This is a genomic window from Thiorhodovibrio litoralis (genome assembly GCF_033954455.1).
Taxonomy (GTDB): Bacteria; Pseudomonadota; Gammaproteobacteria; order Chromatiales; family Chromatiaceae; genus Thiorhodovibrio; species Thiorhodovibrio litoralis.
Window position 1 is genome coordinate 1,873,142 of sequence record NZ_CP121473.1, and the last position, 112,994, is coordinate 1,986,135.

The 112,994-nt window shown below is 61.1% G+C and carries 110 protein-coding genes, 2 tRNA genes and 2 pseudogenes (2 of these 114 running past the window's edge); 68 read left to right on the forward strand and 46 right to left on the reverse strand.

Features of this window, described 5'->3' with window-relative positions:
• Positions 1-750, reverse strand: partial view of a recombinase family protein gene (locus Thiosp_RS08200; protein ID WP_323696974.1) — the start only. Its footprint begins 966 nt before the window's first position; only the first 750 of its 1,716 coding nucleotides appear in the window; its start codon is at positions 748-750; the stop codon falls past the left edge of the window.
• 325 nt (positions 751-1,075) lie between these two features.
• Between Thiosp_RS08200 and Thiosp_RS08205 the strand changes: the two genes are divergently transcribed.
• The 5 genes and pseudogenes from Thiosp_RS08205 (at position 1,076) to Thiosp_RS08225 (ending at position 4,089) form a co-directional block, all read left to right on the forward strand.
• Positions 1,076-1,606, forward strand: coding sequence for an MFS transporter (locus Thiosp_RS08205; protein ID WP_323696975.1), 531 nt, complete (start codon positions 1,076-1,078; stop codon positions 1,604-1,606).
• Positions 1,607-2,159: 553 nt separating this feature from the next.
• The gene (locus tag Thiosp_RS08210) at positions 2,160-2,468 is read left to right on the forward strand and encodes a helix-turn-helix transcriptional regulator (RefSeq protein WP_323696976.1); all 309 of its coding nucleotides are present in this window, start codon (positions 2,160-2,162) and stop codon (positions 2,466-2,468) included.
• Positions 2,449-2,622, forward strand: coding sequence for a hypothetical protein (locus Thiosp_RS08215; RefSeq protein WP_323696977.1), 174 nt, complete (start codon positions 2,449-2,451; stop codon positions 2,620-2,622). The genes Thiosp_RS08210 and Thiosp_RS08215 overlap by 20 nt, the downstream gene beginning before the upstream one ends.
• A gap of 135 nt (positions 2,623-2,757) precedes the next feature.
• Positions 2,758-3,741 (forward strand): annotated as a pseudogene (gene istA, locus Thiosp_RS08220) (IS21 family transposase); the annotation flags it as partial.
• A 39-nt stretch (positions 3,742-3,780) separates the two neighbouring features.
• The gene (locus Thiosp_RS08225) at positions 3,781-4,089 is read left to right on the forward strand and encodes a TusE/DsrC/DsvC family sulfur relay protein (RefSeq protein ID WP_242518648.1); all 309 of its coding nucleotides are present in this window, start codon (positions 3,781-3,783) and stop codon (positions 4,087-4,089) included.
• Positions 4,090-4,114: 25 nt separating this feature from the next.
• On the opposite strand, the gene Thiosp_RS08230 is transcribed toward Thiosp_RS08225, so the two are convergent.
• From Thiosp_RS08230 to Thiosp_RS08250, 5 genes are all read right to left on the reverse strand, one after another.
• Positions 4,115-5,455, reverse strand: coding sequence for a hypothetical protein (locus Thiosp_RS08230; protein ID WP_201067303.1), 1,341 nt, complete (start codon positions 5,453-5,455; stop codon positions 4,115-4,117).
• Positions 5,452-5,832, reverse strand: a complete 381-nt coding sequence (locus tag Thiosp_RS08235; protein ID WP_201067305.1) for a DUF2249 domain-containing protein — start codon at positions 5,830-5,832, stop codon at positions 5,452-5,454. The genes Thiosp_RS08230 and Thiosp_RS08235 overlap by 4 nt, the downstream gene beginning before the upstream one ends.
• Before the next feature lie 25 nt (positions 5,833-5,857).
• The gene (locus Thiosp_RS08240) at positions 5,858-6,289 is read right to left on the reverse strand and encodes a hemerythrin domain-containing protein (RefSeq protein ID WP_323696978.1); all 432 of its coding nucleotides are present in this window, start codon (positions 6,287-6,289) and stop codon (positions 5,858-5,860) included.
• A gap of 267 nt (positions 6,290-6,556) precedes the next feature.
• Positions 6,557-7,036 carry a tetratricopeptide repeat protein gene (locus tag Thiosp_RS08245; RefSeq protein WP_201067307.1) on the reverse strand — a complete coding sequence of 160 codons (480 nt, stop codon included), beginning with the start codon at positions 7,034-7,036 and terminating at the stop codon, positions 6,557-6,559.
• Positions 7,037-7,142: 106 nt separating this feature from the next.
• Positions 7,143-8,672 (reverse strand): multiheme c-type cytochrome, encoded by a 1,530-nt coding sequence (locus Thiosp_RS08250; RefSeq protein ID WP_201067308.1) that lies wholly within the window; start codon positions 8,670-8,672, stop codon positions 7,143-7,145.
• Between the two features lie 238 nt (positions 8,673-8,910).
• Between Thiosp_RS08250 and Thiosp_RS08255 the strand changes: the two genes are divergently transcribed.
• On the forward strand, positions 8,911-9,447 hold the full coding sequence (locus Thiosp_RS08255; protein WP_201067309.1) for a hypothetical protein: 537 nt from the start codon (positions 8,911-8,913) through the stop codon (positions 9,445-9,447).
• A gap of 6 nt (positions 9,448-9,453) precedes the next feature.
• Here the strand turns inward: Thiosp_RS08255 and Thiosp_RS08260 are convergent, their stop codons facing one another.
• The 5 genes from Thiosp_RS08260 to hcp all read right to left on the reverse strand — a co-directional run bounded on the left by Thiosp_RS08260 (position 9,454) and on the right by hcp (position 14,862).
• A complete protein-coding gene (locus tag Thiosp_RS08260; RefSeq protein WP_201067311.1) occupies positions 9,454-10,617 on the reverse strand; it encodes an NnrS family protein in 1,164 nt (387 codons plus the stop codon).
• Positions 10,614-11,936 carry an NAD(P)/FAD-dependent oxidoreductase gene (locus tag Thiosp_RS08265; protein ID WP_242518643.1) on the reverse strand — a complete coding sequence of 441 codons (1,323 nt, stop codon included), beginning with the start codon at positions 11,934-11,936 and terminating at the stop codon, positions 10,614-10,616. Before Thiosp_RS08265 ends, Thiosp_RS08260 begins: the two co-directional genes overlap by 4 nt.
• Complete coding sequence (locus Thiosp_RS08270; RefSeq protein ID WP_242518645.1) at positions 11,933-12,556, reverse strand: c-type cytochrome; 624 nt, start codon at positions 12,554-12,556, stop codon at positions 11,933-11,935. Before Thiosp_RS08270 ends, Thiosp_RS08265 begins: the two co-directional genes overlap by 4 nt.
• A 137-nt stretch (positions 12,557-12,693) precedes the next feature.
• Entirely contained in the window at positions 12,694-13,440 is a 747-nt protein-coding gene (locus Thiosp_RS08275) for a Crp/Fnr family transcriptional regulator (protein ID WP_201067313.1), read from the reverse strand.
• 129 nt (positions 13,441-13,569) lie between these two features.
• Positions 13,570-14,862, reverse strand: coding sequence for a hydroxylamine reductase (gene hcp / locus Thiosp_RS08280; RefSeq protein WP_201067315.1), 1,293 nt, complete (start codon positions 14,860-14,862; stop codon positions 13,570-13,572).
• A 160-nt stretch (positions 14,863-15,022) separates the two neighbouring features.
• Between hcp and Thiosp_RS08285 the strand changes: the two genes are divergently transcribed.
• A complete protein-coding gene (locus tag Thiosp_RS08285; RefSeq protein ID WP_201067317.1) occupies positions 15,023-15,508 on the forward strand; it encodes a P-loop NTPase family protein in 486 nt (161 codons plus the stop codon).
• 144 nt (positions 15,509-15,652) lie between these two features.
• Here Thiosp_RS08285 and Thiosp_RS08290 read toward each other — a convergent pair whose 3' ends face one another.
• Positions 15,653-15,919, reverse strand: a complete 267-nt coding sequence (locus Thiosp_RS08290) for an ankyrin repeat domain-containing protein (protein ID WP_242518646.1) — start codon at positions 15,917-15,919, stop codon at positions 15,653-15,655.
• Between the two features lie 435 nt (positions 15,920-16,354).
• Between Thiosp_RS08290 and Thiosp_RS08295 the strand changes: the two genes are divergently transcribed.
• The gene (locus Thiosp_RS08295; RefSeq protein ID WP_323696718.1) at positions 16,355-17,566 is read left to right on the forward strand and encodes an IS110 family RNA-guided transposase; all 1,212 of its coding nucleotides are present in this window, start codon (positions 16,355-16,357) and stop codon (positions 17,564-17,566) included.
• A 188-nt stretch (positions 17,567-17,754) separates the two neighbouring features.
• On the opposite strand, the gene Thiosp_RS08300 is transcribed toward Thiosp_RS08295, so the two are convergent.
• Entirely contained in the window at positions 17,755-18,009 is a 255-nt protein-coding gene (locus Thiosp_RS08300) for a hypothetical protein (protein WP_323696719.1), read from the reverse strand.
• Positions 18,010-18,137: 128 nt separating this feature from the next.
• Here Thiosp_RS08300 and Thiosp_RS08305 point away from each other — a divergent pair, with 128 nt between their 5' ends.
• Together Thiosp_RS08305 and Thiosp_RS08310 are read left to right on the forward strand one after the other, a co-directional pair.
• The gene (locus Thiosp_RS08305) at positions 18,138-19,949 is read left to right on the forward strand and encodes an IS1634 family transposase (protein ID WP_323696449.1); all 1,812 of its coding nucleotides are present in this window, start codon (positions 18,138-18,140) and stop codon (positions 19,947-19,949) included.
• A gap of 150 nt (positions 19,950-20,099) precedes the next feature.
• Positions 20,100-21,065 (forward strand): APC family permease, encoded by a 966-nt coding sequence (locus Thiosp_RS08310; protein ID WP_201067068.1) that lies wholly within the window; start codon positions 20,100-20,102, stop codon positions 21,063-21,065.
• A gap of 54 nt (positions 21,066-21,119) precedes the next feature.
• Here the strand turns inward: Thiosp_RS08310 and Thiosp_RS08315 are convergent, their stop codons facing one another.
• The gene (locus Thiosp_RS08315; protein WP_201067067.1) at positions 21,120-21,674 is read right to left on the reverse strand and encodes a hypothetical protein; all 555 of its coding nucleotides are present in this window, start codon (positions 21,672-21,674) and stop codon (positions 21,120-21,122) included.
• Positions 21,675-21,893: 219 nt separating this feature from the next.
• Here Thiosp_RS08315 and Thiosp_RS08320 point away from each other — a divergent pair, with 219 nt between their 5' ends.
• Complete coding sequence (locus Thiosp_RS08320; protein WP_201067066.1) at positions 21,894-22,571, forward strand: hypothetical protein; 678 nt, start codon at positions 21,894-21,896, stop codon at positions 22,569-22,571.
• A 64-nt stretch (positions 22,572-22,635) separates the two neighbouring features.
• Positions 22,636-23,400, forward strand: a complete 765-nt coding sequence (locus tag Thiosp_RS08325) for a uroporphyrinogen-III synthase (protein ID WP_201067065.1) — start codon at positions 22,636-22,638, stop codon at positions 23,398-23,400.
• A 33-nt stretch (positions 23,401-23,433) separates the two neighbouring features.
• Here Thiosp_RS08325 and Thiosp_RS08330 read toward each other — a convergent pair whose 3' ends face one another.
• Together Thiosp_RS08330 and Thiosp_RS08335 are read right to left on the reverse strand one after the other, a co-directional pair.
• Positions 23,434-23,811, reverse strand: coding sequence for a hypothetical protein (locus tag Thiosp_RS08330; protein WP_201067064.1), 378 nt, complete (start codon positions 23,809-23,811; stop codon positions 23,434-23,436).
• A gap of 20 nt (positions 23,812-23,831) precedes the next feature.
• Entirely contained in the window at positions 23,832-24,290 is a 459-nt protein-coding gene (locus Thiosp_RS08335; protein ID WP_201067063.1) for an NUDIX domain-containing protein, read from the reverse strand.
• Between the two features lie 80 nt (positions 24,291-24,370).
• Between Thiosp_RS08335 and Thiosp_RS08340 the strand changes: the two genes are divergently transcribed.
• From Thiosp_RS08340 to Thiosp_RS08430, 20 genes are all read left to right on the forward strand, one after another.
• A complete protein-coding gene (locus Thiosp_RS08340) occupies positions 24,371-24,925 on the forward strand; it encodes a DUF427 domain-containing protein (RefSeq protein ID WP_201067061.1) in 555 nt (184 codons plus the stop codon).
• A 74-nt stretch (positions 24,926-24,999) separates the two neighbouring features.
• Positions 25,000-25,878, forward strand: a complete 879-nt coding sequence (locus Thiosp_RS08345; RefSeq protein ID WP_201067060.1) for a DUF429 domain-containing protein — start codon at positions 25,000-25,002, stop codon at positions 25,876-25,878.
• 32 nt (positions 25,879-25,910) lie between these two features.
• On the forward strand, positions 25,911-26,111 hold the full coding sequence (locus Thiosp_RS08350) for a hypothetical protein (protein ID WP_201067059.1): 201 nt from the start codon (positions 25,911-25,913) through the stop codon (positions 26,109-26,111).
• A 33-nt stretch (positions 26,112-26,144) separates the two neighbouring features.
• Positions 26,145-27,338, forward strand: a complete 1,194-nt coding sequence (gene dinB / locus Thiosp_RS08355; RefSeq protein WP_201067058.1) for a DNA polymerase IV — start codon at positions 26,145-26,147, stop codon at positions 27,336-27,338.
• A gap of 24 nt (positions 27,339-27,362) precedes the next feature.
• On the forward strand, positions 27,363-27,839 hold the full coding sequence (locus Thiosp_RS08360; protein WP_323696979.1) for a YaiI/YqxD family protein: 477 nt from the start codon (positions 27,363-27,365) through the stop codon (positions 27,837-27,839).
• Positions 27,840-28,914: 1,075 nt separating this feature from the next.
• Entirely contained in the window at positions 28,915-29,196 is a 282-nt protein-coding gene (traL, locus tag Thiosp_RS08365) for a type IV conjugative transfer system protein TraL (RefSeq protein WP_201067373.1), read from the forward strand.
• 8 nt (positions 29,197-29,204) lie between these two features.
• Positions 29,205-29,780 (forward strand): TraE/TraK family type IV conjugative transfer system protein, encoded by a 576-nt coding sequence (locus Thiosp_RS08370; protein WP_201067371.1) that lies wholly within the window; start codon positions 29,205-29,207, stop codon positions 29,778-29,780.
• An 11-nt stretch (positions 29,781-29,791) separates the two neighbouring features.
• Positions 29,792-30,703: a TraK domain-containing protein gene (locus Thiosp_RS08375; RefSeq protein ID WP_201067369.1), complete on the forward strand. Its 912-nt coding sequence runs from the start codon at positions 29,792-29,794 to the stop codon at positions 30,701-30,703.
• The gene (locus Thiosp_RS08380; protein ID WP_201067367.1) at positions 30,703-32,010 is read left to right on the forward strand and encodes a TraB/VirB10 family protein; all 1,308 of its coding nucleotides are present in this window, start codon (positions 30,703-30,705) and stop codon (positions 32,008-32,010) included. The genes Thiosp_RS08375 and Thiosp_RS08380 overlap by 1 nt, the downstream gene beginning before the upstream one ends.
• 149 nt (positions 32,011-32,159) lie before the next feature.
• Positions 32,160-32,813, forward strand: a complete 654-nt coding sequence (locus Thiosp_RS08385) for a Rha family transcriptional regulator (RefSeq protein WP_201067365.1) — start codon at positions 32,160-32,162, stop codon at positions 32,811-32,813.
• A gap of 369 nt (positions 32,814-33,182) precedes the next feature.
• A complete protein-coding gene (locus tag Thiosp_RS08390) occupies positions 33,183-33,365 on the forward strand; it encodes a hypothetical protein (RefSeq protein ID WP_323696980.1) in 183 nt (60 codons plus the stop codon).
• 1,831 nt (positions 33,366-35,196) lie between these two features.
• Positions 35,197-36,639, forward strand: coding sequence for a DUF3987 domain-containing protein (locus Thiosp_RS08395; protein WP_201067714.1), 1,443 nt, complete (start codon positions 35,197-35,199; stop codon positions 36,637-36,639).
• A gap of 564 nt (positions 36,640-37,203) precedes the next feature.
• Positions 37,204-37,374 carry a DUF2499 domain-containing protein gene (locus Thiosp_RS24675; RefSeq protein WP_201067712.1) on the forward strand — a complete coding sequence of 57 codons (171 nt, stop codon included), beginning with the start codon at positions 37,204-37,206 and terminating at the stop codon, positions 37,372-37,374.
• 103 nt (positions 37,375-37,477) lie between these two features.
• Positions 37,478-38,047, forward strand: a complete 570-nt coding sequence (locus Thiosp_RS08400) for a hypothetical protein (RefSeq protein ID WP_323696484.1) — start codon at positions 37,478-37,480, stop codon at positions 38,045-38,047.
• Positions 38,048-38,140: 93 nt separating this feature from the next.
• A complete protein-coding gene (locus tag Thiosp_RS08405) occupies positions 38,141-39,598 on the forward strand; it encodes a DDE-type integrase/transposase/recombinase (protein WP_323696981.1) in 1,458 nt (485 codons plus the stop codon).
• Positions 39,595-40,446: an ExeA family protein gene (locus tag Thiosp_RS08410; protein WP_323696982.1), complete on the forward strand. Its 852-nt coding sequence runs from the start codon at positions 39,595-39,597 to the stop codon at positions 40,444-40,446. The genes Thiosp_RS08405 and Thiosp_RS08410 overlap by 4 nt, the downstream gene beginning before the upstream one ends.
• A complete protein-coding gene (locus Thiosp_RS08415) occupies positions 40,446-41,255 on the forward strand; it encodes a DNA-primase RepB domain-containing protein (RefSeq protein ID WP_323696523.1) in 810 nt (269 codons plus the stop codon). The genes Thiosp_RS08410 and Thiosp_RS08415 overlap by 1 nt, the downstream gene beginning before the upstream one ends.
• 99 nt (positions 41,256-41,354) lie before the next feature.
• Positions 41,355-42,029 (forward strand): DUF3593 domain-containing protein, encoded by a 675-nt coding sequence (locus tag Thiosp_RS08420; RefSeq protein WP_201066344.1) that lies wholly within the window; start codon positions 41,355-41,357, stop codon positions 42,027-42,029.
• Positions 42,026-43,543 (forward strand): bifunctional metallophosphatase/5'-nucleotidase, encoded by a 1,518-nt coding sequence (locus Thiosp_RS08425; RefSeq protein ID WP_323696983.1) that lies wholly within the window; start codon positions 42,026-42,028, stop codon positions 43,541-43,543. The genes Thiosp_RS08420 and Thiosp_RS08425 overlap by 4 nt, the downstream gene beginning before the upstream one ends.
• A 547-nt stretch (positions 43,544-44,090) precedes the next feature.
• Positions 44,091-45,287: an RtcB family protein gene (locus Thiosp_RS08430; RefSeq protein ID WP_201066349.1), complete on the forward strand. Its 1,197-nt coding sequence runs from the start codon at positions 44,091-44,093 to the stop codon at positions 45,285-45,287.
• Positions 45,288-45,316: 29 nt separating this feature from the next.
• Here Thiosp_RS08430 and Thiosp_RS08435 read toward each other — a convergent pair whose 3' ends face one another.
• Positions 45,317-45,550, reverse strand: coding sequence for a hypothetical protein (locus Thiosp_RS08435; protein WP_201066351.1), 234 nt, complete (start codon positions 45,548-45,550; stop codon positions 45,317-45,319).
• Positions 45,551-45,621: 71 nt separating this feature from the next.
• Between Thiosp_RS08435 and Thiosp_RS08440 the strand changes: the two genes are divergently transcribed.
• Positions 45,622-46,107 (forward strand): P-loop NTPase family protein, encoded by a 486-nt coding sequence (locus tag Thiosp_RS08440; protein WP_201066352.1) that lies wholly within the window; start codon positions 45,622-45,624, stop codon positions 46,105-46,107.
• Between the two features lie 616 nt (positions 46,108-46,723).
• Here Thiosp_RS08440 and Thiosp_RS08445 read toward each other — a convergent pair.
• Positions 46,724-47,743 carry an AraC family transcriptional regulator gene (locus Thiosp_RS08445; RefSeq protein WP_201066354.1) on the reverse strand — a complete coding sequence of 340 codons (1,020 nt, stop codon included), beginning with the start codon at positions 47,741-47,743 and terminating at the stop codon, positions 46,724-46,726.
• Positions 47,744-47,915: 172 nt separating this feature from the next.
• On the opposite strand from Thiosp_RS08445, the gene Thiosp_RS08450 reads away from it, so the two are divergent.
• Together Thiosp_RS08450 and Thiosp_RS08455 are read left to right on the forward strand one after the other, a co-directional pair.
• Complete coding sequence (locus Thiosp_RS08450; protein ID WP_201066356.1) at positions 47,916-48,770, forward strand: NmrA family NAD(P)-binding protein; 855 nt, start codon at positions 47,916-47,918, stop codon at positions 48,768-48,770.
• A 91-nt stretch (positions 48,771-48,861) separates the two neighbouring features.
• Positions 48,862-49,356, forward strand: a complete 495-nt coding sequence (locus tag Thiosp_RS08455) for an anthrone oxygenase family protein (protein ID WP_201066358.1) — start codon at positions 48,862-48,864, stop codon at positions 49,354-49,356.
• A gap of 65 nt (positions 49,357-49,421) precedes the next feature.
• Here Thiosp_RS08455 and Thiosp_RS08460 read toward each other — a convergent pair whose 3' ends face one another.
• A complete protein-coding gene (locus Thiosp_RS08460) occupies positions 49,422-50,021 on the reverse strand; it encodes a P-loop NTPase family protein (RefSeq protein ID WP_201066360.1) in 600 nt (199 codons plus the stop codon).
• A gap of 45 nt (positions 50,022-50,066) precedes the next feature.
• A complete protein-coding gene (locus Thiosp_RS08465) occupies positions 50,067-50,816 on the reverse strand; it encodes an NAD(P)-dependent oxidoreductase (protein ID WP_323696984.1) in 750 nt (249 codons plus the stop codon).
• 69 nt (positions 50,817-50,885) lie between these two features.
• Here Thiosp_RS08465 and Thiosp_RS08470 point away from each other — a divergent pair, with 69 nt between their 5' ends.
• A complete protein-coding gene (locus Thiosp_RS08470) occupies positions 50,886-51,074 on the forward strand; it encodes a hypothetical protein (protein WP_323696985.1) in 189 nt (62 codons plus the stop codon).
• A 176-nt stretch (positions 51,075-51,250) separates the two neighbouring features.
• On the opposite strand, the gene Thiosp_RS08475 is transcribed toward Thiosp_RS08470, so the two are convergent.
• A complete protein-coding gene (locus tag Thiosp_RS08475; protein ID WP_201066365.1) occupies positions 51,251-52,087 on the reverse strand; it encodes a hypothetical protein in 837 nt (278 codons plus the stop codon).
• A gap of 85 nt (positions 52,088-52,172) precedes the next feature.
• Between Thiosp_RS08475 and Thiosp_RS08480 the strand changes: the two genes are divergently transcribed.
• Positions 52,173-53,150 carry a LysR family transcriptional regulator gene (locus tag Thiosp_RS08480; protein WP_323696986.1) on the forward strand — a complete coding sequence of 326 codons (978 nt, stop codon included), beginning with the start codon at positions 52,173-52,175 and terminating at the stop codon, positions 53,148-53,150.
• A gap of 27 nt (positions 53,151-53,177) precedes the next feature.
• On the opposite strand, the gene Thiosp_RS08485 is transcribed toward Thiosp_RS08480, so the two are convergent.
• Both Thiosp_RS08485 and Thiosp_RS08490 read right to left on the reverse strand, forming a co-directional pair.
• Positions 53,178-54,113: a DMT family transporter gene (locus Thiosp_RS08485; protein ID WP_201067116.1), complete on the reverse strand. Its 936-nt coding sequence runs from the start codon at positions 54,111-54,113 to the stop codon at positions 53,178-53,180.
• Positions 54,110-54,766, reverse strand: coding sequence for a nitroreductase family protein (locus Thiosp_RS08490; protein ID WP_201067114.1), 657 nt, complete (start codon positions 54,764-54,766; stop codon positions 54,110-54,112). Before Thiosp_RS08490 ends, Thiosp_RS08485 begins: the two co-directional genes overlap by 4 nt.
• Before the next feature lie 846 nt (positions 54,767-55,612).
• Here Thiosp_RS08490 and Thiosp_RS08495 point away from each other — a divergent pair.
• The 14 genes from Thiosp_RS08495 to traN all read left to right on the forward strand — a co-directional run bounded on the left by Thiosp_RS08495 (position 55,613) and on the right by traN (position 72,668).
• Positions 55,613-58,579, forward strand: a complete 2,967-nt coding sequence (locus Thiosp_RS08495) for an AAA family ATPase (RefSeq protein WP_201067112.1) — start codon at positions 55,613-55,615, stop codon at positions 58,577-58,579.
• Between the two features lie 226 nt (positions 58,580-58,805).
• Entirely contained in the window at positions 58,806-59,132 is a 327-nt protein-coding gene (locus Thiosp_RS08500) for a hypothetical protein (protein ID WP_201067110.1), read from the forward strand.
• Between the two features lie 275 nt (positions 59,133-59,407).
• Positions 59,408-61,570 (forward strand): choice-of-anchor D domain-containing protein, encoded by a 2,163-nt coding sequence (locus Thiosp_RS08505; RefSeq protein ID WP_323696987.1) that lies wholly within the window; start codon positions 59,408-59,410, stop codon positions 61,568-61,570.
• A gap of 716 nt (positions 61,571-62,286) precedes the next feature.
• Positions 62,287-63,009, forward strand: a complete 723-nt coding sequence (locus tag Thiosp_RS08510; protein ID WP_201067107.1) for a thioredoxin domain-containing protein — start codon at positions 62,287-62,289, stop codon at positions 63,007-63,009.
• A complete protein-coding gene (locus Thiosp_RS08515) occupies positions 63,006-63,215 on the forward strand; it encodes a conjugal transfer protein TraV (protein ID WP_201067106.1) in 210 nt (69 codons plus the stop codon). The genes Thiosp_RS08510 and Thiosp_RS08515 overlap by 4 nt, the downstream gene beginning before the upstream one ends.
• Positions 63,212-63,694 carry a TraV family lipoprotein gene (locus Thiosp_RS08520; RefSeq protein WP_201067104.1) on the forward strand — a complete coding sequence of 161 codons (483 nt, stop codon included), beginning with the start codon at positions 63,212-63,214 and terminating at the stop codon, positions 63,692-63,694. The genes Thiosp_RS08515 and Thiosp_RS08520 overlap by 4 nt, the downstream gene beginning before the upstream one ends.
• A 35-nt stretch (positions 63,695-63,729) precedes the next feature.
• A complete protein-coding gene (gene traA, locus Thiosp_RS08525) occupies positions 63,730-64,086 on the forward strand; it encodes a TraA family conjugative transfer protein (protein WP_201067103.1) in 357 nt (118 codons plus the stop codon).
• 110 nt (positions 64,087-64,196) lie between these two features.
• Positions 64,197-64,388 carry an RRXRR domain-containing protein gene (locus Thiosp_RS08530; RefSeq protein WP_201067102.1) on the forward strand — a complete coding sequence of 64 codons (192 nt, stop codon included), beginning with the start codon at positions 64,197-64,199 and terminating at the stop codon, positions 64,386-64,388.
• Positions 64,385-66,787 (forward strand): type IV secretion system protein TraC, encoded by a 2,403-nt coding sequence (traC, locus tag Thiosp_RS08535; RefSeq protein WP_323696988.1) that lies wholly within the window; start codon positions 64,385-64,387, stop codon positions 66,785-66,787. The genes Thiosp_RS08530 and traC overlap by 4 nt, the downstream gene beginning before the upstream one ends.
• The gene (locus tag Thiosp_RS08540; protein ID WP_201062936.1) at positions 66,780-67,088 is read left to right on the forward strand and encodes a hypothetical protein; all 309 of its coding nucleotides are present in this window, start codon (positions 66,780-66,782) and stop codon (positions 67,086-67,088) included. The genes traC and Thiosp_RS08540 overlap by 8 nt, the downstream gene beginning before the upstream one ends.
• Positions 67,085-67,642: a S26 family signal peptidase gene (locus Thiosp_RS08545; RefSeq protein WP_201062937.1), complete on the forward strand. Its 558-nt coding sequence runs from the start codon at positions 67,085-67,087 to the stop codon at positions 67,640-67,642. Before Thiosp_RS08540 ends, Thiosp_RS08545 begins: the two co-directional genes overlap by 4 nt.
• A 52-nt stretch (positions 67,643-67,694) precedes the next feature.
• Positions 67,695-68,900, forward strand: coding sequence for a TrbC family F-type conjugative pilus assembly protein (locus tag Thiosp_RS08550; protein ID WP_323696989.1), 1,206 nt, complete (start codon positions 67,695-67,697; stop codon positions 68,898-68,900).
• On the forward strand, positions 68,897-69,913 hold the full coding sequence (locus Thiosp_RS08555) for a TraU family protein (protein WP_201062939.1): 1,017 nt from the start codon (positions 68,897-68,899) through the stop codon (positions 69,911-69,913). The genes Thiosp_RS08550 and Thiosp_RS08555 overlap by 4 nt, the downstream gene beginning before the upstream one ends.
• 10 nt (positions 69,914-69,923) lie before the next feature.
• Positions 69,924-72,668, forward strand: a complete 2,745-nt coding sequence (gene traN / locus Thiosp_RS08560) for a conjugal transfer mating pair stabilization protein TraN (protein ID WP_323696990.1) — start codon at positions 69,924-69,926, stop codon at positions 72,666-72,668.
• A 23-nt stretch (positions 72,669-72,691) separates the two neighbouring features.
• Here the strand turns inward: traN and Thiosp_RS08565 are convergent, their stop codons facing one another.
• Complete coding sequence (locus Thiosp_RS08565) at positions 72,692-73,432, reverse strand: hypothetical protein (RefSeq protein WP_201067463.1); 741 nt, start codon at positions 73,430-73,432, stop codon at positions 72,692-72,694.
• A 210-nt stretch (positions 73,433-73,642) separates the two neighbouring features.
• Here Thiosp_RS08565 and Thiosp_RS08570 point away from each other — a divergent pair, with 210 nt between their 5' ends.
• From Thiosp_RS08570 to Thiosp_RS08580, 3 genes are all read left to right on the forward strand, one after another.
• Complete coding sequence (locus Thiosp_RS08570) at positions 73,643-74,158, forward strand: helix-turn-helix domain-containing protein (RefSeq protein WP_201067465.1); 516 nt, start codon at positions 73,643-73,645, stop codon at positions 74,156-74,158.
• On the forward strand, positions 74,155-74,844 hold the full coding sequence (locus Thiosp_RS08575; protein WP_201067467.1) for a Crp/Fnr family transcriptional regulator: 690 nt from the start codon (positions 74,155-74,157) through the stop codon (positions 74,842-74,844). The genes Thiosp_RS08570 and Thiosp_RS08575 overlap by 4 nt, the downstream gene beginning before the upstream one ends.
• 341 nt (positions 74,845-75,185) lie before the next feature.
• Positions 75,186-75,812, forward strand: a complete 627-nt coding sequence (locus Thiosp_RS08580; protein ID WP_323696991.1) for a lytic transglycosylase domain-containing protein — start codon at positions 75,186-75,188, stop codon at positions 75,810-75,812.
• A 109-nt stretch (positions 75,813-75,921) separates the two neighbouring features.
• On the opposite strand, the gene Thiosp_RS08585 is transcribed toward Thiosp_RS08580, so the two are convergent.
• The 7 genes from Thiosp_RS08585 to Thiosp_RS08615 all read right to left on the reverse strand — a co-directional run bounded on the left by Thiosp_RS08585 (position 75,922) and on the right by Thiosp_RS08615 (position 82,240).
• On the reverse strand, positions 75,922-77,601 hold the full coding sequence (locus tag Thiosp_RS08585) for an ATP-binding domain-containing protein (RefSeq protein ID WP_323696992.1): 1,680 nt from the start codon (positions 77,599-77,601) through the stop codon (positions 75,922-75,924).
• Between the two features lie 13 nt (positions 77,602-77,614).
• Positions 77,615-77,827, reverse strand: coding sequence for a type II toxin-antitoxin system HicB family antitoxin (locus Thiosp_RS08590; protein ID WP_201063215.1), 213 nt, complete (start codon positions 77,825-77,827; stop codon positions 77,615-77,617).
• 49 nt (positions 77,828-77,876) lie between these two features.
• Positions 77,877-80,306 (reverse strand): DEAD/DEAH box helicase family protein, encoded by a 2,430-nt coding sequence (locus Thiosp_RS08595; RefSeq protein ID WP_201063214.1) that lies wholly within the window; start codon positions 80,304-80,306, stop codon positions 77,877-77,879.
• A gap of 214 nt (positions 80,307-80,520) precedes the next feature.
• Positions 80,521-80,778, reverse strand: coding sequence for a phospholipase D-like domain-containing protein (locus Thiosp_RS08600; RefSeq protein WP_201063213.1), 258 nt, complete (start codon positions 80,776-80,778; stop codon positions 80,521-80,523).
• Positions 80,779-80,823: 45 nt separating this feature from the next.
• Positions 80,824-81,345, reverse strand: a complete 522-nt coding sequence (locus Thiosp_RS08605) for a class I SAM-dependent methyltransferase (protein ID WP_323696993.1) — start codon at positions 81,343-81,345, stop codon at positions 80,824-80,826.
• A gap of 194 nt (positions 81,346-81,539) precedes the next feature.
• The gene (locus Thiosp_RS08610; RefSeq protein ID WP_242518193.1) at positions 81,540-81,902 is read right to left on the reverse strand and encodes a hypothetical protein; all 363 of its coding nucleotides are present in this window, start codon (positions 81,900-81,902) and stop codon (positions 81,540-81,542) included.
• A gap of 80 nt (positions 81,903-81,982) precedes the next feature.
• The gene (locus Thiosp_RS08615) at positions 81,983-82,240 is read right to left on the reverse strand and encodes a type II toxin-antitoxin system Phd/YefM family antitoxin (RefSeq protein ID WP_201063210.1); all 258 of its coding nucleotides are present in this window, start codon (positions 82,238-82,240) and stop codon (positions 81,983-81,985) included.
• A gap of 115 nt (positions 82,241-82,355) precedes the next feature.
• Between Thiosp_RS08615 and Thiosp_RS08620 the strand changes: the two genes are divergently transcribed.
• Positions 82,356-85,034, forward strand: a complete 2,679-nt coding sequence (locus tag Thiosp_RS08620) for a DNA phosphorothioation-associated putative methyltransferase (RefSeq protein ID WP_201063209.1) — start codon at positions 82,356-82,358, stop codon at positions 85,032-85,034.
• Between the two features lie 66 nt (positions 85,035-85,100).
• Positions 85,101-85,424: a DMT family transporter gene (locus tag Thiosp_RS08625; protein ID WP_201063208.1), complete on the forward strand. Its 324-nt coding sequence runs from the start codon at positions 85,101-85,103 to the stop codon at positions 85,422-85,424.
• Here the strand turns inward: Thiosp_RS08625 and Thiosp_RS08630 are convergent.
• From Thiosp_RS08630 to Thiosp_RS08640, 3 genes are all read right to left on the reverse strand, one after another.
• Complete coding sequence (locus Thiosp_RS08630) at positions 85,381-85,941, reverse strand: TIGR00645 family protein (protein ID WP_201063217.1); 561 nt, start codon at positions 85,939-85,941, stop codon at positions 85,381-85,383. The genes Thiosp_RS08625 and Thiosp_RS08630 overlap by 44 nt on opposite strands.
• Before the next feature lie 255 nt (positions 85,942-86,196).
• Positions 86,197-86,808, reverse strand: coding sequence for an NAD(P)-dependent oxidoreductase (locus Thiosp_RS08635; protein ID WP_201063207.1), 612 nt, complete (start codon positions 86,806-86,808; stop codon positions 86,197-86,199).
• Positions 86,809-86,966: 158 nt separating this feature from the next.
• Complete coding sequence (locus Thiosp_RS08640) at positions 86,967-87,494, reverse strand: hypothetical protein (protein ID WP_242518191.1); 528 nt, start codon at positions 87,492-87,494, stop codon at positions 86,967-86,969.
• Between Thiosp_RS08640 and Thiosp_RS08645 the strand changes: the two genes are divergently transcribed.
• Both Thiosp_RS08645 and Thiosp_RS08650 read left to right on the forward strand, forming a co-directional pair.
• Complete coding sequence (locus Thiosp_RS08645) at positions 87,493-88,023, forward strand: LysE family translocator (protein ID WP_242518190.1); 531 nt, start codon at positions 87,493-87,495, stop codon at positions 88,021-88,023. The two genes, Thiosp_RS08640 and Thiosp_RS08645, sit on opposite strands and share 2 nt — an antisense overlap.
• Positions 88,024-88,249: 226 nt before the next feature.
• Positions 88,250-88,753, forward strand: a complete 504-nt coding sequence (locus Thiosp_RS08650) for a C-GCAxxG-C-C family protein (RefSeq protein WP_201063205.1) — start codon at positions 88,250-88,252, stop codon at positions 88,751-88,753.
• Here the strand turns inward: Thiosp_RS08650 and ybaK are convergent.
• From ybaK to Thiosp_RS08665, 3 genes are read right to left on the reverse strand one after another with little or no spacing between them, the layout of a single operon-like run.
• A complete protein-coding gene (gene ybaK / locus Thiosp_RS08655) occupies positions 88,735-89,202 on the reverse strand; it encodes a Cys-tRNA(Pro) deacylase (protein WP_201063204.1) in 468 nt (155 codons plus the stop codon). The two genes, Thiosp_RS08650 and ybaK, sit on opposite strands and share 19 nt — an antisense overlap.
• A gap of 35 nt (positions 89,203-89,237) precedes the next feature.
• Positions 89,238-90,602 (reverse strand): NAD-dependent succinate-semialdehyde dehydrogenase, encoded by a 1,365-nt coding sequence (locus Thiosp_RS08660; protein ID WP_323696994.1) that lies wholly within the window; start codon positions 90,600-90,602, stop codon positions 89,238-89,240.
• Positions 90,603-90,662: 60 nt separating this feature from the next.
• Positions 90,663-91,268 carry a YqiA/YcfP family alpha/beta fold hydrolase gene (locus Thiosp_RS08665; RefSeq protein WP_201065933.1) on the reverse strand — a complete coding sequence of 202 codons (606 nt, stop codon included), beginning with the start codon at positions 91,266-91,268 and terminating at the stop codon, positions 90,663-90,665.
• A 46-nt stretch (positions 91,269-91,314) separates the two neighbouring features.
• Here Thiosp_RS08665 and Thiosp_RS08670 point away from each other — a divergent pair, with 46 nt between their 5' ends.
• Positions 91,315-92,016, forward strand: a complete 702-nt coding sequence (locus tag Thiosp_RS08670) for a tetratricopeptide repeat protein (protein WP_201065935.1) — start codon at positions 91,315-91,317, stop codon at positions 92,014-92,016.
• Positions 92,017-92,326: 310 nt separating this feature from the next.
• Here the strand turns inward: Thiosp_RS08670 and Thiosp_RS08675 are convergent, their stop codons facing one another.
• The 3 genes and pseudogenes from Thiosp_RS08675 to lexA form a co-directional block, all read right to left on the reverse strand.
• Positions 92,327-93,043: an SOS response-associated peptidase gene (locus tag Thiosp_RS08675; protein WP_201065937.1), complete on the reverse strand. Its 717-nt coding sequence runs from the start codon at positions 93,041-93,043 to the stop codon at positions 92,327-92,329.
• Between the two features lie 10 nt (positions 93,044-93,053).
• Positions 93,054-95,254, reverse strand: a pseudogene (recD2, locus tag Thiosp_RS08680) (SF1B family DNA helicase RecD2).
• 127 nt (positions 95,255-95,381) lie between these two features.
• Positions 95,382-95,831 (reverse strand): transcriptional repressor LexA, encoded by a 450-nt coding sequence (lexA, locus tag Thiosp_RS08685; protein WP_201065939.1) that lies wholly within the window; start codon positions 95,829-95,831, stop codon positions 95,382-95,384.
• 232 nt (positions 95,832-96,063) lie between these two features.
• Here lexA and Thiosp_RS08690 point away from each other — a divergent pair, with 232 nt between their 5' ends.
• Positions 96,064-97,560, forward strand: a complete 1,497-nt coding sequence (locus Thiosp_RS08690) for an ISNCY family transposase (RefSeq protein ID WP_323696995.1) — start codon at positions 96,064-96,066, stop codon at positions 97,558-97,560.
• 346 nt (positions 97,561-97,906) lie between these two features.
• Here Thiosp_RS08690 and Thiosp_RS08695 read toward each other — a convergent pair whose 3' ends face one another.
• The 3 genes from Thiosp_RS08695 to Thiosp_RS08705 all read right to left on the reverse strand — a co-directional run bounded on the left by Thiosp_RS08695 (position 97,907) and on the right by Thiosp_RS08705 (position 99,019).
• The gene (locus Thiosp_RS08695) at positions 97,907-98,314 is read right to left on the reverse strand and encodes a putative hemolysin (RefSeq protein ID WP_201067945.1); all 408 of its coding nucleotides are present in this window, start codon (positions 98,312-98,314) and stop codon (positions 97,907-97,909) included.
• Positions 98,315-98,847: 533 nt separating this feature from the next.
• A tRNA-Asn gene (locus Thiosp_RS08700) sits at positions 98,848-98,923 on the reverse strand.
• 19 nt (positions 98,924-98,942) lie between these two features.
• A tRNA-Arg gene (locus tag Thiosp_RS08705) sits at positions 98,943-99,019 on the reverse strand.
• 149 nt (positions 99,020-99,168) lie between these two features.
• Here Thiosp_RS08705 and Thiosp_RS08710 point away from each other — a divergent pair.
• The 3 genes from Thiosp_RS08710 to Thiosp_RS08720 all read left to right on the forward strand — a co-directional run bounded on the left by Thiosp_RS08710 (position 99,169) and on the right by Thiosp_RS08720 (position 102,201).
• Positions 99,169-99,867, forward strand: coding sequence for a response regulator transcription factor (locus Thiosp_RS08710; protein WP_201067944.1), 699 nt, complete (start codon positions 99,169-99,171; stop codon positions 99,865-99,867).
• A 13-nt stretch (positions 99,868-99,880) separates the two neighbouring features.
• Positions 99,881-101,425, forward strand: coding sequence for a sensor histidine kinase (locus tag Thiosp_RS08715; RefSeq protein ID WP_201067943.1), 1,545 nt, complete (start codon positions 99,881-99,883; stop codon positions 101,423-101,425).
• Positions 101,426-101,577: 152 nt separating this feature from the next.
• The gene (locus tag Thiosp_RS08720) at positions 101,578-102,201 is read left to right on the forward strand and encodes a YceI family protein (RefSeq protein WP_201067942.1); all 624 of its coding nucleotides are present in this window, start codon (positions 101,578-101,580) and stop codon (positions 102,199-102,201) included.
• 8 nt (positions 102,202-102,209) lie between these two features.
• Here the strand turns inward: Thiosp_RS08720 and malQ are convergent, their stop codons facing one another.
• Positions 102,210-103,730 (reverse strand): 4-alpha-glucanotransferase, encoded by a 1,521-nt coding sequence (gene malQ, locus Thiosp_RS08725; protein WP_201068081.1) that lies wholly within the window; start codon positions 103,728-103,730, stop codon positions 102,210-102,212.
• Between the two features lie 327 nt (positions 103,731-104,057).
• On the opposite strand from malQ, the gene glgB reads away from it, so the two are divergent.
• A complete protein-coding gene (gene glgB / locus Thiosp_RS08730; RefSeq protein ID WP_242518721.1) occupies positions 104,058-106,505 on the forward strand; it encodes a 1,4-alpha-glucan branching protein GlgB in 2,448 nt (815 codons plus the stop codon).
• A gap of 274 nt (positions 106,506-106,779) precedes the next feature.
• Entirely contained in the window at positions 106,780-108,195 is a 1,416-nt protein-coding gene (gene dacB / locus Thiosp_RS08735) for a D-alanyl-D-alanine carboxypeptidase/D-alanyl-D-alanine endopeptidase (protein WP_201067941.1), read from the forward strand.
• 103 nt (positions 108,196-108,298) lie between these two features.
• Here dacB and Thiosp_RS08740 read toward each other — a convergent pair whose 3' ends face one another.
• Positions 108,299-109,135, reverse strand: coding sequence for a TSUP family transporter (locus Thiosp_RS08740; protein ID WP_201067940.1), 837 nt, complete (start codon positions 109,133-109,135; stop codon positions 108,299-108,301).
• 455 nt (positions 109,136-109,590) lie between these two features.
• On the opposite strand from Thiosp_RS08740, the gene cowN reads away from it, so the two are divergent.
• The 3 genes from cowN (at position 109,591) to Thiosp_RS08755 (ending at position 112,847) form a co-directional block, all read left to right on the forward strand.
• Positions 109,591-109,881, forward strand: coding sequence for a N(2)-fixation sustaining protein CowN (gene cowN / locus Thiosp_RS08745; RefSeq protein WP_201067939.1), 291 nt, complete (start codon positions 109,591-109,593; stop codon positions 109,879-109,881).
• 110 nt (positions 109,882-109,991) lie between these two features.
• Complete coding sequence (locus Thiosp_RS08750; protein WP_201067938.1) at positions 109,992-111,056, forward strand: rhodanese-like domain-containing protein; 1,065 nt, start codon at positions 109,992-109,994, stop codon at positions 111,054-111,056.
• A 195-nt stretch (positions 111,057-111,251) separates the two neighbouring features.
• Positions 111,252-112,847: a peptide chain release factor 3 gene (locus tag Thiosp_RS08755; RefSeq protein WP_207188093.1), complete on the forward strand. Its 1,596-nt coding sequence runs from the start codon at positions 111,252-111,254 to the stop codon at positions 112,845-112,847.
• A 29-nt stretch (positions 112,848-112,876) separates the two neighbouring features.
• On the opposite strand, the gene Thiosp_RS08760 is transcribed toward Thiosp_RS08755, so the two are convergent.
• Positions 112,877-112,994, reverse strand: partial view of an adenosine kinase gene (locus Thiosp_RS08760; protein WP_201067937.1) — the final stretch only. The gene runs 878 nt beyond the window's last position; 118 of the gene's 996 nt are visible here — the last part of the coding sequence; the start codon falls outside the window, past its right edge — the gene reads right to left on this strand; its stop codon occupies positions 112,877-112,879.

Here is a 112,994-nt window from a genome sequence, read left to right on the forward strand (position 1 = left end):
CTGTGACTGGGTCTTGCCGAAGGCGGCACGACCCATATAGGCCGGGTTCTGCAGCATTCCCCACACCACACTGCGGTCCCAATGCGCTTTGCCGGTGGCGGTGGGAATGCCCTCGGCATCAAGCCGGCGGGTCACTTCGCCGATACTGAAGCGATCCACGCCAACCCAATGAAAGATTTGCCGCACGGTGGCCGCTTGGGACAGATCAATCACATACTGCGCCGGTGCGCCATCGAGTTGCTTGCGCTGATAGCGATAGCCGTAAGGCGCGCCGCCAAGCACATTGACGCGCCCATGACGCGCGCCATGCAATTTCCCGCGACGGTTGCGCTCCATGATCTTCGCCCGTTCGTATTCGGCGATCATGCCTTGCATCTGTAATAACAGGTCTTCTTCCGGGCTGACACCGCCGGCATGATTGAGAAAGACAACGGTGACACCGGTTTGCTGGAACTCTTCCAGCAGCAGGGCCTGATGGGCGTATTTCCGCGCCAGGCGATCCGGGGCCAGCACATAGAGCCGATCAATCAGGCCCATGGCCGCGCGATCGCGCAACCGCTCCAGTTGCGGGCGAATGAGGGTCGCGCCGCTGACACCGGCGTCGATGAAACACTGTTCCTCGGGAAGTTGTTCGCCATCACTGGCGATGCGTGCTTTCAGCGCGGCAACCTGGCTGTCGATGGTGCCGGCCTTGGCCTGACGCTCGGAGGAGACACGGGCATAGAGGGCGACGTTCAGGGGCTGGCTCATCGCGCACCTCGGCGCTGTTTGCGCTGTGGTAGAGCGGTCTTTGCCGCAGCAGGAGCCGTTTCGATTGGGCGTGATTCCGTCGGCTTGAGCTGGGCGTAGATCTCGCTCAAGCGTTCGGCTGAAAACCGGTTCGGTTCAAAGGCAATGCGCACCGACAACGCCCGCTGTGGTCGCTTCATCACTGAGCCTCCCGCGTCGTGGGGACGTCAATGACCAGCCGAATCTCGGCATCCACCGTCCCCTGAAAGCCCCACGAGAGACAGGCTCGCGCGACCCGTAGGCCCCATTGTACGCGGGAGTTTGCTACGTTGTTGGTGGCGTTGTGATGGCACCACGCGGCTTCGGTGCGGCCTTTGGCATGATGCTGATTGCCCAACTCACGGGTCGGGTCGACCCGCGCTGGATTATCGCCACCGGAATGAGCATCGCCGGCACCGCCACCTGGATGATGTCCTGGTACAACCTGGATGTAAGTCCGATTTGGCTGATCTTGCCCGGGGTCATGCAGGGCGTCGGCATGGGGCTGATCTTCGTCACCCTCTCGACGCAGGCCTATGCCACGCTGCCGGCCTCGGCAACCGATGCTGGCGCCGGTCTCTACAACCTGGCGCGCAGTGTCGGCAGCTCCATCGGCGTCTCCGTTGCCGCGACCTGGTATGCGCGCTTCGGCCAGGCGGAATGGAACCGGCTGGGCGGTTACATCAACCCGTTTAATCCCGCCCTGGAGCATTGGCTCAGGGTGCAGGGGCTCACCCTGAACGACCCCGCGACGGCGGCGCTCTTGACCAATGAACTCAGTCGCCAGTCCTCGATGCTCGCCTTCACCCGGGTGATCGAATCTGCTTTGCTTGAATAACCTGGCGGCGTGACAAGCACGCATGTCGAACGGGCATTTGCGTTCTGGACAATGCCTTCCCTATCGAGACTGACTATGATTCATGGTTTGATGGATGTTCACCATCCGAAGAGCACTCCAAATGGATAATGCCCTGTGATCTGCTTCTAAACCGCGTCCAGACCGGGGAACGTAGTTTTTGAAGCCAGTGCCGCCTTACATTACCCAAGCCGCTCTGGTTGAGGTTTAACTGTAGATCGGGAGGAAAAATAAATCCGCTGGTATAGCCATCGCATATGGTATCCAGGCAGAAAATTTCCGTATTTATTAAGTCGACGCTACCCTCCGTCCGGCAATTTTGAGCAGATTGCTCTGCCTACGCCATGGGGAAATCAAGATCCTCGGCATTGAGTCACAGGCATTATCCATCTGGCCGCTTGAAGTCACGCTAGGCAGGTTTTTCCTCTCGGAATTCAGTTGCTGGCGAAAGCTCCGCGAAACCGCCCTCTTTGCCAGTCTCACTCAAGTGGATACTGTTCTATGGTAGCCGCTCCACGATCCATCGGAGCCGACCATGCAAGCATTTGAGTCCAGTCTTCCCGAAACATGTCCAATTCCGTCCCAGACCATAACCCAGGCCGCAGGCGATCGGCTTATCACCGCTGAGGAGGTGCGTCGCATTGCTGGCGGTATCAGCGACATGACCCTCTGGCGCTGGCTCAAGCGCGGTATCCTGCCGCAACCGCTGGTCATCGAGCGGCGGCGCTATTGGTGGCGGGCGGCCATCCTCGATGCACTGCAATGCGCCGGACGCAGCGATGCCCGGCCAGTGGCACCCCACGCAACCTGTGGCGAAACAGAGCATGCCAAAGACCATCCATGACAAACTCGCGGCGATTATCGCCGGTATCGAGCAAACCGGATCCGCTGAAACCACGCGCCTGACGGTGCTCAAGAAATGGTTCGAGCACGAAGGCCGCCTCACTGCGGATTCCACGCCCATCCGGCCACCGATTCCAGGATTATCCGGCCACTGATTCCACGCTGATCCGGCCACCCATTCCAGAGGCATCCGGCCACTGATTCCACGGTCATTCGGCCACCCCTGGCAGGAAGCGACGCAGGACCACGATCCACTATCCTCGGCCCCTTTTCGAAGCGAGGAGGTTGAGATGGAGCGTTTGTCCATGCGTAAGATTCGAGAAGTGCTGCGCCTGCGGTTTGAGGCCGGGCGATCAGCACGTCAGATTGGCGCCAGCGTGCAGGTCGCACGCAGCACCATTGGCGAGTACGAGCGGCGCTTTGCCGCTAGCGGGTTACCCTGGCCGCTGCCTGAGTCGCTCAGCGACGCCGAGCTGGAGCGACGGCTGTTTCCGCCCGCACCGGCGCTGCCGGCCCACAGCCGCCCGATCCCCGACTGGGCCAGCCTGCACCAAGAGCTACGTCGCCCCGGCGTCAGCCTGATGCTGCTGTGGGAGGAATACCGCGCCGCCTACCCACAAGGCTATGGCTACAGCTGGTTTTGCGACACCTACGCCAGCTGGTCGGCCAAGCTCGACGTGGTCATGCGCCAGAGCCACCGCGCCGGGGAGAAGCTGTTCGTCGACTATGCCGGTCAGACGGCAGAAGTGATCGATCGCACCACCGGCGAAATCCGCACCGCCCAGATCTTCGTGGCGGTACTGGGGGCATCGAACGACACCTACGCCGAAGCCACCTGGACGCAGAACCTGTCGGATTGGACCGGCTCCCACGTGCGCGCCTTGGCGTTCCTCGGCGGCGTGCCGGAAGTACTGGTCCCCGACAACCTCGCCAGTGGGGTAAGCAAAGCCCATCGTTACGAGCCCGACATCAACCCCACCTACGCCGAGCTGGCCGCGCATTACGGTGTTGCGGTGGTCCCGGCCCGGGTGCGCAAGCCTCGGGATAAGGCCAAGGTCGAAGTCGGCGTGCAAGTGGTTGAACGCTGGATACTCGCCGCTCTGCGCCGGCGCACGTTTTTCTCCCTGCGCGAGCTCAATGAGGCCATCGCCGAACGCCTGGCTTGGCTCAACCAGCGCCCGTTCAAAAAGCTCCCCGGCTCGCGCAAAGAGGCGTTTGAGGCCATCGACCGCCCGGCACTGCGTCCCTTACCCGCCGAGGCTTACGACTATTCAAACCACGGGGATCAAGCCGAGACCGACGCCCAGGGTTATCTGCGCGATCCGGCGGATTGGTCTGAGACCTTCGCCCGCATCCAGGCGACGCGTGAGGGCTTGCGGCTGACACCGAGGCACTGGGCGGTGATTCGTCATCTGCGCCGCTGTTACACCAAGCACGGGCTACCCATGAGCTGTCTTGATCTGGATGCGATGTTGCATTTCCGAGCCCGCTGGCCGCGGGCCGCCGGCCAGCCGCGGTGGTTTCCCGGCCTCTTTCCCGCCGGCGGACTGACCGAGCAGGGCCATCGGCTGGCGGGCTTGCCTCGCGGCCAGTCCGCAATAGGGCTGAGGTTGATGGCCTAAGATCAAGCGATGGCGATATTGCCAGCTATCGCGCCACCTGGCGATAGCGCCAGACCGCCTGGCCGAGCAGCCCCAACAGCCCAAACTGGGCCAGCGCGAGCAGCACGGCGGCCATGCGGGTAAGGAAAACGGCAACGGCGGGCGCAACACTGAGGGTCAAGCCGGCGCCGAGCAGCAAGGCCAGTGCCGCGAACTGTCCGCCGGCCTGCATGCGCGCCAGCCGCTCCGGCAGCAGCCGGTGCATGTGCGGCACGCGGATGTCCAGCCGCCCGAGGCTGATCTGGCGCGACTGCAAATGAAACCAGGACAGAAAGGGCAGGATCTTCACCAGCATGCCGCTCGGCAGTCCGATGCCCACCCCGGCCAGCAGCCACAACCCAGTCCAAGATGTCGGTGCCTTCAGCCACCAAGCCAGCACCGCGATCAGCAGGGTCGCCAGCGCCATCCACCAGTGCCACAGGGTCGCATCTGGCCGTGGGCGCGCGCGTTGCGACAACCGCCACAGGGTGAAGAGCGCGAAGAGCGCAAAGCTGCCGGCCAGCGCCCCCTCGATCAGCGGCGGGCGCGCCCAGGGCCCGGCCAGACACAGCAGCACGAACAGCGCCGGAACCCCCCAACGCACCAGGCGACGCGGATAGGCCGGGGCGACATAAAACAGCGGCACCACCGCCAAGCTGACGGTCAGGATGAGGAGCCCGACCCAGCCGATCAGTCCCCAGCGGGCATGCCAGTCCACCCACGTCAGGCGCTGGGGCAGTGGTAGCCAGCCGAGTACGGCCAGAGTCAATACCAGCCCCAGAACGACGGTCATCAGTAGCGCGAGCAGCGGCCAGACGAAGGGCTGACCTGGAACGAGAAGTGAGTGGAGACGAGTGAGGAGTGAGCGAAGATCGAGGAGGCTCTGGTGTCGCGTGACTCTCTTCTCACTCCTCTCCACTCTTTTCCTCCCCAAGGCCACAAGCGCGCTTAGGGCCAGCAGGCCGAAGCCGAGCGCGGCACTGAGCGCCCCCAGACCCAGCGCCAACGATTGGTGATACAAGAAGCCCAGCGCCAAGCACACAGCTCCCAGGGTCAGCAGTCCATGCACGGCTGTGCCCAAGGGACGCACTGCCGGCACCGGCGCGCCGGCCACCACCGGGAGCATCTGCAACAGTGCCCCGGCCATCACCTGGCCAAGAAAACCGACCGTGAGCAGATGGGTCGCGGCCAGAGCGGCCGGACTCCAGCGCGTAGCCAGGATGGCTTCGGTCTGGTCAAACAACAGCAGGGCAGAGGCGATGGCGAACAGGGGCGCGGTGAGAAAGAACCGCAGCGGCAGATCAATCGGCGGCGCTTGCTCCAGGCTGAGACCAGCGGTGGCGATCACAGCAGCGGCCTTGCCAGCGGATCCGCCGTCGCCGGGTCGGCTTCGATCAGAATCTGCCAGGCGTCGTCCGCGCCCTGTGCCTCCCAGCGATAACCGAGCCGCTTGAGAATGTCATAGAGCGGGTAGGGCTGACGGCGATGATGCAGCACCAGTTGCTCGCCGGGAGCCAGGGTTGCGAGCGCGTCCAAGGTCTGCTCCAGCGGCTCGGGCGGCGGCAGCGTCGAGACATCGAGGTGGCGCGGTTTGAGTTGAGCGTGCTGATGGGTGAGTGGTGAGTGCCGAGGGGCGAGTGGTGTGTGAAGAGCGGAGTCGTCGGGCGTTGGCGTGATACTTTCCTCACATTTTATTCGCTGCTTTTCTTTTCCCCGGCGATTCATCGCCTTTGCTCCATCGTTCAATCCCTCAGGCCAGGGAGGCCAACAGGCGTTCGGCCTGGTCGGCCAGGTCGCGGTCGGCGGCGGGATAGAGCACTCCTTCTTCTTTGATGTTGTGCTGCTGCAACACCATGTGCAGGGTGCTGATCACACCCAGGCTTTCGTCGCCGTCCTGTGCGTCCACGGCGGCACGCAGATCGCCCATTAGTTGGCGGATGAGCTGGTGCTCCTGGCGCATCACCGCCGTCGGCCCGGTGGCGCCCGGCATGACCTCTTCGAGCGGCGGAAAAAGCATGTCCTCCTCGAACTGAAAGTGGCGGTCGGTGGCGTTGCAAAAGGCCTCCACCGCGCTGGCCGCCAGCGTCCAGTCCGCCGACTGCGCGGCGGTCTCGACCTGGACAAAGAGTTGATCGCAGCGGCGATGGTCGGCGGTCAGAGTGGTGACGAAGGGCTGGGACATGGCGAAGGTGGAACCTGTGCGTTTGGCAAGATGAGGGGCTGCGGAGGCGCGGGGAGATGGCATGCGGGATGCGCCGATCCGCCGCTGACTTTGTCGACAGAGGTTAGTGTTTCACCCGAGCTCACTGATGCCCTTGACCAAGGTCAAGAGTGCGAAATCCCTCGATTGGATTTCGATGTCGTGCCGCGGCTGCGAGACATCTGCTGTCGCAAGACACCAGCCAGGAAAGTCCCGACCTGGGCGGTGGTGCTGGGGGGCTGGAATGACTCAGGGATGATGCGCCGAAGCACGCTGCTCGATTTGCCCGAGCAGCGCGTCGATGTCGGCGCTCTGGCTGGGGTTCAAGCGTCGGGCTTCGGTGAGAGCCGCCTTGGCAGGGCCGGTCTGTTTGAGATGGACATAGGCCATGCCCAGGCCGATGAAGGCGCTGGCATTCTGGCTGTCGGTGCTAATGGCCTGTTGAAATTGACCGACGGCGCCGCTGTAGTCCTGGCTGAGCAGATAGGCGCCGCCGAGACGGGTGTGGGCGAGACTCGAGCCGGGGTCGGTCGTGATCGCGCCCTTCAGCGTGGCGATGGCTGCATCGGTCTCGCCGCGCTGGAGCTGTGCTTGGGCTTGTTCGATCATTGTGGCGACACTGTCGGTGTCAGCCGTGGAGGCTGGGGCGGCTGTGTCTGGCTGCGCGGCAGGGGCCAGGCTCAGCGTGAGCAGACTGCCTAAGGTGATCAGGCGCAGTGCGGTGTACATGGTAGCTTCCTGCGGAAAAGGGGTTTATGGCGGTGGGAGCGGTTTTAGCCGCGAGAGGTCGCGGCTGAAGCCCGCTCCCACCCTATCGGTTGGCACCAGTGGCGGGCTATTTCAGCGCCCCCTTGCCGTAACGTGCCTCAAAGCCCTTGCGCACGGTCTCGATCTGATCCTTGCTCATGCCGTTGAAGTACCAGTCGTGCCCTTCGATCGGCTTGAAGTGCTCCTCAAGCAGCGTGACGGCGTACTCGTCATTGCCGTCTTTCTTGATCACCACTTCCTTCAGCTCGGGAATCCATTTGAAATAGGTGTGCTGGGCGACCTCGTACATACCGTGCCACCAAGTGTAGTCGGGACCGCTCATTGATGCGCCATGGCGGGCACGACGGCCTTCGTGGTGCCAAATCTCCCACCACGTCCATTCGATCTTCTCATCGAAGGGCGCCGGGGTGATGTAGCCCTTCTCCTTCAAGTCGGCCATCACGGCCGCGATCGGCTTGGCGAACTTGTCGTTGTAGAGATGGACGACGTTATCGAACTGTTCATAATGGCCGTCGATCACGCTCGTCTCGTGGCAGGCATAGCAGATGTCTTCCATCTTGCTGCGGCGATCTTCCCAGGTCAGCACCTCGACCACGGTCGAACCCTTGGCCTCATCGCCGACGGCGGGGATCGGTTGGCCCTCGGGTACATCGAATTCCTCGCCGTTGTCGAGCTTGACCAGATTGATCTTGGTCGAGATCGGCGGGCGCAGTGTCCAGGAGATGCGCTCGCCGACGTTGTGAGTACTTGCCTCATTTGGTGCTGCGCTCATGTGACAACTGGCACAGGTGGGCGCGGCGCTATAGTCGATGCCAGCGACCCATTTGTCCGACTCCAAATTCATTTCATCGACCTTGGCGCGGTAGATGATGCCGTGCTTGGATTCGTTGTAGACCTCAATCTGCGGATGGTCCGGACCGACGTGACATTTACCGCAGGTATCGGGCGTGCGCGCCTGGGCCTTACTGAAACGATGGCGTCCGTGACAGGCGGTACAGGAACCAAGACTGCCATCGGGATTGATTCGCCCGATGCCGGTATTGGGCCAACTCCCGGGCTTCGGCCGTCCCTTATCCTTGCGTTTGCCTTCGGTGATGAACTCCAACTCCGAGCCATGGCATTGCTTGCAGCCAGCATTCACCGCCGCAGGTCCACCGACCACTTCACCAAGCAGATTGTCGAGCGAGCCGAGAATCTGACCCGCCTTGGCGTGGTGCGAACCGTCCATTTCCTCGAACTCTTTTTGGTGGCATTTGGCGCAATCCTTGGGCGTGACCACGATGGAGACATAGGTTTCTTCATGACGCCAGGCATCGATATCGTCCTCTTTGGCCTCATGACAATCCAGGCAGGTCACCCCATTTTGGCCGTGTTGGCTGTGATTCCACTCCCAATACAAACCGGGGTTCTCGGTCATGTGGCAGTCGATACATTTCTGACCCCTGGGGTCACCCCAGTCGACGCCGGGCTGACCGGCGGGCCGCACGGCAAGGGCGTGGATGCTAAACAGCAGGATGGCGGCGCCGAACAGCCAGGCGTTCAGGCGACTCATCCTGCGCGGGCCATGGGTACTTGGCCCATAAGGTATTTTCAACATGGTGCACTCCTCAATCGTTTTTCTTTAGGGATCATTCTGCTTTGGCGCTCACGGGAAAGGGCGCGCATCCGGCAATGGCGATGGGACGGCGCACCCCGAGTCGGGACTTTGCACCAGAAGGGCGCGGCGAATCTTGATTTACCTCATGAATGCGCGGCGAAGGGAGTGCGAGAATGGCAGGAATTGATCTATCGCAATTGACTCCCTCTGAATCACTCACAGGCTGGTCTTCACGCTCATGGGTACCATCCCCGTACTGAGTTCAATGCTGGTCGCGGCACTGCTGATGCAGGCCTGCGGCCGGGACACGAACGCGCTTGAAACGCGCCTGGTGGCCCTGGAGGCGCGTCTTGAGCGCCTGGCCATCGAAGTCGAGGCACTGCGAGAGCCGCCTTCGTCAGCGCCGAACACGCCAGCGGCAACCGCACCCGCAGTGGCCGGCGGCAGGGAGGAAACGGTTGCCTGGCGTTTTGGCCCCAATCTCGATGGCGATCCGCTGCGTGTTGCCGCCGAGACCCTGGATCGCGCCCGTGATCGCGTCGAGCTGCTGCTCGAGATCAAGGCACCGCTGGGCGCTGCCGATGCCTGGCCACGACAGCCGGGCCAGCCGACTCCGCTGGTGGTGATCGCCAAGGACAACGGCGGCGCGGTGATCGCCGAGACGCCAATGACGTTGTTGCGCGGATCGCGTCTGGAGCCTGGCGCCTATCTGCACCTTGGTGCGCAACTGCCCGCGCAGGCAGGCACCCGGGTCAATCTGATCGAAGTGCGCTGAGCGGCTTCAAAGAGTCCGACCATCCATCCTTGGCGCCAGCAGCATCGGGCCGATGACCAGCAGGAAGGTGGCAAAGGCGCCGCTCCACAGCAAGCCCGAGAGCAGCATCCAGGTGCTGTAATGTGCAGGCCAGAGTAGCGGGAATGCGACCCGAATCAGCGCGGCGAGATTGATGGCGACGAAGGCTCCGATCATCGAGGCTGGCGCGACCATCGCCCGCCCGGTGTGCCCGAGTGTCACCCGAACCATCATTCCGAAGGTGAAAACCCCGACAGCGCCGGCAGTCAGCGCGTGCAGCGCGATCTGGGGCGCAAGCCATCCAAGTGCCGCGCCGGCCGTCAGCAGCAAGCCGCCGATCAGCCACAGCGCGCCTGCGTACAAGACCGCCAGGATAGGAATTTGCCACACGCGCCGGTCATGCCAAGCGCCGACACGCAGGGTCAGGATCAGCGCCAGGACCGACGCGGCGCTGGCGTTCAGCCAGGGCCAGGGACTGAGCAGATCGGCGACCAGCCAGAGGCCAGCGGCCACAAAGCTTAGCACCTCGAGCACGATCCAGGAGCGCGGCTGTGCCTGCGGGATGGCGGCCTGAGTGAAGAAAGGCAGCACCCGACCGGAGACAATCAGCAGCGTGATCAGCACCAGATTCAACAGTAGACGCTCGGCATCGAGCGACCCTCCGGGCAGCACGCCGGCCGCGTGCAGATGGCTCCAAGCAACGGCCACGGCCATGCCCGCCAGCAGGAGCAGAAAAACGCGATTGACCGGATTCGGCCCCTTCCACAGTGGCTGGCGCAACGACCACGCCAAAGCCAGCGGAAAGGCCGCCGCGAGCAGCCCCGCGATCCAGGCCGGCCCTGGCAACCATGGCAAGAGTCGCCCCAGCAACCACAGGAGCACCAAGCCGGCCAGCTCGGCGCCCGCCGCCGTTGGCTGCCCGGTCCAGTTGCGCACGGCGGTCAGCAGGAAACCGGCGATGACCGCCAGCGCATAGCCCTGAAGCATTTCCTGAGCATGCCAGGCGCTGCCGGGAAAGCGCGAATTGATCGGCACCAGCCCCTGCAGCATGGCCAACCAAACCAGCAGCGACAGGCAACCACTGGCACCGGCGACCAGAAAAAACGGTCGGAAACCGAGCACCAGGAACGGGGTTTTCTCGAACGGCGTCAAGTGAACATATCCGCCGTGATGTTGCGATACCAGCCAAGCGCGAATTGCACCTCTATCGCTCGCGTGCGCGCGTCGGCATGGGGATCGGACAGGCCGCCGGCACCAGGCACCGAGACGATCTCGCCGTCCTTGAGTTCATAGACACCGGCGACCGAGATGCCATGATCGGGCGCCAGAATGCTGTAGCAGGTGTTGACGTAAGAGGGCGCTGGGGCAGACTGACCATTGAGGGCGGCGACCATCGCCATGGCGCACACTTTGGCCTGGGAGTTGGCGGCATAGCCGGATTTGGGCATGGCACCAGCGATCACCGCGTCGCCAATCACATGGATGTCGGGATGCTGTGTGGATGCAAAGGTCTGCTGATCGACTGGGCACCAGCCGCTGGCGTCGGTCAGCCCGTTGGCGACCGCCAGCTCGGCGGCGCGCTGCCGGGGGATGAGGTTGATCACGTCTGCCTGAAAGTCCTCGACCACCCCGGTCAGGGTCATGCTGTCGGCATCAATGGCCTCGATCTCGCCGCCAGCGGCGGCCGGAACCCATTCGATCATGTCGCCGTAGTGTTCTTTCCAACCGGCCTGGAACAGCGCCTGCTTGGAGAAGGCGTCCTTGGCGTCAAAAATCATCACCTTGGATTTTGGCTTGTGATGGCGGAAATACAGCGCGATCTGCGCCGCCCGCTCATAGGGGCCAGGCGGGCAGCGGAAGGGATTTGGCGGGGCGACGATGGCGCACAGGCCGCCGTCGGACATGGCCTTGAGCTGCCGGCGCAGAAGCAGGGTCTGGGGGCCGGCTTTCCAGGCGTGCGGAATGCGGGTGTCGGCTAGCTCGGCGCTCATGCCGTCGATGGCGCCGAAGTCAAAGGACACGCCTGGCGCGAGGATGAGTTTATCGTACTGATAGATGGCACCGCCCTTGCCGATCACCGCGTGCTTGACCGGGTCGATCTCGACGATTTCATCGCCCATCACCGCGATGCCGCGCCGGCTCAGACCTCGGTAGTCGAAGGTGAGACTGTCGATATCGCGCTCGCCTGACAGCACCTCGTTGCTGAGCGGGCAGGAAACATAGACCGGATTGCGCTCGATCAGGGTGACCCGCAAGTCCGGGTCGGCCATCTTGAGATACTTGGCGGCAATGGTGCCGCCATAGCCGCCACCGACCACCAGCACGCGCGCCTTGGGGGTGTCGGCGCGCACGATGGCGGGAACCCCGAGCAGGCCGGCGACGACGGTTGCTGCGGTCGCGCTTCCGACCGAGCCCAGGAACTGACGACGGGAAATCGGCATGGGTTGGGTGCTCATGTTTGGCTCGCTCATTTCTGGCTCTCGTAGCAGTGGGCAAGGGCTTGGATCTCGGCATCCTCGAGCACATTCACGCGCTCGGCGCCCTGGCGCTTCTTGCAGCTTGGACCCTGCGCGCGGCAGGTTTCCAGGGCATGGGCGAGATAGGGTCCCCATTGTCCAGCGAGCCGCGGGGAGTGGGTATCCTGGCCGCGACCGCCATCGGCATGACAGGTCTCGCAGCGCTCCCGGTGGATCAGTTCCCCTTGGTAGGCGAGTTCGCCGTCGATGGTCCGCTCGGTCGAGACCCAGGGCCGAGCGGCGAAGAAGCTGGCGATGGCGGCGATTTCCTGGTCGCTGTAGCCGCGCATGATGCGGCCCATGATGGTCGAGGGGCGCAGATCGTCCCGGTAGTCCACGAGTGTCTTGACCAGGTAGCCTTTGTCCATGCCAGCGATGGTCGGCATCGCCTCGCCGGCACTGGCACCATCGGTGCCGTGGCAGCCGGCGCAGGTGTGCGAGAGCATGGCCGTCGAGCGCACGTCCCCGGCCTGGGCGCCACAGGCCAGGCCCGCGAACAGCAGCGCCGGGAGCCAGCGCCAGGGGCGACCCCGCCGTGATAGATAAGCAATGTCACCGCCCATCTCGTCCCGCATGATGTTTCTCCAATTTGGTTCACACGCCTGTGGTGGAGTATCCGGGGACAGGCACCCGGTTGGTCTTGATCCACATCAAGTTTGACAATTCATCCGGACTTGAATTGACAAAACTCAAAGACATCCTGGACGGTGGCCTACGCTGACAGAGGGGCGAGGTCGGGGCAGGCGATATCCGCCACCGCCAGTCCGCCGAGCTGGCCCAGGCGCGCCAGTGAGGGAATGTGGATCCGCCGCCGTTCGACCCGGATCAGTCCGCGCCGCGCCAATGCGTGCAGCTCGCGGGAGAAAGTTTCCGGCGACAGGTTCACGCTGGAGGCGACCAGAATCTTGGACGCCGGTAGTTCCAGTTGCGCGCTGTCCGGCTCCGTGGCGCTGGGACAGGCCTCGCGTAGCAATAAGGCGGCAACTCGCTCCGCGGCCGTATGCAGACAACAGGCCTCGAGATCGACCAGCAGCCGCTGCGCACGCCCAGCCACCAGCCGGAGCATCAGCTCGGCGACCTCGGGCCAGAGCGGGATGGCAGCGCGCACCTGACGCACCTCGACAAAGAGCAGCCGGGCATCGCTGAGCGCCTCGGCATGCAGAGCACAGGGTTGCCCAAGAAAGGCCGCCGCTTCGCCGAAGGTGCGCGGGGGCCGCAGGATTTCGAGCACCCGCTCACCACCATTGGCCGAGAGCAGTGACAGTTTCACCCGGCCGCATTCCAGGATATTAAAGCCATCCAGGTGCTCGCCGCGACTACATAGCACCTGGCCGCGCCGCGCCTGGCGCGGATGACAGCCGGCGGCGAGAAAGTGCAAGGCCGCGCGCGGTGCGCGCGCGAAAACCGGGATGGTCTCCAGCAAAGACAGACTGGTGATCGCGCGAGTGTCTGGATGCATGACCTTGGCAAGGCTCCCGCTGTGATAAGCAGCGCGCCCCTTTCCGATCAGGTTCCGATCAGTTCAGGGCCGCTTCCGCATCGGTTTTCCTGGCGTCTGGCGCGGCTGGACAGCCAGACACACAGGCCATCATGCCGCCAAGGCCAGCTTTAGATCCTCGCGCGGATCACCATTGGTCAGGCGCAGATCATAGGCCGCTTGCAAGCGGGCAAAGACATTCGGCGTGATGAAAGCCGGTGGCTGCGGGCCGAGGTTGATGCCCTTCACCCCCAGATGCAGCAGCGTCAGCAGCACCGCCACCGCCTTTTGCTCGAACCAACTGATCACCAAGGTCAGCGGCAGGTCGTTCACCGAGCACTCCAGCGCCTCGGCCAGTGCTACCGCGACCATGATGGCGCCATAGGCATCGTTGCACTGTCCCATGTCGAGCAGGCGCGGCAGGCCGAGATGCTCGCCATAGACATGATCGCGAATGCGATATTTGCCGCAGCCCAGGGTGAGAATGAAGGAATCATCCGGCGTGGCGGCGGCATAGTCGGTGAAATAATTACGCCCCTTCTCGGCGCCATCACAGCCGCCGATCACAAAGAAATGGCTGATCTTGCCGGCCTTGATGGCCTCCAGAATGGCCCCCGCCTGATCGAGAATCACTTGGCGATGGAAGCCGACCGGTTGCTCGGCACCCAGGCGCTCCTCGCATGGCGGGCAGGCGCGCGCGGCGGCAATGACCTGGCTGAAATCGCCGTTGGTAATGTGCTGCCCGGCCGGCACGGCGACGGCATTGGTGGTGAACAATCGGTCGCGATAGCTGTCGGGCGGAATAAGCACGCAATTGGTGGTGCCGACAATGGGACCCGGAAAGGCGGCAAACTCTCTCTTCTGATCCTGCCAGGCACCGCCATAATGGCCGGCGAGATTGGGATGCTCCTGGAATTTGCTGTACATGTGCGCCGGCATCATCTCGCCATGGGTGTAAACCTTGATGTCGGTGCCTTTGACCTGTTCGAGCAGTTGCCACAGATCGAGCAAATCATGGCCGGTGACCAGAATGCCGGGGCCGGCCTGGGTGCCTTCGCGCAGCGGCGTCGGGCGCGGCGCGCCGAAGGTGGCGATATGGCCTTCGTCGAGCATCTGCATGACCCGCAGATTCTTCTCGCCGCACTCCAGGCAGTAGTTCAGCAGGGTGTCCTCATCGAAGTTCACATTGGTCATGGTGGCGAACAACGCCTCTTCGATAAAGGCCGAGACGGCTTCATCCGACTGGCCCAACCGGCGGGCGTGATGGGCATACGCGGCCATGCCCTTGAGGCCAAAGATCAGCAGCTCCTGCAAGGACTGGATATCCTCATTCTTGCCGCAGACGCCGGGGCTGTTGACGCAGGCGCTGTTGCGAAAGGTTTGCTCGCATTGGTTGCAGAACATGGGGCAGACTCCCGTGGTGGTTTGATGGTGGTGTATTGGGGACAGGCCGGATGGATCGCGCTGCGCCGGTCGTTAGGCGCGCGATCAGTACGGGAGGGAGTCTGCGGCCCGACCCTGGCTTTAGCCTTGACTTGAGTCAAGCGGTGAAGGAGGTTAAATCATGAAAGTCGTGCTATTTGGTAATGCCGGCTCAGGTAAGAGTACCTTGTCCAAAAAGCTGCTGGCCCGCGAGCCAGCAGCTTGCCTTTCGTTAGATGCAGTGGCCTTTGAGGGCGGTCCGACACGGCGTCCTCTTGAGGACAGCATCGCGGCGGTGCAGGGCTTTATCGCCGAGCATGACAGCTGGATCATCGAAGGCTGCTATGCGGATATCCTCGAGCCAATCCTGGCGGACTGCGAGGATCTACTTTTTCTCAACCCCGGCATCGAAGCCTGTGTCGCGCATTGTAGGATGCGTCCCTGGGAGCCTGAGAAATACCCCTCTCCAACAGCGCAGAACGAAAACCTGGCGAACCTCATCGATTGGGTGCGTTCTTATGAGACACGAGAGGACGAGTACGGACTTCACCGGCATCGACAGCTCTACCACGCCTTCCGCGGGAACAAACGCGAGTACCAGGATCCAAGCGAATACGGCTTTGGTTGAGCTGTCGCGAGGCTTCATTGCCGCCTGGACCTATGGTCTGCCGCGAATCGGTGATGCGACGGTGGCCGAGTTTCTCGATGCACTGTATCGAGGACTCTTCGGTCCCTATTGGTTGCCCGAGAGCCGCAGGGTCGAGTTGGGTTATCAGGGGGTTGCGTTTGCGCTGGAGCGCCGCGCCGGGCTTTTCCCTCGAAGCCCATTGGACTGGGCAACGCTGCGTTGAGTGGAGACAGTCATGAAGCTGGACACTAGAGAGCGGGCGGTGTCGCCGTGTTTTGTCTTGATGCCCGGATCGGCGCCGCTTGCCAGCAATGCGCTGACGGTGTCCTGCTTGCCGACCAAAGCGGCGAACATCAGCGCTGTCCAGCCATTGTGCGCCTGGGCGTTGATTTCGGTGCCCTGTTCCAGCAAAACTCTGAGTAGCCTGGGGTCACCTTTTTCCGCTGCATGTGAAGGGCGTAGCGCCTGTCGCGATCGATCTGGTTCAGGCGGGCGCGATTAGCTGCATCAGCACTCCCACCACCAGGCGTTGAGCATCGTTACCACGGCCGCGCAGGAGACCGTCGCCGCCGCAGATCATCTGTTCTCCGATGCCAAAATTCATGATCAGTGCTTCAGTCAGCGCGCTGGTGCGTCGATCAAGATGACATTCGGGAGCATATCCAACAACGCGCAACTCGCGGCCCTTGCAACGCTAGCAATCTCCGTTCAGCCCCACCGCTGCATGTTGACGGCGCATCTCGCCCTCGCTAGACATGATGTTTTGACCTGCCCATCCTCAACGCATGTAGGTTATGTTGAGGATGGAGAACCACCGACACAGAGCCACCTTGAGGAGAGCAGGTCATGAAGCAGTTTAACCCAGCAACCGATCGCATCGAGAGCGCATCGTCCCTATCCGCCTTGCTGCACGGGAGTAACCAGCCGGAACACAAGCACGGCGCCTATATTGGCCTGGATGTGCACAAAGACACCATCGCCGTGGCGGTGGCTGAGCCGGGACGTCAGGAGCCGATTTATCGTGGCGAGATTGCTAACAAGCCCAAGAAGATCGAGCAACTCATCGCCCGTCTGAGCGAAGCCTATGATGGAGCGGTGCTGTTGTTCTGCTACGAAGCCGGTCCCTGCGGGTATGGACTCTATCGCCAGCTTCTCGCCAGCGGCCATGATTGCCAAGTCGTTGCCCCATCGCTGATTCCCAAGAAAGCCGCCGAGCGCATCAAGACCGACCGGCGCGATGCGCTGAAGCTCGCGCGACTGCTGCGCAGCGGCGATCTCACCGCGGTTTGGGTTCCCGACCAAGAGCAGGAGCGCATGCGCGATCTCAGCCGCGCGCGCGATGATATTAAAGCCCAGGAACGCAAAGCCCGTCAGCAGCTCAACGCCTTTTTGCTGCGTCACGGTCACCACTGGCCCACCGGCAAGACGCGCTGGGGTGCGGCGCATGAGAACTGGCTGGCCGGACTGAAAATGGCCGATCCTTGGCAGCAGGTGGTGCTACAGAACTACATCGACGCTGAGCGGGCCGCCGGTGAGCGCGTCGCTCAGCTCACCGATCAGCTCATGCGCGCATTGCCGGAGTGGTCACTTGCCCCCGTGGTTGACTCCCTGGTGGCGCTGCGCGGTATCGACAAGCTCGCCGCGATCGTGCTGCTCGCTGAACTGGGCGATATCAGTCGTTTCGACTCCCCGCGCCAACTGATGGCCTTCCTCGGACTGGTCCCCAGCGAGCACTCCAGTGGCGGACGGCGGCGCCAAGGGGCGATTACGCTCACCGGCAACAGCCACGCCCGGCGCATGTTGATCGAATCGGCCTGGAGCTATCGCTTCCCGGCACGCCAGACCAAGCATCTCCGAGGCAAGGCCGTGAACGCCTCAGCCGGGGCCAGACGCATCGCCTGGAAGGCGCAGGTGCGCCTGTGCGGGCGCTACCGCACGCTCACCGGTGCCGGCAAAAACACCAAGCTGGTGTGCGTGGCCATTGCCCGGGAGCTGGCCGGTTTTCTCTGGGACATCGTGCGCCAGGAGATGCCTCAAGTGAACGCCCAAGCGGTCTGATCAGTGGCCGCATGTTGAGCCAATGCTGACAACCCGCTGACGCAACCCCAATCGATTCAACCATGGAGAACCCAACAGACACCTTGATTCAGGGCATCCGCGGCCGGTGTGGAGAACCCTTGTTTGGGCTATACCGGTGGTGCGCGGGAGAATCCCATCATGGGCATCCCACGTGCCGATCCCTGCTCTTAGAGAAAGGCCAGCTCCGCGACGCAGTGAAGTCCGGTGGTACCCAATCCACGTATATCAGCATGATCCACCGTCGCAGTCTGCCGCTGGGTGCCCTGAGCCAAGGTGTTTGCCATCACCGGCCCGAGAACAACGTTTTCGAAAAAAGACAAAGAAGAAGAGGTGGTTAAACAATAGTTACTACCAAACATTGACAGGTCAAAACATATCAGCCCATATTTAACATTTCCACGCCGAAAATCGGCGTAAGTCATTGAAGTTTTCTCTGGAGAGAAAATAATATCCCGCCGGATCAGTGACTTGAAACTGGCGACCCAAATGTAGTGCCATAATATTACGGAGCCCCATTGACGCGCGCGCCCGCGCAGCGGAGCATGCGTGCATGTACATTCGCCGCACCACCATCAAGAGCCGACGCACTGGTCAGCCGTACTTCACCTATCGGCTGGTGGAGTCGGTGCGCGAAGCCGGGCGGGTGCGCCAGCGCACGGTGCTGAATCTCGGCCGTCACTTCGAGGTCCCGCGCGGGCAATGGCCGGCCTTGGCACGGCGCATTGAGGCCTTGGTGGGCGGGCAGTCGGAGCTGTTCATTGACCTCGATGCCCGTTGGGAGCCGCTGGCGCAACAGTTGGCGGCGCAGGTGATTCGCGCCCGCGCGGGGGAGGATCCCTCCGAGGGGAGCGCGCCCAACTTCCAACGGGTCGATGTCGAGACAGTCGATGTGGTGCGCCCGCGCAGTGTCGCGGTCGAGCATGTCGCCTTGGCCGCCTGGGGGCAGATGGGCTTGGATGAAAAACTCACGGCTTTGGGCTTCAGCGGCCCGCAACGCGCGGCGGCCATCGGCAATGTGATCGGTCGCATGGTGGTGCCGGGTAGCGAGTTGGCGACCCATCAGTGGTTGCAACAGCGCAGCGCCCTGGGCGAGTTGATCGACGTTGATTTCGCCGACCTGGATCTGATGGCGCTCTACCGCATCACCGATCGGCTGCTCGCCCACAAACCGGCATTGGAGTCCTTCCTGTATGCCCGCGAGCGCGATCTGTTCGAACTTGATGAAGTGATTACGCTCTACGACCTGACCAATACCTATTTCGAGGGCAGCGCCAAGCATAACGCCAACGCCGCCTTTGGCCGTTCGAAAGAAAAGCGCAGCGACTGCCCGCTGGTCACCCTGGCGCTGACGCTCGATGCCAGTGGCTTTCCCAAACGCAGCGAGGTGTTCGCTGGGAACGCCGTGGAAGCCGAGACGCTGGCAAAAATGCTGCGTGCCTTGACGCCCGAGCAACAACGCACCCCACCGACGGTGGTGCTCGATGCCGGCATTGCCACCGAGGAGAACATCGCCTGGCTGGTGGCGCAGGGCTACCGCTATGTCGTGGTCAGCCGAAAGCGACATCTGCAGTTCGATCCCGAGGCGGCCTGTTTGATCAAAGAAGACGGCCCACTGACCATCCGCGCCCAGCGGGTAGTCAAGAAAGAAACCAACGAAGTCGAGCTGTATTGTCACTCCAGCCAACGTGAGCTCAAAGATCGCGGCATTGCCGATCGCTTCGCGCAACGCTTCGAGCAGGCCCTGCAGCAACTCGCCGATGGGTTGCACAAGCCAGGCACCGTCAAGCGCTTTGAGAAAGTCATCGAGCGCATCGGGCGGCTGAAGCAGAAATATCCGCGTGCCGCGCGCTACTACGAGATCAGCGTCGACCCCGATGAGAAAGGGAAAAAGGCCAAGGCCATCCGATGGTCGCGGATCACCCCGGTCGATGACACCTTGCCCGGTGTCTATTGCCTACGCACGAATCAAACCGAATGGGATGAAGCGCGCCTATGGCACACCTTTGTCATGCTCACCGATCTGGAAGCGGTGTTTCGCTCCCTGAAGTCGGAACTCGGCCTGCGCCCAGTCTATCACCATAAAACCGACCGGGTTAGCGCGCACCTGTTCATCTCGGTACTAGCCTACCATCTGGTTCATACCCTGCGCTTGCAGCTGAAAGCCGCTGGCATTCATCTGAGCTGGGAGGGCATCCGCCGTGAGCTCGATGGGCAAGATCGCGTCACGGTTGAGCTCAAGCGCGACGATGGGCGCACCCTGCATATTCGCAAAGCCACAAGGGCGGAGCCGCGCCAGCAAGCCATTTACGATGCCTTGGGCGTGAGTGATCGCCCGGGTGGACAACAGCTGACTTTGATCTGAATGAGCAGCACCGGCGGCAAAATCGCAAATGTAGTGCCGTAACGGATATCTGTGTACACTTATCCTGCTGAAAATCAAGATAATTCTGTGACCAGTTGTTAAATATGGGTTAGTATCTACTGGGCCAGTACCCTGTTAAATCTGCTCGGCTTGCGCTGGTCGGCGCGTGTCAGCGCCATCGGTGCCTTCAGCGGCGTGTTGATTCCCGGCGCGGTGCTGCTGGCGCTGGCCGCGCTCTCGCTCTGGCAGGGACGGCCCAGCCATCTGGACCTCAATCCCGCCACCCTGATCCCGGACTTGACGCATCTGGGCACCTTGACCTTCGGCGTCAGCGTGTTGCTTGCCTTTGCCGGCATGGAGATGTCGGCTGCGCATGCGCGCGAGGTACGCCATCCGGCGCGCACCTATCCCCTGGCCATCGGCATTGCCGCCGGGGTGATTTTGGTCATCTTCGTGCTGGGCTCGCTGGCCATCGCCGTGGCCCTGCCGGCGGGTGCCTTCGACCTGCAAACCGGGGTCACCCAGGCCATCGCCGCCATGCTCAGGCCCTTTGGACTCGAGCCGCTGACGCGCCTGGTCGCTCTGCTCATGGCGCTTGGCGTGATTGGTAGCGTCAACTCCTGGATTGTCGGTCCGAGCAAAGGGCTGTTGGTCGCCGGCGAGCGCGGCGAGCTCCCAACAGCGCTGTTGCCATGCAACCGCCACGGGGTGCCGGTGAGAATCCTGCTGCTGCAGGGGCTGATCGTGTCCTTGTTGTGCCTGAGCTTCAGCCTGCAGCCGAGCGTTGCGTCCGCTTACTTCATGCTGAGCGATCTGACCATTCAGCTCTACCTGGTCATGTATCTGCTGTTGTTTCTCGCGGCGCTGAAACTGCGCCGCGACCGCCCCGAGGTGCCGCAGCCGTTTCGGGTCCCGGCGCTCTGGCTGATCTGCGGGCTTGGCATCATCGGTGCCCTGGTCGCGATCGGCGTCGGCTTCTTTCCACCGGCACAGTTTGGCGCCCTGCAGATCGATCCAGCCATGTTCGTGGGTTTTTTGCTCGTGGGTATGCTGAGTGTCATGATCTTTCCGGTAATTCTGCACGGGCTGATGCGGCGGGCGGTCAGGACTCTCTGATCAGCCTATGCTGGTGTGCCCAAGGCCTACCGGCTTTGCATCCAGACCGGAGTTTCACCACTTCATGAACGGCGGTGGGCTGAACGGATGCCGCAGAAACCAGTCCTTGGCGCCCGCTAGCAAAAAGCGATGAAAGCCAGCATTGGGGATCTCCGCCTTCAACTGCTTCACAAAACCGGACGGCAGGCCGCCGCGAAACAGGCCGAGGGAGAAATCGACCAGGTCCGCCTTGCGGAACAGCTCAACCAGAGGGAACCGTGGGTCGCGATAGGGTCGCAGCTTGTGATGCATGGCGATCATCAGGCCGATCTCCTCTGACCAGTCGGACAAATCGTTCTCGGCCAGCCATTGCCGCGCACGCTCCACCGAAGGCGGCAGATAATCCACCGTCTGATCGGACCACAGGCCCAGGTCATGGAAAGCGGCGGCGATTGCCAGCTTGCGAAGATCATCATCCGAGCAAGGCCGAGGGGATTGATTGACGAGTGCCAGGCAGCAATTGAACATCCGGTAGACATGCCCGCGGTAGCCAACGTAGGTCGCGCCGATGGCTCCTTGCCAGGGGGTGAGAATCTGCTCAATGAGCGGATATTGTTTGACAATCTCCATGGCACCTCCAGCTGGATGGAAGACACAATTGACCGGTTAGACAACCCTCACCCAACAACCCTGTCTGCCACCTTGGTCCCCGACAAGCGCGCATCCTAACCCATCGCGAGCGTTCGTTCGGCGTCCATCGGACAAGCCATGTCGCTTTTGCCGTTCCAATCAACAGCGGCCATCGCCCCGCCGCACGACGCCAACCTCCAGTGCCCAAACCCAGCGTAGATGACAGCCCCAGCCCGTCCGGCCATCACCTCCATCCCCTTGTCCGCCGATCCTGAACGGATTCGCTTCTTCGGCACCCTCATGCCGGCAATTCTGTTGCTCAAAGCCTCGCCTTGGCGCTTTGTGGCCGATCAAATCGCCAGCCGCCGGACGCCATCGCTGTCGGTCACCGACTTTATTGCCAGTGGTTGCGATGATGCGGGACAGGTCGAGGATCTCTGGGTGTTCGCGCATCGTTGGGCCTCGGTACAGTTCGATCCCTTGGCCTTTGCCCGCGCCAAGGTCTTTCTCAATCAGCTGACCCGCCTGGTCGCGCGTGCCGGTTATCAGGCCGAGCCGCTCAATGCCCTCTCGCCGGACATCAATCTGCCCAGCCTCGCCATGCAGGCTGGTCTGGGCGACTCGAGTCCCTACGGGCTGTTGGTTCATCCCGCCTTCGGCCCGCGCCTGATCCTGACCGCGCTGCGCACCGACTATCCGCTGAGCCTGCGGCCGCGCTGGTCGGGTAGAGGCTGCACCGACTGCGCGCTGTGCGTGCGGGACTGCCCGCAGGATCCAACGACCCAAGGGGTGATTGATCTTGGCCAGTGCCAGCGCTGCACCCGCTGTTTGACCGTCTGTCCAGTCGGCTGGGAGAGCGCGCAAGCGGCGCGCGACGTGCGATCTCGGCTTGGCTGAGCGGGCATCGGCGCTTTCAGATGACCGATGCGCCCCAGGCAGACTGCACTGAACGGATGCGCCGATGAATCCATGCAACTTGGACCGCCAGGGTGTCCTGGTCACCCGACCGGCGCACCAGGCCGAGCACCTGTGCCGGCTGATCGAAACCGCCGGTGGGCGGCCCCTGAGCTTTCCAACCCTGGTCATCGAGCCAACGCAGAACCCAGCCGCCCGCGCACTGTTGGCCGAGCACTGGGATCTGGTCTATTTCGTCAGTCCCAATGCGGTCAGTTTCGCCCATGGGCTGGTCGATGAGCGTCAACCTTGGCTGCGCGCCGAGCGGGTCGCGGCCGTCGGCGGCGGCACGGCGCGCGCGCTCCAAGCTGCCGGTCGACCGGCTGACCTGGTGCCGAACGGTCGGTTCGAGAGCGAGGAAGTGCTGGCACTGCCCGAGTTCAGCCACCTGGACGGGCACCGGGTCTTGATCGTGAGAGGGGAGGGCGGTCGCGGGCTAATGGCCGAGAGCCTCCGCGAGCGGGGTGCGCGCGTGAGCATCGCGGAGGTGTATCGTCGCACCTGCCCCCAGGTTGATCCGCGGCCGCTGCTGGCACGGTGGTCTACCGACGTTGACTGGGTCACGGTGACCAGTGAGCAAATCCTGCGCAACCTATTGGCCATCCTGGGGCCGGCGGGGCGCGAGCCGCTGTTGGTCACCCCGCTGGTCGTCATCGCCGCGCGCACTGCCGAAGCCGCGCGCACGCTCGGATTTCGGGATGTCGCGCTCGCTGAGCGTGCCTCCGATGAAGCAATCCTTGCGGCCTTGTGTGGTCGGGCGATACCTGGTTAGAGAGAGCTCAGGCGGTTAAAGACGACGATAGCCTCATTGGTCCGTCAGCGCCGCCTCCATGTCCGCCTCGCCTACCGGCAAGGTCAGAACCGCATGCAGCGGGAAGCGCTCCGCCAGCAAGGGAACATACCCGGCCTGATCCTTGGTGACCAGCACAATCACCCGCGCGTCTGGCGCCTGCTTGCGCAATGTGGCGAGTAAGACATCCAGATTGCAGACATTGGCACCGGCGTAGTTGTTGCCGAAGCCATAAAAGAATTCCGCCACCACCCAGTCGGGTGTGGTCTTCTTCAGCGTCTGCAGCGCTTTGCGCTGAGAGCTGAGCTTCACCTGTTCGATGCCAAGGCGCTGGTAGAGACTCTCCAGTCGCGGATGGCCGGGGGATTCGATAATGGAAAACAGGGTGGGCATGATGACGGCGTGAGTGAGGCTCAGAGGTTGTCGAGGGAATCCTGCGACCACAACGGGGTGATCAGGCCCGTCTCGCGGTAGCGCCGGTAATGATCGAGAATCCGCGCATGATCGAACGCGAGGGGTTCGGGCAGTGCCTCCGGTGCGAAGACCGCCAAGTGACGGGCATCATCCTGCGCACGGGGCTCTCCGGTGGCCTCCGCCACATAGACCGCGCTGACCGTATGGCCTCGCGGGTCGCGCGCCGGATCGGAGTAAAGACCCAGGAGTGCGCGCAACTTCACCCGCAAGGCCGTTTCCTCCCGCGCCTCGCGCATGGCGGCGGCTTCGACGCGCTCCCCGATGTCGATAAAGCCGCCGGGAATGGCCCAACCCAGGGGCGGATAGCGCCGTTCGATGAGCACGATGGGCCGGCCGGGCCGGTCGGTGAGCTCGATGATGATGTCCGCGGCCAGCAGCGGTGTTTCGGGTTTCGTCATCGCGCACCTTCTTGCTCATTGCCGAAAACGCCCTATGTCTGCACACAGAAGCCAATCTGTCAAAGCCGAGGCCGCCCGGCATGCCCGCACATCAATCCAGTTTACAAGCCTGCCGCGACGCCTGGCAGTATCGCGGCCAGCAACGCCCGCCCTTCGCGCAGGTTCCCGAACCCGGCCAGGAGTCCGTCTGGGATTACCCCCGTCCGCCAATCTACCGCCCTGATGACCGGCTCATTACCGTCCATGCCGGTGAGAGCCGCATCGCCAACACCGAATCTGCCATCCGCGCCCTGGAAACCGGCAGCCCGCCGAGTGTCTATTTGCCGCCCGAGGCCGTCGATCAGTCACTGCTGGAACCCTCGCAGCGCCGCACCCTATGCGAATGGAAAGGGCAGGCGGAGTATTTTCACGTCAAAGGCCCGCAGGGACTCATTCGCGATGCCCTGTGGCGCTATCCCCAAGCGTGGGATGAAGCGGCCGTGATCGCCGGCTATTTCTCCTGCTACCCCGTGCGGCTTGATTGCTTCGTCGGCGGCGAACGGGTGCGCCCCCAGGCCGGCGGCTATTATGGCGGCTGGATCACCGATGATGTGGTGGGTCCGTTCAAGGGCGAGCCGGGCACCGGGCATTGGTAAGACGGCTGACTGACCGCCAGGATGGAGAAGCATGCCTCTCCGGCTCGCTTCACACGCCTTGGCCAGAACAAAGCATGCAGGTTTTCGGCATCGATTTCACCAGTCGCCCGCGGCGGGGCAAGCCCATCACCTGTCTGCCATGTCGGCTGCAAGGCGAGCGGCTCGTCGCCGGCTCTCTCGCATGCTGGAGCGATTTCGCCTCCTTTGAATCCTTCCTGACGCAGCCCGGCCCCTGGATCGCCGGCCTGGATTTTCCCTTCGGTCAGTCGCGCACCTTTCTCACCAACATCGGCTGGCCCATGACCTGGTCCGGCTACGTGCGTCACGCCGAAACCCTGGGACGCACGGGCTTTCGCCAGGCGCTCGACGCCTACCGCGCCCAACGGCCCGCTGGGGACAAGGAACATCGTCGCGCCACCGATCAGGCCGCCGGGGCCATCAGCCCGCAGAAGCTCCATGGTACCCCGGTCGGACTGATGTTCTTCGAGGGTGCGCCCCGGTTGCTGCGCGCCGGCGTGACGATCCCCGGCATCCATGCCGGCGACCCCGGGCGCCTGTGCGTCGAAGCCTATCCCGGCTTGCTCGCGCGCGCATTGATCGGACGCCGATCCTACAAGCAGGATGATCCCAAGAAACAGAGCCCCGCGCGGGAACAAGCGCGCCGCGAACTGCTGACGGCGATCCTGGACGGCGCCACCCGCGCGGCCTATGGTCTGACGATTGAAGCCCCAGCCAGCCTGGCCGATGATCCCAGCGGCGATAGCCTGGATGCCTTGCTCTCCGCCATCCAGGCCGCCTGGGCCTGGAGGCAGTGGGCGGATGATCTTGGTCAGCCCGCCGCGCCAGAAGCCACGAGGTCCTGGTCCATGTCCACAATCGACCCGCTCGAAGGCTGGATCGCTGATCCGCACCTGGTGCATGGACCACCAAGCCCAAAATCTGCCGCGACTTGACCAGAGGGTCCTTGGGGATCAGGCTTCCCAAGATGTCCGCCCAATCACCAATACTCCCGTCAGATCCGCTGGATCGCATCCAGGGCGCCTTGCTCGGTGTGGCCCTAGCCGACGCCTGGGGCGCGCCCCACGAAGGCGGACCACTCGAAGGACTGCTGTGGCGCGTCATCGGCACCCGTCAGGGCCGACGACAGATCGATCTCGCCCGAGGCGCTGAGCCCCTAAGCCCCTGACCCAATTCGAGCAGCCGCCACCCAACCAGCTCGATGTCACGCCTGATCCTGCATGTCGACCTCGATGCCTTCTTCGCGGCCATCGAGCAGCGCGACCACCCCGAGTGGCGCGGTCGTCCGCTGGTGGTCGGCGCCCAGCCCGGCGGTCGCGGCGTGGTCGCGACCTGCTCCTACGAAGCGCGCCGCTTCGGCGTGCATTCCACGATGCCGATCACCCAGGCCGCGCGCCGCTTGCCGCCGGATGCCGTCTATGTCCGCCCGCGCATGGCGCAGTATGCCCAGGTCTCTGAGCAGATCATGGTGGTGCTTGCGACCATCTCACCGCAGATTGAACGGGTCTCGATCGACGAAGCCTATCTCGACGTCTCCGGGCTGACCGCCCTGGTCGGACCACCCCGGGTCATCGGCGAACAGGTCAAGGCCGGCATCCGCCAAGCCGTCGGGTTGACCGCCTCGGTCGGCATCGGCCCCAACCGGCTCATCGCCAAGCTGGCCTCCGACTATCACAAACCGGATGGTTTGACGGTGGTGCTAGAGGAGCAAGTAGCGGACTTTCTGGCTCCCATGCCCTTCAACGTCCTGCGCGGCCTGGGCGTGAAAACAGCCCCGCGCCTGGCCCGGCTTGGGGTCAAAACCGTCGGTGATGTGCGCGAGCTGTCGCTCGAGACCCTGCGCCAGCACTGCGGCGCGCGGGCGGGTACCCAGTTCTATTACCAGGCGCGCGGCATCGCCGATGACCAGCTCTACCCGGAGCGGGAGCGCTTGTCGATCTCCAAGGAAACAACCTTCCCCGAGGATGTCACGGACCCGAGGCAACTCGCGGAGACCCTCCACTGGGCTGCGCGCGAAGTCGCCTGGACCGCGCGGCAAGCCGGGCACAGCGGGCGGGTTGTGACCCTGAAGATCCGTTTCTATCCCTTCGAGACCCATACCCGCTCGCGCTCGCTGAAGCTGCCGACGGCGGATGAGCAGGAAATCTATCAGATCGCCTGGTCACTGCTAGCGGCTGAAGCCGTCTGGATCGGCCGGCCCGTGCGACTCATCGGCCTGGGACTTTCCGGCTGGTCGCCACCCAGCACGCGCAAGCAGCTTGATTTGTTCGATACCCTCGAGATTGGCGAGAAGCCAGCGGACAATCCCTTGACAGAGACACTGGACGCCATCCGCCATCGCTTTGGTGCCGAGGCCATTCAACGTGGGCTGAACACCCCTCACCACAGTGACTGACGCTTTTTCAGGAGCCCCGAACCGATGCACATCTGGGTCGACGCCGATGCCTGCCCCCATGTCATTAAGGACATCTTGTTCCGCGCCGCCGAGCGCTGCCAGATTCCGCTGACCCTGGTGGCGAATCAGCCATTGCCAACGCCGCCATCGCGTTTCATCAAGAGCCTGCAAGTCCGATCAGGCTTCGATGTGGCCGACCAGGCGATTCTGGATAAGATCCAAACGGGCGATCTGGTCATCACCAGCGATATCCCGCTGGCCGCCGACGTCATTGCCCGGGGCGGTCAGGCGCTGAGTCATCGCGGTGAGTTGTTTACCAGTGAGAACGTCCGTGCGCGACTGAATGTTCGTGATTTCATGGAGACGCTGAGAGCTAGCGGGATCAATACAGGGGGACCACCGGCCTTGAGCCAGAGCGACCGCAAAGCCTTTGCCGGATACCTCGACAAATTGCTGGCGAGTGCCCGTCGGGGCGATAGTGACACAAGCCGATCAGGGTAACGAGTTGCCGGTCCCAGCCTCGGAACGGTCTGGGCACGAGGAGTCGAACGCATCTGAGTCGGCTCGCCAGTGCGGCCCCCATCACGTCACATAAGCGCTGGCCCGAGGGGCTGAGCTCACGTCATCTAACCATCGGCCTGGCGAACCCGAGAACTTTGAGTTGGAGCGCAAGGTTACTTGCCGTGTTGAACCGTCTGCCGTGGACAGGGGAACGCGATACTCCGCACTGGTGAACAAGCCGCCCTGGAGTGGTGAACTGTCTTACCAGAACTAGGGAACTGCGTTCCCTCCGAGGTAGGGAACCAAAGTCCCTAGGGTAGGGAACTGGGTTTCCTACTGGGTAGGGAACCAAATTCCCTAGGGTAGGGAACCAGATTCCCCACACTGGTGACCCAGGTTCCCTAGACTGGGGAACAGAGAACCCTAGTCTTGTCGGCAAAGACCGGGAGAGCTCAAGGCCGTTCCCTACTGCGCTAAGTGATGCGTTCGCAATGCGCGCACGCTCTCGCCCGGGTGAATGGCAGCCAGCAAATAACCGAACCCCTGATCAATAAGGCAATCCGTCCCGAATTCCGACATCGGCAAGGTCCGCGCTTTACGTGGAAGCCAGTGTGGTTCAGCTAGGGAACTCCGTCCCTGGGGAACGCCGTTCCCTAGTCTCCTCACGCGCCTATCAGCTAGCAAGCAAGCAAGCAATAAAAAATTCACAGAGAATTTTAAATGCTGCTTGCTGATCGCTGACGCGCGCGAGGCGCTCGTCGAGTCCGGCCCGCGCATCGACCGACGTCGAGCTGACACGGGCCGGACCGCGACGGGACGCGCTGGCCCGAAGCCCCGGAGCGAACCGAATGCGGTCGTGCTGAGCGCCGTCTCGAATCCAGACCACCGCCAGCCTCCAGGCGGAGACGACGCCAGCCTGGACCGCCGGGCAACCTCACCGACGATCCCCTCCCCCGCTTCCCTGGACAAGGCAAGCAAGAATGCTCGGCGATTTCCCTAGGACTCGGTGTCGCTGATTCGCGCCTAATCGCGCAGGCTATCCGGCATTCATCCCACTCGCCGGAGACCCGCCCGCATGCATCCCCTTGCGCTCCCCCATGGCGTCGACGACCCGCCCTCGCTGCTGCTGTGGCGGCTCGATGAACTCATCCCGCTGGTGCTCATGCTGGTCGTCGGCATGCTCAGCGACCGGCTGCTGATCTTCCTCGCCCTGGGACTGGGTCTGTCGCGGCTCTACGGGCGCTTTCGCGACAGCCGCCCGGATGGCTTCGCGCTGCACTGGGGCTACTGGCACGGGCTGGTTCCGCTCAAGGCCCGGCGCTGCCCCAATCCCTTCACGCGCCGCTTTCAGCCTTGAGGTCGCCCATGGATTTTCATACCCTGACGCGCACCTGGCGCGGCCTGAACGCCGAGAACCGCTTCCACCGCCTGGTCCTGGCGGTGCTCCTGCTCACCAACCTGCTGACCCTGCTCGCCCTGGTCCGCGCCGATCGCACCGTGGTGCTGGTGCCGCCGATTCTGGAAGGCGAGGTCAATATCGCTCGCGACAGCGCCAGCCGCTCGGTCAAGGAAGCCTGGGCGGTGCATGTGGCCGGCCTGCTTGGCAATGTCAGTGCCGGTTCGGCGGACTTCATTCGCGAGGCGCTCGAACCCCTGCTGGCACCCCGCCTGCGCCGGGAGATTCTCACCGTCATTGCCGACCAGGTCGCCGCCATCAAGCGCGAGCGGGTGGCCATGCATTTTTCCCCGGACGCGCTGCGCTATGACCCACCCAGCGACACCTTCTTCGTCACCGGCCAGCAGGTCAGTGCTGGTCCCGGTGCCGAGCCGATCCGGAACCAACGCACCTACGAAATCCAGGTCGGCTTCCAGCATTACCGCCCAGTCATTCGCCACCTGGATGTCTACCCCGGCGGTCCGCGCACGACCGAGCAACCTTGAGGAATTCTCAAATGCCTATCCCATCCCGCCGTCTTGCCCTCGCTGTTCAATCCGTCTTGCTCGGATCGGGCCTCGCCCTGATGAGCCTCGGCTGTGAGGCCGAGAGTCCGTTTCTGCGAGCCAGCGCCGAGACCAGCCCGGAGTCTGGTGCAAAAGACGTCCAACTGGCCTTGCGACCGCGCACCGTGACGGTCGACCTCGGCAGCAATGTCATCCTGGAACTAGCGATTGATCATCTCAACCGCATCGTCACGCCGTTCCGGTCGCCCTCGGTGCGCACGGTCGCGAGTCTGTCGACCGAGGTCGATGGGAACGTCCTCTATGTCGCCACCGCCGATGAAACCCCGGCGACTTTGTACATCACCGATGGCGATGATGCCCAGGCCACGGTCGCGCTGACGCTCGCGCCGCGGCGAGTGCCTCCACGGGAGATTCGTCTGGTCGTGCCGGGACTGGACAGCCGCCGTCAGGCCGCCAGCTCGTCGCCGGCAGCAGCGGAATCGCCATCGACACTGGCGGACCTCCCGCCGGTGGCCACCTGGCGCCAGCCGCAGCACTACATCGATGAGCTGACCCAGGGGTTTCGCGCCCTGGCCTTGGGTGAGGTGCCGGATGGTTACCGGAAAGCGCGCTCCGGTTTCGGGGTGGCCATCCGATGCGGTGGCGGTTTCCAGCTGAACCAAGTCAAGGCATTCGACGGCGATTCACTGCGCTTCCTGACCTCCAGGGTGCGGGCCAAGGGTGACCAACCCGTCGTACTCGATGAGAGCCAATGCCAAGCCTCGGGGAAGGGCACCATTGCCGCCGCCGCCCTCTGGCCCAGCGGTCCGCTGCATCCTGGCGCGGAAGCCACCCTGATGGTCGCGATCGATCCGTCGCGCGAGCCGGTCGGGCGAACGGGTCTACCAGGAGGAGCCCACTAATGGTGGAATTCACGGAACACTGGGAACGCCTGTCCCCGCGCCTGCGTCAGTGGATTACCCTGGGAACCGGTGGCGTGATCGTCGGCTCGCTCGCCCTGTTGATTGCCACCGCCCCACAGGATGACCGCGGCAGCGAGGCGCAGCGCCGGCGCCTTGTGAACAATCTGCTCACCGATGTCGATCCCCGCGACCTTGGTATTGATGGCCTGGGCCGACGCTTGCAAACCCTGGAAGGCGACGTGCGCAAGATCGCCCACAACCTGGAACAGCTTGGCCTGGATGCCGTCGACAACGCGGGCAATCGCGCGACCCTGATGCAGACACTGCGCCGGGAACGCCAGGCGGAGCTGGATGGCTTGAAACGCGAACTGGCGGGCGTGCGGGAGGAACTGAAAAGCCAGCGTTCACTTCCCCCTGGACAGGGAGCCGACGTCTGGGTACCACCATCGCCGCCGGATGTTACCGAGACTCTCGCTGATTCTGAGCCAGAGATTCGCCAACCCGAGCCGCCACCACTCGCTCAGCTGTTCGATGCGCCACGCGCCACTGTCTCCGAGCCAGCCGGCAGCGCCAAACCGGCTGGTCCCGCCCTCAGCATCCGTCACGTCCAGGACGATGCGGCCAAAGCCGCCGGCAAGGATAAGAACCCCGAGGACGCCATCCCGGAAGTCCGCATCCCTGCCGGCAGCATCCTGCAAGGCGTGCTGCTCTCTGGCATGGATGCCCCGACCGGTCGCGCTGCGCGCCAGGATCCCTATCCAGCGCTATTGCGGCTGAAAGACAACGCCATCCTGCCCAATCGTTTCCGCGCCGATATCCGCGAGTGCTTTCTGCTGGTCGGCGGCTACGGGGATCTGGGCTCTGAACGGGTCTATCTGCGCGCCGAGTCCATCAACTGCGTGCGTCGCGATGGGCGAACCATCGAGGTCGCCATCGATGGCTATGCCGTCGGCGAGGACGGCAAGGTCGGTGTGCGCGGGCGACTGGTGAATAAGCAAGGGCAGGTCATCGGACGGGCCATGCAGGTGAGTTTCCTGCAGGGCTTCAGTCAGCTGTTCGGCACAGTTCCAGTCGCCTCGGTTGCGACTGGAGGAACCACCATGCCCTACCAGCAAGTCTTCTCCGGACAAGCCCTGCAAGGCGCGGCCATCGCCGGTACCGGCAAGGCGCTGGATCGCCTCGCCGAGTATTACCTGGATCTGGCCGAGACCATCTTCCCCGTGCTTGAAGTCGATGCCGGGCGTGGGGTGGAGGTCATCCTCAATCGTGGCGTGGGGCTGAAGCTTGATTCGCTTGATCAAAAATAACCCGCACTCGACAGGGATCGTCTGTGCGATCAGCCGATTTCTGGAACCGAAGACAACAGCAACAGTCCCGGTTCCGGCCTGCCGCGGGCTTCGCCGGTCCCATTCAATCACGCTATTCAATCGGTATCACAATGGGGGGAGCATTCGTTATGGGGCTGATGGTGTTGAACGCGTCGGACACTTTTCCGTTGGCCATGTCGAGCCGCGAGATCGCGGAACTGACCGGGAAAACGCATGGCCATGTTCTTCGCGATATCCGAAAGATGTTGAAGAATCTTTATCGTCTGGACGATAAACCAAAACTGGATCAACTTCAAATACAGAGTGTTACGATTGAAAAGGATGATCGTGGCTACATTGCCCGGATCGACCTCGACAAGGATCACACCCTCACGTTGCTCACCGGTTACAACGATCAGGCGCGGTTGCGGGTCGTTCGGCGCTGGCAAGCATTGGAGAAGACCCAAGTCCGGCCTCTCTCTCCAGCCGAGTTGATGATCGCGCATGGGCAGGCGCTGCTCGCGGCCGAACGGGATCAAGCCGAACAAGCGGAGCGGATCGCGCGACTCGAACAGCGGGTCGATTTGATGGGTGGCGATACCGGGTATCGCACGATCACCGCCTACATGAAGCAAAACGGGATTCGGTTACCGATCTCCGAATCGCGCCAGAAAGGGATTGCCGCCGCCAAACTCGCGCGGGAGCGCGGTGAAAGAATCGGCAACATTCCAGATGAGCGCTTCGGTTCGGTGAACAGCTATCCGATCGACGTGTTGGATGAAGTGTTCTCTCTTGCGGGCTAACGCCAGCCTGTCAGAATTGTGACAGCGCCGCGCGCAAGCGGCGAGGAAATCGCTCGATCCTGAGTTCGCGCCAGCCGCCAGAGTGACCATCAACTCCGCTGGGTTGCGAATCGACAGTGCCGGAAACATGGCACTCTTTGGCTCCCAGCCGTGGGCCGCGCCGCTTCATCAAAACGTCACTTAGGTTTGGTTACTTGGAAGGATCGCCAAGGACACCCGGGTCGATTGGTCACTCACGCCGACCCCGCATGCGGGGGCGCTTGCGCGCTGATCTGTCGTCGGGCGCGCTTTGATCGAGAGGCGCGAAAGCTGTGCGCCAATTCGCGGCCAAGAAGGCTGTTCTTGCATGGATCTTGCAGGATCAAGACCATGGCTCGTCCCCTTTGGCATTACATGGTCTGGTATCGCTCGGCCGCCACGGTGCGGCCGGACAATCATTTCTTGCCGCTGCCGGTGACCTTCTACGCAGCGGCGCATTCCGCGCCCTTGCCATCTTGCCGGGAACAAGGGGCTTCGCTGGCGACCGCTCACGGGGTTGACCAAGAAAAATAGAACCCCGTGCGTGAAGTCTCGAGTGACGCCTGCCTTAGGTTCTTCGCGGACTTAGAGATGATCCAAAAATGAATCATCTTTAAGTTCAATCCTTTATCGAGAGCCGCAACGATAGGGGCTCTGCGCCCGACCTGATGTTTCAAACGTGCGTCACGCTTGTCGCGTGCGCCTTGTTAGAAGAATGGCGTTTCCTCCATCCCTTGGCGATGGCCACGGTGAAATCGTGGCCATCCTTGAGGACCTTCGTTGCAGACGACAGCTTTGTCCGTTCTCAGAACGGTGGGTATGCGTGTCGCCAATCGAGCCGTTGTCGCAAGGGGTCCGCTTGGAAAACGGCAACATGAGTCACGGCCTGCCGGGTGGCTGCAAATGGCTCAAGTGCATGCTCGCCGCCGCGCGACCAGACAATCACGTGTTTCCGCCGCCTGTGACCTTCTATCCGGCGTCGCGTTGCTCCCCTCTGCCAGCCTGATTGGCGCAACGAATCGGCGGTGTTAAACCATCGACGCCTTTCGACGGCGCGAACGACGGGCTTCCCGACTCCTTCGCCGGCCTGATCGAACCATGGCCAAGGGATTGGGTAGCCATCGACGACCCACTCACCGTCAGCCCGCAAGTGACATCGGATGAGCCGTGCCCAGGATTGAGACGACGAGTTGAAGGGGAACGGCGAAACCGTACCCCTTGGATTTCCAGCCCAAACTGTGCTCATCCTTTAGTCGCCCAGTCGGTCTTCCTTATTCTCATGCTCCAATCGCAAAGCGAACGCAAACATTACGTACTTCCCCCAATGGGGGAGGTACGTAATGTATTCTCTTGGCAACCTCGCACGAAAACAAAAGGCCGGGGTGGAAGATCCCTGGCCACAATCGAACGATCCCAGCGGGATGTCTTCGCGTTCATGGTGATGACCCAAAAATGGATTATTCTCTAATTCAGTGGCTTATCGATCAAGGTACCGAAAATGACCCTGAACCTGATCTGTAGCGGTTAGGGGGCGTCAAGCTTGACGAGTGCGCCTTGTCGGCTGATCCGCGTGCGGGATTTGTGATCCCGACGATGGAACCGTAAGCCGGACATGCCTGCGGCAGCATGGTCATCCGCGACTGGGACATTCGCTCGTTCTGGGGATCGCCAGCCGTGTCTGTCACACCCAGCAGATCTTTGGTCAGGGATCACCCGTCGCGCAATGGCCGATGTGAAGGGGTACGGCAAGACCTTGCCCCTGGATTCCGGGCATCACGTTGGGCCTTTGTGTCCGTTCGCCCAGGTTTGACTGATCAGCGGCTTTCTGGCTGCGCCTTCGACTTGCCCTGCGGCTGATGCTGACGAACCGGGTAATCTGCGACCGTGCCATTTGCCGTCCGTCGACATCCGCACATCAATGTGATCGAGGCACGGCTTGAGTAACCCCGCCAACCTGGACTGGGACGGCCAAGCCGTATCCCTGTTTTATGCGCAAGCGCAGGGCAGCACCGTCATCAGGCCATCTAGTTGAGCTTGTTGACGCAGGCATCCCTGAGAAAACCGCCTGTCTGACTGTCGCGGCGTTACTCGCGCCCGCGGCCGCACCCGGCATCGGGTGGCCAGCAAAGCGGGTATGAGGTTGGTTTTCTCCCCAGTTGCAAGGTTACTGCCGGCTCCAGCGCCGAGCATCGGCGTCAAGAAAGGGCTCCCGAAGTCACTTCTTTCGCGGTCGCTCCCGCACGCGCTGACACCGAGAATCTCAGCGTTTCCGGCGAGGCCCGGTCGCTGCGGATCAGTCATTGAACCTCACTGATGTCCATGCGCCTCGTCGGTCTTGTGTTGATTCGAACCGCAGGAGATGAGGATGGCTTCCCACGTCAATACCACCGGCGCCGAACGCTTGTTTCCCACAAACCCGTCTGCCCGCGATGATCAAAGCGCGAGCGCCTTCATGCGCATGTCGGGACCGAGACCTGAGCGTCGTGACCAACGCCCTCTGGCCGATACGCTCGGACCCGAATCCGGAAGAAGACCCTCCCGCGACACTCCCCGCGAGGGCAAGCCATTTCCCATGGTCTCGCTTCCACCTGGCTTGCAAGATGCGGTTCTGGAAATCGCCCGGTTCAACACGATTGCACCGGCTCTTCCGGCCCTTGTCGGACTCGCTACCCTGGCGACCGCCATCGGCAAGCAAGCAGTGGTAGTGGAACGCGGCGGTCTGGTGCACCACCCATCGCTCTTTCTGGTCGGTTTGGCTGGCGGCGATGAGCGCCTCCGCTCAGCCGTGCGGACCATGACCATCCCAATGGAACAGTGGGCCTGCGCCAAAGCCGCCGACTGGACTTTGGCGCGCGAGCGCGCAAAGGCACACAATGCCGCCGTGGACAACCTGATCGCCAAGCTCAAGCGTCGCAAGAGCGTAGATTTGCTTCAGACGGCTCGCCAACTTGAGTTTTTGACCGCCAAACGCCGGCCACTGCCACCGATGCCGCGTGCGTTCACCACGGACGGCAACGAAGAACGTCTGTTCAAGTGGATGTACGAACGCGGCGGGGCCTTTGCCGTCATTAGCAGCGAAGGCAAACCGGTCTTTGACGCGATTTTGAGAAAATACCGCGGCAACCATTGGAGCGGCGAGTCGGTTTACCACGCCGGGATCAGTGGGGATCCTATTCATCGCCATCGACTCGCTAACCGCAGCGGTATTTCATTGGAATGGGTGATCCGTCGGCCATGCCTGAGTGTCTGTCTGATGCTGGCGCCGGATCAGTACCTGAAGGTGGCGGCGCATCCCGTTCTGCGTGCCTGCGGCATGTTGGCGCGCATCTGGCCAGTCTGGTTGTCGTCGCCGACGGGATCGCCTTATGAGCAGCGGGTTGGCGACGCTGAACTGGATCGCCCGCTCCTATCGGGATACGCCAAGCGAGTTGTCGGTCTCCTGGATGTTTCCCCGATCCATGCAGACAATGACCAGGATCGCCCCCATCAAGCCCGGCTGACTCGCGAGGCTGCGCAGGCGCGAACGGAGCTGCACAATGCCCTGCAGGATCGCATGGCCGCAGCCGGTGACTTGGCCGATGTTCGCGACATTGCCGCCAGGGCGGTCTCGCAGATCTGCAAAGTGGCGCTGGTGCTGCATCTGTTCACGCATCCAGAGGTCTTGCGCGATCCGGTGAGCGACATCGATGGCCCAACCTGGGCAGCCGCTCGCGACATTGGACTGTGGTTTCTCGACGAAGCGGTTCGGATCCAACGCGCGGCCGTTGAGAATCCTTTGATCGAATCGCCAATGCGGACACGGATCTGACGGGGAAATCACGGCGGGAATTGATGAGCGAGCGGTTCCTCAGTCGCTCATCCTCGAGCGCGTGATCGGTTGCGGGTGATCCCGATGGATCGAAGCTGAGAGCGACGCGACCTGGTGCATCAGGTCGCCGAATCGTCAGGTTGTCAAATCAAGCGTGAATGCGCCATCGCCGCACTTGATCGATATCCTGCAAATGTCGCCTGGCCCCGGGGCAGGGCACTTCGTGCCCTGCGCCATGCTGGGTCCGGGTGAAGATGATCGGCGATGGCGGTATCGAGCAAGGAGACCCCGGATGGTCCGCATGCCGTAGTAGGAGAAGCGCTCCCACAACTCGACATTGAACAGCATCGCTAGCCCGCTCGGATGGCCGAGGAAGCGGCGGTTGTCGCCAGCGGCGATGGAGCGTTCGGTCGGAGTGGGGGAGGGCGGTTGTAGGTCGGTCATGGATTCGGCCGTGCTCGGGTCAAGAGGGCGCCATCCGCCAATCGCATGCTGAGGGATCCATCCAGCGTGCCACGCGGGTGCTAGACTGGCGTGTCTGATCCGCGACCAGAATGCGCAATCATGCTGCTGTCACTGCCAACAGCCATCATTCATCTGCTGACAGTCAGCGAATGGCTGGCGGCCATTTTGCTTCTGCGTCGGTATGCCGTCGTGGCGGGTTTTCCGCAGCTGAAGGTTTTCGCCCATGCTGAGCCTGAGCAGACTATTTGCGGGAATCGGCCGCGATTCTGAGCAAATTCAGTGAGGGAAAACAAAAAACCCCCTCAAACAACTTGACGCAAGTTGCCCGAGAGGGCTGTCTCCGAATTTCGCCAAAAACCAGGAGACAGTCCCAGTGTGTCACGCCTTTCTTGCCGACACGAACTTTTACCACCTGCTCACCCGGATCGACGAGTCGATTGCCGAGGAAGTCCGCGCGGGCGGCTGTGACTGCGGTGGTGCGTTGCACAGCGCCCGTTATCCGCGTAAGCCCCGAGGTGTTGTGCGTGGCGTCTTGGATGAGAGCTACCAGAGCCGTCTGAGTTTCTGCTGTGCCGCGGACGGGTGCCGGCGGCGCAGCACCCCGCCTTCCGTTCGGTTTCTGGGCCGCAAGGTCTATCTCGGGGTCATCGTCGTGCTGATTTCCGCCCTGCATTGCGGGCTGAGCGCATCGCGTCGCCAGCGCTTGATCAAGACGCTCGGTGTCACCGTCCAAACCCTGCGGCGGTGGCAGCACTGGTGGCGTGAGCAGTTTGTGCAAACCCGCTGCTTTCGATCCTTGGCTGGTCTGTTGATGCCGCCGATCGCCACCGAGCACCTGCCAGGATCCCTGCTGGAAAAATTGAGCGCAAAAGCGTTGTCCGAGCGCGTCGTGCAACTGCTGATATTGATCGCCCCGAGCACGACAGCGACAGGCTCGCTGTAGGGCAACGCCAACCCGCAGAAGACCTCATCGCGCCGCTGGGCGGCGCCTTCTAGACTCCCGGTGATGTGTGAAACAACTGGGAGGTGAAGACGAATGTCCGATGACAACGGCCTCGGTGATCCCGATGGTTGGGCGCGGTTGCGCTTTGCCATTATTGGTCCTTTATTGGCTGATCCTGCGCCGGCGAACGCGCTGGGCGCGCGGCTGAAGGCGCTAGCGGCCAAGTCATGGCGCCATCCGGTGACTGGGCGGGCGGTCAGTTTTAGCTTTGGCACCTTGGAGCGTTGGTATTACCTCGCACGCGATGCCCAAGACCCGGTGGCGGCACTGCGCCCGCGCCGGCGCAGCGATGCCGGGGAGCAGCGCGCGCTGAGTCCGCGCCTGATGGATGCGGTGCAAGCCCAGTACCGCGACTACCCCGGTTGGACGGTGCAGCTGCATTACGACAACCTCGCCGCCTTGTGCGCGGGCGATCAGACCCTGGGGCCGCTGCCCTCCTATGCCACCGTGCGCCGCTTCATGAAGCGCGCGGGCTTGCACCGCCGGCGTGTCCCGGCGCGCAAGACACCCGGGGCCGAGCAGGCCGCGCGGCGCCTGGAGGCCTGCGAGGTGCGCAGCTATGAAGCCCAGTATGTCCATGCCTTGTGGCATCTGGACTTTCATCATGGCTCGCGCAAAGTCCTCACCCGGGGTGGCGTCTGGGTCAAGCCCCTGCTGCTGGCGGTCATTGACGATCACTCCCGCCTGATCTGCCATCTGCAGTGGTACCTCGATGAGACCACCGAGACCTTGGTCCATGGCCTGGGGCAGGCGTTGCACAAGCGCGGGCTGCCGCGCGCCTTGATGAGCGATAACGGCGCGGCAATGCAGGCCGAGGAGTTCACCGCCGGATTGCACGCCCTGGGCATCCTCCATGAGCCGACCCTGCCGTACAGCCCGTATCAGAACGCCAAGCAGGAGCGCTTCTGGGCCACGCTGGAAGGCCGCCTGATGGCGATGCTCAAGGACATCGCGGAGCTGAGTCTGCCTCAGCTCAACACCCTCACTCAGGCGTGGGTGGAGCAGGAGTACCACCGCAAGGTCCACAGCGAGACTGCCGCCACGCCGCTTGCGCGTCTTCTCGATGCGCCCAACGTGGGGCGCCCCTGTCCGGACAGCGAGCAGGTCCGCGGCGCTTTTCGTTGTCGCGTCCAACGCCGTCAGCGCCGCAGTGATGGAACGCTCAGCCTGGCGGGCAAGCGCTTCGAGGTGCCGGCGCGCTTGCGCCACCTTGAGCAACTGCATATCGCTTATGCCCGCTGGGATCTGAGTGCTGTGGACGTGGTTGATCCCCACTCGGGCGCCATCCTCTGCCGCCTCTATCCCCTCGATAAAGCCGCCAATGCCTCCGGGGAGCGTCGGCGCCTTGAGCCCGCCGGCGCACCGCCACCGACCTCACAACGCGCCACGGCGCTGCCACCCTTGCTGCGCGACTTGCTCGCCGAGTATGCCGCCACCGGTCTGCCGCCGGCTTATCTGCCAAAACACGATGACCTGGAATCAAGTCGATGAACAAGACCCTGCTGGCCCTCTATGGACTGAAGTTCAATCCGTTCTCCCCGGAGCTGCCGACGGCGGCACTGCATCGCAGCGCGCCGGTGGAGCAGTTTTGCTGGCGCATCGAGCAGAGCCTGATTCGTGAAGGCGGTTTTGCGCTCATTCAAGGTGATCCGGGTACCGGCAAGAGTGCGGTACTGCGCCTGCTTGATGAGCGTCTGCGCCAGCTGCCCGATATCAGTGTTGGGGCGCTTACGCATCCCAGCTCGAAGGTGGCGGACTTCTACCGCGAGATGGGCGATCTGTTCGCCGTTGACCTCAAGCCCCATAACCGCTGGGGTGGCTTCAAGATCCTGCGCGAGCGCTGGCTGGCGCATCTGGAGACGACGCTGTTGCGCCCGGTGTTGCTCATCGACGAGGCGCAGGAGATGCATCCGACGGTGCTCAATGAGCTGCGTCTGCTGACCTCCATGCAGTTCGATTCGCGCACGTTGTTGAGCGTGATCCTGGCCGGTGATGGCCGTCTGGCGACCAAGCTGCGTCGTGAGGAGCTGCTGCCGCTGGGCAGTCGTATCCGCACGCGCTTGAGTATGGAGTATGCCAGTCGCGAGGCGCTGGTCGCCTGCCTGGAGCATTTGCAACACAGTGCCGGCAATCCGAGTCTGATGAGCGCAGGGCTGATGAAGACGCTCGCTGAGCATGCGTTGGGCAATTATCGCGTGCTCACGACCATGGCGGCAGAATTGCTGGCTCATGCCGCTCGGCTCGAACGTGCGCAGCTCGATGAGCAACTCTACCTCGAGGTGTTTGGTTCAGCGGCGGGCAACGCCCGCCAACGCCCGAGTGCCAGGGCGGGCGCCTGATGAGCCGCTTGAGCGCTGAGCGCCCGCACCAGGCAATGACAGCGGCAAGACACACCGCCGTGATGCTTGAGGCATGGCAGGACGCTGGCATCGTGCGTGCCGATTTGGCGGTGCGCACCGCCAAGGCGACGATGCTGTGGTTCCATGATCGCTCTTTGGATCAGCTTCCGTTGGGGCTGGCCAGAGCGCGCAATGTCCAACAGGCCGATATTTATATCCGTCCAGCCCGCGGCTATCCCTGGCCAATGGTGTTTCTCGATGATGTCGCACGGCCGATGGCGCAGCGCATCGCTCGGCACTATGCGGCCCTGGTGGTGCAGACTTCGACGCTCGGGGGCTGCCACCTGTGGCTACGGCTGACCCGCGCGCTCGATGAGGCGCAGCGCTGTGATGTGCAGCGTTGGCTGATCCCGCGCGTTGGCGCCGATCCGGGCTCGGTCTCCGGTGAGCACCTCGGTCGGCTCGCCGGGATGAAGAATGCCAAGCGTGGCGGGGAGTGGGTCAATGTCCTTCGGCGACCAAGCCCGCAGGAGCGCGTCTGGGATCCAACTCCGGCCTTGCCAACGATGGCTCCGGCTCCGCCGCCAGTCGTCAACTGCGCTCCACGGGCGCGCTTATCCACCGGGGATCCGTCCGAATCCGCCCGCGAATGGGGCTGGGTCTGCGGCGCTCTTGAGGCGGGCCTTGCACCGACCACGGTCTACCAGCGCTTGCTCGAGCGCGCGTCCCCGCGTCGCGGAGCCGATGCCGAGCGCTATGCCCGCTACACCCTCGCTCGCGCCATTCGCCAGAGCGCTAGAGGCAACTGAACCCGCTGCGTCTCTCCCCCCTCAGGGGGGGAGCGTGGTTCACGATTCCGGCTTCCCGCTGTCGGCCAGTAACGGCCCCCGTGATCCCACACGCATTCCATGTCCTTCAAATGGCTTGGAAATGGGTCCCGCAATTATCGTGATTACGCTCACCATGCCATGCTGCCGCACCTGGTGGCGGGTCTCTTGGTGCTGAGTTTCCATGCCAGCGGTGACCGCGTCCAGTGGCTGCTGGAAGGATCACGGCTTATGACCTTCCTCGGCAGCCTTTCGCTCCTTTGCGCGACCCTGCTGATGCTGCGCATCCGGCGCATCCCCTCCGCTTGGTTGGCGCTCGCGCTTCTGATCTTGGGACTGACCTGGGGCTTGAGCCGGCTGTGGGTCGCGGATGGCCTGTCCGCCTTGCTCCCCGGTGCGAATCTGGCGTATCTCGGGTTTCTGGTGTTGCTCTTGGTGGTGCATCGCCAAAGCCCCAGTCTGTTCTCGCCTTGGAGCATCGCGGGATTCTGGTTTCTGCTGGTTTTCGTCGCCGGGGCGATTGCCGCCACGCGGGTGGCGACCCTTCAACGTGGACTGCCGAGCCTCGCCCATGCCGATGCGCTCCATGGCGCGAGTGAAAGCCTGCTGTCCGTCAGTAATTTTCTGATCGCGTTCGGCGCTTATCGGCGTTTGCGGTTGGCAAAACCTCAGTCCGCGATCAAGGCTGGACCGTCCGCGCTTGACGCATCAGCTCCGGTAATTGACCTGCCATCGAATCAGTCCACAATCCCATGACGCGCCCGTTCATCCTTGCCCTAGCGGCCACGACGCTGCTCGTCGCGGTGCTCGCGCCGACACTCGCCCTAGCCGGCGAGGCGCTGCCGCTGACTCTGCTGCACTTCAACGACTTTCACGGTCAGCTCGATCCGGTGGAAGATCAAGGGGACTCGTCGACCAAGGGTCAGCACCTGGGCGGGATCGCCCGACTCGCCGGGCTGGTGGACTCCATCCGCAAAGAAGATCCAACCCGGCCGGTGGTGCTGCTCTTCGGTGGTGATCTCCTTCAGGGCACCGTCACCTCGACGGTTTTTCTTGGCCTCCCGGATATCCAGATTCTGACCGAGATCGGCGTGGATGCCGCTGTGATGGGCAATCATGAGCTGGATTACGGCCAAGCCGTCTTCCGCCAGATTCTCGCCACCGCCGGCTTTCCCATCCTGGCCGCCAACCTTGAGGTCACGCCGATTCCCTTTCCAACGCCGGCGACCCTGATCCTGCATCCGCCGAATGGCCCGCGTATCGGCATCCTCGGCCTGGTCACCGAGGAACTGACCACCACCACCCATCCACGCAACACCAGCGGAATTGCCATGCGATCCGCCGAAGAGATCGCCGCCGGCTGGGTGCCGTGGCTGCGCGCGCGCTCGGATCTCGTCGTGGTCCTGTCGCACCTAGGGCTTGCCGCCGACCACCAACTTGCCCGAACCGTTCCGGGAATCGATCTGATCGTTGGCGGGCATAATCATCGCCTGCTCAAACAGCCGGAAATCGAACAAGGCGTCGCGATCCTCCAAGCCGGCGCGCGCGGACAATATCTGGGGCGTCTCGATCTGGTGGTTCAAGACGGACAGATCGACATCCAGGGCTACCAAGCCATCCCGGTCGACGACCGCGCCCCCGAGGACGCATCCGTCGCCGCGCGGGTTGCCGAGCTGAACGCGCGTCTCGCCGAAGAGATCGAGGTGGTCGTTGGCCACAACGCGCGCCGGCTCGACGCCAGCCGCGCGGTCATCCGCCGCAGCGAAAGCAACTTCGGCGACTGGGTGGGCGATCTGGCCCGCGCCCAGACCGGGGCCGATGTGGCCTTGTTCAACGCCGGCACCTTCCGCGCCAGCTTGCCGGCCGGAGAGGTGCGGCTGCGCGATCTCCACCAGGCCTTTCCATTCGGGAACGAACTGGTCACCGCCACCATCAGCGGAGCCAGGCTCCAGCAGGTGCTGAACCGTTCCGCCGCCCTCGACCCGCGGGATGACCCCGGCGGCTTTCTCCAGGTCTCCGGCGTGCGCCTGGTGATCGCGGACGGCATTGCCCAAGACATCCAGATCGGCGGCAAGCCGCTGGACAGAGACGCCGACTACCGGCTGGTGATGCCGGATTTCCTGGCCGCTGGTGGCGACGGCTATGCCGAACTCAAGGACTTACCGGATGCGACGGAGACCGGGCTTCTCATTTTGGATCTGGTGACCGATGCCTTTCGCCAGCAAGGTCAGGTGGATGTTGGGATCGACGGGCGATTAGTGCGCCGCTGAAGCGCCCCTGGAATGCCTGAGTTCCGTCAAATGTTCCCGATGCTTCGCCGCTTGCGAGGCGAAGGCATCGGGTCTAGACTTTCACATTCGCGGATGCTCCAGGCAACCGTTTCCATCATGCTCCGCTGTCAGGATAACGCCTTGCGTCCCACCATGCTCACCGTCGCGATCACATCCACCGCTGCCGATTCCCAATCAGGCGGCCCGGTGGTTCTGCGCGCGCGTGATTGTGCAGGCGCGTTCCCCGCCCATCAACGCCATACATCACCGCGCCGCTGTCACCTCAACCGCCGACCCTGCGGCAAAACACCAGCGCGCACGTGCTGATCGCCTGACCGGTCACCCCGTCAGTCGATCTGGCGGGGTTGAGCAACACCGGAGTGTCCAGGCTTCCCTCCCGAAACCACCTGTTCGCAACGCCATCCCCGCCGTGGTTTGGCTGCCTTGGCCCATTCATGGTCAATGGCGGTTCGATCATCTCGGCGTCCATCTTGTTCCAAGATGCGCCGGATCAACCAGGCCGCTCACAGGCGGCGAGGAGGACAACATGCCCATTCGGAAGGTCTTCACTGAGGGCGCCAAGCCCGTCAAGGTCTGGACCGACGATATCGATGCGCGCTCACAAGCACAGCTCGTCAATATCTCGACCCTGCCGTTCATCCACAAGCATGTCGCCGCCATGCCTGACGTGCATCTGGGCATTGGCGCTACCATCGGCAGCGTCATCGCGACCGACAAGGCCATTATCCCGGCCGCTGTCGGTGTCGATATCGGCTGCGGCATGGCCGCCGCGCGCACCTCGCTGACCGCCGAGCAGATCGACGAGAAGGCGCTGAAAAAGCTCTTCGACCAGATCAGCCGCGATGTCCCGGTCGGGCGCGCGCAGCACAAGGACGACCGCGCGCTGACCGACGCCGCCGCGCCCTTCGCCGCGCCGCTCAAGGCGATGACCGACAAACACCCGCAATTGCTCAAGGCGTTCGGGCGCTTCTCCAACTGGGTCAACCAGATCGGCACCCTGGGTGGGGGCAATCACTTCATCGAGGTCTGTCTGGACGAGTCCAACCGCGTCTGGGTGATGCTGCATTCTGGCAGTCGCGGGATTGGCAACGCCATCGGCCATTACTTCATCGAGCTGGCCCGCCGCGACATGGAGCGCTGGATGATTCAGCTGCCGGACCGGGACCTGGCCTATCTGCCCGAGGGCACCGAACATTTCGATGACTATGTCGAGGCCGTGTCCTGGGCGCAATCCTATGCGCGGGAGAATCGCGATCAGATGATGCGCCTGGTTTTAGCTGCACTTGCGCGGCATCTGCCGGAGTTCAGCGTCACCGAGGAAGTGGTCAACTGCCACCACAACTATGTGGATCGCGAGAACCACTTCGGCGCCAATGTCTGGGTCACCCGCAAGGGCGCCATCCGCGCCCGCGAAGGTGATCTTGGCATCATCCCCGGCAGCATGGGCGCGAAAAGTTACATCGTGCGCGGCAAGGGCAACCCCGAGAGCTTCTGCTCCTGCGCCCACGGCGCGGGGCGGCGGATGAGCCGGACCGCTGCCGAAAAGCAGTTCAAGCCAGCCGACCTGGTCGCGCAGACCCAGGGTGTGATGTGTCGCAAGGACAAAGGGGTGCTCGATGAAATCCCTGGCGCCTACAAGGACATCGACCAGGTGATGGCCAACCAGAGCGACCTGGTCGAGGTGGTGCATACCTTGAAGCAGCTGGTGTGCGTGAAGGGATGAGCCAAGCAAGGCGGTGAGGTGGATGGGGGTCAATCGCCGCCGCCATCGCCCCCGTCACCACCGCCGTCGAACCAATCCCCACCATCGCCGCCGAATCCGTCGCCAGCTCCCGGCCCCAAGCGGGAGACGAGCTTGACCAGCAGCACAAGGATGGCTATTCCGAACAGAATTGGACAGAGGGCGCCCCTGAGCCAATCACTGGAAAACAGATCCATGCAGTGAAAGGACCAGGCGGCGATGACAAGCCAGAGGATAACCGCCATGATTGCTTCCCGATGTCGACGAGACGCCATCAGCGCCGCTGTCTCGCGGACCTTAGCTGTTGAGGATAAACGTGAAAATCATTCTTCTGGGTAATGCCGGTTCCGGCAAGAGCACCTTCTCTAGGAGGTTGCGCGCCCGCGAGCCGGCCGCTTGTCTGTCGCTCGATACCGTCGCCTTCGCGGATGGCCCGACACGGCGTCCGCTTGCGGACAGCATCGCCGCCGTGCGGCAGTTTATCGCCACGCATGAGAGCTGGATCATCGAAGGCTGCTACTCCGATATTCTCGAGCCGATCCTGGCAGAATGCGAGGAACTGATCTTCCTCAACCCCGACATCGAGGTCTGTGTCGCGCATTGTCGCGCACGCCCGTGGGAACCAGAGAAATTTCCCTCTCCAGAGGCGCAGAACGCGAACCTGGACAACTTGATCGACTGGGTTCGCGCCTATGAGACCCGGGAGGATGAGTATGGACTCGCGCGGCATCGGCAGCTGTACAACAGCTTTCGCGGCAAGAAGCGCGAGTTCCAGAATCCTGCCGACTACGTCGGTGTTTAAGTGCCGCGTGCTTGAGCGCATTCGAGCGACACACCACTGCGTGACCCCAGACCGAGCATCCCAAAATACCAACTGACAGCCTGACCACGCAGTTGAACAGGCGAGGGGAACGGTCTGCGAAAATAGCATCACCGTTTTGCGCTTGAGCGAAGGGTTGAAGACCCGATTGGAGGATTGATCTTTGGCCCTAAAGCAGCCTGCTCGCGTTATCTCCGAGGGGCCTTTCTACTAGGTGGTAGGTCAGTTGCGACCCAAACCGGCCATAACGCAACAAAGAATCCGAACTGAACTGTGGCGAGGCGGATTCAGCGTCCCGGCGTGGAGCAATGATGAGTGTTATCCGTGCCCTGATGCTGAACACTTCAGCGTCGGAGACTCCCGCATCAACATCCGTTCAGGTCAAACCCATCGCGAGTGGTGGCCTGCCAGCTTGGTTGCTGATCATGACGATAGAGCGGCAATAACAGTCGGCCGACGATGATGCCGAGATAGCCTCACACGCGTCTGTTCGAGACTGCTCTTTGCGATCAGAATCATGGGTCACCCGGTTGCGGCCAGGCGCCTATCCTGGTTGCTATGAAGAGACCGCATAGTAACGTCGGTTTCTCCAAATAATTCAGGTCCCTGCGGGAGTCGTGCGCGCGCCGAATCGATAGGAGCGCGGCGTCTGGCCTGCCCAGCGCTTGAACGCCCTGGTGAAACCGCTTTGGTCGGCGAAACCCGTCAGGAAGGCGACTTCGGCAAGACTATAGTCGGTTTCCGCGAGCAACCGTTGGGCAAGATCCTTGCGAGCCATGTCGACCACACCCTGAAACGAATGGCCCTGCTCAGAAAGCCGTCTCTGCAGCGTTCGCGCACTCATCGCGAGTTCCGAGGCGATGGAAGACACTGTGGGCACACCCTCACTGAGTAGATTCGCAACGGCGCGCCGTACCCGAAGTTCGAGGTGACTCTCTTGGGTTAGCGACGCCAGTTGCTGCTCGAGATGGCGATCAAAGAACCCCACGATCGTCTCGTCACCGAGTCGATTTGGCGCATCAAGACTCTCTTTACTGACTAAGAGGGCATCGCGCCTGGATTCAAAGTAAACAGGGCACCCAAAATGTGCTTCATAAACCGAGATATCTCCTCTCGGTACGTGCTTGAAATGGACCGCCAGAGGCACGAAGGCCCTTGAGCTCACTTCTCTGCTAATCGTGTCGACGGCCGACAGGCTCGCTTCGTTCGACAGCAGCATGCCTAGCCGGCCATCGCCAGCCTTATCAAGGTTAAAGAACAGACCGTCGCAGGTGCTCTCAAGCGAGTAGGTCTCTGCAGCCCCAAGAACATGGCCATACCGTTCTGCTCTCACGAAGGAGCCACGCAGATTTGGCGCGGATTTCCAGGCGAGACCAAAGGCGCCGTAATCGTCGCTGCGCATGGCCGCACCGATGCGGAGGGGGAGCGCGAGACCATTTGGATCCCGGTGGGCCAGTGCGGCAAAGAAATCGTAGTACTCAGCCGACGACACCATGCGGGTCGGATCGATCGGTCCCTCAGGGTCAAGGCCAAACTGTTTGACAAGGTCCGCGGTGTCAACACCGGGGCTCGCCTGGCCGACGACCTTGTAGACATAGAGAGAGGTGAGCTGGCTCATTCGAAAACCCCGACGAAGAGAGACAAGAGATTCGTGTCCGACGCTTCAGAACAGATGGCGCAAAATCCGACTTGGCGCACCTGGCCAAAATTTTGGCAGTACCGGCAAAGAACCAAATCCTCTGGTTCAAGATCATGTGCTCTCACGTTCACCAACCTCTGGGAGTAATGACATGAACCTGAAAACCAAGATCACCAACAGCAATGATCTCGTCCTGGTCCTGGGCGCCACCGGCAAAACAGGTCGCCGTATCGTCTCTTCACTGAAGAACCTAGGTGTCCCGGTGCGGCTGGGCTCGCGCTCGGCTTCGCCCGCCTTTGACTGGAACAACGCCGCGAGCTGGGATGACTGTCTCGAGGGCGTCACCAAGATCTACATCAACTATGCACCCGATCTGGCAATGCCTGGCGCGACCGACGCGATCAGCGAACTGGTCAGCCGGGCACGATCCGCTGATGTGAAGCACCTGGTGCTGCTATCGGGTCGTGGCGAAGCGGAAGCCCAGGCCTGCGAGGCAATTATCCGGCACAGCGGAATCGACTGGACCATCGTTCGCGCGAGCTGGTTCAACCAGAACTTCTCGGAAGGGGCATTTGGCGACATGGTGCGGGCCGGGCAGATCACCCTGCCCGACGTATCAACGCCAGAGCCCTTTGTTGATGTTGATGACATCGCAGAAGTCGCGGTTGTTGCATTGACCCAGCCAGGTCACGCTGGCGAGCTCTATGAAGTGACAGGGCCACGGCTGCTGACCCTGGCCGATGTCGCGGAAGAACTGTCGCAGGCGACCGGCCGCACGATCCATTACAGGCCGGTAACGCACGACGCCTTTGTGCAAGGCGTTGGCGATTCTGGTGTGCCCCGGGATGTACTGTGGATGCTCGACTATTTGTTCGCGACCGTGCTGGACGGGCGCAATGCCTACCTGACAGACGGTGTGCAGCGTGCTCTCGGTCGGGAGCCGAAGGACTTTTCTGACTACGCCAGAGAGATCGCCGCAACCGAGACCTGGAAGGCCGCGGCGTGAGACCGGGGCGCGATACAGGGGCAGGTGTTGCAACCGCGCAAAGCCCGAACGTTTTCCAAACCTCAAAACTCATCAGATCGGAGCGTGCATCATGAGTGTACTGGAACTTGCCTTGATCCTGGCGACCCTGTTCTGTGCTTTAACGGCCGGTTTTGCCTTTGCCTTCGCGACAGTGGTGATGCCCGGGCTCGGAAAGCTGGAAGATAAAGCATTTATCCGAGGGTTTCAGGTGATCGACAGCGTCATCCAGGCCGGTCAGCCCGTCTTCGGCCTGGTCTGGATAGGCTCTACTGTGGCTCTGCTGGTTTCGGCGGTGATGGGAACCCTGCAACTTGAAGGCATCGAACGGGTTTTCCTTGTCGCCAGCGCGCTCATCTACGTTGTTGGCGTCCAGATACTCACGTTCAGGATCAATGTGCCGCTGAACAACGCGCTTCAAACGCTGGATGTCGACGCGATGGATGACGATGCACTGGCATCAGCCCGGCGCGACTTCGAAGCCCGCTGGGTCAGATGGAACGCGGTCAGAACCGTCATCGCATCTCTGATCAGTGTGGCATTGCTGTTCGTCTTGCTGTGGCTTTAACCTGACTTGCCCGGTTCTCATGGGACGCTTGGGTACCCGGCCGAGCCGGGCGCAGGAACGCCAGGCTAGGTCACTATTGTTCTGCTGGTGCTCCCCTTATCTGACTGAGACGCAGGGTTTTGACCCATCTCTTGATCAAGGCCAAACTGTTCCAGCCGGACGCCATCGAGAAAAGCTCTGATGGCGCGTGGCGACATCAAGTGATGAACTCTCTTTGATTTCGTGGAGTCGGACGCGAGTTTTCGATATGCGGGAGTCAGCTTTCTATGGCACAGCCAAAGAATACTGTAACTATTCAGTGTCCCTTGTAATATTGGGCTGTTGTCTGGCCAGCCTTCTGGGTTTACAAATAAACCTTTTAGCAAACGCTTTGTCACCCACATGACGTGCGTTGTTAACGGAAGATCAATGTAAACGAGGGTATCTGCAGCAGAAAAGCGTTCCCATGCCGATGGGGCGCAACCAAATCCATCAATGATCCATTCGTCTTGTTTTAAGATGTCAGAATGTATGTTGAGATATGCAGCATGGGGGATCTCTTCGCCTCCCGCCTGATAACGTATTTTATCTACAGAGTACAAAGGCAGGCTAGTGGCGTCGGCCAATTGCTTCGCCAGTGTAGACTTGCCGCCTCCCGCATTACCAAATATTGCTACTTTTTTCATGTTGCTTTCTATGGATCTAGTTAAGACTTCACGGCGCTGCGAACGTCATGATTCTTGCGGAATCAGGTTATAGATGACCGGCATTCGCCCTCGCCACTTGCCCCAAGCTTCGTCATCCATTATCAGGCTGGCCATGAAATGGGCCACGTTGATCCGACTGGTCGACCCCGGATCAAAAATGGCACCGCGTGTTGGTGAAGGATGCAACGAATAGTGACTCACCGTGCTTTCGTCGATCAGCGTGTCAGGGCGGACCGCGACCCATTCAATCACTTCATCGGACTGGCCAATCTTAACCCGTAAAAACTCAGCTGCCTTTTCATTATCCGCATGCGGGGGCACAAATCGGCGCAACAGACTGATGACGATTCTATCTTTCATCGAAACGGGCTCTGGGAGATCCCTGTTGCGGTTAGCCACTGTGTTCATCAAAATCAACCGAATGGGCGTTTTCTGGGGATTCGCCCGAGCAACCTGACACACTCGGCGCACCGCCTCGGTCACCAGACGATGTGGGGGACCAAAGATACCTCTCAAAGTCAAATTGTGGCCAAGACAGGATGCGATGCACCGGCAACCGGCAACGACCTCGGCGAGTTCGGTGTCACTGAGGTCGAGAAGGTTGCCGCGAATAACTGTCAGTCTGCCATTCGCTAGGAGTTCATCGGGCATTTTCTTACTGCTGCGCACGATGACGCGAACGAACTGCTCGTGTTCCAATAGATTGTTGACTAGTAGGCGCCCAGTTGCCCCGCTTGCGCCGAGAACCAGAATTGGAGACGTCTTTTCAGTCATGGTAATTGCCTTAAAAGCTTAGTCGACAGCTTGGTACGTTCAGTCACCGGCGGACGATGGTGATGATTGTTGGTTGCTCCCCTTGACCAACACAGTTTTTTTGACGGCTTCCGATACTTGCGTGTTTGCGGCATCCACGACGGCTTGTCGATTTTCGAAGGCGCCATCGACTTGAAATTCGAAGTCGTCACGACCGTGATCACCTGTGCCGACCTAGCCGGAGATATCGATGGTTTTTGCGACTGGCCTGAACAGTGACAGGGCTGATTCGAAAGGTTGTGCTCATTGGTGCCAGCGCAAAATCAGTCCTCTTCATGATGGTTTCCTTAGCATGATGGACAAACTGGGGTTTCGGTCATGGATTGGGGTTGGGACACAGCAGCGCCGCGTCCCAATCAGAGCGCTTATTCAACCCCTGCTTGCAGCGAATCGACTTACTGCCGCGGGCTTTGCGTGGTGGACACGGCGCCCTCGGCTTTCGGCTGTTCCAGCAAAACGGGAGGCTCCTGCGTAAAGTCGATCCAGGGATTGTCGCCAAGCGTTTCGTCGCCTTGGACGCTCTCATCCTCGTAGCGCATGATGAAGTGTTTCGGACCATGGGCATGGGCCACGACAAGGCCGTGCGGTGCGTCAAAATAGCCGCCATGTGGGACCAGACCGGGATAACTGATTCGCCAGGCTTCGCCGTTTGCGTGGACCTTGCCGAAGCGAAGCTTGCCCACAACGTTGTTCTCGAAGACGAAAAACCAGGTATAGGGACCACCGGACACGATGGTCATGACCTCATCGATGCCGACGCCTGCCTCGGAGCTGTTGACATGCAGCGTGCCGAACTTCCGCTGCAGGAAGGCCGTGGTGTCGTGATCCAGGGCCTGCATGTCGTAAACCTTGGGATATGGCGGCACATTTCGCTCCGAGGTCTGCAGAGAGCCGCCCCGATGCATCGCCGGTTGCCTTCCGGCTTTACGGATTTCCTCGACCAGTTCGCGTCTGCCCAGATGGAAGTGGCGAATCAGCGCTTGCGTCTCGGCCGAGGTCACGGCCCGGTGCACGGATGCTTGCAAGATGGGCTTGGCCTGCGACGGAATCGTCACCTGGCTGACGCGGACGCCCACCGTCATCAGGATGCGGTTGACGGCTTGCAGACCTCGCGCGGGTGGTGTGCCATCGCTGTAGTAAAGGGTGATTGCGTTTTCGTCATCAATGGTGGGCGGTGTCGTCTCTGCAGTCGCGTCAGTCATGCTGGTCACGATCAGCATGGCGGCGGCCATCAAGGCGCCAAGAGGTGAGTATTGTCTTGGTTGCATGGCATTTCTCCGTGATTCGTTGCGGTGTGCGAATAACGATAGATCGGAAATGCCAATTGATCATCGGGTCTGCTGGAACAACACTGTCCACATTGGTTCACTAATGGGTACCCGCATGGAATCTCTCAGTGACATCGCGGTTTTTGTACAGGTCGTCCAGTGCGGCAGCTTCACCGCTGCGGCGGACAAGCTGGTGATGTCCAAGTCAGTGGTCAGCAAATACGTCACTCGGTTGGAGGATCGTCTAGGCGCGCGTCTACTCAATCGCACCACGCGCCGGCTCAGCTTGACTGAGGTGGGTCAGGCTCTGTTTGAACGGTCCCGGCGTGCGCTGCTGGAAATAGAAGAGGCGGAGGCTGAGGTTTCCCGGCTACAAGGCGAACCACGCGGAGCCTTGCGTCTGAATTGCCCCATGTCGTTCGGCGTGTTGCACGTGGCGCCTTGGCTGCCCGAGTTTCAGGTCCGCTACCCGGAAGTGAGTCTTGACTTGGTGTTGGACGATAGGCGGGTGAATCTGGTGGAAGAAGGCTTCGATTTGGCCATCCGCATCGGTGAGCTGCCTGATTCATCGCTAGTTGTCAGGCGCCTGGGTCCTTGCCGTCATGTGGTGTGCGCAACGCCTGAGTATCTGGCCCGACATGGTGTTCCCCAGACACCGCAACAGCTTACCAAGCACTTGGCTTTGACTTATCGCTATCAGGACTCGCCGAATGAATGGCGCTTTATCGCGCCGGATGGTGAGTTGTTGCAGATTCCAATGGTCAGTCGATTGCAGATGAACAACAGCCTGGCCTTGCGCCAAGCCGTGCTCAGAGGGGCGGGCATTATACTCACGCCCACCTTCATGGTGGGCGCCGATCTTCGCAAGGGCCGGCTCAAGGCGGTGCTGCCGGAGTATCAGGTGCTGGAGGTGTCGATCTACGCGCTTTACCCACAGCGCAAACACCTGTCGCCCAAGGTGCGGGCGTTCATCGGTTTTCTGGCCGAGCGAATTCAGGATCCTCCTTATTGGGAGACCGAGCCTTGAATCGCCGAAGTCTGGGCAATTCCGACCTCATTCCTCGCGCCGCTGGGCGATGATGGTGACCGCGATGCCCATTGCGATGATCCCCGCGCCGAGCCAGGTCATCAGGCTATATCGCTCGCCCAGAAATACGGTTGCGGCAATCAATCCCACGGCGGCCGCCACATACCCGATCTGGCTGAGCAGCACAGGCCCGCCCTGTTGCTGCAAGCGAAAGAAGGCCGGAAAGGTCATGCCGGCGACCAGCATCTGGATCAAGGCCGCACCGGCGGCTGGGGCGATTTCGGCGAATGGCAGACCGCCCCGAGTCAACAGGAGAAGGAGCAAAAACACCACACTGGAAAAGGCATGACCCCAGAATGCCAGTATGTTTGGCGGCGTTCCCTCTGGCCAGTCCAGGGTGCGATAGACATTGCCCATGGCCAGCGCGACCGGAATCGCCAGGGCTGCCAGCAGCCATTCGATAGGCGGTCCATCCGGTTGCGTTCCCCGGGTCAGGCTGACCAGTGTCGCACCTGCAAGGCCGATTCCGATCCCAGTGCGCCCCAGACGCCCCGGTGTCTTCAGGTGGAACAGCGATGCGAGCAAGAGCGTGAAGACTGGTGACAAGGCGAACAACAGACCCGTGTAGCCAGCTCCAGCATGAGGGATCACCGTGAACAACAACAAATTCGGAGCAACAAAGGACACGAGCGACGAAATCACCGTATAGCGCCAAATACGCGATCCGGGCAGCATCAATCCGCCCGTGGCAGCCATGAGCGGCAACAGAATGGTGCTGGCGCCCAGCGAGATCAAAAACGCCCAAATCAGCGGTGAGACCCCCGCGTCTCCAGCGATTTTGCCAAGCGGAAAATTGAACCCGATCAGGGTACCTGTGATCAGCAACAGCGCGACCGGACTTTGCAGCAGGTCGAACCGAGCACTGTGCCCTGCCAATGCAGTGGAATGCAGACGTGCTTTCATTGGTCTGTTCCTCCGCGCGTCGCCGCTGGTTGACAAGCGAAACGCTCCGGAAAGACGATCTGATTGAGCGGCAGCCGGGAACTGGGCTGCTCTCGCTCGCGCAAGGTTGACGGAAGAGTGGCAGGGTCGGCCTGCCGGCCAATGGCCACGGCGATCTCGACCCGGTAGTCGTCTGGCACGGCCAGCTGCCGGCGGATTTCGTCAAAGCGGATACCGGCCATCGCGTGGGCCTGATAGCCCAAAAGCGTGCTTTGCAATGACAGGTTTGCCCAGGCCGCACCGGCATCGAAGCTATGCGTGTTTGACGGATTGGTTGAATTCTTCTCCTGGGCCGGGCACAAGCGGTTGGAAACCAGAAACACCAGGGCAGAGGCGTTCTTTGCCCAGCTAGCATTGAAGGGGTCGAGTAGGTTCAAGTATTGGTCCCAGTCCCGGTTACTCCGCAGCGCATAAATGAAGCGCCAGGGCTGGATATTGAAGGCGGAAGGCGCCCAGCGGGCTGCCTCGAGAATGGTAAGGAAATCAGTCAATGGCATGGCGAGCGGCACAAAGGCGCGCGGCGACCAGCGTTGCAGGAAGACATCGGCGATCGGGTGCCCAGCTTGACGTGGCGACAGCGATTTCAGGACTTTTTCGCTTTGGTGGTTGTTCATGTCAGTGCTCCTCGACTGGCGGTACCCTGTGAACCGCCTCTATCGAGCACTCTAGCCGGCAGTCCAGCGGAGATAATCCGGGTTGGCGGCAAAACACTGTTCGCAAAGCTTGATCAATAAGGCAGCACCGAAGCCAGGGATGATGAATATGTCCGTGAGCTTCACAATTTGTTGAAGCAAGCCTACTTTGCTGAGACTTGGCTGAAGGAAGACCAAAAGGTTAGAAGTACATAGCTTGATGAAAGCGTCGGCGCTAAAATTTGATCGATTCCCCCGTATATCGATATGCGACAGGTCCATAAGACTGGATCGCTAAACGATGCGACCCACTCCTTCTCGAATGTCGGCTGTTGGCCGGCAAGCGCCCTGCGAAGGATTTGGTGCTAATCCAGAAGAATCGCGAGCGCTGCGTCTTGCCTCTGGGGACGGTTGCCGACCCGGACCTGCCCCTCAGCGCCTCGTCCCGGGCGACAGCTTCGGACGTGCTACGGTCATCAATCAGCCGCGAACAAGGCTGGGCTGCCGAGCGAAAACCGGACATTCATCCGAGCACGGAGGCGCCCCCCGCAGCGGCACGCTGCGGGGCCGGGAGGGACCGGACCCGGCCAAGAAGAGAGACAGTCCCGAAGCGGGGCAATCATCTATCAGATTATCCCGTGGTTAGGGCTTTGAAACTGGTTCTCACGACCATGAGGAACCTCGGAAGCAGGCAGAGGGAAAGGATGACGGTCAGGGTAGGCCATCTTCGATGGCTCTTTGTGGGACGCGAGCTGATAAGCTAATGATTAAGAGTATGGATCGAAGTCACCCCCTATTTCATCCCCCGACTAAACAAACGCTATGGATATGAACGAAGCCGAAGAGCGCGCTAGAGCAATCGTTGCCGATGTCCACAAGAACCTCGAGAACATCGAGTCGGAAGAAGATGCAAAGATCCAAAGCATAAACCGCATGTTCAGCGAAAGCTTAGAGTGGCCGTTCTCGGATTTCAGAGCCGAACGGCATCATGAAAATGGATTCTCTGACTACCTCCTGTACGTCAAAGATAACCCGGCCCTAATAATCGAAGCAAAGAGGCTTGGCGTGATTGATGTAGCCACTGCCGAGAAAAGTCGCGTTCGGTACCTAAAAGTATCAGGATCTAGTCTCAAATCTGCCCTGCCAGGGATTGAGCAAGCGGCTAGCTACGCCACACCCAACGGCCTGCCACTCGCCGTTTTGACTGACGGAATCACCTGGATCGTATTTAAGACCTTCATTCCAGGATTTAACTACAAGAACAAGGAGGCAATTGTATTCCCAAGCCTCGATGCGGTCTTGGATGATTTTTCACTATTCTACGACTTATTATCAAGAAGACAATACGGGAAGAGAATTTACAATACCGTTTTCGATCAGATTCATAATAAAAGACTAGTTCTATCGCAGCACCTGATCGCACCTATAGAAGAAAACAACATCCTCCTTTCCCCGAAAAGCGAGCTCGCCTTCGATCTTGAACGCGTATTTTCAAAGTTCTTCTCTAGACTCGCTGGCGATGATGACGAAGATTTGCTAATCGAATGTTTCGTTGAGACAAGAGAAAGTCGAATCGCAGACTTCTCTCTTGAAAAGATTACGACAAGCGTATTGGGCAATATCGTACCAGCGGACGTAAGTGTCGATACAGAACTCGCCAGCTTGATTGCATCGAGCGTCGATGCAGATAAATCGTTTGACGATTCGGGACAGTCGATCTTCATTGTTGGTCCCACTGGGGCGGGGAAAACGACCTTTCTTGATCGCTTTTTTCGGCGAACACTACCCAATGCAATCAGGAAGAGATGCGTTGTTCTTAATATCAACTGCCTAGATGCTTCGGGGCGTGACGATATTGCGCTTCAGTGGCTGACGGAACAGCTAATAAATATGCTAGAACATGCAATCTACGAAGATGGGTCGCCAAGTTGGGAAGAGCTAGTCGGACTCTATTATGGCGAGTACCAAAGAAGAGCCAAGGGCGTTGGCGCTCAACTCTACAAACAAGACAGAGCTAGATTCAAGATAGAGTTCGCCGAGTACTTAGAGGACAAGGTAGAGAGCGATCGCGAGGGTTACCTAAAACGGATACTTCAGGACGTGGTAAGGAGCCGAAAGCTTCTTCCAATCATTGTGATCGATAATACCGATGAGTTTAGCTTGGAGTATAAACAACAATTTTTTCAGTTCGCACAATCGCTAAGAAGACACGCTAACCATTGCCTTGTGATGTTTCCTGTTACGGACAAGTCTGCTTGGGCCTTTTCCAAAACCGATATTTTTAGCATATATCAGTCTCGATCGTTTTTCCTTCCAACCCCTTCGCCAAGAGAGGTCTTCCGAAAGAGAATTGAATTTCTCAACAAGAAAATTTTTGAAGAGCGGGGGGAGTCAGGCAGGCGTCAATACTTCTTATCGAAGGGGATCGGACTATCAATTGAGAACATACAAGGGTTCGCAAAGGTCTTGGAAAACGTCTTTGTGGATCACGACTACACATCTAAGACTATTGGGGAGCTGACAAACTATAACATAAGAAGGACGCTAGCCCTTTCGCAGCGCGTGATCACGTCCTCCGTGATTAAGATCGAACACCTCGTGAAAGCGTATGTTAGTGGCGAGATGGTGACCACGAACTTTACCATGTTCATGGAAGCGCTTATGAGGGGGAACTACGAGGTCTATAAGAGAGGAGACAACCCGGAAATATATCCAATATTTCAGGTCGATAGTGAAGTGAAGCAGTCTCCACTATTGCTGTTGCGCTTATTGGCTTTGCTCTCCTCCATATATCACGCTGGACGATCAATAGAGGAACGTCATATCGGAGTCCAATCAATAATTGAGTATTTCGATACACTGATGTGCCCAGAGGTTGCTGTAGAGAAAGCCCTAATAGCGCTATTGGATGCAGGGCTTGTGGAGCCATTCGACATTTCGGATACCGCCCTTAGCAACGACCAAAAGCTTGCAATATCCTATCGAGGCATTGCCCATTTGCGGCTAGCATCACACAACAGCGTGTTTTTTTATCAGATGGCGCTCACGACCGCGCTTGCGAATGAGGAAGTCGTGCAACAAATTAGGTCCCTCTACGACAGTAATATTGCGTTTCTAAGTAAGGTCCAGAAGGCCAAGGAACTATTTTCAAATCATTTAATGGCTGAAGACGGAAAATATATTCGGTTTGACCGCGAGCATAATCAGTATGCATGTCAGTCAAAGCTGCTCGATGACCTGGGCCAGTTTTCCAAAATATCACGCTCGCATGGAGAGGAACTTGCCGCAGTTTTGGGTGAGGAATACAGGGAAGGAATCATTCGGAAAAATGTGGTAGCCGTCGTTGACTTTTATGACCGAACCAAAGGTTTCGGATTTGCTGATTTGGATGACGGCTCCGATCGGACATATGTAAGCAGCGATTCATTGACTGAATTCGGCATAAACATGCTGAATGACGGAGACAGGATTCTGTGCGATATAGCCCGAGGGCAAAAAGGTATTTACATTGATCGGATTTACGAAGTCCAGCCTGACCCAGATATTGAGGTGAAAGAGTGTACCGTAGTGAAAATATTTCCTGATAGAGGTTATGGCTTTGTCCAAGTTCAAGATAGCGAACGTACCGCGTTTTTCCATGTTTCCTTATTCAGTAGCGAGCGACGCCAATCAATCGAAGTAGGCGATCATTTCCAAGCTGAAATTTGCGTGGACAAGAGAAACAGAGGATTGCAGGTGAGGCAGGTCCTAGACGAAGTGGATAATAAGTCGGCCTCGGGCAATTCGGCGAAGTAGGGACAGACAGCGAATTTTGTAGATGTCTCATCAGCATTGGGTAGTGCCTGTTGCAGATTCGGAGTCGTCTGCGCTCGGAAAGAGACGGCGCAACGTGGCAAGCGAGAGCGGGAAATTACGGCACACTGTCCGCTTTCTGGAGACTCTTCCAGATCATCGCCGCCGGGGCCACGTACCGCAAATCGGGTGGACCTGCCGCTCACGCGACTTTGCTGAGTGACTGTTCTTGGCCGTAAGCGACCAGAAACGCTGGCAGCATACATTCGAAAAAATCGCGAGTACTGCTTTCTTAGTCCTGGGGACGGTTGCCGACCCAGAGCAGACATTTGACTTGCCTACAAAGATGTTGAAGATGTTTTCACCCAGGGGCGTCGTCTGTGGGTTCGTCTGCATGAGAAAGGCGGCATGTGATGCAGTGTCCAGCGCTTTTTTTGACCGCGTTACCCGGGGAGCCTCACAGGCACTGCTGATGATCGACATCTTGGCGCTATCTGAAGCGAAAAAATATGCATTGGTCGGCATCATGTTTGCGGAATGTGCGTCACGCGACTGAAATAACGCAATACCTCAGAAATGGCGGTCAACTCGAGGTGGCTCAGAAGATGGCGAACCACGAGAGCCCCCGCACGAACGGACTCTTCGACCGGCGCCAGGACAGAGTCACCCTTGATGAGGTGGAGCGAATTGTGCTCTGACGAGCCTCTTTTTAGGCGAACTTTCCCATCTAATTTCCCTAACGTTTCCCCTGATCTTCCAAAAACCTTTGACTACTTGTTCGTTTTCAGGTAAAAAACACGATTAATTACTTTTTTCCATGAGGCGTGACCGATGTCATATTTATCGATTACTCTACGAATTTTTCCTGTGTGTTTGCTTTGTTTTTCTGCCTCATGGGCACAGGGGGTTAGTACTCATAACATTCCACAAGAACTAGAATTTTCTGCCCAACAATACAAAACGCCAGAAATATCAGACCGTCGCATTGACGCTGATCATTTTTCCTATCGGATGAAGCATCTCACTTACTTGCTTGCCGAACTGAATAAAAAAGATACTTCTGAATTTGACAAATTGGCCCTTTCTGATGCTGACCATCCTAGAGCCAACCCTTTTTCTGATAATTTAATTTCTGTAGATCAAAGAATATTATACCTTGGTAATCTTTTTTCGCAATTAATTAATCTGCAGAAGCGCAGCCGCGAAATGGATTTCGAAGAACTCTCTGCTCGCCTAAGAGTTCTCGATTATAAAGCGCATTACTATTCTCCAGGAGCCCACACGTCAAGCCGTCTTGCTTCTGCAATAAGTCCATACTCAATCCAAATTACCCCGTCGACTTATGATTTTGGCACGATAGAAGTAGGTGGCACAACGCCCCCCTTAACAGTCACCCTCTCCAACAACAGCTTGGTTCCGATAACGCTTTCTGATTATTATCCGAGGATTAGCATCAGCGACGGTTTTGAGATAACACAAAGCACGTGCAATGACATCGTTGCCGCAGGTGATTCGTGCGAAGTCAACGTCATATTTGAGCCCGTTTCAGTAGGTGATTTCGATAGCTATTTATCTTTTCGCTTCGACGAAATTAATGATTTCTTTTTCGTAGACTTGTCAGGGAAGGCTGAATCTGATGACACTTATCTGATTGGTCTTACCCCGTCGACTTATGATTTTGGCACGATAGAAGTAGGTGGCACAACGCCCCCCTTAACAGTCACCCTCTCCAACAACAGCTTGGTTCCGATAACGCTTTCTGATTATTATCCGAGGATTAGCATCAGCGACGGTTTTGAGATAACACAAAGCACGTGCAATGACTTCGTTGCCGCAGGTGATTCGTGCGAAGTCAACGTCATATTTGAGCCCGTTTCAGTAGGTGATTTCGATAGCTATTTATCTTTTCGCTTCGACGAAATTAATGATTTCTTTTTCGTAGACTTGTCAGGGAAGGCAGAATCTGATGACACTTATCTGATTGGTCTTACCCCGTCGACTTATGATTTTGGCACGATAGAAGTAGGTGGCACAACGCCCCCCTTAACAGTCACCCTCTCCAACAACAGCTTGGTTCCGATAACGCTTTCTGATTATTATCCGAGGATTAGCATCAGCGACGGTTTTGAGATAACACAAAGCACGTGCAATGACTTCGTTGCCGCAGGTGATTCGTGCGAAGTCAACGTCATATTTGAGCCCGTTTCAGTAGGTGATTTCGATAGCTATTTATTTTTTCGCTTCGACGAAATTAATGATTTCTTTTTCGTAGACTTGTCAGGGAAGGGGAGTAATAATAGTTACCACACGCTAACGGTAAACGTCAGCGGTCCTGGCGCGGTTACAAGTACCACCGCTGGTATAGACTGCCCCAGTGATTGTGAGACTTCAGTCCCGGATGGAACCGAGGTCACCCTTAACCCCATACCCAGCGGTGGCGCCGAATTTTCGGGTTGGAGCGGTGCCTGCACCGGCACAGCTGACTGCACCATCACCGTCTACAGTCAGCTTTATGTTACCGCCAGCTTCAACCAAAATGACCCGAACAACCCAGAAGGTACGGAGACCTTTTACTTAGGTGGTAACAACGACCAAATTCTGATCACCGGTAATCCCAATATCGATACTCGCTACTTGGATTTCGGCGGTAACGATATCGTAACTATTTCCACTACGCCAGCTGGTCCGATTACATTTGTCGACCGTCAGGACACCGTAGTCAACCTGCCAGTTGGTCTTCAGATTGATGCTGTTGCGTTTGCATCCGACGGCGTGCGCTTCACCATAGCAAATCAGTCAGTCACCCTTCTCGGCTCTGTCGGCGACTTCAGCTTCGTATTTGCCGGTTTTGAGCAAGTCCCAAGTGCTGGTATCAGACGGACCTATGCTGAAACCGCCTCAGCCTTTGGCGCTTTCATACCCCCGGCCGGGGACGGACCAGTGTTTGGAAGTGTAGTGGGCACCATCGCAAATGACGGAAGTATCGTTCCCTAACCATTAGGCTTGCACCAGGGATTCTTTAACAGCATGGCGATGGGGTTAGATCAAGGCCGGTGGCGTGTTGGAGGCTAATGCGACCTAGTCAGCTTCGTGGACAGGAACCGTCGTGCCGAAACAAGCCTGGAAAAACACTCGGCCAATGAGAACTTACCCTCTTACGTGAAGAGTGTCTCAAAACCGTTCCTTTTTGAGCCACATACGTCAAGCCTAGCGGGGGGTGGGGGGGCGAACATCAAGCACTTAGTTGTCTCACAAAGTAGTCTCATAATTGGTCGACTTCAGCAAAAGGACGAGCGGTTTGGTATAAGCCAGGACAATTGCGGCTAGCGAGTGCTGCGGTAACGCTAAAAAAAACTCTGGCGTCTGCTCTTGGCCGACTGCTGACATCAGAGCAACCGAACGGCTCACGCGACAATGACCTTGGTTGCAAATGCAGCGTGAGAATCCTGGTGTGTCAGCGCGGGACATTCTGGCTAGCGGCAAGGGTAAAAAGGTGCGGGTGACTCGGCATCAAGTCCGACCCCTTATGCCGGCCATGTTAACGGAATACGTTGTCAGAGACGACAAATGACTGTCCGGACACGTCTCACTCGCTTATCGCATCAGCAACCCAGAATCACCCCGATTTCACCGAGATTTCACTGTCGCTTCAGGCGCCTGCATCCGGGCAAGCTGTGTCCCCACAGCAACCCGATTGATGCAGGTTTCCGATGCGCCAATTTCTTCGTTCGAGTCTCCCTTTCCTGCTGGCCCTCAGCGGACCAGCGGCGAACGCAACCGTTCCTCTTCCGCCTGATCTTGCCGATCTCTCAGCTCCGCTGGAGGCGTCGATCCAGTTGCCCGGCAGCGGTGTGCAGATGCTGCAACTGCAGGACCGGGTCGCCTTTCTCAGCGGCAACGGCCGCTATGCCTTTACCGGCGATGCCTGGGACCTGTGGCATGGCGAACAACTGACCTCGGTCCGCCAGGCGCAGGCACTGGCCAGCCGGGTCGATTTGGATCGACTCGGGCTCAACCCAAAGGATCTGGGCGCCATTAACCTCGGCGACCAGCAGGCTGACACCAAGCCCATCTGGGTCTTCATCGATCCACTGTGCGCGGCCTGCCAGGAACTGCTAGAGCGTCTCGCGCAGACCGAGACTCCCGCCCATGTCATCCCGCTGCCGCTCGGCGGTGCTGACTCGGCCCAGGCCGCGCGCCGCCTGCTCTGCGCGCCATCTCCGCAAGCCGCCCAATCCGCGCTGCTGGATCAAACATGGTTCGAGCTACCCCGACCCGCGTCCGGCTGCGACACCCAACCCCTGGTCCGGGCGCTGATCACCGCGCGGCTGTTGGGCATCGACTCCGTCCCGACACTGATTGCACCGGACGGGCGCATCCATCGCGGACTCCCCGAGAACCTCAGCGCCTGGCTGGCAGGAGAACAGCCATGAGCATCCGTACCCCTGCTTTGGTCCTCTTGCTCGTTCCGACCCTCGCGCTGACCGGCTGTGCCGGTGGCCTCGGCGCCGAGCGCTACGCCTGCGAGGGCCTGCCGAGCCGACCCTTGTGTCTGTCCACCGCCGAAATCTACGCCCTGACCGACGGCGATGGCCCACCACCGGCCGAGCGCCGCTTGCAACAGGAGAACACCCAATGATCCGCGCCCGTCAACCTCGCCACCTCGCTCTGGCTTTAGTGTCCGCCGCCGCCCTGTCCGGCTGCATGACCGCATCGCCGCGTCCTTCCGACGCTTCTGCACCGGTCATCGTCGCAGGGCAAGGCGTGGTGCTCGACACCGGCTCAATCACCGCCGATTCGCAGCGCGCGCCCGGGCTCGCAGCGAAGGATAAGCCATCCAAAGCACTGAAGACCGCTGACCAGGCACCCGCGCGAATCGCCGCCGCCGAATCCAACCCAACCCCCAGCCGCGCCCCGGCGCAAGTCCTGCGGATCTGGATCGCCCCCTGGGAGGACAGCGCCGGCAACCTGCATGGCGCCAGCCACGTCTTCACCGAAGTGGTGCCGCGCCGCTGGCAGTTGGCCTCGGCCACCGAGACAGCGACAGGAACCGTCCTGACACCCCTGCAGATCGAACCGCGCCAGGTTTCGAGTCCCGAACCCTCGCGCAAACCCTGAGCCAACCCCCAACCCAACCGAAGAAGGAGTCACGTATGACCACGGTACCAACCCAACCCCATCTTGAAATCGCCACCCAACCCCTGTCTTCAAGCCCACTGCTGCACGCCGCCCTGATCGGTACCCCGCTGCTGGTGCTCTTGTTACCGGACACCGCGCTGGCCGGCTCCGGCGGCACCGAGTTCCAGGCCACCTACGACATGCTGATCGGCTGGATGACCGGTCTGCTCGGCCGGATCATCGCGGTGGCCTTCATCATCGTCGGGCTGATCGCCGGTGTCGCGCGCCAATCGATCATGTCCTTCGCCATCGGCATTTCGGCCGGTCTTGGCCTGTTCATGGCTCCCGACATCGTCGATGCCGTGGTCTCCGCCACCCTGCCCATCGTCTGAGCAACGCTTGCTGACTGACCGGCCCTTGTTAGGACCAAGGCGTGCCGAGCCTGGGCGGGAAACCGCCTCTTAAGGATCTTCAAGCCCATTCCACTCAGGCTCACCCATCCATGCGACGACGTTCTAAATCCCAGCCGTCCGCCGTGGCCGTCCTCGATGCCGATGGCCGCTTTCTGGCTCCCTGCAAACCCGCCCGCGCTCGTCAGCTGATCACCTGCGGCCGCGCCTGGCTGCTGAGCGCGGAGCCGCCGCGGATTCAATTGACCTATAAGCCCCAGCAAGAGGCCCCCGACCAGCCATGACCCATCCCGCCCGTCAGTTTCAGGGCGAGCGTGCGGCGAATCTATTCAGCCCGCTTGCCTTCGCCCCCGATTGTTTTCTATTCCAGCACGACGACCAGACCCTGGGGTACGGATTTCTCTGTACCCCGCTGGCCGGTGCGGATGCCTCTTATGCCGAGCGTCTCTCGGTACTGCTCAACCAGGACTGGCCCGCCGGCACCCAAATGCAGGTCGCCCTCTGGTCCACCCCGGACATCGACCACTCCTTGGCTGTCATGCTCGGGCTGCGCCTGGATCTGGACCCTGGCGTCCTGCGCGAAGCCACCCAGGAGCGCGCGCAGTTTTTGCGCACGGGCGTGAGCGAGCCCATTATCCCCGGCACCGAGGTGCGGGTGCGCGATCTGCGCGTCTTCGTCGGGGTGAAAGTGCCCATCGCCGCCATGCTGCCCAACGCGGCCGAGATCGCCCATACCAACGAGCATCGCGCCGAGACCGAGCAGATGCTGAGCACCGCCGGGCTGCGCCCGCGGCCGCTGACCGCCGAGGACTATGTCCGGCTACTGGGAACACTGCTCAACTGGGGCGAGGACGCCTCCTGGCGCCATCGCATCGCCCCGGAGTGCGACCCGACGCGGATTCTGCGCGAACAGTTGCTCGATTACGACCATGCCCTGGAGGTCGACGCCGATGGACTGACTCTCGGGGAGACTCGCGTGCAGGTGCTCTCCTGTAAGCGCTACCCGGACCAGGTCCACTTCGGCCTGGCGGCGCGCTATCTGGGTGATCCCTTATCCGGCACCCGGGGCATTCGCCACAACGCCCTGGTCACGCTGAATCTGTATTTCCCCGACCAGGAACGCCTGCGCGCGCGCATGAAAGGCCAGCGCCAGTGGGCGACCAATACCGCCTATGGCCCGCTGGCGAAGTTCATGCCCGAGCTGGTCTCGCGCAAGCAGGGGTTCGATGCGCTCTTTGCCGCCCTGGACCAGGGCGACCGCCCGGTGCAGTGTTATCTGAGCCTGGTGCTGTTTTCCTCTCCGGCCGAGGCGGCGGCGGTCGCTTCCAATGCGATTACCTATTGGCGCGAGCTTGGCTTTCAGCTGATGCGCGATCGCTACTTCGTGCTGCCCTTATTCCTGCAGGCCTTGCCCTTTGGCATGGACCGCCGGGCGATCCGCGACATGATGCGCTACCGCACCCTGGCGGCACGCCATGCGGTGACTCTGTTGCCGGTCTTTGGTGACTGGAAAGGCACGCCAACTCCCGTCGTCAATCTGCTCTCGCGCAGCGGACAGCTGATGGGGCTGTCGCTGTTTGATTCCACCAGCAACTACAACGCGGTGGTGGCGGCCAGTTCCGGAGCAGGGAAGAGCTTTTTCACCAATGAGCTGATTGCCTCTTCCCTCAGCGCCGGGGCGCGCTGCTGGATTGTCGATGTCGGGCGCAGTTATCAGAAACTCTGCGAGGCGCTGGGCGGACAGTTCATCGCCTTCAATGCCGCATCAGACATCTGCATCAATCCCTTCGAGCTAGTGCAGCGCTGGGAGGAAGAAGCCGATGTGGTGCTGGCGATCATCACCGCCATGGCCGCACCGACCGAGCCCTTGGGAGACTATCGTACCGCCGGGCTGAAACGGGTGCTCAAGCAGGTCTGGGATGCCCTGGGTCCGAAGATGACGGTGGATGCCATTGCTGAGGCCTTGCTGCAGGAAGACGACCCGCGAGTGCAGGACGTTGGCCGCCAGCTCTATGCCTTCACCAGCCAGGGGGAGTATGGGCGCTTCTTCAATGGCACGAACAGCATCCGCTTCACCGCGCCCCTGGTGGTGCTGGAGCTGGAGGAGCTGAAAAGCCGGAGACACTTGCAGCAGGTGGTTCTGCTCCAGCTGATCTACCAGATCCAGCAGGCCATGTACCTCGGCGAGCGCGGCCAGCAGAAGTTGGTGGTGATCGACGAGGCCTGGGACTTGCTCACCCAGGGCGATGTCGGGCGCTTTATCGAATCGGGCTACCGGCGCTTCCGCAAATACGGCGGCGCGGCGGTGACGGTCACCCAGTCACTGGCGGACCTCTATGCCAACCCGGTCGGACGGGCCATTGCCGAGAACAGCGCCAATACCTTTTTGCTGGCCCAGCCGTCGCAGAGCATTGACCAGCTGGCCCAGGAAAAACGCCTGCCAATTCCCATCGAAGCGGCCGAGTTGCTCAAGACGGTGCATACCGTCCCCGGCGCCTACTCGGAAATCTTCTGCCTAACGACCATGGGCGGCGGCATTGGCCGGCTGGTGGTCGATCCGTTCCGGCGGCTGCTTTACAGCACCGCGCCGCAGGATGTGGCGGCCTTGGAGAGCTTGAGACAGCAGGGACTGGATGTGGTCGGAGCCATCCGTCGGCTGCTGTGGGAGCGTGGGCATGGCTGAGATGCGAGCGAAACGAACAAGCTTATCGGGTGCCAGCATGGCCATTCCGGTGCTGGCCGGCGCGTTGGGCGGACTGGTTGGCGCCTTGGTCGCTAACCGCATGATGGCCGAGCCGGACAATCAAGCGAACCCTGTCGTCGTGCTGTCCGTCGCCGACTGGCTGCGCGGCGGACAGGATGGGTCAGAAATTCGGACGCTGGCCGAACGCCTGGCGGAGCATGGCTTTCTGGTTCTGGATGATCAGGCGGTTCTGGCCGCGCCAGAAGAGCTTTACCTCCACCCGACGGAGGGTCAGCCATGATTGGGTCGGTGCTCGAATCCAAGTCCCATCCCAAGCCCAAGCCCAGCCGGGAGCCCTGGGACCGCTTTGCCATGAAAGCCCTGCTGGTGCTGACTGCCGTGCTGATTCTCATTGGCTATGGCTGCGCGCGCTATCGCGTCGGCATCGACGATCAGGTCAGTCAATGTCTGCCGCCGTATCGTTGGTATTTGATCGATACCTTTGACCGGCAGTCCATCAAGCGCGATCAGCTCCGTGCCTTCGCGGCGACCGAGGTGATGGCGCCGTATTTCCGTCGCGAGCAGACGATCATCAAGCGGGTTGCCGGGATTCCGGGTGACCAGGTGTCGGTCACGGCAGAGGGGACGTCCATCAATGGCGTCATGCAGCCGCAGAGCGATCCGGCGCTGGCCAAGGCGCTGGGATTGTCCGTTGCGGATTTTCTGATTGATCAACTGGCGATCCCAGAGGGTTTTCTCTGGGTCATGGGCGCCACGCGCGACAGCTTCGACTCGCGTTACTGGCGCTTGCTGCCGGAGAACCAGGTCATCGGGAGGGCGTATGCGCTGTTCTGAGATGACGCAGCCGGTAACAAATAGACAGCTGGGACGGGTCAGCGTCCTAGTTGTGACAGTGCTGGCCGCTAGCATCGGGCAGGCATCAATCCAGCAGGCGTCCTCGCCGGGAATCGACGCGGAACTGCAAGCCATCCATTCGCGGGCCTCCGAGATTTTGTCACAAGTCGATGGCAAGCGACTGCCAGCATGGCTGCAGGGTGCGAACGAGCAGTCAGCCGCCTATGCCATCGAAGCGGAAGCGATTGCCAAAGGCGCTGGTCAATTTGTGGGGGAGGGGAGTTGTGGCAGCCTGCCGGAGATGCCCGGCAGCATCACCGGAACACTCACCTTCACCCTGTTCGCCTCCCGCTCCCTGGGCGATGCGCAACTGCGAGACCTGTTCCTGTTCGCCTCAGGTCAACCGGAGACGCAAATCCTGTTTCGCGGGATCGGAGAGGACGAGTCCCTGCTGGATTTCATGGCGAGCCTGAAGCCGCTGTTGCAGGACATCGACCCGCCGCCGACAGTCCTGCTCGATCCAACGCCCTTTCGGGAGCATGACATCGAATCTGTCCCGACCCTGGTCGCGACCGGACCCGATGGCCAGGAACTAGCGCGCGTGTCTGGCCTGGCCAGCACGACCTGGTTGGGTTCCGCCCTGGACGAAGGCAAGACCGGTGATCTCGGCGTGCGCGGCCCCATTCGGGAAATCGCCGAGCGGGACATCCTCGAGCTGATCCACCAACGCCTGGCGCGCCTGGACTTCAAAGCCCTGGGCGAACGGGCGGTGGCCAGGGCCTTCGACCGGCTGCCGTTCGAGCCCCTGCCCACGGCAGGCGAAGATCGCGAGCGCTGGATCGATCCGACCGTCACGGCGGGGGCGGATGTGCATCTCCCCGATGGTACGCTGCTGGTCCGTGCTGGTGAGTCGGTCAATCCGCTGGACATGGTTCCCTTTACCCAGCGCCTGGTCATCTTCGATGCATCCGATAGCCGCCAAGTCGCCTTCGCGCACTCCCTGGCCAGCGAAGCCTCGGACAAACCCACAACATTCCTGCTGACTGGAGCCCACCGAAAAGGCGGCTGGAAGGAGCTGACCCGGGTGATGGAGCAGCTCGAGCGTCGGGTTTATCTGCTGACCCCGGAGATGCGCGAACGCTTCTCCCTGGACAGGGTTCCCGCCATCGTCGAGGCGGTCGGGCGTCGGTTTCGGGTGCGCGAGGTGGCGATGGTGGGGCAGGTCGAACCGGATATCGCCAGGAGCGAGATGGAATGAACCGCTCCTCCCTGTATCTTCTCGCTGGCCTTGCGCTGCTAATCAGCGTCTCCGCTCCAACCCAAGCCGAAGACGCCACCTGCCCGGATGCCGAGTTGCTGAGCGAGAAGCTCATCACCGATGTCTGTTGGTCGTGCCTGTTCCCGGTGCGCATCGCCGGGGTGCCGATCGGTGGCGGCGACATTCCCGCTGGGGCGACCGATCAAGTGGTCTGCATCTGTCCCGATCCGCTCGGCGTCCCCAAGCCGGGGTTTACCATCGGCATGTGGGAACCGGCGCGCATTATCGAGATGGTGCGCAATCCCACCTGCGCGCCCTCCCTGGGTGGCATCCGGCTGCCATTCGGCGATGTGCGATTGCTCGGCAGCGGTGGAAACAGCGAGGAGGACAGCAGCGACACGGCCTTCTACAACGTCCATGTCTATGCCTTCCCGTTGCTGGTGATGCTCGATCTGCTCTACGACGACCGCTGCAACCCGGATGGCTTTAGCGAGCTGGATATCCTGCATTTCTCTGAGCTGGACCCGACCTGGAACAACTCCGAACTGGCGTTCTTCACCCATCCCGAAGCGGCCTGGCTGACCTCGCCGCCGGCGCTGGCCGCCTGCCTGGCCGATGGCGTCTCCGCCACTGCCGGCACCCCGCTCGATGAGCTGTTCTGGTGCGCCGGCACCTGGGGCTTGCTCTATCCCTTTGCCGGTGCACAGCCGACGCTGGGCTCCCGGCCCCGTGCCACCTCGCTGTCGGCGACCCGCACCATGGCCGCGCTGCATCGGCGGGGATTTGCCCGACGCACCATGGGCGACGGAGCGCTGTGCAAGGCGCCTATCGCGCCCTTCCTGCCGAAGAGCCAATACAAGTTCTCCATGTTCTACCCGCTGCCGGAAGCCAACGGCAGTCATGTGATTGGCGAGAGCCCCTTCCGCTGGGGCATTCATCGCACCTATCCCGGTCCGGGTGAGGATCATCTCTACATCCTCTGGCGTTGGCAGGACTGCTGTGCGACCTTCTGAGTCTGATCGATTGAAATCCCATTCATCGCAACAAGCCCACCCGCGCTCGCCAGCCTATCGCCTGCTGGCGTCCGTTGTCAGTCTGGCCGTGGCCTGGACGCCCTGGGCCTTGGTCTGGGGTGATGAACTGGCTGATCTGGGGCGCGAGGGACAGGCGTTTGGGTCCGCGCAAAGCGCTGGCTTTGTGGTGCCCGAACTCCATGGGGGCGCGCTGGCTTTGCCAGGTCATGATGCGCTCGCCATCGAAGGCCTGTTCCCCGGCGCTTCTGCTGGATCAGCGGCCGATTTCAGCGCCTTCTATGGCAACGCGGCTGGGCTCGGCGCCCAAGGGCAAGCGGTCCAAGCCGACCTGCTGCAGACCGATTCCGCCCATGGATCGGCCTTTGATAGCCTGCATGGAAGTTTCGGCGTCTCGGACATCGATCTGCGTCAGGATGCACTCTGGTCCCAAAGCGACACATTGCTCTCCGACATGGCTGGCATGACCGAGACCTTCACCGACTGCGCCGTTGAATCGCGGTTTGCCACCAGCACGCGCACGGTCCATCTCCCCGAGATCGAGACCTGTCAGCAGGTGCAGCAGGGTGGGTCTTGCAGCATCCGGCATGCCTATACGCTGCCGCCGGCGGAAACAAGCGTGTCCGTCTCCGGGGAGACCGCGCTGAATTCCTGTGGCAATGGCTGTCTGGAGGTGGTCTTCGATGTCGCGGGCACCGATCCGGCGGCCTCCTGTGCCACCTGCGGTTTTCCATCGCCACGGACCTTTGATTTCGCGATCACGGACCCCGGGCGCGTCGAGCGCATTGGCGTGTCGCTCACCGCCGGGGACGCGGATTTCGGCGCCATCTGCGGCGCGGATTGCACCCTCACCGCCAGGGAGCAGTCCTGGGAAGTGACCTTCCCCGGCTATCATGATGCCGACAGCAGCCGGACGCTCGGCGACGCTATCACCCGACAAGCGCTGTCGGACCGAAACCTGACTACAGCTCTGCGCAGCGGCGGTCACTTCCGGGTCACCAACGCCGCGCGCGTCCAGACCGACGCCAGTCAGTGGTTCGTCGCCGAAGGACCGGTCCAGATCCGCGTGCGGATCAATCTGACACCCCGTCCGCTGACCGACCAGGGCTGGGACGCCGTGCCGTCCTGCATTCACCTGGCCGAGACCATCCGCCCGGATGGATTCTGCACCGGCACCGCCGCCTGCTCAGGCGCACCGCCGCTGGATGCCAATGGCTGCTATAGCGCCATGGGCGTGCGCCTGTGTTCTTCCGACTTTGGTTCCAATCCGGTCCCCTGGCTCAACCCCTTCTGCCGCGAGATCGCCATTGAGGCCGAGTGCGCCGGGTTTAACAGCGGCCCCATGTCCTGCTGGACCGATCCCCAGGGCGAGACGCATTGTCCCTTCAACCCCGGTGACATCGCCGATGACTGCGGCACCCTGGCCGATGATCCCAACTGCCAGTTTCTCGAATCCGTCTGCGTCGAAGGCGCCCGTGATTCGCATGGGCTGTGCTATGTCACCGAGTCCCGCTACGACTGCGGTACCGACACCGAGATTCCGGCCATCGCCCGCCAGACCGAGATGGCCTGCGCCGGCCCGGTGCGCTGTCTCGGCGATGATTGCCTGGACCTGACCTATGAGCAATCCGACGACTTCGCCGAAGCCGCCGCCGCGCTGCAGGCCGCAGAGTTCGTGCTGCTCGATTCCAACTGCACAGCACCCGGCCAGTGCGAGGTGTTCGCGGGCGAAGCGGCCGAATGCAAACAAGCGGTCGGCGGGGTGGTGGATTGCTGCGAGACGCCGCAGGGCATCTCGCTGGTGGATTACATCCAGCTGATGTTTATGGTCACCAAGGTGGATGCTGCCATCATGGCCTCGGAATCCGGCACGACCCTGCGCGGCAGTTGGGAGGTGCTGCGCGATCCGCTGGTGGATAGCTGGGATGCGGTCACCGATGCCTTCACCTCCGCGGCCAACAACCTGATGGGCAACACCGCCGCCTCGGCCAGCGAGGGCGCGGCGCGCTTGTCCCTGGATGCCGCCAAGCAAGCCGTGATGCGCCAGACCGTGCAGTGGGTGGCGAACATCTTTGGCGATGCCGCCGCCAATGCGCTGTTCGTCACCAGCAGCGGAGGGCCGGCGGTTGTCGGCGGCACCGTCCAGGCGGGGCAGTTGCAACTCGGCGGGCTGGTTGGAACGGCGCTGAGTTGGATCATGACCGCTTACCTGATCTATACCATCGTGATGATCCTGATACGGATCATCTGGAAATGCGAGCAGGATGAGTTCGAGCTGGGCGCCAAGCGCGAACTGCGTTCCTGTCATTATGTCGGCAGCTACTGCAAGACGGATTTTCTGGGCCTGTGCATCGAGAAGCGCAAGAGCTACTGCTGCTTCAACAGCCCGCTGGCGCGCATCATCAACCAGCAAGCACGGGCGCAGACCGGCCATGGCTGGGGTAGCGCCAAAAGCCCGGATTGCTCGGGGCTCAGCCTGCAAGAGCTGGAAAGCCTCGACTGGGAGCGGATCGATCTGTCCGAATGGTTGGCGATTCTTGCCGAGTCCGGGCAGTACCCAACGGCGGCGAATTTGGATATTGAAACGCTGACCGGCACCGGCTCGGAGTTGAACGCCGGCGCGCGGGCCGATGCGGCCGAGCGCAGTGTGTCACGTGCGCAAGGTCTCGATGGCGGTGACATCGTTCATGATGCCGCCGGAACCTTGCGCGAGCAGATCCAAGCGGACCTGCCCTGAGTGCTGTGGGAAAGCTCCGGAGGTCAGTCGTCGCCGGTGATGTGCGTGGCGTCGTCGCTGGCGGACGCTGATGCAGCGTCAGCGCTGGTGCTGTCGGCATCGCCGTCACCGTTACCGTCCCTGGCAGCCGCCTCCTTGGCGTCATCATCGACGTCCACCAAGGACCCTGAGACCAAATTTGCGCCGTTCGCATCGCCATCGGCTTCTTCAAGCGCATCCGCCTGTCCGCGCCGCACCGCCGAGTCCCGCGCCCGGCGTTCCAGATCGATCAGCTCGCGCCCCAGTCCATAGACCAGCCGGCGCAGGTCATGGGTTGCATCCTTGCGCTGCTTGTTCGAGATCAGCCCCGCGAACCACAGCCCATCGAGCAGCATGAGCGTCTGATCCAGACGCACAATCAACCGCAGATATTGCGCCAGCGCCGGGGAGGACAGCTGCAGGGTCACTTCGCGCGGGTTGGTGTAGCGGGGGACGGGCACGCCGCCTTCGCCACCGGCAAGCTGCTTCAGCCGCGCCTGCTCGTCGGTCAGCCGCTGCGAGACCGCCCCGATGCGCTCGGAGACCAGGGCCTCAATCTGGTCCATGTCGTCATCGTCGCCAATAATGCGCAGCACCACCGAGATGGCATAGAGCGCCCGCACCACCAGAACAAAGGAGCGTCCGCGCTGCAAAACATACTGCGCGTTCTGGCTGTGAATGGTGACGGTTTGATCGAGAACCGGTTTGGAGAACGCGTGTTTGTTTGACTGAGAGATCTGGGCCATCTAGAAACCTCCGGGCTGGTGCCAAAAGCACAGGCTAGCCAGGATTCTGGACGGTGACAGCACTGAAAGATCGTCTTTTCCCGCGTGATTTCGTTGCGTCAAGTCAATGGATACGAAAGCCCACTGCGGAACATGAAAAACACGGAATTGATCCACGATTCAATCCTCACTACAATACCGTGTATTTGTTGCCAAAAAGGGGTAAGTACCATGAATCGAGTTGTTCCTTGTCATAACCCGGCGCCGGTGCTGATGGCCAACGCACCTGCCCGCTTGATTCGGCGTGCACGCCAGGCCATGGGGTTGACCCAACGGGAATTGGGTGAGCGGGTTGGTTTGCCGCAATCGACCATGTCGCGGATCGAGAACGGCGATTCCGTCCTGGAGCCGGCGGTGCTGGCCCAACTGGCGGCGGTCCTGGAGATCGGCAGTCAGGGGTTACGCACCCTCTTGGATGGCGTCAGCCAGGACAGTTGGCGGCAGTGGGTGTGGTTGTCGCGACGCCCGCCCAAGGAGAAGCTGCTGTTGCTGGCGCTGATCGATGGGGTCTCGGGGGAGGCGACCATGCAGCAGCTTGAAGACTTGACCGGGTTCACCATCGGCACCCTGCGCGCAGCCATTGAGGGGCTGGCGCGGGAAGGGTTGATTCAACTGACCACGGATGCTCGCCGTCAGGGGACATCGGTCGTTTTGATGACACAACAACCCGAGAGACTAGCCGCATGAGCAAAGCAAGCATTACCACCTTGCATCCGACGCCCGCGCGCCTGAGCCAAGTGCAGCGCCGGCTCAAACCCTATTGCCAGGTGACCGAGTTGATGGCCAGCGACTTGCTTGATCCCACGATCACCCGCCGCTGCATTGGCTTCGTGCACATGGGGCAGTTGCAGCTCACTTGGCGGGCTGGCGAGGACCGAAACGGCTTGAGCATGCATGCGGTCGATCCGGGACATGGGTTCGGCGGCAATAATTGGCTATTTGACGAGCCGCCGCGAACTCTCTATTACCAGGCCAATCGCCTGACGCGGGTATTGACGATCGAGGTCGAGCACTTGCGAACGCTCTTAGCCGAGGAGTTGATCGATCTCAATCAGCCATTGCGCGATGAAATGCTCCACTCCTATGCGCGCTGCTGGCTCTATCTTGCCGAGCGTCATCATCGTGCGCACGCGGCGCCGACCGAGGAACGACTGCTCGACGCGCTGCACGAGGCCGCCGCCTGGTCGTCGGCCATGTCGCATCCGGAGGGCACGCTGGTCAAGGCTCGGCGCGAAATGCTCGCCCTGCGTGTCGGCTGCGCCCGGGTGACCGTCAGCCGGGGATTGGCGCGCTTGGTCGCCGACGGTCGGGTGCGTCTCGAAGGCCGCAGAATCCTGCTACTCGGGCATCAAGGACGCGGGGAGGCGGCTTGACGCATCGGCTGGCTGCGCTGCCGGTCTGGTTCAATGAGAACCGGGTCGGCGGCCGGCCAACTTGTCTCGGCATCCATGGGCCGGATGTCCGGTTGGTCGCTGAGCGGCGTGTCCATCAGTTCTGCTCGGTCATCGACGCACCTTACCCGTCGGGAAAGATGCTCAAAATGCGCGTCATTGCCGGCTGCTTGCTTGGCAAGGCCCTGGTAGGGTCGGGGCCTTGTCAAAACTGCGAGCAGACATCAGCCGTGAACCCAGTATTTGAGCCGCAATCCCAACCGGAGAACTGGCGAATACCAGCGCCATTGTCCGGGAGTAGGGCACCTCTCGGTCGCCAAGCCATGGCGGCTGTTTCCCTGGCCGTGTTGTTGATCAGTCCCGTTTCCGGGATGGAACACCCGCTGCAAGAGCTGGGATTCGAGCGCTCGCTCAACCAATGGGAGCTGCGTCGGACCTGGCAGCAACAAACCAAGGTGGCCAAGCCTTCACCGGGCAATCCGCAAGAAACCGCCAAACGTCCAGTTCCGCAGATTCGTCGGATCAGCGCCGTCGCTTTGCTGAAACCGATCTCAGGGTCGATGAAGACCCGCCGGGATCGCTATGTTGCGATCATTCTCTCCGAGGCCAAACGGCACAGGGTCGACCCCAACCTGGTCCATGCTGTCATCCAAGCCGAGTCCGCCTATCGGCCAAACGCCAAGTCTCCGGCCGGTGCCTGCGGCTTAATGCAGCTGATGCCAGCCACGGCCCGGCGCTTCGGTGTGCGGGACATCTGGGACCCGGAGCAGAACATCGGTGGTGGCGTGGCGTATCTGCGGTTCCTGCTTGACCGTTTCTCCGGAGCAATCCCGCTGGTGCTGGCCGCCTACAACGCCGGAGAGGGCGCGGTGGCGAAGTATGGCAACAAGATTCCGCCGTATCGGGAGACGCGGGAGTATGTCAGAAAGGTGATGGGGTATTTCGGTTGAGAGGTGACGAACCAGAATCGGCATTGCCACCGGATCATCCGCTCCATCATCCACCAAGCTGGTGCCGTCCTCAGACCAAAGCACCGGCTGGATGTTGTCGATGCACGGTTCAAGCCAGCGGCAAAATCCGCTCCTGCACCACCGGATTGCTCTCCGCGCAGACCACATCCAGATGCACGGTCGCGCGGGTCAGCCCGCAGAACAGCACCTGCAACTCGCGCTGAAGATCGGTCTCGCGCGGATCGACATCGACCAGAATCACCGCCGCCGCCTGCTGGCCTTTGAACCGCCGCACGGTATCGAACAAAATCTGCCCGTCAGAGTAGATCTGATTACCGAGTAGATCGTAGGTATTGGTAAAGCGCCTGAGTGTGTGATTCCCGACCCGCGCGCAGTCCTTCAGCGCCGTGCTGCCGACACCCCGGCAGGAGAGAATCGCAATATCCTGCGGCTGAAAACGCTGCTTTAGCCGCTGCCCGACTAGGCGGCCGACCAGCTTCGGCTGCTCACTTGACTCCTGATAGGGCGTCACCTGCACCCCCAGCCCCGGCAGATCATTCGCGCCGGTGAAGCTGAACTCCGGCAGCGCCTCGCGGATAAAGCGCGCGATGCTCTCTGGCGAACGGTAATTCAGCAGCGACTGGTAACCGACAAAGTCCTGCTCCTGCAACGCCATGGGCGTGGTCGAGCGGACATTCTGGTTCGGGTCCTCCAGCCACAGCATGGCCGCCTCCTCGCGCAGAAACAGCCGCACCGCCTCGAACCATTCGCCCTCGAAATCCTGCGCTTCATCGACAATCAGGGTATCGAAGCGCCAGTCATCCGCCGGCTCCTGCGTCAGCGCCTGTTCCTCCACATGCTTGGCCGCTGCTGTCCAGAAGGCCGGATTAGTGCGCATGTCATGGAAATTGAGCGGCGCGCCGCGCGCGCGCAGAAACTGATCGCAGAAGCCATACCAGGTCTCCACCATCCCGCCGCGCCCGACCAGATGCTTCAGCCGCTCCGCCAGCGGGCGGTTGAAGCACAGCAACAGCGGCCGCTGCCCGCGTTCCAGACAGTCATCGAAGAAATGCCGCGCCACCAACGTCTTGCCATTGCCGGCGGTGGCCAGCACATGCAATCGCAGCTGGCGCATGCGGATATTGGCCAGCACATCGAGCAGGCCGTGGGATAAGCGGGTATAGCGCTTCTCCTGCGCGCCGATATAGGCATGCACATCCGCTACCACCTCGAAGGTCTGGCGGAAGAATCCCGCCACCTGCTGCGCCCGCGCATCCTGGCTCGCCGGTCCCGGCGGCAGAATGGCCTGAATGCGCTCGGCGAGATGCTCGCGCTGGGAGGCATCGACTATGCGCTCGGCATCCAATCCCGCCGCATTGAGCTGGCGCAGCGCATGGTCCGGACAGTAGATCAGGTACTCAAGCTCAAGGCGTTGCTGCTTGCCGAGCTGATAGGTGAACTTATCGCGGATGCTGTCGAGCGAGCGCTGAATCTGCTCCCCGACATTCTTGTGGCTGTCGCCATAGTGCTTGATCAGCTGGCCATCGGCTTCTTCCAGCGGACCGTTCTTCTGCTCGATGCACAGCACCTGCCCGGCGCGGTTGAGCACCACGAAGTCGATCTCGCCATAGACCGTGTGGCCCTTGTACTGGCGAGTCCAGTGCACCCCATGAAACACCGTGTAGGCCGCCGGCAGGCGATCGCGCAGGTCGGCGAGGGTGGTGATCTCCGGCTCATGGGCGCCGCTCAGGGCGAGGCGGGTCAGGTCGGAGGGGATGATGGTGGCCATGGGCTGGGCATCGTCAGGCGTACATGAGCCTGCCGCGAGGTTCAGGAACCGGGCGCCCGAGTTCTTTTGCGGTTGCAATCCATTCTTGAATCACGATCTCGGCATTTCGGACGGCGTCGAGGTAATTCTTACCATCAGCCATGGCTCCAGGAAGTTCCGGAATCTCCGCGAGATAGGCGTTGTCTTTCTGACTCCAGTAAATGATGATTTCGTATTTCGCGCTCATAGTGCATTTACAATCCATGGTTTAAAATGAGGTTGCGAACCTGTTTCACCTACCAGTTTTGTGTTGTCGTTGTTGAGTCCGTAATCTCGATTGCTTCCGCGTTCAATACTTTCCGCATTCGCGCCAATGTCTTAAGTTCTTCCTTTACTTCCAGGTCTGGGTAGGCTGGATTTGCAGCGCGAAGACGATAGCGTCCTTCCTTATCTTTTATAACCAAGCGCAGTAGATACTGATCGTCCCCGCTGGTGTCCTGACGTTCGATTACAATCAAACTGCCTGTAATGGATCCCGCCTTCATTGAGTCGATCAGCTCAAGCAGGAGGTAATCACCGTCGCGAATGGGTTGCTTGCCGCCATTCATAGAGTCTCCAACTGCGCGGGCGACAAAATGCCGTGATGGATCGAGTTTGCCCTGATGCTCAGTGATTTGGCAGGTGGCTTCGACATCTGTCCGGCCGTCTCGGAAATGACCGCAGGCGATTCGCAGATCGGGGAAGTAAGGTACTGCGACGCCGCCATCGGAGGGTTGCCTTGGCTGACGGAAAGGCAGGATGTTAGCGCTGTGTTTTGCCGGCTGCTCTATTGAGTCACCTGTTTCGGTCTTGGTCAGCCGGGGTTCGTAGGCGGCCAGCCGGTAGTCGACGAGTTCCTGGACCATTTCCCGAAAGGTTTCCATCTCGTCCTCTCCCACGCTAAAGGTCGGTTGGAAGCGGCCGTCGCTGAGTTCGAACCATTTCTCAGTGGTCTTCTTCTTGTTGCCGCCGGTCCATGCAGTAATGGGGTTGCCTCGCCAGTAACTGAGCCATTTCCCGGTCTCGACCCGGTCGATCTGTTGTAGATCTTGACGGATGTCTGCAATAAAGCGGCGTCGGCGCTGAAAGACCTCCAGTGCTTGAGCCGCAAGTTCTTCAACTCTTGGCGGGTGGCGGAAGCCATCGTTATCTAGCAGGGATTCGAGCAGAACCGCTTTGAAGCACTTGGTCATGTTTGATGTCTCGACTTCACGTAAAAAAGTGCCGTGCCGTTCGAGACAGTTGACTTCGTTTGGGGTTAGATCTTCCTGGTCGCGGACCAGGTTCCACCATTGTCCGTGCTGACGTCGGAGATCCGGGAGGTTGCTGCCGCTCCGATAGAGTTCAGACAGTGTTGGTCGCCGGCTGAGTGAGTCCTTGAGCGCCCGATAGTCGGTGGCAGGTCCCTGACCTTGCAGGCGGACCAAGAAGTCGATAATTGCAAGGTCGTAGTTGGCGAAACAACCAGGTGGAAGCTTGAGCTTGCCGTCTCGTGCGCGGCGTCCAAAGTTTGCCAGCTCCTGATAGCTGCTGCCGACATCGAAGAGCGCCTGCGGTTTGTTCAAAAAACCTCTGTGATTGCCGATGAAGTCAAGCACGACTAATTGCTTTTTGTCGGAATAGCGGCGTAGACCGCGCCCAAGCTGCTGGAGGAAAAGCACCTTCGATTCGGTGGGGCGCAGCATCAGTACAGTGTCGATACTTGGCAAGTCGACACCTTCATTGAATAGATCCACCGAGAAGATGACCTGCAAATCACCGGTGTCTAGTTGCTCAAGAGCCTCGGTTCGATCGAGAGTCGATCCTTGGTAAACAGCAGCGGCGCGAATGCCTTCGGCCTGGAACCGCTCCGCCATGAAGTCGGCATGGCGGCGTGATACGCAGAAGGCGAGCGTGCGTGTTTGTGCCTTGTCTCGCCAATGGTGCAAAGCATGGCGAGCGCGCCCGATGGTTGCGAGCTTATTTGAGAGTGATTTAGGATCGAAACGGCCGTTGCGCCAAGGTATCTCATCGTAGTCAACGGTCTCATCGTAGATGCCGTAGTAGCGAAATGGGCAAAGGAGACCCAACTCGATTCCATCGGACAGATAGCAACTGTAAGCTAGGTTGTCATCGCAAAGACTGAGAATGTCGGATTGGTCGGTGCGCTCGGGTGTGGCTGTGAGTCCAAGCAGAAAGCGCGGCCTGAAATACGCGAGCAGCCTTCTGTAGGTTGCAGCAGCGGCATGGTGAAATTCGTCGACCACAACGTAATCGAAATAGTTCGGCAAGAAACGTCCCAAATGGCGTTTTTGGCCGAGGGTTTGTACTGAGGCGAAAAGCAGGTCGACATCCTTGTCTTTCTGGCTGCCCGTGTAGCGCCCGACTCGGGTGTTTGGCCGCACCCGCTGAAAGCTTTCCTCGGCTTGGAGCAAAATCTCTTCGCGATGAGCGACGAAGAGGACGCGCTTCGCTGCCATTTGCTCGGTATCGAAGGCGGCGAGATAAGTCTTTCCAAGGCCAGTGGCCATGACGACTAATCCGCGCTTGTAGCCAACGGCGCGGGTGTTGAGTAGAGCCTCAAGTGCCGCTGATTGGATGCTGCTCGGTTGCGGCGGCAGTTCCTCGGGCTCATCGCCGGGCAGGATTGGGAGCTGCTGGACAACGCGCCGGCGTTGCTCATAGGTATCGATCCAGTCGTGATTCAAAGGGCGGACATGCGGGTGCTCAAGAAGGGTCTTGAATTCCGTACAGATTTCGTTGAAGCGTGCTGCAGCGCGATCGTCTGGACTACTTGGCCTGTCGACGCGAATGTTCCATTCAAGCCCGTCGGTCAGAGCGCTACGACTAATATTGCTGGAACCTATGAAGGCACTGCCCCAAAGTGTCTCGCCTGATTCGCAGCGTACGCAGATATAAGCCTTAGAGATGGAAGCTTTGTCCGGCGGACTCGAATAAATGAACTTTGGCGCCGCGCTCCGCGAGCAACATCAAACGTCGCAGTGCGGGTGGATCGGTTATGTCGAGATAGTCGCTGGTCAACACGCGCAGACGCGCGGAGCGTCCCTCGACCGCGTCGACCAGCGTGGGATAGAGCAAGGCGAGCCCGCTGCTTTTGATGAAAGAGACGGCGAGATCGATCTCGCTTGCGCGGCGAATGGCATCGAGCAGTCGCGGCAAGAATGGATCGTGAGCCCCGCCTGTCGTCAGGTAGAGACCCATGGGTTAGGGGGATTTGCGGAGAAGCGCGTTAAGCCAGCGCTCTGCTTCGCGGCCGGGCCGCAGGTCACCCGTTATCCAGGTTTCTACGATGCTCAGTTGCCCTGCAAGCGCAATGAGTTCGGCGAGACCGGACTCATCAAGGTCAGTAAAGCGCCGCCCATTGTGCTCGCGCTCGCCACGACCGTATTTGAATGAGGCATACAGCACGCCGTCCTTTTTGAGCGCTCTTGACAGGCGTGCGAGTGCATCGGCGAGCTGGTCGAGGGGCACATGCAGCAGACTGGCGCAAGCCCAGATGCCATCGAAGCATTCGAACCAATCAATATCTTGAAAACGCAATACTTCGACTTGGGCTTGCAAATGCTGCGAGGCGATGTTCGCCATGACGTGCGAGGCATCGAATGCCTGAACCGTGAAGCCGAACTCGCGGAAGGCGCGAGCATCCCGTCCGGAGCCGCAGCCGGCATCGAGGATGCGGCCTGAGACGGGGATCAACGGCAAGAAATGCTCGTACAAGGGAGACATATCGACCTGTAATGTCTCCTCTGCGAATGTTTGAGCATGCAAGTCGTAGTAAACGCGAGTGTGTTCCATGCGGCGAGATTCTACCTCGGATCAACAAGCAAGTTGCGAGAGGCTCGGCTTGTTCCAACGATTTTTAAGTTCCTGTCGAGCGGTGATTTTTAACGCGTGTGAAGTTTTTCTTGACAGTAAATCCATCATTCTGTCCGACTAACGAGCCGGGCCTGGCGCTCTGCCACCAGATCACGGAATTTTGCGATGACCTCGATAAAGAGTTTTCGTGGGAGTACACCATAGGCGACACTCTCAGGATTTCCGGGAGCAACAGGCCGCAGATCTGGCCCCGGCCAAGCAAAACGATTCGCTTCGGTCAGCAAAATCCATGAACGCTCATCATCCAAGCCTAATCGTCGCTTGGTCTCTGGTGGAATCTCGACGGCGAGCGAGGGATCAGCTGGTGGAGAATGCGTGACGGGGAGAACGGTGACGATTTTTCCGTCCTTGGCATCGGTTGTGACCAAGATCACGGCGCAGGGGCGGTCCTTGCGACCTTCTTCCATGCCTCTTTGGTGTTCTTCTCGCCACAGGTAAGCGTAGCGGATTACAAGGCCAGGAGTTGGGAGGGGTAGTGGCATTGGCGTTAAGTGGAGCATTCATGGTCAAAGGCCGCTGCTTCCGGTGGAGGCTCCGCCTGCAAGATGGCATCCAAATCGGCCGGAGTGAAGTCCTCAATGCCCATCACTTGCCGGCTCCGTCGTTTCATTCGCTGGTATTCCTCGACAGAGAGCAAGACAAGGCGTTCGCGACCATTGCGGGTGATCGCAAGCGGTGCTTTGATAGCTTCATCTTGGTAACGCCCAAAATGGCGCTGAAAATCGGCCGAGGAGATCATACGCATGGACAGGCTCCGTAATTTGCCGTGATTTGTAAGATACATACCTTGCAGAATAGCTGAATTTGGCTAGGTTGAACTACCTGAGAATTTTCACCGGGACGAAGGCGGAAACCAGTCCATGACGGCGAAGAAGGCCAAGCCTGGAAAAATTGTCGGCCACGGCACCTATGTCCACTTGAATGCCCTGCCGGAACTCGATGTGGAACGGCAGTGGGTTGTTTTGCAAGCGTCCGCCCTTGCCGGCCTGGAGCCGGAAAAATCCTTCAATGTGGTGCGATTCGGTCAGGACGGAGACATCGCGCTGCTTGCCTATGCGGATTTCTACGACGCCCCTTTCCCCGCCTTGCAGGCCAGTTGGCGCGTCAATCTCGACACCGGTCAAGTCGGCTACCGCACATACTCCGACTCGCTAAACCCGCCGATCCTGCATCGCAAGGAGCTGTTGCTGCCGCCCGAGCATCCGCGTCGGGAGGAATACGCCGCACTCACCGCTGCGGCTGAATCCATCGGGCTGTTCGACGACACCACCCGCATCGGCTATCAGCGCCAGTGGCTGGCGCTGGTTCGCGAGCGCGGCTATCGCGTCGAGGGTCACCAACTGGTGCCGCTGGGCAATGTCGAAGGCGAGGCCGATGCGCCCGATGAGCCGGGGCAGGGCGGCGATAAGATTCAGTTCGGCGGCCAGTTGCACGATCACTGGGCAGCCGCCCGCCAGCGCACCGCCATGGTCCGCTATGGCTTCTCGGCGCCGATTCAGAGCCTTGCCCGGCATGGCTTTCTCGACGGCAGCCAGCGGCTGTTCGATTATGGCTGCGGACGCGGTGATGACTTGCGCGGCTTGCAGGAAAACGGCATTTCCGCCGAAGGCTGGGACCCTTATTACGCGCCCGATCAGCCCATTGCCTCGGCCGATATCGTCAATCTCGGCTTCGTCATCAATGTGATCGAAGATTTCGATGAGCGCATCGAGGCATTGACCCGCGCCTGGTCTTTGGCCGAGCGGTTGCTGGTGGTTTCGGTGATGATTGGCGAACGCCAGCATGCCGGCGGCGGCGAGCGCTTTCGCGATGGCCTGCTGACCCAGCGCGGCACCTTCCAGAAATACTTCACGCCAGCTGAGATTCGCCAGTTCCTCACCAGCGCGCTGGAGGAAGAGCCCATCACGGTCGCGCCCGGGGTGCTCTATGTCTTTCGCGACAAGGACGCCGAGCAGCGCTTTATGCTTGAGCGCAGTCGCGGTCGGCGCAACCGGCTGCGCGCGCCCTCGGCACCGCGACTGCGCGAAGCCGCCGCCACGCGCCGCGATCGTCGCGCTGAGCGCTATGCCGAGCACCGCGACGCGCTTGAGCGGCTGTGGACGCAGTGGCTGACTCTCGGGCGCCAACCCCATAAGGAGGAGGTCGCAGAATTACTGCCGCTGACCGAAGCCTTCGGCACCCTCGGCAAGGCGCTGCGCTTTATCGAACAACATCAGCGCGACCAGTTGGGTGATCAGCAGGGTGATCAGCAGAGCGAGCAGTTAGGCGAAGGGCAGGGCGACGGCTACATCGATGCGCTGCTCGAACAGGCCGCCGAAGCGCGCCGGGCCGATCTCGAGGTCTACTTTGCCCTGCGCCAGTTCGAGCGGCGCCGGCCCTACAAGCATCTCGAACCCGGTCTGCAACGCGACATCAAAGCCTTCTTCGGCGACTACCTGAGCGCCCAGCAGGCCGGCCTGGAGCGCCTGCACGCCATCGCCGACCCTGAGGCCATCGCCGCCGCCTGTCAGGAGGCCGCCGAGCATGGACTCGGCTGGCTGGAGCCCGGCCAGTCCCTGCAACTGCACGCCAGCTTGGTGGATCAACTACCGCCCTTGCTGCGCGTTTATGTCGGCGCTGGCGTCATTCTCTATGGCGAGGTCGAGCAGGCCGATCTGATCAAGATTCACATCCCCTCCGGCAAGCTGACACTGCTGGTCTTCGACGCCTTCGACGGTCAGGCGCTGCCGCGCTTGTGCGAGCGCATCAAGATCAAGCTGCGCGAGCAGGACATCGACACCTTCGACTATGTCGAGCCCTTCACGCCTCCGTATTTGTTCTGGAAGTTGCGCTATATCAACGAGGAACATCCAGACTACCCGCAACAGCTTGTCTTCGACGAGCAACTGGCCGCGCTCGGGTTGTTCGATCTCTCCGGCTATGGACCCGCGCCCCAGGTGGTCGACGAAACATTGGCCCGGCAACGCTGGGAGGTCCAGGGCCTGAGCCTGCGGCGCAGCCAAAGACCGCCGGCGCTGGATGATCCCTGCGGCCGCTTTCTGCGCTTCCGCGACCTGATCGCATGTGGCGAGACCCAAGCGGCCACCGGCATTGTGAATCTGCCGAGGGAGCCGGAGAGCTGGAATGCGCTGCTGGAGCTGGCCGAGGAGGTGCTTGACCCGGTCATTGACTGGTTCGGCATGATTCGCCTGACCTATGGCTTCTGTTCACCCGAGCTGGCGAAACAGATCCCCGGCCGCATTGACCCAAAACGCGACCAGCATGCCGCGCATGAGCGCAACCGTCTTGGCAATCCCATCTGCCCGCGCCTAGGCGCGGCGGTTGATTTCATCATCGAGGATGAAGACATGCGCGAGGTGGCGCAATGGATCGTGACCGAGACGCCCTTCGACCGGCTGTACTTCTATGGCAAGGACAAACCGCTGCATGTCAGCCATGGCCCTGAGCACAGTCGCCAGATCGTATTGATGCAGCCTGGCCCAAGCGGGCGACTGGTGCCGAAGGTCGTTAGTTCAGAAGCCTTTGTTCAGTCGACATAGTGCGAGCTGTGGCACGCATGGGCACTGTTTTCCTTCAAAATCGCGACTAAGGGATAGAATTAGGAGATGGCATGGGTCTATTTGATCATTGCGGGAGTCTTCGAATGGGGCTGGCCGGTCGGGCTCAAGCTAGGGCTCTCGGATGCTGGTCTGCGTTGGGGCTGGATCGCCTTCTCGATCCTTTGCATGACGGCGAGCGGCGCCTTGCTGTTGCTAGCGCAGAAGACAATCCCGATGGGCACCGCCTATGCCGTCTGGACCGGTATCGGCGCCGTCGGAACCTTCGCGCTGGGATTGATCTTATTTGGCGAGCCGGCCACTGTGGCGCGGTTCTTCTTTGTTGGGCTCATCCTGGTCGGGATTCTTGGCCTGAAGTTGGCGTCGGCTTAGCGGTCATCAGCGAGTGATCGCGGTGGGCCGAAAAGGATATCTTGTCCATCACCGACATCAAGACCGCCGAGACAACGAAGGTGAGATGGATGATGACGTACCAGAGGAGTTTGTCGTTGGCGATCTGCTCGGCGTTCATGAACGCCTTGAGCAAATGGATGGACGAAATCGCGACGATGGATATCGCCACTTTCAGCTTCAGGGTGCTGGGGTCGAGCTTGCCCAACCAGCCCAGCTTCTCGCTGTCCGCGTCGATGTCCATCTTGGAGACAAAATTCTCGTAGCCGGAGAACATCACCATCACCACCAGGCTGGCGACCAGCACCAGATCAACGAGCGTGAGCACGGTGAGAATCAACGCCGTCTCCTTCATCGTCCAAAGATGGAGGAAAAGGTGGAAAATCTCCTGAAAAAACTTTAATCCCAGGGCAACAAGCACCAAGCTGAGCCCGAGATAGACGGGGGCCAAAATCCAGCGGGATGCGAACAGGGACTTCTCGATCATGCGCTCGATCATCTTTGGCCTCGCGTTGCTTGGCAGCGAGCTTGGTCGTGAGGGAGGGGCGTGGTGCAGTGCGGCATTCGCAGGTGTGTCGGATGGGCCAGTAGGCTTCTCAGCGGGGAACCGATGCGGGCCTGAACGATCTGCCTGAGCGCCCTGATCGGTGCGCCGCGAGGCACTGGCAGGATCGTTCCGGGGCTTTAACGCCAGGACGGTCGTGAGGAAACGCTGGTTAACCCGCTCCAAGTTGGTCGGCCGCCCACCGGGGATTCAAGTCACCGCCGGCGTCTTCTGCCAGTAGTGGCGATCATCTAGCTGGGCGAGGACGAACTCGGCGACATCCGCGCGACTGATACGCCCACCCTTGATGGATTTATCCAGACCATGGCGGTAGCGCCCGGTGCGCGGGCCATCAGTAAGTCCGCCCGGGCGCACAATGGTCCAGTCAAGGCCGCTGGCGCGGATCAGCTGCTCCTGCTCCGCCTTTGCCTGCATGATGGCCTTGAGGCTCAGGTCCATGATCCAGCGAAACAGCGGATTAAGCTGGCGACGGCTGTTGCCGACGCCCATGGATGTGACGGCAATCAGCCGGCGCACCGCGCTCGCCTGCATGGCCTCGATAATCACCGCCGTGCCGCGCGCCTCGATCGGCGGCTGTTTTGGTTTCGAGCCCAGCACGCAAATCACAGCATCCGTTCCAGTAATGCACTGCCGGGTCGCGGTCGCATCCAGGACATCACCGGGAACCAGCGTGAGCCCATCCTGTGCGGGCACAGGGGTTGGATCGCGCACCAGGGCCTGGATACGATGGCCCTGCGTCAGGGCTTGTGCCAGCACCTCGCGCCCGGTGCCTCCGGTTGCGCCGAAGAGAGCAATATGCATTAGATAAACCCTTCTGCTCAGTCAGTCACGGTCAGTTTGGGTGCTACGATAACACGAGGTCCGAACAGCGAAGAGCGTGCTTGGAAGTGCCAGGAATGCCACTCCTTAATGCGGGGGGCAGCGACCGCAAGGCGAAGTTTGACTGCGTTGCTGAACCATTAGCGTGAACGCACGCAATAGTTTCCGCTGGTATACCAGCCCGCCGGGCAGCTTGAGCCAACCTTCTCGATGGCGGGTTTGGCATTCTTGCCTGCCACGCAGTAATTGCTGCTGGTGTAGTACCCGGCAGGACAGTTGCCGGATTTCGGCAAGGCACCCCGCGCGCCGGAACCCGGCACACAATAATCACCCTGGGTGCGGTAGCCGCTGGGACAGCTGCCTTGTTTGACAAGTGGCTCCAACGCAAGGCTAAGGCCGCTGGTGGTCATCAGGAAGAAGGCGAGGGTGGTTGTGGACAAGATGGCAGGCAAGGACGTTGGTGGCAATGGCATGGTCAACCCCTGAAGATGGTCGTGACTGTGCGGTGGATGCGAGAATCTCGGCGCCGGGTCTGCTGTTGAGACGTCCATCACCGGATTGAATTTGACCATGAGTATTGGCGATCTATCGATCCTCTTTGCCATCATGCTGGCAATGGCCGCCATGCCGAGCACCAGCGTTGCATTGGTCGTCACGCGCGCGGCCATGGGCGGTCTTTCCCAGGGTATCGCCGTCACCTGCGGGATCGTCCTGGGCGACCTCCTCTTTGTCGCCACCGCGCTGTTTGGGTTGGCGGCCTTAGCCGAGCGCTTGGGCGGACTGTTCGTGCTGATCAAGGTGCTCGGCGGCCTGTACCTGCTATGGCTTGGCGGCACACTGTTGTTATCACGGTCGACGCGCGACAGCGTCAACCCAAGCCTCGTCACGCAATCGGGACTGCTTAGGAGCCTTCTCGCTGGACTGGTGTTAACGCTGGGCGACCTCAAAGCGATTCTGTTCTATGCCAGCATTTTTCCCTTGGTGATGCCAACCGATCAGCTTGCCGCAGCGGATGTGGTGGCTGTCATGGCCGTCACAATAACGAGCGTCGGTGGTGTGAAACTGCTCTATGCGTTCAGCGCGCGCAAGCTGGCCACGATGGTTCAAGACAGGCGCATGCGACGGATCGGCCAACGCGGCGCTGGCGTGCTCCTGCTTGGCGCGGGTGGGTCGCTGATCGTCTCAACGGCGGGCTGAGGCGATCTTTCGGCTTGGTGTCTTTGGTGTCAGCGCCTCATCGGGTGGACATGTCAGCCACCGATCATTCGCGAACCAGCCCGCACAGTCCAGCCCGACCCAACTTCGAAAACCAGATGACCGCCCCAGCAGCTCCCAGGGTTGTGACGGCAGCCAATCGGGAACAGCAAACAGCGTCCCGCAGAGCGGCTTGCCAGCCGCGGCACCGGACTGGCAGGATGGCGTCATGACGTCGAATTCCACCTCCTCCGATCACCAAGACGTATCAACCACAGCCGACCTGAAGGCGTTGGAGCGCTTCTGCACCGGTTGTAATTGCTCCCAGGCGGTGGTGTCCGTCTATGCCGAGCGCTATGGAATCGACCCGGCACTGGCGATGCGCCTGGCCACTGGACTCGGGGGTGGCATCGGGCGCATGGGCGGCACTTGCGGCACCCTGGCCGGAGCGGCGCTGGTGCTGGGGCTGGAATACGGCCCGTGCGAGCCTGATCCCGCCGCCAAGGACCGTGTTTACGCAAAATCGCGCGCACTACAGCAGCGCTTCATCGATCACCACGGCAGCAATCAATGCCGCGACTTGCTCGGTTTTGACCTGGCCGAGGATGCCGGTTATCAGGGCGCCCGTGACGCCGGGGTGTTCAAAGAGCGCTGCCCCAGTTTCGTGGCGACAGCCGTGCAGTTGCTGGATGAACTCCTGCAGCCCGAGGCCGCTCAGGAGACCAGGTCATAAAAGCGGGCGTTCGTGACCCGCTGCAGATCGGCCGGGCTGAGCTCAATCTCCAGACCGCGCCGACCAGCACTAACGAACAGGCGATCCAACGCCTCGGCACTGCGATCAACAAAGGTGCCCAGGCGACGCTTTTGCCCAATCGGGCTGATCCCTCCGAGTAGATAACCGGTGCTACGCTCCGCCTTCGCCTTCTCCGCCATGGCCGCCTTCTTGCCGCCGGCTGCCTTGGCGAGCGCCTTCAAACCCAGTTGCCGACTGACCGGCACGACGGCCACCACCAGGGTTTTGGTATCGAGGCTGACGACCAAGGTCTTGAACACCAGCGCAGGGTCAAGCCCGAGTTGATCGGCGGCCTCTTGACCATAGGCAGTGGCGCCAGGGTCGTGGTGGTAGGCATGCACCCGGTGGGCGATGCCCAGGCGCTTGAGGGTGTCGATGGCGGGTGTCATAAATGGATGCGCGATTGGGGCCGGTCCAAACCGGGCTACTGGATGCACAGCGTCTTGGCATTGCAGAAGCTGCGGATCCCCAAGAGCCCCAGCTCGCGCCCGTAGCCAGAATTTTTGATGCCGCCGAAGGGAAGGCGTGGGTCACTTTTGACCATGTCATTGACGAAAGCACAGCCGCACTGCATGCGCCGCGCGAGGGCCTCACCACGCGCGCGGTCTTGGCTCCAGACACTGCCGCCGAGGCCAAAGTCCGAGTCGTTGGCCAGGCGCAGGGCATCGGCTTCATCGCGCGCGCGGATGATGGCGGCCACCGGGCCAAAGAGCTCCTCGTGATACGCCGGCATCCCCGGCGCGCAAGCATCCAGCACGGTCGGGGCATAGAACCAGCCAGGTCGTTCCAATGATGCACCACCGGTCACCAAGCGCGCGCCCTTGGCAATGCTCGCCTGAACCTGGGCATGCAACTGATCGCGCAGATCAGAGCGGGCGAGGGGCGGGAGTGTGGTCTCGGGCAGCAGGGGATCACCAGGGATCAGAGCCTCCGCCGCTGCCTTGAACGCCGCCAGGAAGGCATCGGCACTCTCTGGCACCAGGATGAAGCGCTTGGCGGCGATGCAGCTCTGTCCGCCGTTGAGAAAACGCGCCTTGGCCGCCACGGTCGCGGCCTGCTCGACATCGGCGTCCGCCAGCACCACAAAGGCATCCGACCCGCCAAGCTCCAGAATCGACGGTTTGATGCTGGCACCCGCGGCGGCTGCCACGCGCCGGCCGGCGGCCTCGCTGCCGGTCAGGCTGACGCCACGGATGCGGGCATCGCTAACCAGCACCTCGGCCTGGTTGCCCGCGATAAGCAGGGTTTGAAACAGGCCCGCCGGTGCTCCGGCCTCGCGAAACAGCCGCTCGATCGCCAAGGCACAACCGGGTACATTGGAGGCATGCTTGAGCAGCACCGGATTGCCGGCGGCGAGCACCGGCGCGGCACAGCGGAACACCTGCCAGAACGGAAAATTCCAGGGCATGATCGCCAACCAGACCCCGAGCGGCTGATAGGCCACCAGGCTGCGGGCTGCATCGGTGTCGATCAATTCATCGGCCAACATGCCCTCGGCGTGCTCGGCATAGTAGTCGCAAACCCAGGCGCATTTGTTGATCTCCGCCAATGCCTCGGTACGCAGCTTGCCCATCTCGGTGGTTATCAGGGTCGCCAGGGTCTCTTGCTGAGTCCGTAGCCGCTCAGCCACCGAGACGAGCAGTCGAGTTCGCTCAGCGAGGGGTGTTTCGGCCCAAAGCACGCCGGCTCCCTGCGCGGCGGCCAAGGCCTGCTCAATTCGCGGTGAATCGAAGGCGGCGACCTGCTCGATGCAAGCCTCGGTGGTGGGATTGATGGATGTGAACATCATTGGATGGATCGGCTGAAAGATGGAAAAAGTGCGGTGTTTGCTTTGCTACTCTACTGCGTATCAAACCGGCCTTCGCGCTTGAATAGAAGCGAAGAACTGCGACAGAGCCTCGGCGTAGTCGCTGGTGTTGGCCAAATCATGTCCGCCATGGGCAAGCAACAGGACCTCGCAGTCCGTCGCCAGCGATTGGGTTTCCCGGGCATCCACGACCTCGTCGTCCTCGGCGAGAATGATCAGTCCGGGAGGGTGGTGCGGCTGCGCGGACAACTCCGGCATGGTCGCGGTGTCGGTCTCAAGGGGACGATAGGCCAAGGCATCTTCCACGGACCAGTCGAAGGGCGCCGCGACATCGAACCGCTGCAGCCGGCCCTGAAATTGCGCGAGCGTCACCGAAGGACGCAGCGCCGGGTTCAGCCCCACCCATGGGCAGCCGAGTTGAACACCCAACCGGCGCGCCCAAAAGCCGCCCAGACTGCTACCCACCAGCACATCCAGCGGCGGCGCTGTTTGCAGCAGCGATTCGGCCGCGCGCGCATAATCCTCCGGGCGGTAATCGCCCTGCGTGTCCAGGCAGTAAACCTCATGACCCAGGCCACGCAGCAGCGCCAGCTTTGGGCTGTGCGACCTGGGGCCACTGGCGAACCCATGCAAGTACGCGATAATCATCTTGCCTCCTTCGGCAAACCCAAGCGCCAGCAAACATGAAGCCACCATGGATTATCCCGCATTTCTGAACAGCCTGAACGCGGCGACCTGTCCCGTCACCGAGCACCTCTGCCTGGCCGCGCTCTGGTTTGATGCCAAGGGCGATTGGAACCGCGCCCACGAAATCGTTCAATCCCTGCCGGACCGCCCGCCTGAAACAGGGGCTGCGCGCATTCACGCCTACCTGCACCGCAAGGAAGGGGACCTTGATCCCAAGAGATGCTCCGAGATGAAGCTGCACTATCTACCCTGCTTGGATTCACCCGACCACGCCGAGGCGCGCCGACGCGAGTTGCAAATCCCCCGCGACCAGGCCGCCGCGCTCGGTCAATCGGCGATTGATGCCACTTTGCGCGGAGATGACACAAGGCCCGGGGCCAGCGCGTCGCCTGGCAGCAAGCCATCCGGCGCATCGATCCTCGCCGCACCGCCGCGTCCTTCCGCACCCATCTGGAGCAGACATTTCCCCGCGCGTTCGATGACGTCGTTTTCGCCATCACCGACTGGTCGCCTGAACGCGCCACCCTGGGGCCCTTTCGCGAGGCCTTCGGTCAGCCGGCCTGAGGCACCCTCGCGGCCCGGCTCATGGTGGGTGCACCAAGATGGCTCGCCTCACTTCGACGCGGAAACTCAGGTTTTCCCTAGCAAGGATCAGCAAGTTCCCGAGAGCCTTTTGAAAATTCCCCTTATCCACCAAGCCTGTGGATAACTCTGTGGGCAAGGCTGTCACATCGCTTCTAAACCCTTGTCCCGACGCATGTCGTTTTCGATTGGTCAGAATTGTTTCAGTCTGTAAGTGACTGTTTTAGTTTTTTTCTTGCTGCCCATTCCAATAAGGTGCAAGGGTTAAAATCCGAAATGGGGCGCGGAGCGTGTTTATCTTTGGGCCTGTTTATAAGCTGCGGTCGGTTTGTCAAGTCCCCATATGCGATCCGGCGCGATCGGTTTGCAAAGCTGTGATCTGAGGCTGGGAATATCGGCGCGGGCGGCATGGCGCGAAACGAACCGAATCCCTGGCATCAGCGGATGGAATCGGTCTGTCCAATCGTCGCGGAGATCAGCGGGCCTGTCGGCGCCAAACATTCCGGTGCATCGAAGCGCGGCTGGCCAACCGACCGGGTGACGGGATAGCCGATCATCTCCTCCCCTGGACAGGGTTGCAGCAACCCCGTCAGTTGCGTCTTGCTCTGATTGTCAGGGTTCAACCATTCAGCCCAGTGCGCGCGATCAAGGATCACCGGCATGCGGTCATGGACGGCGGCGATGGTGGCATTGGCTTGGGTGACAATGATGGTCGCGCTCTCAACACGCTCACCCGAACTTGGATCAGTCCACTGTTCCCACAGCCCGGCCAAGGTCATCGGCCGCCCGTCCCGGCGCCGAAAGGCAAAAGGCTGCTTGCCGTTGGGCGTGGTCCGCCATTCGTAGAAAGCATCGGCCGGGATCAAACAGCGCCGATGTTTAAACGCCGCGCGAAAGGACGGCTTCTCCGCCACCGTCTCCGCACGAGCGTTGAAGGTCTTGACGCCGAGCTTGCGATCCTTGGCCCAGCTCGGCAGTAGACCCCAATGCAAGGAGGCAAGTTCGCGCTGATTGTCCGCTTGGACGCGACAGGCGAGAATCCGGCTGCCCGGCGCGATGTTGTAACGCGCCGGCGGAGTTTCAGCCGGCGGTTGCGCCTCCAGCCAGTCCGCCGTCGCCTGCACATCGAAACATTGCGCAAAACGTCCGCACATCGGCCTGTCCTCAACGCGCCTCGCTCGCTGCAACCAACCGCTGCCGCAAGCGCGTCAGCCGCTGCCCGCCGGTCTGTCTGACGGCCATGCCCAAGGCCTTCGGCTGCGCGATCAACACCACCAGCCGCTTGCCACGCGTTACTCCGGTATAGAGCAGGTTGCGCTGCAACAGCATGTAATGCTGAGTCGCCAGCGGAATCACCACCGCCGGATACTCCGAGCCCTGCGCCTTATGCACACTGGTGGCATAGGCCAGCGCCAGCTCATCGAGCTCCCCGAACTCATAGATCACCTGGCGTTCATCGAAGGCGATGCGCACCTCGCTTTCCTCAATGTCGATGGTCAGTATCCGACCTATGTCGCCGTTGAAAACCTCCTTGTCATAATTATTGACGTTTTGGATCACCTTATCGCCCGGGGCGAAGGTCCAGCCGAAGCGCTCAATGCGTGGCTGGGCATGGGGATTGAGCTGTTGTTGCAGCAACACATTCAACGCCCGCGCGCCGAGTCCGCCGCGGTTCATCGGTGTCAGCACCTGGACATCGCGAATCGGGTCCAGCCCGAAGCGCGCGGGGATGCGCTCGCAGAGCGTTTTTAGCAGCCGTTCCTGGATCTGCTCCGGGGTTTCGCTGCGAATCACATACCAGTCGCTGTCGTTCGGTGGTGGGTTGGGGACCTGGGGAAGCTGCCCGGCATTGATGCGGTGGGCATTGACGATAATCTGCGAGGTCTGCGCCTGGCGGAAGATCTCCGTCAAGCGCACCGTCGGCAAAACGCCGGAACCAATGGCATCGGCCAGCACCGCGCCCGGTCCGACCGAGGGCAACTGGTCAACATCTCCGACCAACAGCACCGCGGCCGAGGAGGGCAGGGCGCTGAGCAGCTTATGCATCAGACTGACATCGACCATGGAGGTCTCATCGCAGACCAGCAGATCGGTGTCCAGCGGATTGTCCGCGTTGTGCTTGAAGTCCAGCGTCTTGGGATCGAACTCCAGCACGCGGTGAATCGTTTTGGCCACCTGGCCGGGGGATTCCGACAGCCGCTTGGCCGCGCGTCCGGTCGGCGCGCACAGGGTGGCTTTGACACCCTTGGCGCGCAGAATGCGCAGGATGGAGTTGACCACCGTGGTCTTGCCCACCCCGGGACCACCGGTCAGCAGGGTGCATTTGCCGGTGACCGCCTGGCTGACGGCCTGTTTTTGCGACTCGGCCAAACGCAGTCCGGTCTGGGCTTCGACCCAGGGCAAGGCGCGGGCGATATCGATCATCCCCCAGGGTGGCGAGCCCGCGCGCAGGCGGATCAAGGACTCGGCCACCCCGGCTTCGGCGCGGTGCAGCGCGGGCAGAAAGAGGAGCGCTCGCTCCTCGACGGTTTCCGCGACCAACTGCCCGGCGGACAGTTCCAAGTCGATGGCCTCTTCGATACCGGCGGCCTCGATCTCCAGCAGCTTGACCGAGCGTTCCGCCAGCGCTTCGCGCCAGGCGGCACAATGGCCATCGCTGGCGATTTCCTGCAGGACATGGCGCACACCGGCGCGGGCGCGCAGCGGTGAGTCGCGGGGTATCCCCAACCGCTCAGCCAACTGGTCGGCGGTCTTGAAGCCAATGCCGCGGATATCCAACGCCAGGCGATAGGGATTGCCGCGCACCCGCTCGATGGCCGCTTCACCATAGGTCTTGAAGATGCGCACCGCCCGCGCGGTGCCGACGCCATGGGATTGGAGGAACACCATGATCTCGCGGATGACCTTCTGCTCACTCCAGGCGCGGGTGACCCGTTCCTGGCGTTTCTTGCCAATGCCGGGCAACTCGCGCAGGCGATCAGGGGATTGTTCGATAATGTCGAAGACACTTTCACCAAAGGCATCGACCAGGCGCTTGGCAAAATGCGGGCCGATGCCTTTGACCAGCCCGGAACCAAGATAGCGCTCGATGCCTTCGCGGGTGCCGGGGGGAACCACGCGCAGCTCATTGGCCTTGAACTGCCGGCCGTGGCGGGCATCGATGGTCCATTGCCCGCGCGCGTCGATGTGCTCGCCGGGAGCGACTTGGGCGGCGTTGCCGATGACGGTGACCAACTCGCGCTCGCCGCGGACCTTGACCCGCAGAAGCCGCTCTCGGGGCTGTGGAAGGTGACGCGCTCGACCGGGCCGGCGAGGGTGTCGAGAGGGGAATCCGTGTGATAGGTCGGGGCGGCCGAGTCGGACATGGGGGGATTGTCTCAGAAGCCGCACATTGGCTGCGCGCCAAAAGCGGTGGCGCTCGGCGAATCATCGGCGAGGCTTCAGCAGGACTTCGCACCGCTTGTCAGAGCGGGAAGTCCTGGCGCACGTCCATCAAGCCGCCAGCCGCATCACCCCGGTAACAATGCCAAGAATCTCGAGCTCTTCATGGCGCAAGATGATCGGCGCCATGTCGGGATGGGCCGGCTGTAGCCGAATACCATCGGCTTCGATGTAGAAGCGTTTCAAGGTGACCTGGTCGCCGTTGATCTTGGCGACCACGGTTTCACCGTTCTCCGCGCTCTGGCGTTGCTCGACGATGATGATGTCACCGTCCTGGATGTGATCGTCGGTCATCGAATGCCCGCGCACCCGCAGCGCATAGCTGGCCTTGCGCGCCATGTGCGAGGGGACCCTGACGGTCTCGGGATCCTCGATGGCTTCAATGGGCAAGCCGGCGGCGATGGTGCCGAGCAGGGGCAGGGCGACGCCAGCCTCTAGCTCAAGATCGACAGGCTCGAGATCAGCGCTCCAAGCTGGCGCGGTGAGGCGGTGGGGGATTATGTAGTGCCTGGCCGAAAAGTGATTTTCACAAGCAAAGACAATGCGTTAGAATACGAAACGATTGGTGAAGTTTAGTCAATTTCTTGCTCCCTTAACCCCGGCGTATCCTGTGGCGATGGCAGGAAGAAGCGCAAGCAACTGAATGCATTAAGAATACTGGCTTTGCCGGCGGGCAATCGAGCCGCGCTGCACTGTCCCATCAACCCAAACTTCGTTCATACCAGCTTCTCCCATGCGTGACATCCTTCGTGCCCAGATGCAACTTGGCGAATGCGACATCGCTGCCATCCAGTTCGACTGCTTCTCCCGCGATGACATCCCGCGCCTGCTACGGGGCTTGCAGCACATCTACACCACCGAGGCGCTGCGCAATGAGGTCTTCGCCATCCTCGCCGATGTACTGCCGGTGCGCGCCGACGGCGAGGAGTTCGTCAGTGCCCAGACCGGGCGTCCGGGCATGTCGCAATGGCGCATTCTGGTCTTGGGCACCTTGCGCTTGGGGTTGAATGCCGACTACGACCGGGTGCAAGAACTCGCCAACCAGCATCGCCTGGTGCGCCAGATGCTCGGCCACAGCGACTGGGCCGACGAGCATCGCTACAGCCTGCAAACTCTCAAAGACAACCTGCGCCTGTTCACCCCGGAGCTGCTCGCGGGCATCAATGCCGTGGTGGTCAAGGCTGGACATGACTTGGTGAAACCGCATCCGGACTCCCCGCTGGAAGCGCGCTGCGATTCCTTCGTCGTTGAAACCGATGTGCACTTCCCCACCGACATCAATCTGCTCCAGGACGCCGTGCGCAAGACCATCGAGACCTCGGCGGCTTTCTGCAGCGACCATGGTCTGAGTGACTGGCGCCAGAGCGCCTACAACATCCGTTGCTTGAAACGAGCCTATCGGCGCGTGCAGCAACTCAAGCGCTCCACCTCCAAGGATGAAGCCAAGCGTGCGGCACGCGAAGAGGAGATCGATGCCGCTTACGGCGCTTACCTCGACATTGCCGAGCAGTTCCTCACTCGCGCCCGGGACACCCGCTACAAGCTCGTGGTGTTCCATCATGTCCCAGCCGAACAGTTCACCGCGCTCAATGATTACATCGACTATGCCGAACTGTTCATCGAACAGATCGATCGCCGTGTCTTGCAGGGCGAGCGCATCCCCCATGCCGAGAAGGTCTTCTCCATCTTCGAGCCTCATACCGAGTGGGTCAGCAAAGGCAAGGCCAGCACCCCGGTCGAGCTTGGCGTGCGCGTGGCCATCAGCGAGGATCAGTTTGGTTTCATCCTCCAGCATCGGGTGATGTTCGGTGAAACCGATGACCAAGTTGCCGTACCCATCGCCACCCACCTCAAAGCCTGCTACCCACGCATCAAAAGCCTCAGTTTCGACAAAGGCTTTCACAGCCCGAGCAACCAAAAGCAACTCGCCGAGGTGATCGACTTCCCCGTGCTGCCCAAGAAAGGCAAGTGCAACGCCGCCGAGCGTGAGCGCGAGCAAGATCCCGCATTCCGCCGGCGCAAACGCCGGCACTCGGCGGTTGAATCAGCCATCAATGCGCTCGAAGCCCATGGCCTCGACCGCTGTCCCGATCATGGCGCGGACGGCTTCGAGCGCTATGTCGCCCTCGCGGTGCTTGGGCGCAACATCCACCGCCTCGGCGCCATCCTCATCGCCGCTGATGCCGAGGCCGAACGCCGTCGGCGCCGACAACTCAAACGCGCCGCTTAAGGCGATTCCGCCGGGTGCCGTGAGACGGCCCGAGGGATCGGTTTGCCTTAATTTTGTCGCATTTAAGAATCATTATTAATACGCAGATTTCGGTGCCGCTCGCACCGAAAAAAGCCGTCGACATTCCGTGTTTAACTCGGCCGCAGCCGGGTATGCCTTGCGAAAAAATCGACTTTTCGGCCAGGCACTATGTAGGCGAGTTGGGTCATGCGCGTCACATTCTTAGTCGATCCCAAGGTGGTGCGGTAATAGCGTACCCCTTGACGATCTCCCGCGTGAGGCGATTCCGGTCGACCTAGCGGTCATGAATCGATGACCAACCAGCCCCATCAGTCCGAGTGACCGTCTATGGGGAAGCGGGTTTCGGGCAGAGCCCGCTGAAATAGGCCGTCAAATCGCAAAGAATACCCTGGTGTGTTTTGCAAGTCTTGGCGGCCATGTCCACCTCGCCGCCAGTGATGGCGCAGTAGATCTCGGCCTCGTTGTCATAGCCGGTGATTTTCAGCCCGCCGGCAGGACACTCGCCGCGCAACAGAGCCCATTCTTCGCACTGGCGATTGTCTTCAAAGAGGCAGACCCCGTATTCGCCGCCGTCTGCACGCTGGCGGATAGACAGTTCACCGCCTGTCTTTTGGCAATGCGCTGAAGCCGGGTTGGCGAGTTTGGTTGGGTCTCTGTCGTCCGCGATTACTGTGGAGACCATCAGGCTGCAGACCACGATGGTCGAACCAAATAACGGAATGAACGAGTGCATGATATCTCCAAGGCAGAAGGAGGTGGATCGAAGATCAATAGCGATCTCGGTTACAGTGACGAAGCATGAGTGCCGTCCATCCTGTAACGATAGTCTTCAGGATACTGAGTATCAGCCAAGTGCGCATGTCAAAAGCCGCCATCTTGAACTTGGTTTTTTTGGGACAAGGCTCAGGTGCGGCAAATCCGGCATCATGCAGGATGATGTTGGTGAAATTGACGGGCCGATGGTGTCCGGCGAGCCCGAACCGCAGAGCTGAGAGATGGCGCCGTTCGGTTCCGCTGGCCTCTCGATGCGAGCGTTAGCGGGACCGGGGTAACAGAACAGGTCCGGGGTAACAGGCAGCGAGGGTAGATCCGCAGCGAAGGGGGCGGCTAAGGGGAATCTCGTTGAACGAGGGTAATGCGGGGGTACCGCCGACTAACAGGTCTGAACACCGCTTAACGCCTGCAAAATGTTACCCCCAGCGTTACCCCGAGGGCCAAAAACGAAAAAAGGCTTAACTCCGTTTGAAGTTAAGCCCTTGTTTTATTTGGCTCCCCGACGTGGACTCGAACCACGGACCCACTGATTAACAGTCAGTTGCTCTACCAACTGAGCTATCGGGGATTTGACTGGTTTTTTGTTGTGGCGCGCCCGGAGAGATTCGAACTCCCGACCACCTGGTTCGTAGCCAGGTACTCTATCCAGCTGAGCTACGGGCGCTGCGAGCCGCATATTCTGGTTTTTCTGGTGGTCTGTGTCAAGGTGCAATTTTTTGTCTGTCGGTGCGCTGGTGCTTCAGTTTGGTTTAGGGCGGGTTAAACTCCTCGTTTTGGGCGGTGGCGGTTAGGCTGAGCGGCTGGAGCGGAACGATGCGGGTGCTGTTGGTTGAGGATGATGCGCAGCTTGGTGCGTATCTGAAGAAAGCGTTGGCAGAGATGGGCGCTGTGGTGGATGTGGCTGAGGATGGCCGCGAGGGGTTGCTGATGGCGGCGGCGAGCGACTACGACTTGCTGTTGCTGGACCGGATGTTGCCGCAGGTCGATGGGCTGACGATTCTTCGGACGCTGCGCGCTTCTGGGGATCGGACGCCGGTCTTGATTTTGAGTGCCTTGGGCGATGTGGACGATCGGGTCGAGGGGCTGCGCGCTGGCGGGGATGATTATCTGGTCAAGCCGCCGGTGTTTTCGGAGTTGCAGGCGCGGATCGAGGCGCTGATGCGACGCGCATCACCGACCGAGGCGGCGAGTACGCGGTTGCGCTTGGGCGATCTGGAGATGGATTTGCTGATGCGCGAGGTGACGCGCGCCGGGGAACGCATTGTGCTGCAGCCGCGCGAGTTCCGACTGCTGGAATATCTGCTGCGCCATGCCGGTCAGGTGGTCACCCGCACCATGCTGTTGGAACATGTCTGGGACTATCATTTCGATCCGCAGACCAATGTGATCGACGTTCATGTCAGTCGGCTGCGTGGCAAGATCGATAAGGGGTTTGGCTACCCGCTGCTGCATACCGTGCGCGGGGCGGGTTATGTCATGCGAGTGCCGGATGCGCCTGAGGCGGAGCGCTGAGCGGCGTGGTCGGATGGTGGCGCCAACCGGGGCTCGCCGGCTGATCCGCGTGGGTGGTCGGGCACGCGAGCGCCTTCGTGCGATTCTTGCAAGCTCCACTTTTCGTTTGGCGCTGTTGTATGTGGTGCTGCTCGCGACCTCCATGATTTTCCTGCTCGGTTTTGTCTATTGGTCGACGGCGGGCTATATGGCGCGCCAGACCGATGCCACCATCAATGCGGAAATTCGCGGTCTTGCCGAGCAGTATCGGCGTCGCGGACCGGGGGGGCTGAAGGCGGTGATTGCTGAACGCCTGCAGCGTGATCCCGGCGGGGCTGGCCTTTATCTGCTAGTGAATGGGGCTGGGCAGCCGCTGGTAGGAAATCTCAACCGCTGGCCACCGGACCCGATCGCGCCCACGGGCTGGATGGATTTTCGCGTGCGCGACCCGGTCGCGGCGCCGGAGACTGATCGTGACCGGTCCGAGGCGGCCCGCGCCAAGGTGTTCCGCTTGCGTGGGGGCATGCGTCTGCTGGTGGGGCGCGACGTGCGCGAGCTGAACGCGGTGCGCGCGCTGATGCTGGATGCCCTCTGGTCGGGGCTGGCAATTACCGTGGCGCTGGCGCTGCTCGGGGGCTGGCTGATCAGCGCCAGCGTGGTGCGCCGATTGGAGGCGGTCAATCAGGTGAGCCGCGAGATCATGGAGGGCGACCTGTCGCGACGGGTGCCGGCCGATGGCAGTGGCGACGACTTTGACCAGCTGGCGGCCAATCTCAATCGCATGCTGACGCGCATCGAGCAGCTGATGGCCAGCGTGCGACAGGTCTCGGACAATATCGCACATGATTTGCGCACGCCCTTGACACGCCTGCGCGCCAAGCTGGAGCTACTGGTGCAAGGCGAGCTGCCAGATGACGCGCGGGCTGATGCCGAGGAGGCGGTGGCCGATGCCGAAGAACTGCTCGGGACCTTTAACGCGCTGCTGCGGATTGCCCGCATTGAGTCAGGCAGCCGGCGGGCCGCCTTCGCGCGCTTCGATCTCGCGGACTCGGTGCGCGATCTTGCTGAACTCTACGAGCCGCTGGCGGCAGACCGGGAGCAGCGATTGGAGCTGACGGTACCCGCTGAGCTGTGGGTGGTGGGTGATCGGGATCTGTTGTTTCAGGCTTGTGCCAATCTGGTGGAGAACGCCATCAAATACACCCCAGCGGGAGGGCTGATCGAGCTCAAGGCGAATGGGGCGGCAACTGGCCTGGCGACAGAAAAGACGACCGCAACGCCTGCTGGGTCACTAAGCGGACCAGGGATTGACGGGGTGACGAGCGGCGCGACCGCCGCAGCGGGTCCAGACCGGGAGGTGCGCGTCACGGTCGCGGATTCCGGCCCCGGCATTCCCCCGCAGTGGCGTGAGAAGGTCTGCGAGCGCTTTTTTCGCCTCGACCACAGTCGCTCGAGCCCGGGCAGCGGACTCGGCCTGAGCCTGGTCCGGGCTGTCGTCGACTTGCATGATGCCAGGCTTGAACTCGACGACAACGGCCCTGGTTTGCGGGTCAGCATCGTCATCCCGGCGATGGGTTGATTGCCGTCGGCTCTTGGGTTGACCAAGACCGTCCCGATATTCCCGACCAATGCGATGGGAAATAGCGTCAGTAGTTTTGCTCCCGCGCGAAGACCAAATACGCCTAAACCGGGCGATCGAACATCACAACCACCGCACTACAGGGGATACCGATGAAAACAAATCATGTTACCGCGCTGACACTCGCCGCCACGCTCGCGGGCGCCACCATGCCGGCCGTCGCTGACTGGGTCATGAAGCCCGAGCAGTCGCATTTGTCGTACATCTCCATCAAGAAGCAGCACATCGCCGAGGTCAACAGCTTTGAGGAGATGACCGGGCGTGTCGATGAGCAGGGGCAGGTGACGCTGAAGCTGATGCTCGACAGCGTCGAGACCCTGGTCCCGATTCGCAACGAGCGCATGCGCGAGATTTTGTTCGACACCGCCGACTACAAGATCGCGACCCTGAGCGCAAAAATCGACCCAAGCGTGATCGAGTCGATGAAAGTCGGCGAGATCGGCCAACTCGCGGGTGAGGCGGTGCTCTCCCTGCACGGCCAGGAGCAGCCGCTGACGATGGATTTGCAGGTCGCCAAGGTGGCGCCCGATGTGCTCTTCGTCGCCAGTCGCACGCCGCTGGTGGTGGATGCAGAGAAATTCGGCCTGAGTGACGGGGTCGAGCAACTGCGCGAAATTGCCGGTCTGGATAGCATCAGCCACGCGGTGCCGGTCAATTTTGTGATGACCTTCGTGAAAGAGCCGGCGGTACCGGCTGCGGCAGAGGGCAAAAACTGAGTTTTGGCTCAGTCCAGGCCAGGCCGGCGTCCGTAAAGCTTGACCAGATGACGGAGCCGGTCGGCCAGCCCCGCATCTACTTCCGCCCAATCAAAACGCCAGGCCCAGTTGCCTTTGGTGGTGCCGGGGCGGTTCATGCGTGACGCGCCGTCGAGTTCCAGCACATCCTGCATCGGCAGGATGGCGAGGTTGGCAACCGAGGCCAGGGCGCTGCGAATCAGCGGCCAGGGCATTGGCTCGCCGACCGGGTCACCGGCAGTCTGGGCAGCTGGATAGCCGAGATAGTCGGCCAGATGCCAGCGTCCCGCGTCATCGATTGAGCGAAACCATCCGAGGCTGGTGTCGTTGTCATGGGTGCCGGTATAGACAACCGAATCGGTCTCGTGGAAGTGGGGTAGGTAAGGATTGTCGGCGCCGCCGTCGAAAGCAAACTGCAGGATCTTCATGCCCGGCATGTCAAACTTCTTGCGCAAGGCGGTGACTTCATCGGTAATCACACCGAGGTCTTCGGCGACCAATGGCAGGGCGCCGAACTCCGCTGCCAGTGCCTCGAACAATGCATCACCCGCGGCCGGAATCCAACGGCCGTTGATGGCGAATTCCTCGCTTGCGGGAATTTCCCAGTAGGCCTCAAAGCCGCGAAAGTGATCGATGCGAATAATGTCGAACAGCTTGAGCTGGGTGCGAATGCGATCGATCCAGAACCGAAAGCCGTTTTCCTGGAGTTGGTCCCAGCGATACAGGGGATTCCCCCAGCGCTGACCGGTCTCTGAGAAATAATCCGGCGGCACGCCGGCGACCACTCGGGTTGTGCCGTCGGGGTTGAGGTCGAAGTCTTTCGGTCGCGCCCAGACCTCGGCGCTGTCATGGGCGACGAAAATGGGCATGTCGCCGAACAGCCTCACACCGCGGTCATTGGCATGGGTGCGCAGCGCGGCCCATTGCTCAAAAAAGACATACTGCTCCCAGCGGATGTAGTCGAGCGTATCGGCCAACTTGCCGCGTGCTTGCTTGATGGCGCGGTTTTCGCGCAGACGCAATCCTTTTGGCCATCGCCACCAGGGCTCGTGGCGGTCTTCGCTGATGGCACGGAACAGTGCGTAGTCTTCCAGCCAGTAGATGTTTTCGGCGATGAAGGCATCCAATGCAGCGCGTTGCTCGCCACCAGCGACCTGGCGGAAGCCGTGATACGCCTGCCGCAGCGCGGCGAGCTTAGCGCGGTCGTCGGCGAGATTGTCCGGGACTTGATCCAGCCAGCCCGATTTGACCAAGGGGTCGAGCCCAATCAGGCGCGGGTTGCCGGCGTGCGCCGAACTCGTCTGATAGGGCGAGAGGTCGCCCTGCGGCGGGCCAACTGGCAGCATCTGCCAGACGCTGAGGCCGCAGTCGGCGAGGAAATTGACGAAATTAAAGGCTTCCCCGCCAAGATCGCCGCAGGCGCCTGGGCCGGGCAGGGATGTCAGATGCAACAGCAGGCCAGCCCGCCGCTCGCGCAACGTGGTGGCAGTGGTCTTTTCAGGAGATGTCATGCCGGCGAATGTCCCTTTGATGCTGAAATGGGCAATGGTCGCGCCGACCTTGCGCGCGACGGCGCATGGGCTGATGGCCAGGCCGGGCGAGGCCGGCAAGCCGGGTGCGGCGCGGGAATCGCATGCAGCTATGGTAACATCATGCACTCGGGAGACATTGGGGATGCATTGGCAAGCCGTCGGCATCGCGGAAAGCCAGCGTGCTGAGCGTGACCCAGCTTGCCCAATTGCTGCTTCCAACAGGCTGAGATTTACAGACCAGGCGCGTCGCTGATTGCAGCGTGCGCGGCTTCTGGTCAGACCACCGACCGCGGGACCCCTTACACCATGGCTACTGTCGAGCAGACGCCCAGCAATTTGCCGGAACCGCTGCGCTTGATCGTCGAAGCGCGCCACCATGACCCTTTTGAAGTACTCGGTCGCCACGAACTCGAAAATGGCCAAACTGTTGTGAGGGTATTTTTGCCGCATGCGGAGCGGGTGCGATTGAACGGCGGCAAGGTGGAGCTTGAGCGCGTGCCTGGTACCGATCTGTTCACCTGGGAGGGTGATGCGGACTTGGTTAAGGGCCATTACCAGATCGACTGGTACGACAAGCAAGGCCAGGTGCATACCCAGCACGACCCGTATTTGTTTGGTCCCCAGCTGGGAGATTTCGATCTGCATCTGTTTGGCGAGGGACGCCACTGGCACGCTTACCGTTTCCTCGGCGCGCATCAGTGCCAGATCGACGGGATCGAGGGCTTTGCTTTCGCGGTCTGGGCTCCAAGTGCTGCGCGAGTTAGCGTGGTCGGTGCCTTTAACGAATGGGATGGACGCGTGCATCCGATGCGGGTGCGCCTGGGCTCCGGTGTGTGGGAGCTTTTCATCCCTGGACTCGAGCCAGGTCAGTTGTACAAGTTTGAGATTCGCGACCAGGCGGGTTTGCCGTTAGTCAAGACCGACCCCTATGGCAACGCCTTCCAAAAGCGCCCCGACACGGCGGCCATTCTGCATGCGCCGAGCGCCTACCAGTGGCGCGATGACGCCTGGCTGGAAGCGCGCGCGGGCCACAACTGGCAGGAGAAACCGCTATCGGTTTACGAGGTCCATCTCGGCTCCTGGCAGCGCACGGAGGAGGGCGAGTTTCTCAATTATCGCGACTTGGCCGAGCGTCTGGCCGATTACTGCGACGACATGGGCTTTACCCACATTGAGCTCATGCCCGTGACCGAGCATCCGCTGGATGCCTCCTGGGGCTATCAGACCACCGGATATTTTGCGCCTACCGCCCGCTTCGGCACGCCCGATGATTTCCGCTTTTTTGTCGACCACATGCATCTGCGTGGCATCGGCGTGCTGCTGGATTGGGTTCCGGCGCATTTTCCGCGCGACGCGACCGCGCTCGGGCGCTTCGACGGCAGCGCGCTGTTCGAGCACGCCGACCCGCGCCAGGGAGAGCACCGCGACTGGGGCACCTACATTTTCAACTATGGGCGCCACGAGGTTAAAAACTTCCTGCTTTCAAGCGCGCTCTACTGGCTGAGCGAGTATCACATCGACGGCCTGCGTGTCGATGCCGTCGCCTCCATGCTCTATCTGGACTACTCGCGCAAAGACGGCGAATGGATTCCAAACAAATATGGCGGCAATGAGAATCTCGACGCGGTGGAATTCCTGCGCCAGCTCAATACCGTCACCCATGAGCAGCATCCAGGCACCCTGATGATTGCCGAGGAGTCCACCTCCTGGCCGCAGGTGTCGCGCCCGACCTATCTCGGTGGCTTGGGCTTTAGCATGAAGTGGAACATGGGCTGGATGCACGACACCCTCTCCTACATGGAGAAGGACCCGATCTATCGCCACTACCACCACGATCTGCTCACCTTCGGGCTGCTCTATGCCTTCACCGAGAACTTCGTGCTGCCGTTCTCGCACGATGAAATCGTCCATGGCAAGCGCTCGATGATCGACAAGATGCCGGGCGATGCCTGGCAGAAATTCGCCTCGCTGCGGTTGCTCTATACCTTTATGTTCGCCTACCCCGGCAAGAAGCTCCTGTTCCAGGGCTGCGAGTTCGCGCAGGGGCAGGAATGGAACTTCGACGAGGCGCTGGATTGGTATCTGCTCGAGCGCGAGCCGCATCGTGGGATCAAGCAGATCGTCGCGGACCTGAACCGCCTCTATCGCGAGCTGCCGGCGCTGCATCAGGTGGATTTCGACAGCGGCGGTTTCGAGTGGATCGACTGCCACGACAGCTCCCAGTCGGTGCTGAGCTTTGTACGCAAATCCAAGGATCAGAAGCAGGTCGTCGCCACCGCATTCAACTTTACCCCGGTGCCGCGCGAGAACTACCGCATCGGCGTGCCGCGGGCCGGGTTCTATCGCGAGGCGATCAACTCCGATGGCGCCGTCTACGGCGGCAGCAACGTCGGCAACCGCGGCGGCGTGCATTCCGAGGCGCTGAGCTGGATGGGACGGGAAAATTCCATCCCGCTCGCCTTGCCGCCGCTGGCCGGTGTGATCATGGTACTGGAGCCCGATGAGCTGGCGGAGACTGAACAGCCTGCCGCGATTGAAGCGGCGGGGCAGGAAGCGGGTTCGGCTGAATCAGGGAGCTCGGGTGCGGTTGACGGCTCGGCTGCTGGCGGGAATGAGACTGGGGGGGGCGGCACGAGCGCGGATTCTGCGGGTGCTTCCGCGGCTGGCTCGAATGCTGGATCGAATGCCGAATCGAATCAGCTCGACCCCGATCATCCGGACAAGGCGGCAGCAGGTGCGGGGCATTCGGGCTAACTTCTCGGCTGTGTCACATTTGGTCACGAAGATTTTGAGCGCGAAGAGGCTGCTCAGGGTTCTGCCTGTGCGGGTGCTGCTGTCCGCGCTGTTAAGAATGTCGACATGGCAGTCCGCATGTGCGTCGGCATGGAAGGCCCTTTGGCTTCAGGCACCCAAGCAGCGGCAAGCCTGCAGAGCGCCGATCTCGTTCGCGACAGCGATACTCCTGTCTCTGTTGCTGTCTCTGTCGCCGTCTCTCTTCTCTAAGGGCGCCCAGGCAGCCCCTTCCACTGTGCTCCCAGGCAAGCTCGACGCCCAGTTGGCGGAGTTGGGGCTCGACATCAGCCAGGTCAGCGTCTACGTCCGCGCTGTCGATGCCGAGGAGCCGCGCCTGCTGGTCAATCCGGAAACCCCGCGGGTGCCGGCCTCTGTGATCAAGCTGCTGACCAGCATCGCCGGGCTCGACAATCTGGGGCCGAATTATCACTGGGTGACGGATGTCTATGTCGACGGCAAGGTCGTCGGCGGGCAACTGAAGGGCAATCTGTACATCCAGGGATTTGGTGATCCCTACCTGACCACCGACGCCTTTGCCGGGCTGCTGCGCGAGTTGCGCACCAAGGGCATCATCGCTATTGACGGCGATCTGGTGCTGGATAACAGCTATCTGGCACCGCCGCAACAGGAACGCGGCGACTTCGACGGCGCGGGGCAGCGCAGTTACAACGCCCTGCCGGCCGCGCTGAGCGTTAATCGGCAGGTGACAGATGTCCATATCTACAACGATTGGATTAACAACAAGGTCGGCGTCTACACCGATCCGCCGCTGACCGGCGTGGAGATCGTCAATGATGCGCGTCTGGTCGATGCGCCTTGCGTGCGCCGCAACCACAACCCCATCGCCGCCTTCGTTGAGGCCAGTGAGACCTCTGGTCCTAAGCTGCGCATCTCCGGCACCTTTGCTGACGCCTGCGGCGAGGAGCAGGTTGGTCGGTTGCTCCTATCCCCCGAGCAGCATGCCGCGGCGGCCTTCGACGCCCTGTGGCGCGACCTGGGTGGCAGCATTAGCGGCAAGATTCGCTTAGGCGAAGTGCCGAAGGGAGCGCGAAGCTTTCATCGCGTCATGTCGCAGCCGCTCGCGGTCATTATTCGCGACATTGACAAGAACAGTAACAACCTGATGGCACGGATGCTGTTTCTTACCCTCGGTGCGAAGAACTATGGCGCACCTGGCACACTCGAGAAATCCCGTGATGCCATCAATGCCTGGCTTGAGGAAAGCGGCCTGCCGATGCCGGAGTTGATTGCCGACAACGGCTCCGGGCTGTCGCGCGACACGCGTATCAGTGCCGGCAGCCTGGGCGAGCTTTTGAGCTGGAGCTATCGTCAGCCGTGGATGCCGGAACTGCTCGCCTCCATGTCCATTCCCGGCGTCGACGGCACCACGCGCAGACGCCTGCGCCGCGAGCCCATCGCCGGGCGCGCGCACCTCAAGACCGGCACCGTGCGCGATGCCAGCTGCATCGCCGGCTATGTGCTCGACCGCAACGACAGGCGCTGGGTAGTGGCGGTTCTGGTGAACAGCCGCGATGGCCAGGCCCTGGGTGCCTGGCGCGGCCATGCGGTGCAGCACGAGATTCTGCGCTGGGTTTATCGCGGTGCGCCCCTGCCGCAGGACGCGCAAGCGCAAGGCGATGACGCATCCTGATTGAGAGTTCTGTGAGGTAAGCTCGCAGGGCCGAGCTACAAGATAATCGGCGGGGCAGGGAGGTGCGATCCAGAGCCACGAGCTATCATGGTGAGGTCGTCTCCTAACCGCCCAAAAAGCCCAATACGCGTGAGCGGCCCACAATCAGCGCCACGCTGGTGCAAAAGCCAATCACCAGCAGCACGGTGAAAAGCGCGAAGAATACCTTCTCCGACGCCCGCTTGTAGAACAGCTGCCCGCTCCAGTTGCCAAGCAGCACAAGCGGAAACAGCAGCAGCGCGGCGCCCGCGTTGCCAAGATGCAGCAGTCCGAGCCCAATCAGAGGCAGCAGCTTCAGCAGGTTCTGCACCAGCAGAAAATCCAGCTGCGCGGCGACGAAGCGCTCTTTGGTGAGCTTGTGGCGCAGAAAATAAATCGTCATCAGTGGCGCGCCAGAATTCGCCACCGTCTGGCTGATACCGAGCAGGGTGCCGGCTAAAAAGGTACCGGGAGCACGGGGCGGCCCGGCGCCGCCGCCAAGGTTCGCGATCGGCTCGCGCCAGACCACCAGTGCCACATAAAAGAGCGACAAACAAGCCACGACCACCTCGAGTCGGCGGTGGATCACATTGAGCTCGCCCGCGCTGACGATCAGCCACAGAAGGGCCGCGCCGATGGCGGTGCCAACCACCGCCGCGATCAGCAGCGGTTTGAGCAGGTCCCAGCCCGCCTCGCCCCGATGCTGCCAGACGCCAATGGCCCCGGCCGGCAGCATCAGCACCGCCGCCACGGCCAGTCCGTTGGTCGCGCCGAGCGCCAGGATCATCAGCGGTGAGACCACAAAGCCGCCGGTACCCAGGCCGCTGCGCGCAAACCCCATCAGCCAGGCAGCGAAAATGGCCAGTGCGATCGCCAGCCAGGGTAGGGGCTGATCAAGAAAGGTGGCGGTCAGTGACATCATGGCGTCTGATCTTGTGATTGAGTATCCGCGAGAGTTCCGCGCGACAGGCAGCTGAGTGCTAGCAGCTATTAGCCCCGCAAGCAGCCCCGCAAGCAGCCCTGCAAGCAGCCGGACAATGAACCGGCAGTGTCGGCGCCGACATGCTTCTGGTCAAGCCCGCAAGCGAGTCAATGTCAGTGTCAGCCGATGTCGCGGATGCGACAATGTCGGGGTATAAAAAACACCTAGAGTGCGGTGTGACCAGCTCGGATTAAGGCGGTCTCCTGGCGTGAGTGCAGCGGAAAGAGGACGAAACGGCCGGCATGCTCCTTGCTGTATCTGCGCTTTTGCGCATATCGCAAGGACAAGCGTGATCAAACAACCTTGTCCCGGCGCGCGAGCAATTCACCCACAGCGGGGAGGCCCCTGCTCACCAGGGGCCGCTTCCCCAATCATCAAGGAGCTATAAGAGCGGAATGAATCCACAACCGATCAAGATCGACAGATATATCACTTTTGCCGGAATGGATTGCGATCAACGGGCAGAACAGTTGATGATGCAGGTCCACCAGCGCCTGCGCGACCTGGGCGAGGGCTCTCCTTGGTCCGACTACTTTCAAGCCAAGCAGGCTGAGTCCGAGCGGCGCGGCCATGACGCGCTCCATTTCATCGGCAGCCAGGTCAATGCCCTGCGGGAGCTTTTTGCATCAAGCTCCAATCCCGCGGACATGGAGTTGCTTGAGGCGCTGGAGGAGGAATGTTGCTGACAGCCAGTTCGTCATCTGGCAGGCGTTTTTGGCGCGGCCAGGGATGAGAATGCGCCAAGTTGCGCTGGAGTCAGCCTTGGCTTTTTCACTCGGGTCATTCTGGAAGCGCTATGAACAGCAAAAAAATCATCGAGCTCATGCATCGGCAATTCGGGGAATTCCGCGGCGTTTCAGTCGCGGCATTGCAGACGGCGTTGCCCGTGTTCCGTCTGTTCGAGCTGCGCGAAGGCGAACAACTGCGCATCGGCGGCAGCGTCGCTTCTGATCGGTTATTGGTCGTGTTGGGCCGCGCGAAGATTGGCGAGGAGACCTGGGATCCGGCGCGCTCGGCCGAGCAGTCGTTGATCATGCCTCCACCGCCGGCGCAGATCGAGATCAATGCCATCGACGACAGCCTGCTCTGTCATCTCGACATCGACATGCTCGACATCTTGCTCACGGAGGAGCAACTGCTCGAAACCGCCGTCCTGGCTGATCCGCGCCTGGACGCGGTGCGCCATACCAGCCTGATGCGCAGGTTGCCGCTGGAGAACGTCGAGCAGGCGCTGTCGTTGCTGCAAGAGCTGCAACTTGAGGCAGGCGCCGAGCCGGTCAAGATGGGCAAGGAGTCGGATCAGTTCTACGTACTGGCCGAGGGTACGGCCGAACTCTGGCGCATCGACGACGAAGAAGGTATCCCGATGAAGGCCGAGGATCTCGAGCCTGGCACTTGCTTTGGTGAAGAAGGTTTGCTGATGCGCAGCCCAAGTCCGGTCACCATCCGGCTGACAAGCGACTGCCGGCTGCTCACGCTGGAGCGGGGAGCCTTCGAGCGACTGCTTGCGCGGCCTATGGTGCGGGAGGTCGACGTGCATGTTGCCAAAACCATGCACGATCGCGGCTACGCGCTTGTCGATGTGCGACTGCAGGAAGAATACGACGAGTTGCGCATTCCCGGCTCGCAACTGATCCCCTTATCTCAGCTGAAGCAGCGCGTGAGTGAGTTGGACGCTGAGAAGGAATACCTGGTTTATTGCCGCTCCGGCAGGCGCAGCTCCGTGGCCACTTTTATGCTCTCGAAACTGGGCTTTCGCGCCACCAACATGGCGGGCGGGATCACGGCCTGGCCCTTCGGTGTCGAAGGCGAGGATGCGCTGATCTCAACTCTGGATGAGGGCTTTGCCAGCGGCGATTGACGAGCAAGACTCCCAATATAATCAAGCTGGTCTTGTTCCCGCGCGATTTCTACGGCTCTACGACACTTCGGCGCATTCTCTCTGGCGCTGGCTGCCCGGATGTCAGAACCTGCCTCGCAGGTTCAGCAGTGCTAGCGGGTGTGACCTCTCAATTGCTAAGATGGTGGGCTTTTTTGCACGCGAGCCCAAGGGAACATGTCTCAATCCTCGATATCCCAATTAGCAGAGCAGATCACGCGAAGGCGCACCTTCGCGATCATCTCTCACCCGGACGCTGGTAAGACCACGCTGACCGAAAAGCTCTTGCTGTTCGGCGGCGCCATTCAGATGGCCGGAACCGTCAAAGGCCGCAAGGCTGCGCGCCATGCCACCTCTGACTGGATGGAGCTGGAAAAACAGCGCGGCATCTCGGTGACTTCCTCGGTGATGCAGTTTCCCCATGGGGAGGCCATCGTCAACTTGCTTGATACGCCGGGCCATGAAGACTTCTCGGAAGATACCTATCGCACTCTGACTGCGGTGGATGCGGCGCTCATGGTCATCGACGTGGCCAAGGGCGTCGAGGACCGCACCATCAAGCTAATGGACGTCTGCCGGCTGCGCAACACGCCCATCCTGACCTTCGTCAACAAGCTCGACCGGGAAGGGCGGGATGCCATCGATATCCTCGATGAGATCGAGTCCGTGCTCAAAATCCAATGCGCGCCCGTGACCTGGCCCATCGGCATGGGCAAACGGTTCAAGGGGGTCTATGACCTGCGCCATGACCGCACCCATTTGTTCAGCGCAACCCACGGTGGCCGGATTCAGGAAGGTGAGACCATCGAGGGCCTGAACAATCCGCGTCTAGACGAGATCGTCGGCGATCAGGCCCAGGAGCTGCGCGACGAGCTGGAGCTGGTGCAGGGCGCCAGTCACGAATTCGATCATGCGGATTATCTGGCCGGTATCCAGACGCCGGTGTTCTTCGGCTCAGCCATCAACAACTTCGGCGTCAAGGAGTTGCTCGACGCCTTCGTCGACTACGCCCCGGCGCCGCTGCCGCGCCAGACCCGCTCGCGCGAGGTTGAACCGGCTGAGTCCAACTTCAGCGGATTCGTGTTCAAGATTCAGGCGAACATGGACCCGGCGCACCGCGACCGCGTCGCCTTCCTGCGCGTCTGCTCCGGCAGCTACAAAAAGGGCATGAAAATGCGCCATGTGCGCATCGGCAAGACAGTGCAAGTGGCCAATGCCATCACCTTTCAGGCCGACGAGCGCCGCCATGTCGAGGAAGCCTGGCCGGGCGACATCATCGGTTTGCACAACCACGGGACCATTCAGATCGGCGACACCTTCACCGAAGGCGAGGACCTCAAGTACGAAGGCATCCCTTACTTCGCCCCCGAGCTCTTCCGCCGCGTGGTGCTCAAAGACCCGCTGAAAATGAAAGCCCTGCAGAAAGGCGTGCTACAGCTGTGCGAGGAGGGCGCCACCCAGGTGTTCCGCCCGCGTAAGAATAACGACCTGATTCTCGGCGCCGTCGGCATCCTGCAGTTCGACGTCGCCGCCTATCGTCTGCGCGACGAATACGGCGTCGAAGCCGTCGTCGAGCCCATCAGCGTTGCCCTGGCTCGCTGGGTGCGCTGCGACGACGCCAAAATGCTCGCCCGTTTCGAGGATAAAGCCTACGACAACCTGGCGCTAGACGGCGACGACCAGCTGGTTTATCTGGCGCCGACCCGGGTGAATCTGCAACTCACCCAGGAACGCTGGCCGGATATTGAATTCCTCGCCACGCGGGAGCTTTAGCCTCCAAGGCTGCCGAAATCAGGCCAAGCTCAGGCCGCTTCGCCTTGCTTCAAAATGGCCTGGGATTCCTCTGCTGAAATACGCGGGCCTAAGCTCGTCACCAGCTTGGCGGAGGCGGCGGACGCAAGGCGGCCGGCGCGGGCGTGG

Coding starts and splice junctions, on each gene's coding strand:
- Thiosp_RS08205 (WP_323696975.1), top strand. CDS start 1,076: ATGGCACCACGCGGCTTCGGTGCGGCCTTTGGCATGATGCTGATTGCC.
- Thiosp_RS08210 (WP_323696976.1), top strand. CDS start 2,160: ATGCAAGCATTTGAGTCCAGTCTTCCCGAAACATGTCCAATTCCGTCC.
- Thiosp_RS08215 (WP_323696977.1), top strand. CDS start 2,449: ATGCCAAAGACCATCCATGACAAACTCGCGGCGATTATCGCCGGTATC.
- Thiosp_RS08235 (WP_201067305.1), bottom strand. CDS start 5,832: ATGAATCGCCGGGGAAAAGAAAAGCAGCGAATAAAATGTGAGGAAAGT.
- Thiosp_RS08240 (WP_323696978.1), bottom strand. CDS start 6,289: ATGTCCCAGCCCTTCGTCACCACTCTGACCGCCGACCATCGCCGCTGC.
- Thiosp_RS08245 (WP_201067307.1), bottom strand. CDS start 7,036: ATGTACACCGCACTGCGCCTGATCACCTTAGGCAGTCTGCTCACGCTG.
- Thiosp_RS08250 (WP_201067308.1), bottom strand. CDS start 8,672: ATGTTGAAAATACCTTATGGGCCAAGTACCCATGGCCCGCGCAGGATG.
- Thiosp_RS08255 (WP_201067309.1), top strand. CDS start 8,911: ATGGGTACCATCCCCGTACTGAGTTCAATGCTGGTCGCGGCACTGCTG.
- Thiosp_RS08265 (WP_242518643.1), bottom strand. CDS start 11,936: ATGAGCGAGCCAAACATGAGCACCCAACCCATGCCGATTTCCCGTCGT.
- Thiosp_RS08270 (WP_242518645.1), bottom strand. CDS start 12,556: ATGCGGGACGAGATGGGCGGTGACATTGCTTATCTATCACGGCGGGGT.
- Thiosp_RS08275 (WP_201067313.1), bottom strand. CDS start 13,440: ATGCATCCAGACACTCGCGCGATCACCAGTCTGTCTTTGCTGGAGACC.
- hcp (WP_201067315.1), bottom strand. CDS start 14,862: ATGTTCTGCAACCAATGCGAGCAAACCTTTCGCAACAGCGCCTGCGTC.
- Thiosp_RS08285 (WP_201067317.1), top strand. CDS start 15,023: ATGAAAGTCGTGCTATTTGGTAATGCCGGCTCAGGTAAGAGTACCTTG.
- Thiosp_RS08295 (WP_323696718.1), top strand. CDS start 16,355: ATGAAGCAGTTTAACCCAGCAACCGATCGCATCGAGAGCGCATCGTCC.
- Thiosp_RS08300 (WP_323696719.1), bottom strand. CDS start 18,009: ATGACTTACGCCGATTTTCGGCGTGGAAATGTTAAATATGGGCTGATA.
- Thiosp_RS08305 (WP_323696449.1), top strand. CDS start 18,138: ATGTACATTCGCCGCACCACCATCAAGAGCCGACGCACTGGTCAGCCG.
- Thiosp_RS08315 (WP_201067067.1), bottom strand. CDS start 21,674: ATGGAGATTGTCAAACAATATCCGCTCATTGAGCAGATTCTCACCCCC.
- Thiosp_RS08320 (WP_201067066.1), top strand. CDS start 21,894: ATGACAGCCCCAGCCCGTCCGGCCATCACCTCCATCCCCTTGTCCGCC.
- Thiosp_RS08325 (WP_201067065.1), top strand. CDS start 22,636: ATGAATCCATGCAACTTGGACCGCCAGGGTGTCCTGGTCACCCGACCG.
- Thiosp_RS08330 (WP_201067064.1), bottom strand. CDS start 23,811: ATGCCCACCCTGTTTTCCATTATCGAATCCCCCGGCCATCCGCGACTG.
- Thiosp_RS08335 (WP_201067063.1), bottom strand. CDS start 24,290: ATGACGAAACCCGAAACACCGCTGCTGGCCGCGGACATCATCATCGAG.
- Thiosp_RS08340 (WP_201067061.1), top strand. CDS start 24,371: ATGCCCGCACATCAATCCAGTTTACAAGCCTGCCGCGACGCCTGGCAG.
- Thiosp_RS08345 (WP_201067060.1), top strand. CDS start 25,000: ATGCAGGTTTTCGGCATCGATTTCACCAGTCGCCCGCGGCGGGGCAAG.
- Thiosp_RS08350 (WP_201067059.1), top strand. CDS start 25,911: ATGTCCGCCCAATCACCAATACTCCCGTCAGATCCGCTGGATCGCATC.
- dinB (WP_201067058.1), top strand. CDS start 26,145: ATGTCACGCCTGATCCTGCATGTCGACCTCGATGCCTTCTTCGCGGCC.
- Thiosp_RS08360 (WP_323696979.1), top strand. CDS start 27,363: ATGCACATCTGGGTCGACGCCGATGCCTGCCCCCATGTCATTAAGGAC.
- traL (WP_201067373.1), top strand. CDS start 28,915: ATGCATCCCCTTGCGCTCCCCCATGGCGTCGACGACCCGCCCTCGCTG.
- Thiosp_RS08370 (WP_201067371.1), top strand. CDS start 29,205: ATGGATTTTCATACCCTGACGCGCACCTGGCGCGGCCTGAACGCCGAG.
- Thiosp_RS08375 (WP_201067369.1), top strand. CDS start 29,792: ATGCCTATCCCATCCCGCCGTCTTGCCCTCGCTGTTCAATCCGTCTTG.
- Thiosp_RS08380 (WP_201067367.1), top strand. CDS start 30,703: ATGGTGGAATTCACGGAACACTGGGAACGCCTGTCCCCGCGCCTGCGT.
- Thiosp_RS08385 (WP_201067365.1), top strand. CDS start 32,160: ATGGGGCTGATGGTGTTGAACGCGTCGGACACTTTTCCGTTGGCCATG.
- Thiosp_RS08390 (WP_323696980.1), top strand. CDS start 33,183: ATGGCTCGTCCCCTTTGGCATTACATGGTCTGGTATCGCTCGGCCGCC.
- Thiosp_RS08395 (WP_201067714.1), top strand. CDS start 35,197: ATGGCTTCCCACGTCAATACCACCGGCGCCGAACGCTTGTTTCCCACA.
- Thiosp_RS24675 (WP_201067712.1), top strand. CDS start 37,204: ATGCTGCTGTCACTGCCAACAGCCATCATTCATCTGCTGACAGTCAGC.
- Thiosp_RS08405 (WP_323696981.1), top strand. CDS start 38,141: ATGTCCGATGACAACGGCCTCGGTGATCCCGATGGTTGGGCGCGGTTG.
- Thiosp_RS08410 (WP_323696982.1), top strand. CDS start 39,595: ATGAACAAGACCCTGCTGGCCCTCTATGGACTGAAGTTCAATCCGTTC.
- Thiosp_RS08415 (WP_323696523.1), top strand. CDS start 40,446: ATGAGCCGCTTGAGCGCTGAGCGCCCGCACCAGGCAATGACAGCGGCA.
- Thiosp_RS08420 (WP_201066344.1), top strand. CDS start 41,355: ATGTCCTTCAAATGGCTTGGAAATGGGTCCCGCAATTATCGTGATTAC.
- Thiosp_RS08425 (WP_323696983.1), top strand. CDS start 42,026: ATGACGCGCCCGTTCATCCTTGCCCTAGCGGCCACGACGCTGCTCGTC.
- Thiosp_RS08430 (WP_201066349.1), top strand. CDS start 44,091: ATGCCCATTCGGAAGGTCTTCACTGAGGGCGCCAAGCCCGTCAAGGTC.
- Thiosp_RS08435 (WP_201066351.1), bottom strand. CDS start 45,550: ATGGCGGTTATCCTCTGGCTTGTCATCGCCGCCTGGTCCTTTCACTGC.
- Thiosp_RS08445 (WP_201066354.1), bottom strand. CDS start 47,743: ATGAGCCAGCTCACCTCTCTCTATGTCTACAAGGTCGTCGGCCAGGCG.
- Thiosp_RS08450 (WP_201066356.1), top strand. CDS start 47,916: ATGAACCTGAAAACCAAGATCACCAACAGCAATGATCTCGTCCTGGTC.
- Thiosp_RS08455 (WP_201066358.1), top strand. CDS start 48,862: ATGAGTGTACTGGAACTTGCCTTGATCCTGGCGACCCTGTTCTGTGCT.
- Thiosp_RS08460 (WP_201066360.1), bottom strand. CDS start 50,021: ATGAAAAAAGTAGCAATATTTGGTAATGCGGGAGGCGGCAAGTCTACA.
- Thiosp_RS08465 (WP_323696984.1), bottom strand. CDS start 50,816: ATGACTGAAAAGACGTCTCCAATTCTGGTTCTCGGCGCAAGCGGGGCA.
- Thiosp_RS08475 (WP_201066365.1), bottom strand. CDS start 52,087: ATGGCCGCCGCCATGCTGATCGTGACCAGCATGACTGACGCGACTGCA.
- Thiosp_RS08480 (WP_323696986.1), top strand. CDS start 52,173: ATGCCAATTGATCATCGGGTCTGCTGGAACAACACTGTCCACATTGGT.
- Thiosp_RS08485 (WP_201067116.1), bottom strand. CDS start 54,113: ATGAAAGCACGTCTGCATTCCACTGCATTGGCAGGGCACAGTGCTCGG.
- Thiosp_RS08490 (WP_201067114.1), bottom strand. CDS start 54,766: ATGAACAACCACCAAAGCGAAAAAGTCCTGAAATCGCTGTCGCCACGT.
- Thiosp_RS08495 (WP_201067112.1), top strand. CDS start 55,613: ATGAACGAAGCCGAAGAGCGCGCTAGAGCAATCGTTGCCGATGTCCAC.
- Thiosp_RS08505 (WP_323696987.1), top strand. CDS start 59,408: ATGTCATATTTATCGATTACTCTACGAATTTTTCCTGTGTGTTTGCTT.
- Thiosp_RS08510 (WP_201067107.1), top strand. CDS start 62,287: ATGCGCCAATTTCTTCGTTCGAGTCTCCCTTTCCTGCTGGCCCTCAGC.
- Thiosp_RS08515 (WP_201067106.1), top strand. CDS start 63,006: ATGAGCATCCGTACCCCTGCTTTGGTCCTCTTGCTCGTTCCGACCCTC.
- Thiosp_RS08520 (WP_201067104.1), top strand. CDS start 63,212: ATGATCCGCGCCCGTCAACCTCGCCACCTCGCTCTGGCTTTAGTGTCC.
- traA (WP_201067103.1), top strand. CDS start 63,730: ATGACCACGGTACCAACCCAACCCCATCTTGAAATCGCCACCCAACCC.
- Thiosp_RS08530 (WP_201067102.1), top strand. CDS start 64,197: ATGCGACGACGTTCTAAATCCCAGCCGTCCGCCGTGGCCGTCCTCGAT.
- traC (WP_323696988.1), top strand. CDS start 64,385: ATGACCCATCCCGCCCGTCAGTTTCAGGGCGAGCGTGCGGCGAATCTA.
- Thiosp_RS08540 (WP_201062936.1), top strand. CDS start 66,780: ATGGCTGAGATGCGAGCGAAACGAACAAGCTTATCGGGTGCCAGCATG.
- Thiosp_RS08545 (WP_201062937.1), top strand. CDS start 67,085: ATGATTGGGTCGGTGCTCGAATCCAAGTCCCATCCCAAGCCCAAGCCC.
- Thiosp_RS08555 (WP_201062939.1), top strand. CDS start 68,897: ATGAACCGCTCCTCCCTGTATCTTCTCGCTGGCCTTGCGCTGCTAATC.
- Thiosp_RS08565 (WP_201067463.1), bottom strand. CDS start 73,432: ATGGCCCAGATCTCTCAGTCAAACAAACACGCGTTCTCCAAACCGGTT.
- Thiosp_RS08570 (WP_201067465.1), top strand. CDS start 73,643: ATGAATCGAGTTGTTCCTTGTCATAACCCGGCGCCGGTGCTGATGGCC.
- Thiosp_RS08575 (WP_201067467.1), top strand. CDS start 74,155: ATGAGCAAAGCAAGCATTACCACCTTGCATCCGACGCCCGCGCGCCTG.
- Thiosp_RS08580 (WP_323696991.1), top strand. CDS start 75,186: ATGGCGGCTGTTTCCCTGGCCGTGTTGTTGATCAGTCCCGTTTCCGGG.
- Thiosp_RS08585 (WP_323696992.1), bottom strand. CDS start 77,601: ATGGCCACCATCATCCCCTCCGACCTGACCCGCCTCGCCCTGAGCGGC.
- Thiosp_RS08590 (WP_201063215.1), bottom strand. CDS start 77,827: ATGAGCGCGAAATACGAAATCATCATTTACTGGAGTCAGAAAGACAAC.
- Thiosp_RS08605 (WP_323696993.1), bottom strand. CDS start 81,345: ATGTCTCCCTTGTACGAGCATTTCTTGCCGTTGATCCCCGTCTCAGGC.
- Thiosp_RS08610 (WP_242518193.1), bottom strand. CDS start 81,902: ATGGAAGAAGGTCGCAAGGACCGCCCCTGCGCCGTGATCTTGGTCACA.
- Thiosp_RS08615 (WP_201063210.1), bottom strand. CDS start 82,240: ATGCGTATGATCTCCTCGGCCGATTTTCAGCGCCATTTTGGGCGTTAC.
- Thiosp_RS08620 (WP_201063209.1), top strand. CDS start 82,356: ATGACGGCGAAGAAGGCCAAGCCTGGAAAAATTGTCGGCCACGGCACC.
- Thiosp_RS08625 (WP_201063208.1), top strand. CDS start 85,101: ATGGCATGGGTCTATTTGATCATTGCGGGAGTCTTCGAATGGGGCTGG.
- Thiosp_RS08630 (WP_201063217.1), bottom strand. CDS start 85,941: ATGATCGAGCGCATGATCGAGAAGTCCCTGTTCGCATCCCGCTGGATT.
- Thiosp_RS08635 (WP_201063207.1), bottom strand. CDS start 86,808: ATGCATATTGCTCTCTTCGGCGCAACCGGAGGCACCGGGCGCGAGGTG.
- Thiosp_RS08645 (WP_242518190.1), top strand. CDS start 87,493: ATGGGCGGTCTTTCCCAGGGTATCGCCGTCACCTGCGGGATCGTCCTG.
- Thiosp_RS08640 (WP_242518191.1), bottom strand. CDS start 87,494: ATGGCCGCGCGCGTGACGACCAATGCAACGCTGGTGCTCGGCATGGCG.
- Thiosp_RS08650 (WP_201063205.1), top strand. CDS start 88,250: ATGACGTCGAATTCCACCTCCTCCGATCACCAAGACGTATCAACCACA.
- ybaK (WP_201063204.1), bottom strand. CDS start 89,202: ATGACACCCGCCATCGACACCCTCAAGCGCCTGGGCATCGCCCACCGG.
- Thiosp_RS08660 (WP_323696994.1), bottom strand. CDS start 90,602: ATGATGTTCACATCCATCAATCCCACCACCGAGGCTTGCATCGAGCAG.
- Thiosp_RS08665 (WP_201065933.1), bottom strand. CDS start 91,268: ATGATTATCGCGTACTTGCATGGGTTCGCCAGTGGCCCCAGGTCGCAC.
- Thiosp_RS08670 (WP_201065935.1), top strand. CDS start 91,315: ATGGATTATCCCGCATTTCTGAACAGCCTGAACGCGGCGACCTGTCCC.
- Thiosp_RS08675 (WP_201065937.1), bottom strand. CDS start 93,043: ATGTGCGGACGTTTTGCGCAATGTTTCGATGTGCAGGCGACGGCGGAC.
- Thiosp_RS08690 (WP_323696995.1), top strand. CDS start 96,064: ATGCGTGACATCCTTCGTGCCCAGATGCAACTTGGCGAATGCGACATC.
- Thiosp_RS08695 (WP_201067945.1), bottom strand. CDS start 98,314: ATGCACTCGTTCATTCCGTTATTTGGTTCGACCATCGTGGTCTGCAGC.
- Thiosp_RS08710 (WP_201067944.1), top strand. CDS start 99,169: ATGCGGGTGCTGTTGGTTGAGGATGATGCGCAGCTTGGTGCGTATCTG.
- Thiosp_RS08715 (WP_201067943.1), top strand. CDS start 99,881: ATGGTGGCGCCAACCGGGGCTCGCCGGCTGATCCGCGTGGGTGGTCGG.
- Thiosp_RS08720 (WP_201067942.1), top strand. CDS start 101,578: ATGAAAACAAATCATGTTACCGCGCTGACACTCGCCGCCACGCTCGCG.
- malQ (WP_201068081.1), bottom strand. CDS start 103,730: ATGACATCTCCTGAAAAGACCACTGCCACCACGTTGCGCGAGCGGCGG.
- glgB (WP_242518721.1), top strand. CDS start 104,058: ATGGCTACTGTCGAGCAGACGCCCAGCAATTTGCCGGAACCGCTGCGC.
- Thiosp_RS08740 (WP_201067940.1), bottom strand. CDS start 109,135: ATGATGTCACTGACCGCCACCTTTCTTGATCAGCCCCTACCCTGGCTG.
- cowN (WP_201067939.1), top strand. CDS start 109,591: ATGAATCCACAACCGATCAAGATCGACAGATATATCACTTTTGCCGGA.
- Thiosp_RS08750 (WP_201067938.1), top strand. CDS start 109,992: ATGAACAGCAAAAAAATCATCGAGCTCATGCATCGGCAATTCGGGGAA.
- Thiosp_RS08755 (WP_207188093.1), top strand. CDS start 111,252: ATGTCTCAATCCTCGATATCCCAATTAGCAGAGCAGATCACGCGAAGG.